We start from the raw sequence: 115,343 nt of genomic DNA, 5'->3' as shown, positions 1-115,343 counted from the left end.
CATTCCGAAAATGACGATATTGAATATTTTCGAAGCGGAACCGCTTGAAGGCCGAATGGTTATGGAAGTACATCCGAATATCGCCTTTGCCATGCTTGACAGGCTGCTCGGCGGTTTTGGAGCGGCGCCCACCAAGATTAATGCTTTGACTGAGATTGAAACGACTATTATGGAGAGAATTTTTAGCAAATGTTTTGATAGCCTTCAGGAAGCTTGGAAGACAGTGCTTGATATCAATCCCCGGATGGAGGCTTTGGAGACAAATCCTCAATTCATGCAAATTGTATCGCCGAATGAGACGATAGCGCTCATTTCCTTAAGCACCAAGATAGGTGATACGACCGGAATGATCAACCTGTGTATACCTCACGTCGTCCTGGAGCCGATTATGTCCAGACTGTCCGTTCATCAGTGGTTTGTTTCTGAAAAGAAGGTGCGTGATGAGATTGAGCTTGAAGCCATCAGGGCGCGGGTTCATAGAGCGCAACTGCCGATTGTGGCGGAGCTAGGCGAATCGAGGTTATCCATTGCTGAATTTCTCGGACTCAGCGTCGGCGACGTCATTTCACTCAACAGGACTGTGGATTCCGGACTGTCAATCAAAGTGGGCGACAAGCTGAAATTCATCGGAAGTCCTGGAATGATTAAAGAACGTGTGGCTGTGCAAATAGACGAGATTGTCAGCGAAGGAGTTGAAGAGTTTGACGAGTAAAGATTATTTATCCCAAGAAGAAATTGATGCTCTTCTAAGACAGTCAGCGGAAGGGTCAGCTGATCCCACGCCTAAGGAAGTGACTGATTTCTTAACCCCTTTTGAACAGGATGCGCTTGGAGAGATCGGAAACATTACTTTCGGCAGTGCGGCTACTGCGCTCTCCACCCTGCTGGGCAAAAAGGTTGATATTACTACTCCTGAGGTATCCATTATCACCCGCGGAGAATTCGAAGAAGCATTTCCTAAACCACATGTGGCGGTACACGTACAATATGTGGATGGATTCCAGGGCATCAACTCACTCGTTATCAAGATTAGAGATGCCCAGGTTATTGCTGATCTAATGCTCGGCGGCGAAGGAGAGCCTAAGGACGAAGAGCTGAATGAAATACATATCAGCGCCGTTCAGGAAGCGATGAACCAGATGATGGGTTCCTCGGCTACTTCCATGTCGACCATCTTTAACCGTTTTGTCAATATCTCTCCTCCGGGTATTGATATTCTAAATATGTCGAGCGGCGAAGGAGTGGGCAGTCTTCCGGATGATCAGACATTGATTCAAATTTCATTCCGGCTGAAAATCGGAGATCTGATTGATTCCACGCTTATGCAGTTGCTGCCTGTACAGTTTGCAAAGGATATGGTAGCCATGCTGCTAGGAGATGTTAGCCAAGGTGATCAGGAGACCGCTGCAACTGCGACGGAAGCCCCTCCCGCGGCTGCACCTGCCGCACATACACCTGCGCCTGCTCCGGCAGCACCGCCGGTTCAGCAGACGCCTCCACCACAGCCTGGAGGAGTTCCACCGCAGTATCCGCAGCAGGGAACGCCGCCTTATCCGGGAATGCCCGAAGGAGGATATTATTATCCCCCTGCAGGAGTGCCACCTTATGGGATGCCGCCATATGGTATGCCGCCGCAAGGTGCGCCGTACCAGCAGGCTCCGCCTCAGCAGCCAGCTCCAAATCGCAATGTAAATGTACAGCCAGTACAATTTGCTAACCTGAGCGCCGGGGCGTTTGGCAATATTGACGAAAATAATTTGAATTTATTGATGGACATACCACTGAAAGTAACCGTAGAATTAGGAAGGACCCAGAAGCAGATCAAAGATATTCTGGAAATGTCGCAAGGTTCGATTATCGAGCTGGACAAGCTGGCCGGTGAACCTGTCGACATCCTGGTTAACAACAAGCTTATTGCCAAAGGGGAAGTCGTAGTTATCGACGAAAACTTCGGAGTTCGCGTTACGGATATCGTCAGCCAGTGGGACCGAATTCAAAGATTACAATAAAGCATACTTAGGGAGGATTTTGTAAAAATGGCTAATCGAATTCTAATCGTGGACGATGCAGCATTTATGAGAATGATGATCCGTGACATTTTGTCGAAAAACGGATTTGAGGTAGTGGGTGAAGCCCAAGACGGGTCACAGGCTATTGAGAAATTTAAGGAACTGCGTCCTGATTTGATCACGATGGATATCACCATGCCTGAGATGGACGGAATCGCCGCCCTGAAAGAAATCAAAAAAGTGGATGCCAATGCCAAAGTCATCATGTGTTCTGCCATGGGTCAGCAGGCTATGGTAATTGACGCAATCCAAGCGGGTGCCAAGGACTTTATTGTTAAGCCTTTCCAGGCAGACCGTGTTATCGAAGCTATCAACAAAACGCTGGGCGTGTAACAAGAATACATGCCAGCCAGCGTAGAACCGCTAGGAACGGGTAACAACCTGCTGAATTTGTTTTACGTTATTTTTGTCCTTGCGGTAATTATCGTGCTTATAGTGCTGCTCATCCGTTTTCTGGGGCGCCGCAATCAGACCTTGATGAGCGGGCGTTCGATCCGTACGCTTGGTGCTTTGGGCCTTGGGCCGAACAAGTCAATACAGATTATTGAACTCGGAGGCAGCCTCTACCTGATCGGGGTCGGTGAGAATATATCCCAGTTGGATAAAATCACCGATCCGGCTGAGGTAGCGTTGATCATTTCAGCATTTGAGGATCAATCGTCAGGACAAAATAATTTTCTTGCTCAATTTATAGCTAAGATCAGAGCCAAACTTCGCGGAGAGGTACCATCACAGGAAATTGAACTTAATGAAACATCCTCTTTTTACGAGACCTTGCAATCCAAGCTTGCACTTGCCCCAGAGCGCAAGGAGAAGATGGATGAGCTGCTCCGGGAAGATGTGCTTCAGGATGAGTCGAGGGATTTATGAAAAAAAAGCTGATTCTTTCATTTCTGCTGCTTGCTGTATTCGGTGTTGTGCTTTTGCACCCCGTACATGCCGATCCTATACCTAATATAAGCGTTCAGGTCGGCAATAATGATGGATCCAGCAGTGGAACGAGTTCAATTTCCATTCTGCTGCTTACTACCGTACTGAGCGTTGCTCCGGCATTCCTTATCCTGATGACCAGCTTCACCCGGATTGTCATCGTTCTGGGTTTTGTCAGAACCTCGTTAGGTACCCAGCAGATGCCTCCGAACCAGGTGCTTGTCGGATTAGCTTTGTTCCTGACTCTTTTCATAATGTCTCCGACGCTTGCGAAGGTGAATGAGACGGCGCTGCAGCCGTATATGAAGGGGACAATTACTCAAACCGAGGCGCTTAACAAAGCGGCGGACCCCATGAAGGAATTTATGTTCAAACAGACGAACACCAAGGATTTGCTGCTGTTTATGAATTACACCGGCAACAAAGCTTCGGTCAAGCCTGCAACCTACAGTGATATTCCTTTGACGGTGATGGTACCTGCTTTTGCCATTGGTGAGATGAAAAAGGCCTTTATGATGGGCTTTATGATTTTTATTCCTTTTCTGATCATTGATATCGTGGTAGCGAGTACGCTGATGGCCATGGGGATGATGATGCTGCCTCCGGTCATGATTTCATTACCTTTCAAAATAATGCTCTTTGTACTGGTAGACGGGTGGTACTTAGTCGTTAAATCACTGCTGTTAAGCTTTAACACCTGAGATTCAAGAGGAGGCATAAGGGATGAATACGGAGTTTATTATCGGTCTAGCAGGCCAAGCCGTATATTTAGTGCTCGAAACAAGCGCTCCCATGCTGATTCTTGGTCTGGTGGTAGGTTTGATTATCAGTATTTTCCAAGCTACAACCCAGATTCAAGAGCAGACCTTGGCGTTTGTTCCTAAGATTGTCGCTGTTTTGCTTGCTTTGCTGCTGTTTGGGCCGTGGATCATCACAAAAATGGTAGACTTCACCAGCCAAATTTTGGGCAATCTCAATATGTATATCGGTTGAAGCTATGGATATGGAGACCCTGCTGCAAAGTTTTCCCGTCTTTCTGTTGATTTTTTGTCGAATTTCAGCCTTTTTTGTTGTAATCCCGGTGTTCTCTTCGCAAAGTGTGCCGGCAACGTTCAAAATCGGACTTTCCTTTTTTGTTGCTTTGGTCGTCTTCAGCTCCAGAGGAGCAGGGATTACTGTTCCGCAGGATTTGACTTATATTTTGCTGATTGCCAGAGAGGTCTTAATTGGTCTGCTGTTAGGGTTTATTGGGTATCTGATGTTCATGGCGATTCAGACGGCCGGCTCTTTCATTGATATTCAGATCGGCTTCGGGATTGCGAATGTTATTGATCCTATGACCGGCGCATCGGCACCTATCATCGGCAACTTCAAATATATGATCGCCCTGCTGATGTTTCTGAGTATGAACGGACATCATTATTTATTGAATGCTATCGTTTACAGCTACGATTGGATTCCTATTGATAATGCTCTGTTTATGAAAATGATAGATGGGAGCCTTTCAGAGTTTCTGATACGCACTTTTGCACAGTCATTTATTCTGGCCTTTCAAATGTCGGCCCCATTAGTTACAGCTTTATTTCTTACAGATGTTGGTCTTGCTTTTCTGGCGAGAACTGCGCCGCAATATAATGTATTCGTCATCGGGGTACCCCTCAAAATTATCGTAGGCCTTGCGCTGCTTCTTTTACTGATGCCGGGTCTGGCCATGCTGTTCCAGAACCTCTTCGACATTATGTTTGAGTCCATGCACAATTTGCTGGGCCTTGTAGGGAAGAGTCCTTAGGTGACTGTAAAGGGAGAGAGCGATGCCGAAGATGAAACATTATAAACTCAATCTTCAGCATTTCGGGGGAGACAAGACAGAAAAGGCAACCCCGAAGAAACGGCAGGATGCCCGTAAAAAGGGTCAGGTGGCCAAAAGCGCGGAGCTGTCCGGGGCGGTTGTTCTGTTATCAGCCTTAATAACGCTGACCTTGTTCGGCGGTTTTATGAAGGAACGGTTCGTTACACTGTACATGGATGTCTTTCAGAACCGCATGATGATGGAAGTGACTCCCGAGAATGTGACCGTGATGTTCAAGCATTATGGCTTGCAAATACTGATTCTCCTGGCGCCGCTGCTCGGCATCACCTTTGTGCTTGCTCTTGTAGTGAATTTAGCCCAGGTGGGCTTTATGGCAACAGGCGAAGGGATCACTCCCAAGTTCAGCAAGATCAACCCAATCAAAGGCTTCAAAAATATTTTCTCCATGCGTTCATTTGTTGAGTTCCTGAAATCCATCTTTAAGCTGGTTGTGATTGCTTATCTGGTATACAGCACGCTCTGGGGAGAGAAGGACAGCTTCGCTTCTCTGTCTCACGTAAGTGCCGAAGGAGTATACCGGTTTGCTGCAAAAATGACCTTGAATCTAGGCATCAAAATTGGAGCGGCTTTGCTGATTATGGCTGTTCTTGACTACATATATCAAAAGTATGAGCATGAGAAAAGCTTGAAGATGTCGAAGCAGGAAATCAAGGATGAATACAAAAAGATGGAGGGTGACCCGCTCATTAAAGGCAAGATCAGGGAGCGCCAACGCAGAATGGCCATGCAGCGGATGATGCAGGAGGTTCCAAAAGCCGATGTAATCATTACCAACCCGACGCATTTTGCAGTTGCCCTGAAATATGATGGTTCCAAAATGGAGGCTCCGCAGATTATAGCCAAGGGCCAGGACTATGTGGCGCTTCGCATCCGGGAGCTGGCTAAGGAGCATGGTGTTGTGACTATGGAGAACAAGCCGCTGGCACGGGCATTATTCCAAAGGGCGGAAATCGGTGATACTGTTCCTGCTGATCTGTTCCAGGCGGTTGCTGAAGTGCTAGCGTATGTATACAAGCTTAAAGGCAAGAGGAGATAAGCCGGGGGAGGTTAAGGACATTGAAGACTAGAGATCTTACAGTTTTACTGGGTGTTATCGGCATTGTGCTTATGATGATTCTGCCCATCCCGGCTTGGCTTCTGGATGTACTGCTAATTATCAATATTTCAATCGCCCTAACCATCATTTTGGTCGCAATGAATACGAAGGACCCGCTTCAGTTCTCGATTTTCCCCTCACTGCTTCTGATCACAACCTTGTTCCGGCTTGCGCTGAACATCTCTACTACTAAGCTGATTCTTTCTGATGGTCATGCAGGTGAAGTAGTGGCAACGTTCGGAAGTTGGATAGCGCGAGGACAGATTGCCATTGGGTTTATCGTGTTCCTGATACTAGTGGTTGTGCAGTTCATCGTTATTACCAAAGGTTCAGAGCGCGTTGCCGAGGTAGGCGCCCGGTTTACACTCGATGCAATGCCCGGCAAGCAGATGAGTATTGATGCTGACCTGAACGCCGGAATGATCAATGAACAGCAGGCCCGGGAACGCCGGCGCAATGTTGAACGTGAAGCGGACTTTTTCGGGGCCATGGACGGTGCAAGTAAGTTTGTTAAGGGAGACGCTATCGCCAGCATCATCATCCTGCTGATTAACCTGATCGGCGGATTTATTATCGGGGTTGCTGTACACGGCAAGCCTTTTCAAGAGGCCTTGTCAACATACTCGGTACTGACAATTGGGGATGGTCTCGTCAGCCAAATTCCTGCACTGCTGATTTCAACGGCTTCAGGGCTGATTGTTACCCGCGCCGCTTCCGAAGGGAATCTGGCAGAGGATTTGACAGGACAATTATTGTCTTACCCTAAGCTTCTTTACATTGTTGCAGTAACCATCGCCTTTCTGGGCTTCTTCACTCCGATCACCGTATTGTCTACTCTGCCGCTTGCGGGGCTAATGGCATATGCGGCTTATAGCATGAGTCAAAAGGCAAACCGAAAACAGATTGCCGAAGAACAGCTAGTCGAAGAGAAGCAGATCGAGGAAGTGCGGAGTCCAGAGAGTGTAATCAATTTGCTGACTGTCGATCCTATCGAATTCGAGTTCGGATATGGGCTTATTCCTCTGGCCGATACAGGGCAAGGCGGGGATTTGCTTGACCGGATCATTATGATCAGGCGGCAATGTGCACTGGAAATGGGACTTGTTGTTCCGGTTATCCGAATTCGCGACAATATTCAACTAAAACCGAATGAATATGTCATCAAAATTAAAGGAAATAACGTAGGCGGCGGTGAATTATTACTTAATCACTATCTTGCCATGAGTCCCGGGTATGATGATGAGTCTATTAACGGTATTGAGACTGTGGAACCATCCTTTGGTTTGCCGGCGTTATGGATTGACGAATCGGTAAAAGAGCGGGCGGAGCTATCCGGCTACACTGTAGTTGATCCTCCATCTGTTGTGGCTACCCATTTGACAGAGCTCATCAAACGTTATGGACATGAGCTGCTTGGACGCCAGGAAACGAAACAACTGGTTGATAATCTCCGTGAGAATTATCCCGTGCTGGTGGACGAGCTTATTCCTTCAGTGCTGGCGATTGGAGATGTCCAAAAGGTGCTTGGCAAGCTTCTGCGTGAGAAGATTTCGATTCGCGATCTGGTAACAATTTTCGAGACATTGGCGGATTACGGCACCTATACCAAAGACCCTGATATACTGACCGAATATGTCCGCCAGGCACTCTCCAGACAGATTACCCAGCAATTCTCCCAGTCCGGAGAAACGCTCCGGGTAATTACAGTTGGACCTAATCTGGAAAAGAAAATCTCCGAAAGCGTGCAGCAGACGGAGCAGGGCAGCTATCTGGCGCTTGATCCTGTATCAACACAGACGGTCTATCAGCGGCTTACCGAGCAGATCAATCGTCTTCTTCAATCAGGACAGCAGCCGATTGTGCTGACATCGCCGACCATCCGGATGTATTTGCGCCAGGTGATAGAGCGGACAATGCAGGATATTCCGGTGTTGTCCTATAGCGAACTGGAGCCTAATATTGAAATCCAAAGCGTTGGGGTGGTGAACTTATGAGAGTGAAGCGTTATGTGGTCGATACGATGCCTGACGCCATGCAGTCCATCCGCAGCGAGCTGGGAAGCGATGCCGTGATCTTGAGCACAAAGGAGATTAAGGTCGGCGGGTTTATGGGAATGTTTCAAAAGAAAAAAATTGAGGTTGTCGCCGCAGTCGAAAATACCAAAAAGCCTGGAGCGTTAGACAAGCCGCTGGCAGCCCCTCAGAACATTCCCCGCAGTGCGGTCCCGCAAGCCTATCAAAAAGCCGCCGGAACTTCGGCACCGGCGGCTTCAGGTGCAAATGAGCTAGTAGGGGCCGCTCCTGCAAATGAGGCAGCGGCTAAACGGGCTTTTGCCGAGATTGCTGCCGCCTTGTCTGAAGCCTCCGAACCAAGCGGGGCTGTTGCTGTTCTGCCAATGCCTCACGAGGAGGATGTCTCAGCGGAATATGCGGAAGACAAGAGTGATGTGCAGCCCCTATCGTCTTCCAAGGCAGGCCCGCTAAGCGAGCCGGTCCTTGATGAAGCTGCGGGAAGAGAATTAGCCTCAGCTAGCGTTTCAAAGGCGGATAGTGATGTACTCCGGGAAATTCGTGATATGAAGCACTGGATGGAACGGATTGCCCGCTACTCTGCAGGGGCTGTGGAGCTTCCGGAGCGGCTGGAGCTACTGAAAGACCGCCTCATTGAGCAGGAGACGGATACCGTGCTGATGGATGAGTGGATCAGCAATGTTTTTGAACGCTGGAACGATGAGGGCCGCACTTGGACTGAGGAGAAATTCAGCGAAATGCTGGAAGCGCAGGTGGATGGCTTTTTATCCGGGCGTATTGCAAATGGCATTGCACCGGATACGCGGATTGTGTATATTGCCGGCCCGACAGGAGTAGGCAAGACGACAACAATTGCCAAGCTGGCTGCAGAGCAACTGTTCAAGCAAGGCCGCAAGGTGGGGCTCATTACGTCGGATACGTACCGCATCTCCGCTGTAGAGCAGCTGCGCACGTATGCCGCCATTCTGAATATGCCTTTGGAGGTTGTTCAGTCACCCGGCGATTTACAGAGAGCTTTGTTCCGGCTCGAGAGCTGTGATCTTGTGTTAATGGATACAGCAGGCCGCAATTACAGGAATGAAATGCTGGTTGCTGAACTTCAGAGCCTGCTGGCCAAGGAGCTTAAGAGTGAAACTATTCTGGTGCTTAGCCTGACCTCCAAAAGCCGTGATATGAAAATGATTGCTGAGCATTTTGGCCGTTATCAGCTCGATAAGGTGATTTTTACGAAGCTGGATGAGACGGGAAGCTATGGACCGCTTTTCAATGTCCTGAATGATTTCCCGCTTAAGCTTTCATATATAACCAACGGCCAGAATGTTCCCGACGATTTGCTCACAGCTACTAAGGAGCAGTTGCGCGGGATGCTTTTGGGAACAGGGGGCATGTGATGGATCAGGCGCAATCCTTAAGGCAGCTTGTATCCAGCCAGGATCCCAGACGCGTACTCGGGGGCGGGAATTCCGCCCGGATTATTACCGTTTGCAGCGGAAAGGGTGGTGTCGGCAAGTCGAATTTCACACTGAATTTTGCACTCGCACTCAAAGCGATGGGCAAAAAGGTGCTTTTGTTCGATGCCGATATTGGAATGGCCAATATAGACGTGCTTATGGGTGTGTCGGCAAAATACAATCTTTATCATTTGTTAAAAAGAGAAGCGGAAATCGGGCAGATCATTCAAAACGGTCCGAACGGGCTTCCTTTTATCGCAGGCGGTTCAGGAATGGATGAGTTATTTTCGCTTTCAGAGGCGGATTTAAGCTACTTTACAGACCAGATTGCAAGGATTGCTGACACGATGGATTTTATCCTGTTTGACACAGGGGCGGGACTTTCCAAAGAAACGATGAAGTTCATTACTTCTGCGGATGACTGCCTGGTGGTGACAACTCCTGAGCCTACCGCAATAACGGATGCTTATGCATTGATGAAGGTAGTGAATAATTCCCATCCCGAGATTCCATTCAAGCTGATTGTCAATCAGGCGGGGGATGAGAGAGAGGCAAGAGGCACCAGTGAAAAAATCCGAATGGCTGCAAGCCGCTTTCTGAATCTGGATATTCCCTTTCTCGGATTTATTAGCAGCGACACTCATGTAGTGCAAGCAGTAAAAAAGCAAATTCCATTCTCGGTGGCTTTTCCGAACAGTGCGGCAGCCAAAGATGTGCAACGCCTAGCGTTTAGCTATCTGGCCGCTGATTCGGCGGACATCACTAAAGTACAAGGCATCAAGGGATTCATCAATAAGTGGTTGAAGCGAAAACAATAATTGTTCTGAATTTGAGGAACAGAGGTGGAAATGATATGAAGCCATATCAGGTGTTGGTCGTTGATGATTCTGCATTTATGCGCAAAATCATTTCCGATTTGATTGAAAGTGACGCTAATTTTCAGGTGACGGCAACGGCATCAAACGGCCGGGAAGCTATTGAGAAGGTAAATGCGCTTTCCCCGGATCTGGTAACCATGGATGTGGAGATGCCGGAAATGAACGGCCTGGAGGCGCTCAAGATCATTATGGCCCAGCGTCCATTGCCGGTAATTATGTTATCTGGTATCAATGAAAAAGGCATGAAGGAAACGATTCTGGCATTGGAGTGGGGGGCTTTTGATTTTATCCGCAAGCCGTCCATCTCTAACTCACAGGATATAATGGCCGTAGGGGAGTCGCTCAGAGAGCAAATGAAAGAAGCTATGCTGGCCCGCCAGCAGCGTGAAGCCAGAGCTTCCTCCCTTAAAGCGCCTGAGAGTCCTGCTGCAGAGACGAGAGTGCCGGCTGAGCCTGTTCGCGAGCCTGCAAGACGGACCCTGGAGCCTCCGAAGAAAGCACCGGAGCTTCCACGTAAGTCATCAGTTGAGCAAACGAAGCTAAAACCGGAGACGAGGCTCACTCCTGAGAAGGATACAAAGGGGAAAACTCCAGGCAGAATTGCTGCTGAAAAGACTCCTTCTCAAGACTTAACCAAGGCGTCGCCTGCTGCCCCGCCGCCGGCTTCTGAGAAGCTTAGAAATCGCACCAGAACCGAAGCTAAGCCGGCATTTCCTGAAGCTCGTCCTGTGCCTGAAACGGCATCCGGTGCATTTAATGACCCTCCTGCAGTTGCGGCCGACCGCAAGCCTGCGAGTAAAGGGCTGCGCAAACTGGTCGCCGTTGGCTGCTCCACAGGCGGCCCGCGTGCCCTAAAGGCATTCCTGGAGAACATTCCGGCGGATTTCCCGGCTCCGATTGTCATTGTGCAGCACATGCCGCCCAATTTCACCAAATCGCTGGCTCAGCGTCTGAATACCTTCAGTCCGCTTGATGTAGCGGAAGCGGAGCAGGGGATGATCTTAAGGCAAGGAGCAGCTTACATTGCTCCGGGGGGCTATCATCTCAAGGTTGTTCCGTCAGCCGGCGGCCAGTATGCCATCGACCTTACGAAGGAGGAAGCCCGCAATGGACATCGTCCATCTGTGGACACGCTGTTCGAGTCGATTTTGCCGCTTACTTCACTGGAGCGCCATGCAGTGATTATGACAGGGATGGGCAGTGACGGTGCCAAAATGATGAAAGCACTCTACGATTCGGGTGTTACATCTACCTTTGCCGAAAGTGAAGAAACCTGTGTGGTTTACGGGATGCCGCGGTCTGCGGTGGAATTGCAGTGCGTTAGACATGTCCTGCCGTTGCAAGAAATTGCTCCAAGGCTGGTGCAAGCCGTAAAATAATGGAAAAGCGAACTTGAAGGGGAGGTGCCCGCTCATGGACATGAATCAATATTTATCCATGTTTATTGATGAGTCAAATGATCATCTGCAGTCATTGAATGAAAATATGATGGGGCTGGAAGCAAATCCTGAAGATCTAAGTATTGTACAGGTCATTTTCCGCTCCGCACATACCTTAAAGGGCATGGCGGCTACAATGGGTTTTGAGGATTTGGCTTCACTTACGCACCAAATGGAGAATGTTCTGGACTTGGTGCGCAACAACAAGCTGCGGATGCAGGATTTCATTTTTGACACGCTTTTCAAAAGTCTGGACGCCCTGGAATCCATGGTACAGGACATTACAAGCGGAGGAGCAGGCAAGGCCGATGTCTCGGCAATTGTAGCTGCTCTGCAGGCCATTGTCCGGGGCGAGGTTCCTGCCGCTGCTGGAGCTGCTGCCGAGGTTACTGCTGCTGCGCCCCAAAATGCGGCAAACGCTCCGGTATTTCTCGATGAGTTCCAATACTCGGTTCTGGAGCAGTCGTTGCAGGAAGGCCACAAGGTCCTGTACGTGGATGTAGCCATCCGTACGGATTGTCAGCTTAAGGCCGTGCGTGCTTATATGGTCTTTGATCTCCTGGAGCGTTCTGGAGAGGTCGTCAAATCCTTCCCTTCGGTTCAGGACATTGAGCAGGAGAAGTTCGATTACAGCTTCTCCCTCTATTACATAACTCAAAAGGAAGCAAGCGAGATTCAGGCGATGATACTGAATCTGTCAGAGATCGACAAGGTTACTGCAGTGGCTCTCGATCAGGAATCCTTGCGTCAAATGGGACAAGATTCGGTAGCGGCAACCGCCGAGGCGCCCGCTCCAGTTAAAGAAGCAGCCTCTGCATCCGCCCCGAGCACTCCGGCTTCTGCGGCACCTGCCAAAGAAGAAACAGCCAAAGCTGCACCAGCCAGAACCGGCGCAGCGCCTTCCCGGACAATTCGTGTGGATATTGAGCGGCTGGACGTGCTGATGAACCTGTTCAGCGAACTGCTGATCGACCGTGTCCGTCTGGAACAGCTTGCTTCCGAAGTGCAAAATACCGATCTTACAGAAACGGTTGAGCATATGGGCCGGGTCAGCGGCGATCTGCAGAATATCGTCATGAAGCTGCGCATGGTTCCGGTAGATACCGTGTTTAACCGTTTCCCGCGGATGATTCGCGACCTCGCGAAATCGCTGGATAAAAAGGTTGACCTGATCATTACCGGTGCTGAAACAGAGCTGGACCGCACGGTCATTGATGAAATCGGAGACCCGCTGGTGCATTTGCTGCGCAATGCAGTCGATCACGGTATTGAATCCATTCCTGACCGTATTGCCGCCGGCAAGCCGGAGACAGGTACGGTTAATCTGCGCGCCTTCCATAGCGGCAACCATGTCTTTATCGAAATTGAAGAAGACGGGACAGGCATTTATCCGCAGAAGGTCTTGAAGTCCGCTGTGAAAAAGGGTGTAATTACCCAGGAGCAGGCTGCGGCCATGTCGGATGACGAAGCTTATCAGATGCTGTTCGCCCCTGGCTTCAGTACGGCGGAAGTCATCTCCGACGTGTCCGGCCGCGGAGTCGGACTGGACGTAGTAAAGTCGAAGATCGCTTCGCTGGGCGGGAACGTAACCATCTATTCCACTCCGGGCAAGGGTACCAACTTCTCGGTTCAGCTTCCGTTGACCCTGTCAATAATCGCGGCAATGCTGGTTCGGATTGGCGCCGAGAAGTACGCTATTCCGCTCTCGTCCATTGTTGAGACGGGAATTGTGAAGCAATCCCAGATTCGTACCATTCACGGGAACAAAATGATGGAATTCCGTAACAGCCATATTCCGATCGTTTCACTCAGCAAGATTTTTTCAATACCGGATTATGATGAAAGCACCGAAGAGGAAACCGAAATTGTGGTTATTCGCAAGGGAGACCGTCTGGTAGCCCTGGCGGTGCAGGATTTCATCGGACAGAACGAAATTGTAATTAAGAATCTCGGCAAATATTTGCCGGAGGTTCAAGGCATTTCCGGCGCTACTATTCTTGGTGACGGACAAGTCGCACTCATTATTGATCCGAATGCTTTTATTAAATAATTAGGATAGAACAGGGAGGTTCATTCCATGGCTGAAGATATCAAGGTGATTGTGTTCAAACTAGGATCTGAAGAATATGGCATTGAGGTCGAAAAAGTTCAAACCATTGAGCGTATGATGCCGATTACCCGTGTACCGAAAACCTATGCATTTATCAAAGGGGTTATCAACTTGCGCGGTGTGGTCATTCCTGTTATTGATCTCCGCGGCCGGTTCGGCATTGCAGAGGCGGAACATACGGATCAGACACGCATTATCATCGTAGCTGTGAATGAAATGGAAGTAGGCTTCATCGTAGATTCAGCAAATGACGTTATTGACTTGAACCGGGATTCCATTGATACACCTCCGGATGTTGTAGGTGGCATCAAAGCGAAATACTTGGACGGGGTGGCGAAAATCGGAGAAGACCGTCTGCTGATTATGCTCAACTTGACCGAAGTGTTGAACAAGAGCGAAATCGTGCAGTTGGAAAGTCTTGAGGGCTAACCTGTGGAGCTATTCAAAAACTTCAAGGATTTCAAAATGGATGTACTTAAGGAAGTGGGGAATATCGGAGCCGGCAACGCTGCCACCGCGTTATCGCAGCTCCTGAACAAGCCGATTGATATGGCAGTTCCTAAGGTGCAACTGCTAAGCTTTGAAGAAATTACCGACAAGGTAGGCGGAGCAGAGGAACTGGTGTATGCTGTGTTCCTGCGTGTTGAAGGCGAAGCTCCGGGCAACCTGTTTTTCATTCTTACACCGGAAGCGGCGATGAACCTTCTTAGCAGGGTAGCAGGCATCGAGCTTTCGAACGAGGGAGAACTGGGGGAGATGGAGCTTTCTGCACTGAGCGAAATCGGCAATATTTTGGCAGGCTCCTATCTGTCTTCTCTAGCGGACTTCACTTCCCTTTCAATGTATCCGACTGTTCCTGCACTGGCTATGGATATGGCTGGAGCGATTCTGAGCTATGGTCTGCTGCAGTTCGGGCAAATGGGGGATGATGCTTTGCTCATTGACACAACTTTTCTTGAAGGGCAGAATGAAATCGAAGGGCAATTTTTCCTTATTCCCGATCCGGAATCTTTCCCGAAAATCTTCAAATCTTTAGGAGTACCTTTTGAAAATGATTGAAGAACAAAGCATAATAAAAGTAGGCATGGCGGATCTCAACGTAGGCAGTCAAGACAGTCTTGTCCGTACAACCGGTCTTGGCTCCTGCGTAGGCCTTACTATGTTCGATCCTGGAATGAAGCTGGCGGGGATGGCGCACGTAATGCTGCCCTCGTCAGACATCGCCCGGGATGGACAGATGAATATCGCCAAATTTGCGGATACCGCCGTGCCGGAGCTCTTATCCCGCCTGCTTGCGCTTGGAGCAGTCCGGAGCCGTATCGTGGCCAAGATGGCCGGAGGCTCACAGATGTTTGCTTTTGCCGGGGGGAGTGACACCATGAGGATCGGGCCTCGAAATGTGGAATCCTGCAAGCTTGCTCTGGAGGCTTTGAAAATTCCGTTGATTGCGGAAGACACAGGCGGCAATTTTGGCCGTACGATAGAAATCGCCTGCAACACCGGAGTACTCTATATCCGCAGTGTGCAAAAAGGCACTAAGGAAATATAGCGATGAATCGAAAAATTTTGCTGAGTCTGTTGGTCGGATTGATTGGCTTTGTATTTACTTTTCTTACGAATTACGGGCATAATTTACTTGGGACCAGCCTGATTCGGGGGATGTTTGGGTTTATTGTCTGGTTTCTGCTTGCTTTCCTCTTGATATTGGTAGTGAGCTTTATTATGAAGCAATCCGGTACTTCGGAAAGCCTCGGGGAAAATCCCAGCGCTGAGGCAATTGGGGCCAAGCTTGATATTACTACTCCGGATGAGGACGAGGAATTAATAAACCTGCTGAAGCAGACGCCGGGAGAAGGGGGCGAGGGCAGTGGTGGATTTATGCCGCTGCAGCCTCCAAAGCTGGTTTCTATGAAAGATCCTGAAGAATTGGCCAAGGCCGTTCGTCACCTGAAAGAAGAATAAGCGGGTCCTGTGGCGAAGCGGTTATTTTGTACCGCAATATGCCCGCTGACTAAACTTTGGGAAGGGTGAAAGCCGTTGAACGAGCAAAAAGCTACTCAATCGGAAACTGACGAGCTCTGGGAACAGTGGAAAGTGCACGGAAACCCTGAGGCCAAAAAAAAGCTGATTGAGAGTTACCTCCATATAGTTGATTACGTATCCAGCCGTTTGGCAGTGGGACTGCCCAAAAATGTATCAAAGGAAGATTTGGCCAGCAATGGTGTAATGGGATTGATTGATGCCATGGAGAAGTTCGATTACAAACGCGGGTTTCAATTCCAGACCTATGCTTCTTGGCGTGTCCGTGGGGCGATTCTTGATTCTTTGCGGCAAAGCGACTGGGTTCCCAGATCCGTGCGGGAAAAAGCCAAAAAGATCGAAGATGCGTATCAGCAGTTGGAACAGAAATATTTAAGATCTGTCAGTGACGAGGAAATGAGCGAATATCTGAATATTACGGAGTCGGAATTTCAAAATATGCTCCAGGATGTAGCGGTTATGTCACTCTGCTCGTTGGAGGATCCTATTCGTGAAGAAGAATCAGAGACCCGCATGTCCATATTGGTGGACGATAAAGCCAAGAATCCGGATCGTAAAGTAAATGAGTTTTATTTGCGCGATACCCTGACCAAAGGCATCGAGAAACTAACAGTGAAAGAACGGACAGTAGTGTCCCTTTTATATTATGAAGATTTGTCTTTGAGCGAGATCGCCGAGGTGATGTCACTGTCGCCTTCACGGATTTCGCAGCTTCATTCGAAAGCCATTTTGCGGCTGAGAGGGACGCTTGAGAAAAATCGCGATCTTCTCATGCAAAATGATTAACCGGGCGACGGTGACAAGGGGGAGCAGAAGTTGATTGGTCATTATGCTTTGAGCCAATATGTGAGCATCAGCTTTTCGGAGGATAAGGGGATTGCTTACCTCCAGTTTATTAAGAAGGATGAAAATTTCTCCTGTACAATTGAAGATTTGGAAAGCTTCCTGCACAGTCACGAGATTCGTTACGGTATTCAACAGGACATCGTTCAACGTATCAGCAGCAATCCGGAGGAGTATTTTTTCAGCAGAGTACCTATAGCCATAGGAGAACCCTCTGTGAACGGCATAGACGGCAGAGTAATGCTCACTGTTGATCTGGAAGAGGATCGTAAGCCCTTGGAAAAGGCGGATGGGAAAGTCGATTATAAGGATCTGGTTCGGCTTCATAACGTTCTAAAAGGGCAACTGATCGCCAAAATCATCCCGGCCGAGCCAGGGAAAAACGGCAAAATGGTTACTGGCGAGGAGCTTCCCTTCAAACCGGGGAGGGAGGCGCATTTCAAAGTCGGCAAAAATGTGCTTGTCGATCAAGAAGAAACATCCATGTATGCTGCGATTGACGGTCTCGTTACTTTAACCGACAAAGGCAAGATTAATGTATTCCCGGTATACGAAATCAATGGGGATGTCGATTACAGCACGGGCAATATTGATTTTGTTGGCACAGTGGTTATTCGCGGAAACGTACTGACCGGGTTTACCGTCAAGTCTGCCGGAGATATCCGTGTAGTTGGCGGCGTTGAAGGAGCGGAGCTGATATCCGGAGGTTCCATCGAGATTACCGGCGGAATCATCGGCTACAACAAAGGACTTGTAAGCGCAGGCAAAAATGTAAAGGTCTCCTTTATCCAGGATGGAAATGTAGTTGCCGGTGAGGATGTTATTGTGTCGCAAAGCGTAATGCACTCCAACATTCGTGCTGGCCGGGACGTTTTGTGCAATGGGGCCAAGGGTTTGATCGTGGGTGGAATTGTGCAGGCGGGTGAACGTGTGGTGGCGCGGACCATCGGCAATACGATGTCAACCGCAACGGCAATAGAGGTGGGCGTTGTTCCCGAGCTGAGAAATGAGATTAACGAGCTTCGTCAGGAGCTTCGCCATCTGCTGGAAAATGAGGACAAGACCAACAAAGCGTTATATCTGCTCAATCAGCTCGCGAACAATGGTCAGCTCTCACCCGACAAGGTGGCTCTTCGCGTCAAGCTGAATGCTACCAAGCAATCTCATATGCGTGAAGAAAAGAAGCTTAAAGAACGCGTGCTGGAAATTGAGAGAATGCTAGAGGATACCGGCAGAGCCAGAGTTGAGGTAATCAAGACAATTTACGGAGGCTCCAAAATCGTAATTGGCAGATACACCCGATTCGTTAAGGATCCGACCGAACGTGTTATATTTATTTATAGCGAAGGCGATATAACGATTACGCCTTACGTATAAAATGGCGGGCAGCGGCAGCGGCCGGCCATTCCTTGGCGTTAGGATAGCAAATCTCGGTTGTAAGTCCATTCCAGTTAGGAGAGGGTTATCATGAGTCTGAAGCCGGTTGAACTCCAGATTGCTCTGCCCCGGACAACGGAAGCAGGGAAAATTCAGAATGGTCTGCAGCATCGTCCTGCGCTGGATCAGCAGCAGTTGGCAGGACAAAATGTGAAACAAGCCGAGGCGCTGGCTCAACGGAGCAGCGAAGTGGATGAGTCCGCTGAATCCACGCTGCGGGACGATGGCGGCCGGGGGAAACATGCGGGAGGCCATGCTTCCTCACAGCAAGAACAGAAGCCGGAGACCAGCCATGATGCCGAGCATCCGTACAAGGGACACCGAATTGATCTTAGTCTTTAGAGCTTGTAAATGAATTGAACAGCAAAAGGAGATAAGACACTTGCAACCATGGGTATATATCGTGCTGGTAGGTGCTGTCGCTATCGTTTATGCCCTAAGACTGCCTTCGCGCACTAACGAAACAGCGGAGAAACAGAGCCTGAAGGAAACAGAGGCCGCACTTGAGCTGTATATGGCAGACATCGAGCGTGAAAATGATAAAATGCTGCAGCTTGTCAGCGGCATCAAACAACAATCCCAGAATAACAGGGAAGCACTGCAGGAAGAGATTGCCGCTTTGCGGGAGCAGGTGGCTGAGCTGCAAAAAAGCTCGGTGATGCTTGACGCCAGACTGACTGCAGAAGAAAAGAGTTTGCTTCAGCTATCGGCTGCTTACAGCAAAGATTCGGCCGCCGCAAAGACAGCGACTGCGGAAACGGCTGTGGAATTGCCTGAACCGAAGCCGAAACCAGTCAGTTCAATTAAGCTGCGCTATCCGCGTCTGTTCGAGCTTCATGAGCAAGGCAAGTCAATTGACTCTATTGCCAAGACGGCTGGGCTTCAGCGTGGTGAAGTGCAACTGATTCTGCAGCTTGCCAAGCAGGAGGAATCCGTATGATCAAGAATCGTTCCTTCATGTTTGGTCTTGGCGCCGGGCTGATTATCGGCGCTTTGCTGCTTCAACTGATGATCTCTGCGGGGGCCGCTCCAATGTCCAAAGAACAGCTGGTCAAGGAAGCGGCCAAGCTTAATTTGACAGTAGCCGATAAAGCGGCGGGGGACCAGGCTGAAGGGGGACAGAATGCTGAGCAGGGCAAGCAGGATGCCGCAAAGGATAATTCTGCGTCCGCTCTTCCTTCTGGCTCCGCTCAGCCTTCGGCATCGCCGAAAGCGTCTCCGGCAGCATCCCCTAAGGCAGCTTCGGAGCCAACTGCAGCTTCAACTCCTGCGGAGCCGGCAGCGCCGAGCTCTCCAGTCTCCTCTGCTACGGCCAAACCTCAAGTTAAGGCTTCACCAGTGAGCCCACCTTCTACACCTGAGCCTGTGGCTGCCGGAGCGGTATCTGTAAAGATTCCAAACGGAATTACACTCACCGAAACCGCAGACCTTTTGATCGAAGCTGGAGTTGTTAAGGACAAGGATAAGTTCCTGAAGACTGCCAAAGACCGTAAAGCCAACACCAGAATTCAGTACGGCAGCTACTCTTTTGCAAAAGGCGAGAGCATTAACTCTATCATTGATAAGCTGATCACCGTGAGATAAATATTGGTTCTGTGCAGGGAAATGAAAAAATTTACACGAAGCGTTGCATACGTTATTTTATTATGGTATATTAGTTGACGGTGTTAAAACACACGCCGGTTGATTTCTGCAAGTGGTGCTTTCTTCTGAAGAAAGTCTTGCAGAGAAATGACACTCGGCGGAGGAGACACACAATAAACCAAACCTAGGAGGTGTGTGAAGATGGCAGTAATCTCCATGAAACAGCTTCTCGAAGCTGGGGTACACTTCGGTCATCAGACTCGTCGTTGGAATCCAAAGATGGATCGTTATATCTTCACTGAAAGAAACGGAATTTACATTATTGACCTGCAAAAAACGGTTAAAAAGGTAGAGGAAGCTTACAACTTTGTAAAGAGTGTAGCTGCCGACAACGGAACAATCCTGTTCGTAGGAACTAAGAAACAAGCACAGGATTCCGTAAAAGAAGAAGCTGAACGTTCGGGTATGTTCTTCATTAACCAACGTTGGCTCGGAGGTACACTGACCAACTTCCAAACTATTCAGAAGCGTATTGACCGCCTGAAGAAATTGGAACTGTGGGAAGAAGACGGTACCTTTGCAGTACTGCCTAAGAAAGAAGTTATCCTTCTCCGCAAAGAGAAAGATCGTCTTGAAAAATTCCTGGGCGGTATCAAGAACATGAAAGGTCTGCCTAGCGCGCTGTTCATCATTGACCCGCGTAAAGAGCGTATCGCTGTTGCGGAAGCTCGCAAATTGGGTATTCCTATCGTAGCTATCGTTGATACCAACTGTGATCCAGATGAAATCGACTACGTAATCCCAGGCAATGACGACGCTATCCGCGCTGTGAAATTGCTGACTGGTAAAATGGCTGATGCTGTTGTGGAAGCTCACCAGGGCGAAGATACAACTACAGCCTAAGCAGTAGCCGGAACTTAACAAGAACTTAAATGAAAAGGGTGGTTGGCAGGTGGATAACCTCTCACTGCCCTTTTTTTAGGATAATGAACTTGAAGCCGTGCAACATAACGACAATTATCTGGAGGGAATAAACAATGGCAGTAGATGCAAAAGCAGTAAAAGAACTTCGTGAAAGAACAGGCGCAGGTATGCTGGATTGCAAAAAGGCGCTGGAAGAAGCTAATGGTGATATCACCAAAGCGGCTGAATTACTGCGTGAGAAAGGTCTTTCCGCTGCAGCCAACAAAGCAGGACGTATTGCCACTGAAGGCGTTGTTGAGTCTTACATCCACGCTGGCGGACGTATCGGCGTACTCGTTGAAATCAACTGCGAAACTGACTTCGTAGGCAAAACAGATGCCTTCAAAGAATTCGCACGTGATATTGCTATGCAGATCGCAGCAGCAAACCCGCTGTATGTTCGTCGTGAAGAAGTACCTGCAGAAGCAGTAGAAAAAGAAAAAGAAATCCTGAAAGCTCAAGCGCTGAACGAGGGCAAGCCTGAGAAAATCGTTGAAAAAATGGTAGAAGGCCGCATCAGCAAGTTCTATGAAGAACACTGCCTGCTTGAACAATCTTTCGTTAAAGACCAAGACAAGACGATCTCCCAATTGCTGAACGAAAAAATCAGCACAATCGGTGAAAACATCTCCATCCGTCGTTTTGTCCGTTACGAGCTGGGCGAAGGTCTGGAAAAGAAAGTCGACAACTTCGTAGAAGAAGTAATGGCACAAGTAAATCAATAATAGATAGCTGCTTATAGCATATAGAATTGAATAAAGGCAAGCATCAAAAGAACGGAACACATACACGTAGTGTTCCGTCTTTTGTAAGAAAGTGAGGGTATACAATTGGAACAGCCGGTATTTAAGAGAGTAGTCCTTAAGGTTAGCGGTGAATCACTTGCAGGACAAAACGGATATGGTATTGATGCCGATACGATTATTTCCATCGCGGAGCAGGTCAAGGAAGTTGTCGAGCTTGGAGTTCAGGTTGCTATTGTGTGTGGCGGAGGCAACATCTGGCGCGGAATTGCGGGCAGTGCTAGCGGTATCGACCGGGCAACAGCCGATTACATGGGGATGCTGGCAACAGTAATGAACTCCCTCGCTCTGCAGGATGCGCTTGAGCAAATTGATGTGCCGACACGGGTGCAAACTTCGATTTCCATGCAGCAGATTGCCGAGCCTTATATTCGCCGCCGTGCGATTCGGCACTTGGAGAAGGGCCGTGTAGTTATTTTTGCCGCAGGTACGGGTAATCCGTTCTTTTCGACCGATACGACAGCAGCGCTTAGAGCGGCCGAGATTGAGGCAGAGGTCATCCTGATGGCGAAAAATAAAGTGGATGGAGTATATTCCGCCGATCCTTTCAAAGACAGTACAGCCGAGAAATACGAGCAGCTTACCTACATGGAAGTGCTGAACAAAAACCTTGGCGTCATGGATTCCACCGCTTCCTCACTGTGCATGGATAACAATATACCGCTCATTGTGTTTGCCATTACAGAGCAAGGCAATATCAAACGTGTCGTTCTGGGTGAAAAAATCGGGACGATTGTTAAAGGGAGTGTAGATTAATGCCACAATCGGTCAAGAAAAATGCCGAAGAGCGTATGGAAAAAGCGATTCTATCGCTAAAACGCGACCTGGCAACATTGCGTGCAGGACGCGCTTCTGCGTCGCTGCTCGACCGCATCCAAGTTGAATACTACGGTGCGCCTACCCCTATTAATCAGTTGGCTAACATCAGCACACCGGATTCCCGGACATTGCTGATCCAGCCTTGGGATAAAACCTCGATGTCCGACATCGAACGGGCGATTATGAAATCCGATATTGGGATTACACCTGCCAATGACGGTTCCGTCATCCGCCTTTCTATCCCGCCGCTTACCGAAGAGCGCCGCAGCGAGCTCGTAAAATTCACCAAGAAATTTGGTGAAGAAGCTAAGGTGGCGATTCGCAACATCCGCCGTGATGCGAATGATGACATCAAAAAGATGGAGAAAAACGGCATCTCGGAAGATGAATCCCATGGGCACCAGGAGGACATTCAGAAGTCAACGGATAAGTTCATAGCTGAAGTTGATAAAGTGCTCTTGGCTAAAGAAAAAGAGATCATGGAAGTATAAAGAAATTCAAGAGACTTCAGGCCCCTCCGTTTATGGTGGGGTTTGTCTCTTTCTGATAAGAGCTTGGAGGAAACGGAAATGATCAAACGGATTCAAGCGTGGTTGAGCCGTAAAGACAGGCAGCAGCCAGTTGAGATTTCACCGGATAACATTCCCCGGCATGTGGCTGTAATTATGGATGGCAATGGCCGCTGGGCCAAACGCCGTGGCTTGCCGCGCATTGTTGGACACCAGAACGGGATGAAGGCGGTCAAACGCACTACAATTGCAGCAAATGATTTGGGAGTGGAGTTTTTGACCATGTACGCTTTCTCTACCGAGAACTGGAAACGGCCAAAGGACGAAGTGGATTTCTTGATGCGTCTGCCTGTGGAGTTCCTGGCTCTTGAGCTGGATGAGCTTATCGAAAAAAATGTACAAGTCCGCGTAATGGGGGATACCGATGCATTGCCTGCACATACCCGCAACGCGATGGAAGAAGCAGTTGCCCGGACGAAGCACAACACTGGACTTGTCTTAAATTTTGCACTCAATTATGGTTCGCGTAAAGAGATTGAGGATTGTATGCGTGACATGGGCCGGGATATTCAGGCTGGGTTGCTGTCTCCGGATGAGATTACTTCTGAGCTGATTAATAACAGGCTGTTGTCTGCCGGGCTGCCCGATCCGGATCTGCTGATCCGTACTAGCGGGGAGATGCGGCTCAGTAATTTTATGCTCTGGCAGATTGCGTACAGTGAGTTCTGGTTTACAGATGCTTACTGGCCGGAGTTTGACAAGTCGCATTTGCTGCAGGCTGTGGCGGAATATCAGCGCCGCACACGGCGTTATGGCGGACTGAAGTAGCCTGATGGGAGATGGGAGCCTTTGAAGCAGCGATTGATCACCGGGATAGTTGCCGGAGCGGTATTTTTGGGTTTATGTCTTTGGGGTGGCTGGCCGTATCAGATGCTGCTTACCGCCATGGCCCTTATCGGCTATTATGAATTTGTGAAAATGATGGGGATACAACCCTTTAGCGGTACTGCCATAATTGGTTATCTATCTGTATTATGTTTTATGATACCTTGGGAATTACTTGGCGTCTCCCAGGTTCTGTCATGGGAACAAGGAATTTGGCTGCTGCTGCTGTTGTTCCTCTTAGTTACAGTATTTAGTAAGAATAAGCTGGATATTAAAATCACTGCTCTTATGTTCACTGGAATTGTATACATAGGAATGGGGTTTTCCTATATGGCGATTGCCCGCGCAGCAGGCGATGGGCATGGCTTGGTCTGGACCTTCCTTCTGCTGTGCTGTATCTGGGGGAGTGATGCCGGCGCTTATTTTGTAGGCAGAAGCATCGGCAAGAATAAGCTGTGGCCGGCGATTAGCCCCAACAAAACAGTGGAGGGAGCCCTTGGCGGGGTGCTCATCTCCATTGTCATTGCGATTGTGTTTGCCTTGTTTGTTCCAGATCTGCTGACCCTTTGGCGTGCGCTGCTAATTGGACTTTCCTGTGCGGTTCTCGGTCAGCTTGGAGATCTTGTGCAGTCAGCCTATAAACGGGTGTACGGTATTAAGGATTCAGGCTCGCTGCTGCCCGGTCATGGAGGTATTCTTGACCGCTGCGATAGCTGGATTATCGTATTTCCTTTCGTACATATCGTAATGCTTATGCCTTACTATTAACGACAGGAAGAAGGTTCAACTGTGAAGAAAATTAGTATTCTCGGCTCTACCGGTTCAATTGGCACGCAGACGCTGGACGTGATTGCCATGCACCCGGAAGCCTTTGAAGTGGAGGGCTTGGCGGCGGGAAGCAATACCGCTCTGCTGCTGGAGCAGGTTCAGCGCTTCAAGCCGCGCCGCGTTTCTGTATCCACGAAGGCGCTTGCCGAGGAGATTAAATCGAGTCTGCCGGCAGGGGTTGAGCTCTTTAGCGGCAGTGAAGGATTGGTTGAAATCGCTGCTGGCGGAGACGCTCATACGGTTGTAACGGCGGTTGTGGGCAGCGTTGGCCTGCAGTCTACACTGGCGGCTATTGAAGCGGGCCGGCATATCGGCTTGGCCAACAAAGAAACGCTGGTTACAGCCGGTCATTTGGTGACTGAGCTTGCGGGACGCAAAGGAGTCGGGTTGCTGCCTGTCGACAGCGAGCACTCCGCTATTTTTCAGTGCCTGAACGGTGAGAACCGTGGGGATATTGCCAGCATCACACTTACCGCCTCTGGCGGCTCTTTCCGGGATTACACCCGTGATCAGCTGCAGAATGTTACAGTAGAGGATGCGCTTCGCCACCCGAACTGGAGCATGGGGGCCAAAATCACAATTGATTCGGCAACCATGGTCAATAAAGGGCTAGAGGTCATTGAAGCCCATTGGCTGTTTGGCTTGCCTTATGAACAGATTCATGTGCTGCTCCATCCGGAGAGCATAATTCACTCGTATGTGGAGTTCCGGGACAGCAGTATTATAGCCCAGCTGGGCACCCCTGATATGCGCGTTCCTATCCAATATGCGCTTACCTACCCGGAACGGTGGGCATCACCGGCCAAACGCTTGTCTTTGGCTGAAGCCGGGCGGCTAACCTTCCGTGAGATGGACTATGTGCGCTTTCCGGCCCTGAGGCTGGCGATCGAATGCGGCAAGGCTGGGGGAACGAGTACCACCGCTTTTAATGCTGCCAACGAAGTTGCAGTGGCGCGTTTCCTGCGTCATGAAATTCCGTTCCTGCGGATTGAAGAGATTATTGAGGATGTGCTCCAGCGCCATGAGCTGGTTGCTTATCCGAATCTGGAGCAAATAGAGCAGTGTGACCGTTTGACTCGTGAGCTTGCGGCCAAGCTTTGATCCATGGATATAGTGATTTGACTGGAATATTTGCTCTACCCTGGAAAATAGGCTGGGACTGTTGATTCTCTTGTGCCTGATCGGAGAATAATGATAAATTAAGAGGACATACTTCGGTCTTACACCTAAAGGGGGAATGTTACGCATGGAAATGGTAAGAGTCGTCTTTTTGACGGTGTTCATGTTCTTTGTTCTGGTGACAGTGCATGAATGGGGACATTATTATTTTGCCAAGCGCGCCGGTATTCTTGTACGGGAATTTGCTATCGGTTTCGGTCCGAAACTGTTTTCTTATAAACGCGGGGAAACCCAGTTCACGCTTCGTCTGCTGCCCTTTGGCGGATATGCGCGTATGGCTGGTGAAGATCCCGAGATTATTGAGATAGGTTCCGGACAGACCATCGCCGTGAGGCTGGGACAGGATAACAAGGTTAAGAATATTTATCTGGATTCGCTCGATACCCGCAGAAATGTGATTCGTGGCGAAGCGCAATATACTGACCTTGAGGATGAACTGAAGATCCGGCTTGATGTGGACGGAGAAGTAACGGTGTACGATGTCCACCCGCAAGCCATGATGATCAAAGGCACCCAGCAGACGCAGATTGCGCCTAAGGACCGCCAATTTGGCAGTAAAACTGTTGGACAACGCGCAATAGCGATTTTTGCGGGACCGGTGATGAATTTCCTGCTGGCCTTTGTGCTGTTCGCCCTTCATTTGCAAATGGCCGGAATCCCTATTAAGAATCCTACTTATGTGAAGATCGGTGATGTCAGTGCAAACATGCCGGCACAGGAAGCTGGGCTCAAGAAGGGTGACATCGTTGTTTCGGTGAACGGGGAGGCCATTGGCGGCGATTATCAGAAGATGATCTCGCTAACTTCGGCTTCCAAAGGCAAGGAGATGAAATGGACGCTGCAGCGCGGCGAAGAGACATATAGTGTCACCATGATTCCCCGCACCATGGAAGGCGAAGAAGGTGGTAAAGTGGGTATCACTCCAGAGCTGCCTACGCGTAAAGCAGGTTTTGGCGAGACGATCACGAAATCAGGAGTAGCTATGGTGGATACAACCAAGGCGATATTCCAGGGCTTTAAGAAATTGATCAATAATTTTAACATGAATGATATTTCCGGACCTGTGGGCACGGCGAAAATGACCGGCCAGATTGCGCAGCAGGGCATTCAGTATTTGACCTATTGGGCGGCAATTCTCAGCCTGTACCTGGGCATCTTTAATCTGCTGCCGATACCCGCTCTTGATGGAAGCCGGCTGGTGTTCCTCGGTATTGAAGCGCTGCGCGGCAAGCCGGTTGATCCGAGCCACGAAGGGATGGTTCATTTTGTCGGCTTCGCGATGCTGTTCCTGGTCATGATTGCTGTTACCTATAACGATATTTTGCGTCTGATCAGCGGTTGATTGTATTGGTTTAACATTTTGTGGGGTTATTTATTAGGAGGAGTTTCATTACATGGCCAAAGATAAGCAGTTCGTTACAGAGATCACGCCGCAGGGCGAGGATTTCTCACGCTGGTATATTGATGTAATCAAGAAAGCGGATTTGATGGACTACTCTCCGGTCCGGGGCTGTATCGTTTTCAAGCCGGACGGCTTTGAAATCTGGGAGCATATTCAGGAGGAAATGAACCGCCGTTTCAAGGAAACCGGACACCGGAACGCATATTTTCCAATGTTCATTCCAGAGAGCTTTTTCCAGAAGGAAAAGGATCATATTGAAGGCTTCAATCCCGAGCTGCCTTGGGTAACGGAAGCGGGCGGCGATAAACTGGAAGAACGTCTGGCGATTCGTCCGACCTCGGAAACGATGATTGGGCATATGTACTCCAAATGGATTCAATCCTACCGTGACCTGCCGGTCCTGATCAATCAGTGGGCCAACGTGGTCCGCTGGGAGAAACGCACGCTGCCGTTCATCCGTACCAGTGAGTTCCTCTGGCAGGAGGGCCACACCGCCCATGAGAACGAGGCGGAAGCACGTGAAGAAACGATGCAGATGCTGGAAATCTACCGTGATTTTGTTGAAGGTTATCTGGCAATTCCGGTAATCACCGGACAGAAGACTCCTTCGGAGCGTTTTGCCGGTGCGGTAGACACGTATTCGATTGAGGCGATGATGAAGGATGGACGCGCAGTACAAGCGGGAACCTCGCATTACCTGGGCACCAAATTTGCGGTTGCTTTTGAAATCCAGTATTTGAGCCGCGACAACGTGCTTGAGTATGTGCACACCACTTCGTGGGGGACAAGCACACGCCTGATCGGTTCGATGATTATGGTTCATGGCGATGACCGCGGACTTGCATTGCCGCCAAAGGTTGCACCAACTCAAGTCATTATGATCCCGATAGGCCCTCCAAAAACACGCGATGCAGTCATCGCACGGACGGATGAGCTGTTCAAAGAACTCAAAAGTGCAGGCGTTCGAGTGCGTGTGGACGACCGTGCGGACGTAACACCGGGCTGGAAGTTCAACGAATATGAAATGCGCGGTGTTCCTGTCCGCCTGGAGCTTGGACCGCGCGATATGGAGAACGGCGTCTGTGTGCTCGTGTCCCGTATCAGCGGAGAGAAAAAAGTCATTCAACAGGCGAACCTGGTGGAAGAAGTACAGGCCATGCTGGAGCAAGTGCACAATGAAATGTTCGAGCGCGCGCTGAAATTCCGTGAGGATCACTTCTATTCGGTTGACACTTTGGATGAGATGAAGGCCTCGATGGAGGAGAAACGCGGCTTTGCGCTGGCAGGCTGGTGCGGCTCCGAGGAATGTGAGTCGAAGGTGAAGGAAGAAACCGGCGCAACCAGCCGCAACATTCCGTTTAACCCGGCGGAGACCAAGCAGGTCTGCATCTGCTGCGGCAAGCCGGCCGAGCATACGGTTGTTTTTGCCAAAGCCTACTAATTTGCTTCAGATTTGTAACGGATGCTGTCCCTTTATGGACGCTGTAGCCGTTTCTGCTTGTTATTAAGATTCTGGTACTTAAATCTAGCTTCTGGTGAGAGGAGTCGGCGGGCCGAAAGAACCCAATGCTTTTTAAGCCGGAAGCTTTTTACAATCTTGTTTATTAGTTAGGTGGGGGAAGCATGGAACAGAACGTCGAGAGAAGAAAGCGGTTCGAGCTCTTGATGAAGCAGGGAGAGATACCTCCCGCGATCATTGATCCCTACTTTTTGGATGGACATATTGAACGGGTGGAGATCAGCCGCGGGAATCATGACTGGCATATTGTTATTGCCAAAGAAAGTTTGGTGCCGGCCCAGACGTACCGGACCTTTGTGCTAAGAATGCGTGAGAAGCTGCAGCATATTGCCAAAGTCAGCTTCTTGTTCCTATATGACGAGAAAATCAGCCGGGCGGAGCTTGTTCAGGAATATTGGGGACTTTTTCTGGAGTGGGTGCAGCGGGAGATTCCTTCCGTTAACGGCTGGCTGACACGCTCCAGCCAAGAGCTGCAGGACAGTACGCTGGTGCTGAGCCTGAGTGATTCCATGTCGCTTGAATTGGCCCGCAAAAAAGGGATCGAAGGCGCTATCGTTAAATTTTACGATAAGTTCTTTGGTCTTTCCTTGAAGGTCAAGCTGCAAATTGCTGAAGATGAGAGCAAAGCAGATGTCATGGAGGAATTCCAGCAGAAGCTGCAGCAGGAGCAGCGTGAGCTGGTAGAAATGATGATGATGGCAAGTGAGCCGGAAGAGCCTGAAGATATAGGGGACCCGAACGAGGTTATTAAGCTCCAGGTAGGCTATGAAATCAAGGAGCAGGCTGTGCCGATCATTGAGATTCAGGATGAAGAGAAGAAGATTACGATTCAGGGAACTATTTTTGCCCTTGAGAGCAAGGAGCTGCGCAACGGCAATACGCTGTTCACCTTCTGTCTCACCGACTTTACCGATTCCTTGCAGATGAAGATGTTCGCGAAGACCAAAGAGGATCTGAAGATCATGGGGCAGCTTGCCAACGGCAAGTGGGTTAGAGCACGGGGCAAGGTGGAATATGACCGCTTTATGCAAATTCCTGAGCTGGTGATGATTCCATCGGATTTATCCGAGGTTCAGGCGCCGCCTGCCCGCAAGGATACCGCTCCGGTTAAAAGAGTGGAGTTCCATCTGCACACGACGATGAGTACGATGGATGCGGTGACACCGATTGATGCTTATGTCAAAACAGCCGCAAAATGGGGGCATCCGGCGATAGCCGTCAGCGATCACGGTGTAGTGCAGAGCTTTCCTGATGCGAACCACGCCGCCCATAAGCACAAAATCAAAATGCTCTATGGTGTTGAAGCCAACGTGGTCAATGACTCGGTAAATATAGTGGAGAATCCGCAGCCTTTGGAGCTGAAAAAAGCTACCTATGTGGTATTCGATATCGAAACCACCGGTCTATCGATTACGCGCAACAACATTACCGAGCTTGCGGCGATCAAGATGTGCGAAGGCAAGGAGCTGGACCGTTATACGACGTTTGTGAATCCGCATGAGAAGATTCCTTACCACATCCAGCAGCTAACCAATATTACCGATGAGATGGTTAAGGATGCGCCTGACCTCGCGCCTGTGCTGGAGGAATTCGTAGAGTTCGTCGGGGAGAGCATCCTGGTTGCGCACAATGCCAGATTCGATATGGGCTTTATTCAGGCTTCGCTGGCGAAGCTGGGCAAGCCTATTCTGCCTAACCCTTCGCTGGATACCCTGGAGCTGGCGCGTCTGCTGTTCCCGACCATGAAGAATCACCGGCTGAATACACTTGCGGATAAATATAAAGTGCTGCTGGAGAGCCATCACCGTGCGGTGGATGATACCATTGCGCTGGGCGGCATCCTGAATGGCCTGCTGGCCGATGCGGAGAAGCTAAAGGGGATTACCATGCTGGACCGGCTGAATGATTATGTCGGCAATGATCTCTCCAACACCCGTCCGTTTCACTGCGGTATTTACGCACTTAATCCAGCGGGCAAAAAGAATCTGTACAAGCTGATCTCCATGTCGCACACCGAATATTACAAGCGGGTACCTTGCATTCCGAAGTCCAAGCTCGAAGAGCACAGGGACGGTCTGCTGATCATTTCCGGTTGTGAGCGCGGCGAGTTTTTTGAGACGGTACTGAACAAGACTGTGGAAGAAGCGATGGAAGTCGCACAATTTTATGATGTTCTTGAGATTCAGCCGTTGACGATGTATATGCATTTGGTGGAAAAAGGGTTTGTGGCCACTCCTGAGGACTTGAGAGGAGTTGTGCGCAAAATATGCGAAATCGGCGAACAGTTGAACAAGCCGGTTATCGCCACAGGCAATGTGCATTATCTTGAACCGAGGGACAAGCTGTTCCGCGATATTACGATTCATGGAATTACCGGCTTCAGCCCGCTGAAGGACCAGCAGAAGCCGGATGCCCATTTCCGCACTACGGACGAAATGCTGGCTGAATTTGAATTTCTTGGCGCGGAAAAAGCGATGGAGGTTGTTGTCACCAACACGGTGGCGCTGGCTGAACGGTTCGAGGATTATCCGCTGTTCCCAAGCGATCTGTTCACACCGATCATTGATGGGGCCGACGAAGAAATCCGCAGTACTTGTTATAATACGGCAAAATCTATTTATGGCGAAGAGCTGCCTGAGGTAGTCGTCGCCCGTTTGGAAAAAGAGCTGGCTCCGATCATCAAATACGGCTTCTCTGCCAACTATCTGATTTCCGAACGGCTGGTTAAAAAATCGAATAAGGACGGCTACCTGGTAGGCTCACGTGGTTCCGTAGGCTCCTCAGTCGTTGCAACCTTCCTTGGCATCTCCGAGGTTAACCCGCTCCCGGCCCATTACATTTGTGTCAATCCGGAATGCAAGCACAGCGAATGGTTCCTCGACGGCAGTGTGCCGAGCGGCTTCGACCTTCCGGACAAGGTATGTCCGAACTGCGGCGGCAAGCTTAAAGGAGAAGGCCAGGATATTCCGTTTGAAACATTCCTTGGCTTCAAAGGCGATAAGGTTCCCGATATCGACCTTAACTTTTCCGGTGAATACCAGCCAAATGCCCATAACTTTACGAAGACGATGTTCGGTCCAGACAACGTATTCCGCGCCGGAACTATCGGTACGGTTGCGGAAAAGACGGCCTTTGGCTTCGCGAAGAAATATGAGGAGCATCATCAGAAGCGCTGGCGCGGAGCCGAGGTCGGGCGTCTGGCCGCAGGCTGCACAGGGGTCAAGCGGAGCACGGGCCAGCATCCCGGCGGTATCGTTGTTTTACCGGATTATATGGAGATTGAGGATATCACACCTGTGCAATACCCTGCCGATGATGTAACTGCAGAATGGAAAACAACCCACTTTGATTATCACGCCTTCGATGCCAATCTGCTGAAGCTCGATATTCTGGGGCACGATGATCCGACAATGATGCGTATGCTTCAGGATTTGACCGGAGTTGACCCGACGACCATTCCAATGAATGATCCCAAGGTCATGAGCATGTTCAACTCTACGGAGGCGCTGGGGGTCACTCCTGAGCAGATCCGCACGCCGGTGGCAACCTATGGGGTACCGGAAATGGGGACCAAATTTGTCCGCCAGATGCTTGTGGAGTCGAAGCCGTCCAGCTTTGCCGACTTGCTGCAGATTTCGGGACTGTCTCACGGCACCGGGGTTTGGCTCGGCAATGCCCAGGAGCTGATTAAGAATAACACCTGTAACATCAAGACGGTTATCGGCTGCCGTGATGATATCATGCTCTTCCTGATTTACAAGGCGGGAATGGATGCGGGCCTGGCCTTCAAAATTACCGAGAGCGTGCGTAAGGGCAAGGGCTTGTCTGACGAATGGATCGAGGAAATGAAGAAATGCAAGGTTCCGCAATGGTATATTGATTCCTGTCTGAAGATCCAGTACATGTTCCCGAAGGCGCATGCGGCCGCTTATGTTATTTCTGCAGTGCGCACCGCCTACTTCAAGCTGTATCATCCGATTGAATATTATGCGACATATTTCTCGGTCAGAGCGGCGGATTTTGACATTGAGTTATGCTGCAAAGGCTACGAGGCTATAGGCCGGCAAATTGTAGACATTGAGCAGAAGGGCTTCCAGGCACTGCCGAAGGAGAAAGCGATGCTCCCGGTGCTTGAGATGGCTTTGGAGATGACTGCGCGCGGTTTTACCTTCAAAAATATTGACTTGTACCGTTCGGATGCTACCAAATTTACAGTGGATGGCACCAGCCTGATTCCTCCGTTCTCCTCACTTGCGGGAATCGGCGAGAATGCCGCCATTAATATTGCCGCAGCCAAGGATGCCGGAGAGTTCCTGTCCATTGAGGATTTCCAGCAGAAATCGAAGGCGAGCAAGACAGTCATTGAACTGCTGACCGGCATGGGCTGCTTCCGCGGACTTCCGGAGAGCAACCAGCTTTCCCTCTTTTAACAGCCTTTCATCGCCTGCCGGATAGGGTAGTCAAGGGCTAGCACTTGTCAGTGCACACGCACTATGTTATAATTTTTTTGGTAATAATGAGATAAGTCCGTTGTGTAAAGAGTGGGGAAACCCACTCTTTATCTTTGGTATATAGCAAAAGACAAGTTCGTGGAGGTTATTTTCTTTTGAGCACACCCAAATCCAAAATCAAACAAACGGTAGAGCAGATGCTCGGTCCCTATCTTGAGGACAATGGTTTCGAACTGGTGGACGTTGAATACGTGAAGGAAGGCTCCAACTGGTTTTTGCGGATATTCGTAGACAAAGAAGGCGGCATTGATATTGATGACTGCGGTGCCATCAGCGAATATTTCAGCCAAAAGCTGGATGAGAATGATCCTATACCTGAAGCTTATTTTCTTGAGGTTTCTTCGCCGGGCGCTGAACGTCCGCTCAAAAAAGCTGCGGATGTTGCCAAAGCGGTAGGCAAGGACGTATATGTGACGGTCTATGAGCCGATTCAAGGACTCAAAGAATTCGAAGGCCGTTTGCTCTCGTTCGAGAACGAGGAACTGCTCATCTCCGCGGGCAAAAAAGAACATGTTGTGCCTTATGCCAAAGTCGCCAGCGCGAGATTGGCCATTATTTTTTAACGTCTTGAAAGGGGGACCGGAATTTCATGAGTATGGATTTTATCGAAGCTATGAATGAACTGGAAAGGGAGAAAGGCATCAGCAAGGATGTGCTGTTTGAAGCCATCGAAGCTGCGCTGATCTCCAGCTATAAACGCAACTTCAATGCGGCGCAGAACGTGCGTGTGGACATGAACCGCAACACAGGCGTAATCAAGGTGTTTGCCCGCAAGCTGATTGTCGAGGAGGTTCTGGATACCCGGACTGAAATCTCGCTGCCGGCTGCACGGGAGATTAACCCTCATTTCCAGCTTGAGGATATCGCTGAGCTTGAAGTGACGCCGCGTGATTTCGGCCGCATTGCCGCCCAGACGGCCAAGCAGGTCGTAACCCAGCGCATCCGGGAAGCGGAACGCGGACTTATCTATAACGCCTTTATCGACAAGGAAGAAGACATTGTTACCGGCCTGGTACAGCGTCAGGATATGCGCAACATTTATGTTGATCTTGGCAAAATCGAGGCGGTTCTGCCCCTGAGCGAGCTTATGCCTGGCGAGAAGTTCAAGCAAAGCGAGCGCATCAAGGCTTATATCACGAAGGTTGAGAATACGACTAAAGGACCGCAGATCATGTTGTCCCGCAGCCATCCCGGCCTCTTGAAACGGCTGTTCGAGCTGGAGGTTCCGGAAATTTTTGACGGCGTGGTTGAGATTCGTTCTGTAGCCCGTGAAGCCGGCTTCCGGTCCAAGATTGCCGTGTACTCGCGTAATGAAGAAGTAGATCCGGTCGGCTCCTGCGTAGGCCCAAGAGGCACCCGTGTTCAGACGATCGTTACCGAACTGCGCGGGGAGAAGATTGATATCGTCCGTTATTCCGAGTCAGTACAGGAATATGTGGCGAATGCGCTCAGCCCGTCCAAGGTGCTTGAGGTTCAAGTCTTTGAAGCGGAGAAAATGGCGCGGGTTATCGTTCCTGATTATCAATTGTCGCTCGCGATCGGCATCAAGGGGCAGAACGCCCGTCTTGCCGCCAAGCTGACCGGCTGGAAAATTGATATCAAGAGCGAAAGCCAGGCGGAGCAGGAATACGGCAGACCAAGAACCTCCAGTGATGAAATGCATCAGGATTCCGTCTCCATTGACTAATTTACCTGCTCTATTCGAGAGGGGAGGCGATTAACATGAAACAGCGCAAGGTGCCGCTGCGCAAATGCGTTGCCAGCCAGGAGATGATGCCCAAAAAAGAGCTGATTCGCGTGGTGAGAACGCCTGAGGGCGAAGTGCTGATTGACCTGACAGGCAAAAAGTCGGGCCGGGGCGCTTATATTTGCGGCAAGCTGGAATGTTTTAAGCTGGCACAAAAGAATAAAGCACTTGACCGTGCATTGAAATGTCAGGTGAGTCCTGAAATCTATGCCCAGCTTGCCAGGGATTTCGCATCCGTGGAGGAGCAGTTTTTGGCAGCAAAGGATAGTGAGGACAATGAGTAAGGCACTTTCTTATTTAGGGCTTGCCATGAGAGCGGGCAAGATTGTCACCGGCGACGAGGCTGTACTGAAAGTGGTGCGGTCTTCGGAGGCGAAGCTGGTCGTCCTGGCGGGTGACGCTTCAGCTAATACTCAAAAAAAGTTCCGCGACAAGTGCGGAACCTACGATATTCCACTAGTAATCGCATTTCACCGGGATGAACTCGGTGCAAGTATTGGTAAAGACCAGCGCGTGGTGCTGGCCGTTACGGATAAAGGATTCGCGGAAATGATCTCCAGAGGGCTTGGAGATACTGTCGGAGGTGGAGTTATTGACTAAAGAAGACAATAAGGATAAACTGCGCGTCTATGAATACGCGAAATCGCTCAATATGAGCAGTAAAGAAATCATCACCATTCTGAAGCGTTTGAACGTCCCTGTGAATAATCATATGAGTGTGATGGAGAATGACTCCGTGACCAAAGTAGAGCAGTTTTTCAAGGATATCAAATCAAACGCTGCAGCCAAGCGGGACAGCGGCACCAGCAGCCGTCCGGCACCAGCCGGAACGGCAACCGCCGAGCCCCACAGTGCGCAGAATGCCAACAAAAATCAACCGGAAAAGCAGGTAGGTATGAACAGTAACCAAAACAACAACCAATCGTTGACGTCCCCAAGGCCCCAGAGCGGACAAGATTCCCGCAGAACAACTTCAGGCTCCACACAAAATTCACGTCCGCAGAGCAGCACCGGCGGCAATCGTTCACAAAGCAGCTCCACTGGCAGCCGTCCTCAGGGCAGCTCCAGCGGCGGCAACCGCCCGCAAGGCAGTAACGGCGGCGGCAACCGCTCGCAAGGACAAGGCAGCGGCGCTGGCGGCAACCGCCCTCAGGGCGGCTCTGGCAGCAATCGTCCGCAAGGACAGGGCGGCGGCGCTTCGCGCTCCAGCGACCGTCCACAAGGACAAGGCGCAGCACGTACTGCTGATAGCCGTCCGCAAAGTCAAGGCGGCGGAGACTATTCACGCGGCGGCGACAGAGGTCCTAAGAAGAATGCAACCGGCGGCAGACCGAACAACAACGGCAATCAAAAGCGTTTTGAAGACGGCGGAAAAGGCGGCAACAGCAACTTCCGCGGCCGTGGCGGCAACAAGAACAACCGTGGCAGAAACAATCAGCCGGTGGAACGCCGTGAAAAGATTGACAACACTCCAAAAAAGATTATTGTCCGCGGCAACATGACTGTCGGAGAAACTGCCAAACTGCTTCATAAGGACGCTTCGGAGGTTATTAAGAAGCTGATCCTAATGGGCGTAATGGCGACAATCAACCAGGAGCTTGACATTGATACGATTTTGCTTCTATCCGGTGAATTCGGAGTGGAAGTAGAAGTGAAGATTCCTGTGGACGAGGACAGCTTCGAAACCGTGGAAGAGAACGACTCCGAAGAGGATTTGCAGACGCGTCCTCCGGTCGTAACCATCATGGGTCACGTTGACCATGGTAAGACGACGCTGCTTGATGCTATCCGTTCAACGAATGTAACCGGCGGCGAAGCCGGCGGGATCACGCAGCATATCGGTGCTTATCAGGTTGAAATCAACCACAAAAAAATCACGTTCCTGGATACACCGGGCCACGAAGCGTTTACCGCAATGCGTGCCCGTGGCGCACAGGTTACAGATATGACGATTATCGTTGTAGCTGCCGATGACGGTGTAATGCCGCAGACAGTGGAAGCAATCAGCCATGCTAAGGCGGCAGGTCTTCCAATCATCGTTGCTGTCAACAAAATCGACAAGCCGGGCGCAGACCCTGACAGAGTGAAGCAGGAGCTTACCAACTATGAGCTGGTGCCGGAAGAGTGGGGCGGCGACACTATCTTCGTTAACCTGTCCGCCAAACAGCGCATCAACCTTGAAGAATTGCTTGAAATGATCCTGCTCGTTGCCGAAGTGAACGAGTACAAAGCGAACCCGGACAAACGGGCACGCGGTACCGTCATCGAAGCAGAGCTTGACAAGAACCGTGGACCGGTAGCCCGCGTTCTCGTACAGAACGGTACGCTTAAGGTCGGAGACGCTTTTGTCGCAGGTAACTGCTTCGGACGTGTACGCGCCATGGTCAATGACAAAGGACGCAAGATCAAGGAAGCAGGCCCTTCCACTCCAGTGGAAATTACCGGTCTGACGGAAGTGCCGCAGGCTGGCGATCCGTTTATGGCGTTCGAAGATGAACGTAAAGCCCGTGCGATTGCGGACAGACGTTCAACATCACAGCGCCAATCCGAGCTGAACACGAATACCCGTGTAACTCTGGATGACCTGTTCAAGCATATCAAGGAAGGCGAAATCAAAGACCTGAACGTAATCATCAAAGGTGACGTGCAGGGTTCGGTAGAGGCGCTCAAGGGCTCCTTGGCCAAAATCGAAGTCGAAGGCGTGCGCGTGAAGATCATTCACAGCGGTGCCGGCGCGATTACGGAATCCGATATTACTTTGGCCGCTGCTTCGAATGCTATCGTTATCGGCTTCAACGTACGTCCGGATGCCCAGACTAAAGCGGCTGCCGAGCAGGAGAAAGTGGATGTTCGTCTGCACAACATTATCTACAACGTAATTGAAGAAATTGAAAGTGCCATGAAAGGGATGCTTGATCCCATCTACAAAGAGAACGTTATCGGCCATGCCGAAGTGCGCAATATCTTCAAAATCAGCAAAGTGGGCAACATTGCAGGCTGTATGGTTACAGACGGCAAAATTACCCGCAATGCCGAGATGCGCCTGATCCGCAGCGGTATCGTTGTCTTCGAAGGCAAGATTGACACCTTGAAACGTTTCAAAGATGATGCCAAAGAAGTGTCGCAGGGTTATGAATGTGGCATAACTTTGGAACGCTATAATGACGTCCAAGAGGGCGACATTATCGAAGCGTTCATTATGGAAACGGTAGAGCGCTAAGCGAAGAGGTGAATATAGATGTCTAAAATCAGAGCCGGACGGGTTGGCGAGCAGATCAAAAAAGAACTGAGCCAGCTCATCCAAAGTGGACTCAAGGACCCGCGTGTCGGGTTTGTAACAGTAACCGGCGTAGATGTGACAAACGATTTGTCGCAGGCCAAAGTATACCTGAGCGTATTCGGGGATGAGGAGCAGGTTACAGGTTCTCTCAAAGCGATTGAGAAAGCGAACGGCTTTCTCCGCACAGAGCTTGGCAAAGCGATCCGCTTGCGCCATACCCCTGAGCTGATCTTTAAGATTGACGAATCCGTTGCATACGGAAGTCATATCGAGAAGCTGCTTGGTGAAATTGGCAAACACGAAGAAAGCTAGGAAACATAAAGGAGACGGCGAATGCATAGCTATGAACAAAGTCTCCAGCAGACCCGTAAGTTTCTGCTGGAACACGACGATTATCTTGTAGTGTCGCATGTTCAGCCGGACGGAGATGCAGTCAGCTCCACCCTCGCGGTGGGCTGGCTTCTCTCATGTCTGGGCAAAAAATATACTATGCTGAACGAAGGACCGATCCCGCAGCGTATGAGGTATCTATGGCATGCCGATGAGATTGTTAATCTGGCTGAGGGTGATCTGCCCCGACAGTACCGTCATGTCATTTGCGTGGACTGTGCCGACTTTCAGCGTGTTGGACTGACCCAGCGCTTTTTTGCCAGCGATGCCCTCATTCTGAATATAGACCATCATCCCACTAACAACGGGTATGGCTATGCTACGCTGATCAAACCGGACGCTGCTGCGACTGCTGAAATATTGTTCGACCTGCTGAAGACGTTTGAGGTGGAATGGGATATTGATATTGCCACGGCAATCTATACGGGCCTCCTCACGGATACCGGCGGCTTCCGCTACACCAATACCTCGCCTAAAGTGATGGCAGCTGTATCGGAGTTGCTTGCACTCGGTGTTAATGGCCCTGAGCTGGCGGAAACGCTGCTTGAGGAGCTGACACTGGGGCAAGTCAAGGTGCTGAACCGTGCCCTAAGCACACTGCAGCTATCCCCGGAAGGTGATGTTGCCTGGGTGAGTGTGACGCCGCAGGATATGCTGGACTGTGATGCTGCGAATGAAGACCTCGAAGGAATTGTTAATTATCCGCGCAACATCCGCGGTGTAGAGGTTGGCATGCTGTTCAAGGTCATTAATGAGCGTGCGGTGAAGGTCAGCTTGCGTTCTGCAGGCAGAGTGGATGTTGCAGCGCTGGCGCAAGTTTTTGGCGGGGGCGGTCATACCCGGGCTGCTGGTGCGCGTATTGATGCAACACTTGAAGAAGCGATTCCGCTGGTGCTTCAGGAGGTCAGACGCCATCTATGAGTGAGCTTACAGGTGTTCTGGCTGTCTATAAGCCTGCAGGCTTCACTTCCCATGATGTTGTAGCTAAGGCCCGGCGCATACTTGGCATGAAGCGGATCGGCCACACTGGAACGCTTGATCCTCAAGTAACGGGTGTATTGCCGCTTTGTCTCGGACGAGCCACACGGGTCGTGGAGTATATTCAGGAGCTGCCCAAAGAATATGTCGCCACCTTAAGACTTGGATTATCCAGTGATACGGAGGACTTAACCGGAACGATTACGGAATCTGTAGATGAGGTGCGCGTTTCGGAAGCCGAGGTACTCGCTGTGCTTCATTCTTTTAAAGGCGTGATTTCTCAGGTTCCTCCTATGTATTCGGCGGTGAAGGTAGACGGTAAGCGTCTCTATGAACTCGCCAGAGAAGGAAAGACCGTAGAGCGCAAAAGCCGCGAGGTCGAGATTTATGAGATTGAAATGACAGACATGGTCTGGAGCGGCAATTATCCCGATATTACATTTCGTGTGCTGTGCTCCAAAGGAACCTATATCCGCACCCTATGTGTCGATATTGCCAAGGCGCTTGGACTTCCGGGTGTGATGGTGAAGCTCGAGCGGACAATGTCCGCCGGAATAACCGCCAGCCACTGCCTGACCCTGGAGCAAATTGCTGCTCATAAGGAAGCTGGAACGCTTGAAGAGCATTTGATTGCTGCCGATGAAGCTATTTCCCATCTGCCCAGATACACGGTGATGGAGGAGAAGAAGAAGGCTGCTCTGCAGGGGCAGCGACTTTCTGTCCGCCATGTTGCGCCGGAAGTGAAGCAGGCCGGACATTTCCGCCTCTATGATCTTCTTGGCGAGTTCCTGGGGATCTATGAATTGGATGAGATGGGTGCGATTGCACCTGTTAAAGTATTTGCACAAGCGTAATTCTTAATTTCATTTGTGAATTGTAGGTGAGAATCAGCGTGAGAACCGTAACCTTAAGCTATCCCATGCCGCCGGAGACGGCAGCACAGTGGGCTCAGCCGCAAGTGGTCGCTCTGGGGCAGTTTGACGGACTGCACCTCGGGCATGCCAGCGTCATTGCTTCTGCTGTAGCTCTGGCCCGCCAAGAGGGTGTACCGGCAGCAGTTTTGACCTTTCATCCGCATCCAAAGGATGTAATGGGCAAAGGCGATTATGATGGATACTTAACCCCGCCGAAGGACAAGCAAGAGATTCTTGCCGGCATGGGTGTCGATATTTTGTATATCATGGAATTTAATGAGCAGCTTTCCCGGGTAAGTCCTGAGGATTTTGTCTCCGTTATGCTGCTTCCGCTGCATATTGTTACGGCTGTAGTAGGCTTCGACTTCCGTTTCGGGTACAAAGGTGAAGGCGATGCTGACCGGCTTCGTGAGCTGGGCCAGGGTGTGATGACTGTGGAGACTACAGCTCCTTTCCTGATTGAGGGTCAAAAGGTAAGCAGCTCCGGCATACGGAAAAGCCTCCAGACCGGGGAGCTTGCCCTCGCGAATGCATGGTTTGGACGCTGTTATCATCTGCGGGGCACAGTAGTGCATGGAGAGAAGCGCGGACGCACCATAGGGTTCCCTACTGCGAATATTCAACTTGAAGACCGCTATGTTATTCCGGCAAAGGGCGTGTATGCGGTCAGAGTTTATCATAAAGCTGAAGTGCTCTACGGTGTAATGAACGTCGGGGTGAAGCCAACCTTCCATGAGGGAGTTGTTGCTCCAAGCTTTGAGGTTCATCTTTTTGATTTTGCAGGGGATCTTTATGAGCAGGAGCTTAAGGTGGAATTAGTCTCATTCATCCGTCCTGAGCGCAAGTTTGACTCGATTGGCGCCTTGATTGCGCAAATCGGCGACGATGCGGAGACAGCAAAACGCTTGCTGAATTATCAATCCTAATCTATGCCCGGACATGCCGTTTACATTTGCGTTCGAAGATGCTATACTGATTAACGTTGCTGGAATGACAGCACCATAACCTTAGCTTGGTTGCATGTTCTCACCGACGGTGACGAGGCTACTGGCGATTATATTGAAGGAGGTGAACAGGATGGCATTGACTCAAGAGCGTAAACACCAATTGATCGACGAGCACAAAACTCATGAATCCGATACTGGATCCCCTGAGGTGCAAGTTGCTATCCTTACGGAGAATATCGTTAATTTGACTGACCACTTGCGTACGCACAAGAAGGATCACCATTCCCGCCGCGGACTGCTGAAGATGGTTGGACAACGTCGTAAACTGCTGGCGTATTTGAAGAACAAAGACATCAGACGTTACAGCGCCCTGATCGAAAAACTGGGATTGCGTCGCTAATTTTCCATAAGCTTGACCCTAAAGCAGCCTGGTTGTATACCGTATGTCCTTCTTACGAGCGACAGCGGGACAGCCGGGTTGCTTTTTGAAAATTTAGGGAAAACTATGGCAGACGGCAAGTAGATATTATTTGTAAAAACGGCTATTTAACCTCACAGAGGACAAGCCGTTTTTGCTTGTAAACCATACAGAACCGGTCATTTTCCTTTGGGAATATGGATTCCGTTTCATTTTAGATTCAAGGAGGGATTTTATGGAAAAACGTGTAGAAATGCAGCTTGGCGGAAGACGCCTCGTGCTGGAAACAGGACGTCTCGCTAAGCAGGCCAACGCCGCTGTTATGGTCCGTTACGGAGATACTGCAGTATTGTGTACGGTTACGGCCTCCAGTGAGCCTAAAGATCTGGATTTTTTCCCGCTTACGGTGAACTATGAGGAAAGATTATACGCAGTAGGTAAAATTCCTGGCGGATTTATCAAACGGGAAGGCAGACCGAGCGAGAAAGCCATTCTGTCCAGCCGGCTGACGGACCGTCCGATTCGCCCGCTGTTTCCGGAAGGCTTCCGCAACGATGTGCAAGTGCTTAATCTGGTAATGAGCGTCGATCAGGATTGCGCTCCTGACATTGCTTCCATGATCGGTACCTCCGCAGCGCTCAGCATTTCCGATGTGCCGTTTGACGGTCCGATCGGTGGAGTCTCCGTAGGCCGTGTGAACGGGCAATTCGTAATTAACCCGGATGTTGCCCAGCAGGAAGCCAGCGACTTGTATCTGGTGGTTGCCGGAACGAAAGACGCCATTATGATGGTTGAAGCGGAAGCGAATGAAGTACCGGAAGAAGACATGCTCGAAGCGATTATGTTCGGACATGCGGAAATCCAGAACATCGTTGCCACCATCGAGGAACTTGTCAAGATCGCCGGCAAAGAAAAGATGGCTGTGCAGCTGCATGCCGTAAATGCGGAAGTTAACGCCGAAGTCCGCGCTTATTCCGAGGCCCGGCTGGTAGAAGCGGTTAAGATTGCTGAGAAGCATGCCCGCCAGGAAGCCATTGACGTAGTAAATAATGAGACTGTTGCGTATTTTGCAGAGAAATACATAGAAGCTCCTGAGCTTCTTAAGGATGTCAAGGAAGTGCTGCATGATATCGTGAAGGAAGAAGTCAGACGGCTGATCACGCATGACAAGGTTCGTCCCGATGGACGCAAGCTGAATGAGATCCGTCCGATTGACTGCGACACCAACCTTCTGCCGCGTACGCATGGCTCCGGCCTGTTCACCCGCGGTCAGACGCAGGCACTTAGTGTATGTACACTTGGCGCCCTGGGCGATGTGCAGATTCTCGACGGCATTGATCCGGCTGAGACGAAACGCTTCATGCACCATTACAATTTCCCGCCTTTCAGCGTTGGGGAAGCCCGGCCGCTTAGAGCGCCAGGACGCCGCGAAATTGGCCACGGAGCACTCGGTGAGCGCGCATTGTCCAAAGTTATCCCAAGTGAAACGGAATTCCCGTACACCATTCGTCTTGTATCCGAGGTTATTGAGTCCAACGGATCGACTTCCCAGGCAAGCATCTGTGCCAGCTCTCTGGCTATGATGGATGCAGGTGTGCCTATTAAAGCGCCTGTAGCCGGTGTAGCGATGGGTCTGATCAAGGACGGCGAGCATGTGTCGATTCTGACAGACATCCAAGGTATGGAAGACCATCTTGGCGATATGGACTTTAAGGTAGCAGGTACGGCTGAAGGGGTTACCGCGATTCAGATGGATATCAAGATCGCCGGCATCGACCGCAAGATTCTTCAGGATGCCTTGCAGCAGGCCAAAGAAGGACGCATGCACATTTTGGGCAAAATGATGGAAACCATCTCCGAACCAAGAGCAAGCCTGTCCAAATACGCGCCTAAGATTATCATCATCAACATCAATCCGGACAAAATCCGTGATGTTATCGGTGCAGGCGGCAAGATCATCAACAAAATCATCGAAGAAACCGGCGTAAAGATCGACATCGAACAGGATGGACGCGTATTTATCGGCTCTTCCGACGAAGCGATGATTCAGAAGGCCCGCGGCATTATCGAAGGCATTGTGAAGGAAGTCCAGGTCGGTGAAATCTATGTGGGCACAGTCCGCCGTATCGAGAAGTTTGGCGCCTTTGTCGAACTGATTCCCGGCAAAGACGGATTGGTGCATATTTCTCAGCTTTCTACTGAGCGCGTAGCCAAAGTGGAAGACGTTGTAGCCATTGGCGACACGATTACTGTTAAGGTAACCGAAATCGACCAGCAGGGCCGCGTCAACCTGTCGCGTAAAGCTGTGCTGACCTCTGAAGGTGCAGCCAAAGCGTAACTTCGCTATAAGCATAGAATCGAAGTCAATTGAATGAATGAGAAGAGACAGAAGCAATTGCGTTCTGGCTCTTTTTTTACTTCACAGGGGGCCGTTGAACGGCTTCTTTTTTTATGGCTTAGTCCATTGAGCTTCCCCCCTTTGACAGCTAATAAGGAGTGTGCTAACATATTACCGACAGACAGTCGGTCTATAAATAGGAGACGTACGAAAAATGAGAACAGTAAAAGAAGCTGGAGAACGCAGAAATGAGATCCTCGACGCAGCGGATGAGCTATTTGGGCAGAAGGGCTTTGACGGCACAAGTACAAATGATCTTCTCGAAAAAGTAGGAATTGCGCGTGGTACGCTATATTATCACTTCAAGTCGAAGGAGGATATTATGGATGCGCTGATTGAACGATATAATACCCGTCTTATAGGTGGAGCGCAGGAAATTGCCTTAGACAAGAGCATCCCTGTATATGAGCGCATTATGCGCGTTGTAATGGCACTGAACATAAGCGGCAATAGCTCTCAGGAAATTATGGAGCATATTCACAAGCCGCAGAACGCGCTTATGCATCAGAAAATACAAAGGGTTATCATCAGCGTCGTTCCGCCGATTCTGGGGGGGATCATCCAGGAAGGGATTGAGCAGGGCCTCTTCAATACACCGTTTCCACATGAATGCATGGAGATGATTGTGATCTATTTAAATACCATTTTTGATAACGATATGGTGGAAATGACGGATGAGGGACACCTTTCACGAATGCAGGCGTTTGCATTCAACGCAGAAAGGCTGCTCGGTGCCGAAAACGGAAGTCTAATGCACGTAATGCAGATGTTTGGCGGAGAAAGTGGAGACAGCCATGAATAACTCCGGTAAATCGTTCGGGAAATTCCTTCTTCTGTGGTCGGGACAGTTTATTTCAGCAGTAGGCAGCGGGCTTACATCGTTTGGGCTTGGAGTTTATGTCTTTGAGCAGACGGGCAAGGCATCGGCAATGGCGCTTGTAACCTTGCTTGCGTTTATGCCATCACTTCTTTTAAGTGCTTTGGCGGGAGTGCTGGCGGACCGCTATGACCGCAGGCTTTTAATGATGCTGGGTGACAGTCTTTCCGGCCTGGGGCTTGTATTCATTCTGATGTGTATGTTCCGTGGAGAAGCTGAGCTATGGCAGATTTGTGTGGGAGTTACCATAAGCTCGGTGTTTTCATCGCTGCTTGATCCCGCATATAAAGCTACAGTTACGGATCTGCTTACGGAGGAGCAATATACCAAGGCAAGCGGTTTTGTTCAGGTGGCCGGATCGGCCAAATATCTGATTTCGCCAGTAATTGCGGGATTTCTGCTTACCGTTTCAAATATAAAGCTGCTGCTGGTTATCGACATCTGCACCTTTTTTGTAACGGTTACTTCAACGTTTGTTGTACGCAGTGGTCTTGTTTCAAAGAAATTTGAACAGGCAAAATCACTGACCCGTGAATTCAAAGAAGGCTGGAGCGCCGTTTCCGGGAACAGGGGAGTGCTTGTTCTTGTGATAATGACTTCGGTCTTGACCTTTTTCCTCGGCTTTATAGAGACACTTTCCACCCCCATGATCCTCGCTTTTTCAGACAGCTACGCATTAGGAACGGTTGAAACCATAATCGCCTTGGGAATGCTCTTGAGCAGCGTGTTGATAGGAATTTTTACGATAAAAAAAGGCTATGTGAAAATACTTTCGGTATCCATGTTTTTCACCGGGATATTTATGGCGATGTTCGGACTGCGTGAAAATATTGTGCTCATCTGTGTTTCCGGATTTTTGTTTTTCGCCATGCTCCCCATTATAAATACATGCCTGGATTTTCTGATTCGCACCAACATTGATAATTCAGTTCAGGGTAGAGCGTGGGGACTTATTGGTGTCATTTCTCAGCTTGGCTTTGTTGCCGCTTATGCGCTATCCGGTGTGCTTACCGATTATGTATTCACTCCTTTGCTGGTTGACGGCGGAAGGTTTGCTGACAGTGTGGGAAGGATCATCGGCACGGGCAGCGGCAGGGGCGCCGGATTACTTATTTTCATCGCCGGGGTACTGGCATGTGTGACTTCAGTAATTCTATATAACATAAAATCGGTTGCAAAGCTTGAACATGGAGGGAATTATGTATTGTAGAATCCTTCGTAATGATTTTTCAAAAAGCAAGTTGATAACGCTGATAACTATGGGATTTGTAGCAGCCGCTGCCATGCTTGTTTCTCTTGTGGCCATGCTTGTTGTAAATTTATCCGGTGCGATAGATTCATTGATGACTCAGGCGAAAACCCCGCATTTTATGCAGATGCATTCGGGTGTAATTGATACTGCGCGGCTTGCGGCTTTTGCAGAGCAGAATAGTAATGTCGCCGAATTTCAGGTGCTTGAATTTCTTAACGTTGACAGTGCGCGAATTGTGATTGGCGGAAGATCGCTTGCGGACAGCGTTCAGGACAACGGATTCAGCACGCAAAGCAAAAAATTCGATTATCTTCTTGACCTTAACGGAAAACCTATACAGGTATCCGATGGGGAGCTTTACGTCCCGATCAGCTACATGAAGAACGGCAGCGCACAGATTGGCGACAAGGCCGTTATATCCGGTAAGGAATTTACCGTTGCTGGAGTTCTACGCGATTCGCAGATGAATTCGTTGCTCGCCTCCTCAAAGCGGTTTCTTGTGAGCGAGAATGACTATGCTGAAATCAAGGATTTCGGAAATAAAGAATATTTGATTGAATTCAGATTAAAAGACTTGTCCCTGCTTGGCGCATTCCAGACCGCTTACACCTCTGCCGGACTTGAAGCGGGCGGGCCGACGATTACATATTCGCTCTTCAAAATGCTTAACGCAATTTCCGACGGACTAATGATCGCCGTAATCCTTCTTGTAAGCATGCTTGTCGTTGCAGTTGCCCTGATGTGCATACGCTTCACGTTACTAGCAAAAATCGAAGACGACTACCGCGAAATAGGTGTTATGAAGGCAATTGGGCTGCGTGTCTCCGACATAAAGAAAATATATCTTGCAAAATACGCTGCGCTTTCAGCTGCTGGCTGTTTTCTTGGATTTGCACTTTCGTTTGTGTTCAGAGGCAATCTTCAAGAAAATATAAGGCTTTATATGGGGGAAAGCAGAAATTCTTCCGTTGGCTTGTTTATCGGAATCATGGGTGTCCTGCTGGTTTTTTTTGCAATTATTGCCTATGTAAGCAGAGTGCTGAAGCGTTTTCAGAAAATATCCGCAGTGGAAGCTATACGCTTCGGTACTTCACAGGAGAAATCTGCGGGCGCGAAGCATTTTCGCTTGAGCAGAAACAGACTGGTTAACACGAATATTTTTCTCGGCATCAAAGATGTTCTTTCCAGGAAAAGACTTTACGCCACAATGCTTGCGGTGCTTGTGATCTCGGCTTTTATTATGCTTGTTCCACATAACCTGTATAACACGATTTCCTCAAAAGGCTTCATCACATATATGGGAATGGGAAAAAGCGATATGCGTTTTGACCTTCAGCAGACCGGTAATATTTCTGGAAAAGCAGCCGAAATTGCAAAGGCCTTGGAGAACGACAGGTCTATATCCAAATTTACCGTGCTTACGACTAAGACATTTACAGCCAAGACAGAGGAAGGCTCGGAGGAACGTATAAAAATTGAGCTAGGCGATCATTCGATCTTCCCCTTGCAATATTCCGCAGGCAGAGCGCCTGCCGCAGCTGATGAAATTGCCCTTTCAGCAATGAACGCCGATGAGCTTGGCAAAAAAGTCGGTGATGTCATGACACTGGTGGCCCAGGGGAAGGAGAAGAAGCTCACGGTAAGCGGAATTTATTCTGACATCACCAATGGCGGCAAAACTGCAAAAGCAATTTTCGCCGACAATTCGGCGGATACGATGTGGAGCGTGATTTGTGCGGAGCTTGCGGATAAATCTGTTGTTGCCAGCAAGGTTTCGGAATATGCGGAAAAATATGATTTTGCAAAGGTATCGGGCATTGATGAATATATTGCTCAGACCTTCGGTTCAACCATAGACTCCGTCGGGAAAGCCGCCCGTGTCGCAATTGCCGTCGCGCTAATAATAACGGTACTGGTTACGCTGCTGTTTATGAAGCTGCTTGTCGTAAAGAACAGACATTCCATTGCCATAATGAAAGCATTAGGTTTTAGAAACTCGGATATAATGGCGCAGTATGCTTCCCGTTCGGTATTCGTGCTGATTGCCGGAATTGTTACCGGTACGCTACTCGCAAATACTCTGGGAGAAATACTTGCAGGTGCGGTGATCTCCTCGTTTGGAGCTTCGTCGTTTAAATTTGTGGTCAATCCGCTTTCGGCGTATTTGCTGTATCCGCTGATGATGGTGTGTTCTGTACTTATCGCAACCATAATCGGCACATCGGGTGCGCAGCAAATTAGAATATCCGAAAATATAAAGGAGTAGCTTATGAAGAAGATTATCATCGGTGAAAATATAGTAAAATCTTTTGGCGAGGGCAAGGAAAAATACACTGCTCTGGATAGAGTATCTGCCCAAATTGACGAAGGCGAGTTCGTTGCGGTTATGGGGCCTTCAGGCTCAGGAAAATCGACGCTGATGTTTGCGCTGAGCGGAATGGATGGCATTGACGGCGGAAAGATTGCATTTGACGGCAGGGATTTATCTGCACTGAGTGAAAATGAGCTTTCAGATATACGGAGAACAAAAATGGGATTTGTATTTCAGCAGCCGACTTTACTGAAAAATCTGAATATCCTCGACAACATCATACTTCCTTCAATGCGGGACAACAGAAGAAGCGCCCTGAAGATTACCGGGAAAGCAAAAGCACTTATGAAAAAGACAGGTATTGCGGAACTGGAAAAACGTGATATTACACAAGTTTCGGGAGGGCAGCTTCAGCGTGTGGGCATTTGCCGTGCGCTTATGAACAATCCAAAAATTATTTTCGGTGATGAGCCGACTGGCGCGCTTAATTCAAAATCCGCACAGGAGATTATGGACATTTTCTCCGAAATCAACGCGGAAGGCACTACGGTTATGCTTGTAACTCACGATGCAAAGGTGGCGGCTCGGGCGGATCGAATTATGTTTATGCGTGACGGAAATATTGTGAGCGAGATACGGATTCCGAAATTGAGCGGCACAAGTATTGACGACAGGATCAAAAAAGTCACTGAGAAAATGCGGGAAATAGGAATTTGAAAATGCAATGATCCACGCAGAGTGCTGCTGCTGGGCGTTAATATGCATATTTTCTTCCGGGGATACATAGGCTGGGACAAAGCGTCCTGTGCACTCAACCTGTGCGGGACGGACCAACGAACCGTTTCTGCCAGGGAGGAAGAACGTCATGAAGACGGATAAAGCGGCGATTATACTGGCCTGCATTACTGTAGTTATCGGCATCGGCAGCACTTACGGACCGGTGAAGGATATGCTGGCCCAGCTTAAACCGCAGACTGGACTGGCTGTATGGAGCAATGCTGCCACAGAGCCGAGGGATGCTTTGCGCACACTGATTGAGAACAAGGCAGCCAAGCTGAACAGTCCTGCGGTGGATGCCACGGTTGACCGGGTATGGAAAGCCATTCCGGGCTATAACGGGCTTGAGGTGGATATTGAGGCTACGTACCAGACGGCACTGCTTCGGGGGGCAAAAGATCCTGTGAAGCTCCTGTACCGGCAAATACCGCCTAAGGTTTCGCTGAACGACCTGGGAGCGCAGCCGATTTACCGGGGCAACCCGGCCAAGCCGATGGTTTCACTGATGATTAATGTGGCATGGGGCAATCAATATATTATGCCGATGCTCGATATTCTTGATCAGGAGAAGGTGAAGGTTACTTTTTTTCTGGACGGAAGCTGGCTGAGCCATAATAAAGAGCTTGCCGCTGAAATGCTGAAGCGCGGGCATGAAATGGAGAATCACGCTTACACCCATCCCAATATGAGCACCTTAAGCCGGGAACGCGCCACCGCCGAGATTGAGAAGACACAGAAGCTCTTGAAGGAGAGCCTTGGGGTCACCAATACCTGGTTTGCCCCGCCATCGGGCGATTTTGATCAGGAGACGGTGGACATTGCCGCTTCCTTGGGGCTGAAAACAGTGCTGTGGACGCTCGATACGGTCGATTGGCGCAATCCTTCACCGGAATCGGTTATAGCCAAAATCAGCAGCAAGGTGGAGCCGGGAACTCTGATCCTGATGCATCCGACAGACTCTTCCTCTAAGGCGCTCCGGGGCATGATACGGGGGATTAGAGCCAAAGGCCTGCAGCTTGGGACAGTCAGTCAAACGCTCTCAGCGGAGCGCCTGATCCCCGCAGATGTTGAGTGAGCCGCTTATTTCTGGTAGGATAAGAGGCGCGAATACCAAATACAGATAGAAACAGGTCTATGCCAGGAGGACTTAGAAGTGGAAAAAATAGTATTATCAAACGGTCTGCGGGTGGTTACCGAAACCATTCCTACCGGCCGGTCCGTTTCCTTCGGAATCTGGGTCAAAACAGGCTCCCGGAACGAGAACCCGCTTAATAACGGGATTTCACATTTTATCGAACATATGCTTTTTAAAGGAACCGACCGCTATAGCGCCAAGGATATTGCTGAACAGTTCGATGCCATTGGCGGCAACGTCAATGCATTTACCTCCAAGGAATATACATGCTATTATGCAAAAGTGCTCGATGAGCATCTGCCGATTGCCGTGGACGTGCTGGCGGACATGTTTTTCCGTTCACGGATGGATGCAGAAGAGCTGGCGAAGGAGAAAAACGTCATCCTTGAGGAAATTGCCATGTGCGAGGACACGCCGGATGATCTGGTGCATGATCTGATGTGTGCCGCCGCCTACGGCGAACACCCGCTTGCTTATACTATCCTGGGCTTGAAGGAACGGCTGCTGGAGATGACACCCGACGATCTGCGCGCTTATATGAAGCAGCAGTATACGATAGAGAATACGGTCATCAGCGTAGCCGGCAATATCAATGACGGATTAATCGAGCTGCTGGAGCAGCATTTCGGATCTTTCGACAATCACGGAGAAGCCTCCACGCTGACAGCACCTGATTTTCATGGTGGGCTGCTCTTTCACCGCAAGAAAACCGAGCAAAACCACATTTGCCTTTCCTTGCCGGGCGTCCAAAGCGGTGGTCCGCTGCAATATCCAATGGTGCTGCTGAACAATGCCATCGGCGGCGGGATGAGCTCACGGATGTTCCAGGAGATCCGCGAGAAACGCGGGTTGGCCTATTCGGTATACTCCTACCACAGCTCACAGGCAGACAGCGGGATGTTCACTGTATATGCCGGGACTGCGCCGAAACAGACCAAAGCGGTGACCGTGCTGATCAAAGAGATGATGTATGAGCTTGCGGTCAAGGGACTGAGCGAGGACGAGCTGAGAAAGGGTAAGGAGCAGCTCAAAGGAAGTCTGATCCTCAGCCTGGAGAGCACCAGCAGCCGGATGAACCGCCTCGGCAAAAATGAGCTGATGCTTGGAAGACATGATACACTGGATGAGATGATCGCCAAAATCCAGCAGGTGACAATGGATGACGTCAATCAATTGCTGGACCATATGTTTGCCGAGCCGCTCGCGCTGGCGATGGTAGGTTCTACAGACAAAGCTATAGCCAATGTTAGGAGAGATGATCTTGTCTTATTACGTTCAAATTAACAAGCTACCGGGAAATGAGGATGTGCTGCTGCCCCGCAAAATGTCGGAGCAAGCCTCAGGCTATGACCTGTACGCTGCTGTGGGCGAGCCTGTCGTGCTTGCTCCGGGAGAGCGCACACTTATCCCTACCGGTATATCGCTGGCCATGCCGGACGGCCTGGAGGCGCAGATCCGTCCGCGCAGCGGCCTGGCGCTGAAGCATGGCATCACCTGCCTGAACACACCGGGTACCATCGACGCCGATTACCGGGGCGAAATCAAGGTGCTGCTGATCAACCTGGGGCAGGAGCCATTTGCCATTGCCCGTAATGAGCGGATTGCCCAAATGGTTTTCCAGGCCGTACCGTCCGTAACGATGGTTGAAGTGGAGGAACTGTCCGCAACAGAGCGTGGAGCAGGCGGCTTCGGGCATACGGGCAAATAAGAAGCTGCATTACACTACACAAAAAGCTTGTGGAAGAACGCCGGTAACGGCGTTGTCCGCAAGCTTTTTTTCTATTTTGACACTTTCGCCTGTAGATTCTCTTCAACTACCTCGCGCAACTTCTCCATCTGGGCATCACGCCGCTTGATGATATCTTTGACCGTGGTATAAGCCTCAATATCCGGAAAGACCGCATCCGCAGGGTCGAGCTTCGGATTGGAACGGGTGAAGTTTTTAAAGGAAACCTGAAATTCAAGGCCTGATGATGGCAGCTTGAAAGGAAGGACGTCGCCATAGGAGGAAGGCTTATTTCCGGTGGCTTCGCCGAGAATCAGGCCCAATTGATTATCTTGAACCGTCACAGCAAACATATTGGCGGAGCTGAAGCTTCGCGGTGAGGTTAGAATGTACAGCTTTCCTTTGAAGGGCAACGCCGTTTTCAGCGGGTTATCAGTCACACTGGGAGCATATTTTGCAGTACCGCTATCCTGCCCGCCGTATGCCGCATGAACCTGTGGTGAAAAGCGCATAATCGACCCGTAAGTACGGTATGACTTCACCTTCAGATAGGACATGAACTCATCCACTACCCTGGAGTCGCCGCCCCCGTTGTTTCGCAAATCGACCGCTATGTATCGTATTCCCCGTTTGTTAACCTCAGCGAAAAAATCCTTAACCATCTGAACATAGTGATCATCGTAATTGCACGTCCTTAATTCAAAAACACCCAAAGGCAGCTTTTTATCAAAATAATAATTCACATCAGCCTCGGTGCCCGGATATGGATTATAGAACTTCTCAGAGTTGTCGCTTGTAAATGTAAAGGTGTCTTCTACGTTTTGAACTCCCCGTTTTACTTGAACTGTGGCCTGATTGTCACAGGTAAGCCCTAAATGATTCAGAAAAATATCGGATATTACAAAGGTAGTGCCTTGCTCCCGCACCCATTGTTTATTTTCCGCCGGTATGGCTTTGTCCAGTTCCTGCTCCAGCTCATTAATACTGCGGTTTCCTATGGCTGTCACAATATCGCCGGTTTTGAGGTCGCCTCTATCCTCAGTTACCACCAGTCCCTCCCGGCTCCAGTACAAGGGCAAATCCAGCAGGCGCCGTGCTGAGAAGCTGTAAATGTAAGTATGTCCGTCGTGCAGCAGAGACACAATCTCATCGGCAATGAAATAGAACTCCCCCGTTGTCTGTGGCTGCCGGATTTTGGAGTAGGCTTCCGCGATCACTTTTTTCTCTCCGGCACTCCAGCCGTTAATCAGCCGCGGATGCATTTCCGCCAGCGTCTTCACCAGAAAGTTCAGATCTGCTTTCATTTGGTCAGGGGTCAGCTTCTTTTCGTCAGGTACGGGAGTAGATACAGCGCTTGACTGAGGACTGGATACGGCTTGGGCAGTTGGAGCTGAAGAGGGCAAAGGGGGAAGGGCTTGTTCTTTTTTGGTGATGAAAAGCACAGCGGCTGCAATCATGATCACCGCCAGCAGCGGAAGAGCATAGGTTGTCCATTTGTTTTTCATGTTGTGCACCGGAATCCTTCCTTTTACATTTTTAGTTAACTATAGAGTGATTTCTGTAAGTTTTCTATGATCTATGTGGAGCGCCCAGTATTTCTTCTCCGCTCATCACCCATCCGCCGCCTGCGGCATAAGATGCTCTATAGTCAATAGTGTGTATGTTGAAAGGAGCGTCATCCCTATGCTTACTGGCATCAGGATCGTGTTCCTGGGCGGGGACGCGAGACAGATTGAAGTGATTCGGAAATGTGTGGAAATGGATGCGACGGTAAGCGCTGCCGGGTTCGAAAAGTGGGATGCCCCAAGCCCAGGGGTAAGCCTGGAACAGATGTCGGCAGAGCTGCTAAGCAGTGCGGATGTGCTGGTGCTGCCTACGGTAGGCTGTGATGACGAAGGAAATATCAATGCGCTGTTCTCCAATCACCGTTTACAGCTGCGGGAGGAGCATATCGCGGCGCTGCCGGCGCACTGTACGGTTTATACCGGCATGGCCAAAGGTTATTTGCGCAGTTTGTGCGTTAAGAATTCAATTAAGCTGGTGGAGCTGCTGAACCGGGACGATGTGGCTATATACAACTCCATCCCTACAGCGGAAGGTGCGCTGGTCATGGCCATTCAGAATACGGATTTTACTATTCACGGCTCTACCTCTATGGTGCTGGGTATGGGCAGAACCGGATTTACAATGGCAAGGGCACTGCAGGGCTTGGGTTCAAGCGTGAAGGTAGGGGTAAGAAAACAGGAGCATTACGCACGCGCCGAAGAGATGGGCTGGAAGCCATTTATGACCGGAGAGCTGCTGGCTCATGTGGCGGAGGTCGACCTCATTTTCAACACGATTCCAAGCCTGATCATCACCGCGCAGGTGCTTTCGCGTCTTCCCAAGCACTGTGTAATTATTGATCTGGCTTCCGCTCCGGGCGGGTGCGATTTCCGCTATGCGGAAAAACGCGGAATCAAAGCTATGCTGGCACCGGGCTTGCCCGGGATCGTTGCTCCCAAAAGCGCAGGCATCATTATGGCAGGTGCACTGGTACAGTCGATATCGGACGAGAGTTTGAACAGGGGGGACGAATAAATGGATTGGCATGGAAAAACAGTAGGTTACGCGATTACCGGCTCGCACTGCACGTTTGCGGAGGTCATGCCGCAGATTCAGCGTTTTATGGATGGCGGAGCCAAAGTGGTCCCGATTGTGTCCGCATCCGTGCTAAATACGGATACCCGCTTCGGCACATCGGAAAATTGGCTAAAACAGTTGAAAGAAATAACAGGGAATGATATCATTTCTACAATTGTTGAAGCGGAACCGCTGGGTCCTTCCAAGCTGCTGGATGTCTTGACCATCGCTCCCTGCACAGGGAATACGACGAGCAAGCTGGCTAACGCCATGACAGACAGCCCTGTGCTTATGGCTGCCAAGTCACAAATGCGCAATGGGCGTCCGCTGGTGCTGGCGATCTCGACCAACGACGGGCTGGGTTTGAATGCGGCGAACATTGCGAAGCTGCTGGTAACCAAGAATATTTATTTTGTGCCGTTCGGCCAGGATAACCCGCAGGGCAAGCCTAATTCGCTTGTGGCGCAGATGGATCTCATTCCCGAGGCCTGTTATGCGGCGCTGCAGGGCAATCAGCTGCAGCCCATGATCATCGAACGGTTTCATTCAGCATAGACAACAGATTCGTTTCATGCAGGCACTCCGATTATAAGGCTCATATAAGCCGTCCTCAACCTGAGGGCGGTTCAACACTTTAAAAGACCAGGCGCAAGCTGATTTATTCCATTCATGGAATAATGGGTTGCGTACATATTAGTGTGCTTGCTTAGAGAAGTAATGGAGGAATTATTCATGGGTATTTTGGTGCAAAAATTCGGCGGAACCTCACTCTCCACACCTGCGGCCAGAGAACACGTTATCCGTCATGTCAAACGGGAGCTGGCCAGCGGCTTCAGCCTGGTTGTTGTAGTGTCAGCCATGGGCCGCAAAGGTGAGCCTTATGCGACCGATACACTGCTGGACTTGGCGGTGCAGAACGGAAATTCGCTGCCGGACCGGGAGAAGGACCTGCTGATGTGCTGCGGAGAGATCATCTCGGCAACAACCTTGTGCGGGCTGCTGGAGCAGGAGGGCATCCGCTCGACAGTGCTGACAGGTGCGCAGGCGGGATTTCTCACGGATAACAGCTTCGGCAATGCAAGAATTCTCGATGTGCGGACCGAGCGCATTCTGCGTGAATTGCGCGAACAAAAGGTAGTTATTGTAACCGGGTTCCAGGGTCAGACCGAAGCCGGTGATTTCACGACCCTTGGACGCGGCGGAAGCGATACGTCAGCAACTGCGCTCGGCGCTGCACTGCGTGCGGACATGGTTGACATTTATACGGATGTCGATGGAATTCTTACCGCCGATCCGCGGATTGTCGAGGATGCCAAGCAACTGACCTATGTCAGCTACACGGAGATCTGCAACATGGCTTATCAAGGGGCCAAGGTGATTCACCCCCGCGCCGTTGAGATTGCGATGCAGGCTCAGATCCCGGTGCGTGTACGGTCTACATTTTCCGAAGCCGAAGGTACACTTGTAACCCATCCTGAAGGATTTAGCGATGTTTCGAATGGGGTTGTGGACCGCTATGTCACAGGAATCGCCTATGTCAGCAATGTTACCCAGATTTCGGTGGAGTGCCCGGAAGGCAACGGAACCGGCGTGCAGCTGCAAATTTTCAAAAGCATGGCCGACAACGGCATCAGCGTGGACTTCATCAATGTGACGCCAAGCGAGGCCCTATATACCGTAAATGACGACAAGTCGGAGCAAGCGATCGCCGCGTTGCAGGAGCTGGGACTGCGTCCTTCAAGCTTGTCCGGCTGCGCTAAGGTCTCTGTCATCGGCGGCGGCATCAATGGCGTTCCCGGCATCATGGCCCGCATCGTTGAAGCGCTAAGCTCGCAGAATATTCAAATCCTGCAGTCAGCGGACTCCAATACAACCATTTGGGTTCTGGTCAAAAAGGAAGACATGGTGCAGTCGCTGCGCGCATTGCATGCCAAGTTTGAATTACACCGCTGACAAGGAGGAATTCAATGTGGACTTCGGAAGATTAATAACCGCCATGGTGACCCCCTTTGACGGGGCTGGAGAGATCAACTGGGAAGCCGCCTCACGGCTTGTCGATTACCTCATAGAGGAGCAGAAATCCGAAGCGCTCGTAGTTTGCGGAACGACCGGAGAATCCCCCACCTTAAGCGATGAAGAGAAGCTTGAGCTGTTTGCTTTTGTACTGGAGAAGGCTGCTGGACGCTGCAAAATCATTGCCGGAACCGGCAGCAACAATACCAGACATTCTATACATTTGACGAAGGAAGCGGAGAAAATCGGTGTGGACGGCGTGCTTCTAGTCGTTCCATATTACAACAAACCGAACCAGGAAGGACTATACCAGCATTTTGCAGCCATAGCCGGTGAGACTTCATTGCCGGTTATTTTGTACAATGTGCCCAGCCGTACCGGTGTAAGCATGAGTGCGAAGACCACTTTGCGGCTGGCTGAAATTCCGAACATTGTGGCTACCAAAGAATGTGCTTCCGTTGACCAGGTTACATTGATTGCTGCTGCTTGTCCGCCTGATTTCCGCGTCTATTCCGGGGATGATTCTGCAGGTCTTGCTGCGCTTGCTGTCGGAGGTTACGGAATCATCAGTGTAGCCAGCCACATAGTCGGGGCGGAGATGGCAGAGATGATTAACGCCTTTATCTCAGGAAATGTACAGCGGGCTGGTGAGCTTCACCGAAAGCTGTTTCCTGTGTTCAAGGGCTTATTTGAATGTCCGGAGCCGCTGCCGAATCCGTCGGCGGTCAAATATGCGCTGGGGCTGCGCGGGCAGAATGTCGGCTCTGTACGGCTTCCGCTCATTCCACCCACTGAAGAAGAGGCGGTATTTATCGCAGGGCTGCTGAAATAAGACGGGGTTTGAACTCAAAGGCTGGCATTCCTATTCTAGGAGCGCCGGCCTTTTTTATGTTTGTTCAATGTCAAAATCGTAAACGCTGTATTAACGCTGGCCCCCTGGTTTCTGTAGTTTTTTTCGCCTGGAAAGCCCTGAACGCAAGGAAAGAATAGGCATTCGTACGGATGACTTGTCTTTTGCCAAAAAAATCATGTATAATGTCCTTAAGTGACTGGGTGCGGTTAAAATTAAATATGCGGTAATCTTCCGTCAATGGATTTTACATTGTGAGACAGGATAGGTCCTTGATTAAGTCTGCGCTAATGATGCCAGATTTCCGCGCAAGGGGCGCGGACGGTGAATTTTGACGGCGTTTGTCCGCTTCATTCAATGTATTCACTGCCCGATTCGGGAGCTATTCGCAGTGCGGAATTGTATAGACTTATGGAATTTCTGTTTTTTATGGAAGTTATTAGCAATTTGAAAATGTGTTCAGCGCCGCTGAAATAATGAAGCTTATTGTTTTGCAAATAAAAAGTATGACGTCCAACATCATAGGAGGGTTAGATTCATTTGTCCAAAAAAAACAACAACGATAAATTGACGATTTTCGCTTTGGGCGGAGTCGGCGAGATCGGGAAAAACATGTATGTGGTTCAATACGGAAACGACATTGTAGTCGTGGATGCGGGGCTTAAGTTCCCGGAAGAGGATATGCTCGGTATTGATATTGTTATCCCTGACATCTCATATTTGACAGAGAACCGTGACAAGGTAAGAGGAATTGTGCTTACCCACGGCCATGAGGATCACATCGGCGGCTTGTCATATGTGCTCAAGAACCTGAATGTTCCGGTTTACGGCACAAGACTTACCCTGGGGCTTGTAGAGAATAAGCTCAAGGAAGCGAACCTGCTCGGGGAAACGAAACGTATTCTTATCAATGAAGATTCGGAAATTGAGCTGGGCACTTCGCTCAAAGTGACTTTCTTCAGAACAAATCACAGCATTCCTGACTCAGTCGGCATTTGCATCGATACACCGGAAGGCAGTGTCGTTCATACAGGCGACTTCAAATTTGACCACACTCCAGTCAACGGTCAATATGCCAACCTGCACCGGATGGCTGAAATCGGGCAGAAGGGCGTGCTTGCGCTCCTCTCGGACAGTACCAATGCTGAGAAGCCCGGATTCACTCCTTCGGAGAAGAATGTCGGCATCGTTCTGGAGGATATTTTCCGCAAGGCAGATCAGCGGGTGGTTGTGGCAACCTTCGCCTCCAACGTGCACCGTATCCAGCAGGTGGTTAATGCTGCGGAATCAACGGGACGCAAGATTACTGTAATCGGCCGCAGTATGGTTAACGTAGTATCCATCGCTTCCGAGCTGGGATACCTGAACGTGCCGGACGGCATGCTGATCGAACCTGAGGAAATGAACAGAATGGCCGCCAACCGTGTAGTAGTACTGTGCACAGGCAGCCAAGGAGAGCCGATGTCGGCGCTTACCCGTATGGCGCGCTCCAGCCACCGCAAGGTGGATATTCTGCCGGGCGATACGGTAATTATTGCCGCAACACCGGTACCGGGCAATGAGAAATATGTCGGCCGTACGATTGATGAGCTGTTCCGCCTTGGCGCCAACGTAATTTACAGCGGCTCCAATTCCGGCGTTCACGTCTCCGGCCACGGTAGCCAGGAAGAGCTGAAGCTGATGCTCAACCTGATGAAACCGAAGTATTTCATTCCTATTCACGGTGAATACCGGATGCAGCGCAAGCATGCACTGCTTGCAGAATCCGTTGGTGTAGATCCAAGCAATATTTTCATCACAGAACTGGGTGAAGTGATTGAGATTTCCGGCGGTGCGGCACGCAGAGCCGGTAAGGTGACTGCAGGCAACGTGCTGATTGACGGATTAGGTGTAGGCGATGTAGGCAACATTGTATTGCGTGACCGCAAGCTGCTGTCCCAGGACGGTATTCTGGTAGTGGTTGTTACGCTTAGCAAGCAGAATGGCGCTATCGTCTCCGGACCGGATATCATCTCCCGCGGGTTCGTCTATGTACGGGAATCCGAAGGACTCCTTGACGAAGCCAACCGTATCGTATCCGGCACGCTCCAGCGCCTGATGAGCGAGAAGGTTAATGAATGGGCATCGCTCAAGACAAGCGTCAAGGATTCGCTTGGACGTTTCCTCTATGAGCAGACCCGCCGCAGACCGATGATCCTTCCGATTATCATGGAAGTGTAATTTAAGAAGCTAACGATTAACAAATAAATAAGCAGGGCCAAGGCCCCTTCTCCCCGGAAATATTGGACGGTTTCCAGGGGAGAAGGGGTTTTTGTATGTTAAGGAGTGCATAACGGAGTCACTTGGAATGTCATACTAATGAAGATTAGCATGCCTCCAGCTAAAAAGTGCTGCAGGCGGAAAGGGAGTGCTGCGAACGATGGATGTAACAAAAGGAATTAATAACGACGCCATAAACGAGGAGACTCTTCCTGACGAAGGGAAACCGGGAAGCATTGAGCCTGTTCTCCCGGAAGCGGCGGGCACTGTGAAGGAGCTTGGCGTGGCGGCGGTTCCAGCCGGAGAACCGGATATCTTTTGCATGACAATTATCGGGCAGATTGAAGGGCATTTCGTCCTGCCTCCGCATAACAAAACGACCAAATACGAACACATTATTCCTCAGTTGGTGGCCGCTGAACAGAACAAAAATATTAAAGGCCTGCTGATTATCCTCAATACAGTTGGTGGTGATGTAGAAGCCGGGTTGGCAATTGCGGAGATGATCGCTTCTTTGTCGAAGCCGACAGTAACGGTAGTGATCGGCGGCGGCCACAGCATTGGCGTTCCGATTGCGGTATCCTCCAGCTACTCCATTATTGCCGAGAGCGCAACGATGACCATACATCCCATCCGAATGAACGGTCTCGTGATCGGAGTGCCGCAGACGTTCGAATATATGGAGCGGATGCAGGAGCGGATGGTGCGGTTTGTAACCTCACATTCACGGATTTCCGAGAAGCAGTTCAAGGATCTGATGTTCCAGACCGGCGAGCTGAACCGCGATATTGGTACGGCTGTGGGCGGAGCGGATGCTGTCAAATACGGCCTGATGGATGAGGTTGGCGGCATCGGCGCCGCGCTGAACCGGCTGAATGGTATGATCGCCGGAAATATTTCTTCGGCTTCGGAGCCTTTGATACAGGGAGGATTGACTCAATGACCTTGTATTCTGTGGTACCGGTGGAGCAGGTGTTTGAGGGTGCGATCAGCTTTGTCCAGCCGCTGCAGGAGGTGAGCATCCAGGGCATGCTGATGCAGGTGGAGCCGCTGGAACGGGGCCAGGCGCGGATCGTCAGACTGCTGGATTGCCCGCTGCAGAAATATCTCGACCCGGCGTTCTCCCCGGGAGCGATTATCAGCTACGATAAATAATTCAGTTCATCCCGGAGCCTATAAGAAAAGGCGAACAGAGTGCCAGGAAGATGCATTTTTTTACAAAAGAGAACATAGGTACGCCACGCCATTATATGGTATAATAGTGTTCCGGGGGTGGCTGGTGTGGCTAAACGAAGAAGAAAGAAGAAGAAAAAAGCGCTGCTCGGCAGCGTTTTAAAATATGAAATCTACGGGATTATGCTTATTACATTATCCGTCATTGCTTTATCCGGTGAGGCGGCGGTAGGGCGCTCCCTTTCCAGCATGGCTGGGTATTTACTCGGGAGATTTTATTTTGTGCTGCCGCTGACCGGCATATTTTACGGCTTGATGGTGATGATTCACAGAAGGTGGCCTTCCTCCTGGAACAGCCGCCATTCCGGCGTGCTGCTGCTAGTGCTGTCCATGTGCCTGATGAGCACGATATCGGCAATGGAGCAGAAGCTGGGGCCATTGTCGATGCTGCATCCAGGCAATGTGCTTGCGCAAATACATAACGACCTGTCGGGTGCGCTCTCGCCAGGCTCCAGCGACAGCAATGTGTACATGCTGGGCAAGGATATCAGCGGAGGATATCTCGGAGCATTGGAGTATGCGGTATTGCTGTGGCTGTTCGGCAGTCTTGGAGCCAAGCTCCTGATGATTGTCATGCTGGCGATCAGCTTCATGCTGATTACGAACCTCTCTTATGTTGAGCTGTTCGCCCTGCTGCGGAGCCGGGCGGTGAAGCTGGTGGAGGGCATCCGGCGGAGAGCTGCCAACCGGCCTGCCGCGGTGCCGGTGACCTCCAGAGCTGCTAGAGCAAGCCGGGCGCCTGCTCCGCAGCCTGTGCAGGATGACGATGAGGATGAAGAGGATGATGAGCAGCTGCCGCGCCGGAGCCAGCCGCAGTTCTTGCAGAGAATCGGGGGCTGGTTCAGCGGAGCTCCACGGACCGGCCAGCCTGCAGCCGAGACCGAACCGGAGGATCAGACGGATTCTGATGTTGTGGCGGCAGGTGCACCTTCGATTCCAATTATCTCGGGGATTCGTAATGATGACCTGTCCCAGCTTGACGATGATGATGATTATTTCGGTGATGATGCAGAGCCTGTATCCCCCATTATCCGCGATTTCTTCGAGCATATCCGCTCGGAAGGACTGAATGCGGAGGACCGTGAAGAGTGGGGTGAGTTCTCGCCTGCTGCGCGGAGCGGAGGCATCAGAGCCGCTGATCCCGTTAGCAGCCCTCCAAATGCTCAGCCTGTGGATGACGAATTGCCGGAGGAGCAGGTTACGGTTCAATTGGATGGACTGCTGGATTCGGCTGCAGAAGGGGAAGAAGTTCCCGCTCCGCCGCTTCCTCCGCCGCCTAAGCCCTACAAGCTGCCTCCTTTCCGCCTTCTGGCGAAGCCTAACAACGGAGGCAAAGCCGGTGACCAGAATGATTACATGCAGACAGCACGTAAGCTGGAAGCAACGCTGGAAAGCTTTGGAGTAAGGGCCAAGGTGCTTGAGGTCGTAAGAGGACCGGCGGTTACCCGGTATGAAATTCAGCCTGATATTGGGGTGAAGGTCAGCCGGATCGTTAATTTGACCGATGATATTGCGCTTGCGCTTGCAGCCAAGGATATCCGTATGGAAGCGCCGATCCCGGGCAAGTCGGCCATCGGGATTGAGGTGCCGAATCCCGAGGTCTCTATTGTAACGATGCGCGAGGTTATGGAGACGCAGGTTTTCCAGGATGCCGAATCCAGGCTGTCGATCGCCTTCGGGCGTGATATTTCCGGCCAGACCATTGTGGGTAATTTGGCCAAGATGCCCCATCTCCTGGTTGCAGGAGCAACAGGCTCCGGGAAGTCGGTATGCATCAACGGCATTATTACCAGTATTTTATACAAGGCCAAGCCGAATGAGGTTAAATTTCTGATGGTCGATCCCAAGATGGTCGAGCTTAATGTGTACAACGGGATTCCCCATCTGCTTGCACCGGTGGTCACCGACCCCAAACGTGCGAGTCTCGCCTTGAAGAAGATTGTGGTGGAAATGGAGAAAAGATATGAGCTGTTCTCCAATTCAGGCACTCGCAATGTGGAAGGCTACAACAATCTCATGAAGGATAATCCGGCGGCGGTGCTGCCATATATTGTTGTTATCGTGGACGAGCTTGCCGACCTGATGATGGTTGCGGCGAACGATGTTGAGGATGCAATCTGCCGGCTTGCACAGATGGCGCGTGCAGCGGGAATTCACTTGATTATTGCCACCCAGCGTCCTTCTGTCGATGTTATTACCGGGCTAATCAAAGCCAATATTCCTTCACGCATCGCCTTCGGCGTATCTTCGAATGTGGATTCACGGACCATTCTGGACATGCCTGGCGCAGAGAAGCTGCTTGGACGTGGGGACATGCTGTTCCTGCCGATGGGCGCCTCCAAGCCTACACGTGTGCAGGGCGCTTTTATGAGCGATCAGGAAGTCGAAACCATTGTGCAGTATGTCAGCAGCCAGGGCGAAGCTAATTACGATGAATCCATCGTGCCTGAAGTGGATGAGACAGTGACGGGGGATGAGGAGCCCCAGGATGAGTTGTATGATCAGGCGGTACAGATTGTGCTGGAAGCGAAGCAGGCCTCCGTATCGCTGCTTCAGCGGCGCATGCGTGTCGGATACACGCGCGCGGCCAGACTCATTGACTCGATGGAGGCCCGGGGGGTCATCGGGCCGTACGAGGGCAGCAAGCCGCGTGAGGTGCTGATGTCCCTGGAGCAATTCCAGCATAACCGGATCAGTTCATAATAGTTATGGATTGTCTTTACCGAGCACCTCTTTCCCAAGCGGAAAGGGTGCTTTTTTGTTGCGGTGCAAGGGTAGAGCGCCTTAGATCTCGTCATTCCAGACAAGTAATGCATAGGATGTCCTGCCAGTCGTCATAATAACTTTATCCATCCATGCAGAACTTACAAGAGAAAGGTAGAGCGATCCCTTATGAAAAAGCATAAGCAGTGGGTAATTGCCGCGCTAACCCTTACGCTGGCGGCAGCGCCGTTTGCAGGCACGTTCGTTAAGGAACATGGCGTAGTCTACGCAAATCAGCTAAATAACGCGTCTGGTATGAAGGAAAATACTGTACCGGAGGGGCAGGTTTTGCCCGCTTTCGGAACAACTCCGCTTCAGTTGGGTTCTTCCGGAAAGGATGTTTATGAGCTGCAGGGAAGGCTGAAGTATCTCGGATTTTATGCAGGAGCCATAGACAGTGAATTTGGAAGCAAGACCAAAAATGCGGTAACCTGGTTCCAGTGGAAATTTGGCATGCCGGCAGATGGCGTTGTAGGCGCTAAAACAAAGCTCAAGCTGTATAATGCCACAAAAGCCTGGCGGCCGACAGAGCCGCCCACCGAAACGGCAAATAATACAGGCGGTAACAATGCTAATGCAGGTACCTCGAACACAGCGGAGCTGAGCTCCGGCAACACTATGGGGCTGTCTGAAAATGATCTGAAGATTATGGCGAACGCGGTGTACGGAGAATCGCGGGGGGAACCCTTCGAAGGTCAGGTCGCCGTTGCTGCCGTAATTCTGAACCGCGTCAAATCGCCCAACTTTCCAAATACGCCTTCCGGTGTGATTTTTCAGCCAGGCGCCTTCACGGCGGTAGCTGACGGCCAGATTTATCTGGAGCCTAACGAACAGGCCCGCAAGGCTGTGCAGCTTGCACTAAATGGCTGGGACCCTTCCGGCGGCTGCATCTATTACTTTAATCCGAAGACGGCCACCTCGAAATGGATCTGGACCCGTCCGCAAGTGAAGACGATTGGACAGCATATTTTCTGCATGTAACCATGAATACGTAGGCCATAGAGCAACCGGTATGTTCCTTCCGGTTGCTTCCTTACTTTGGAATGGTTTAGAATGGATAATACTTCATAAACTTGTTGTATAGAGAGCGAACTTAAGAATTCGGCTTGTCCTCTTTCTTAAGATCAGCTTATATTGCAGTTATCCACGCCGTAAAGGAGTTTTGGACTTGACAAATAATGGATTTCAACATGGCAGCGCTGCAGGCATGCGTATTCATGTCTTGCCGACAAAGGCGTTCAAGACATTCGCCATCTCACTTTATGCCGGCGTTCCTCTCGATGAGAGCACGGTTACTCCCACGGCTCTGGTTCCCTTCGTGCTGCGAAGAGGCACATCGGCTTACCCGGAGACAACCCAGTTCCGTGAACGGCTGGAGGAGCTGTACGGTGCCGGATTCGGCTTTGACATTTACAAAAGAGGCGATTACCAGATTGTTCAATTCCGCATGGATACGATCAATGATTCCTTCGTGCAGAGCAAGGAGAGCCTTCTTGGTGAATCCTTTGCTTTTCTCGGAGAGGTATTAACCCGGCCGCTGCTGGAGGATGGAAGCTTTCGCGCTTCCTATGTAGCTACAGAACGCGAGACGGTGCGCAAGAAGCTGGATTCAATCGTTAATGATAAAATCCGCTATGCAGCGGAGCGCTGCATCGAGGAAATGTGCCGCAAGGAGCCTTACCGTCTGCATCCGCTCGGCCAAAGAGCTGATCTTGACGGCATTACGCCGGAATCGCTGTATAAGTCCTATAATTCATGGCTGAACGGAGCTATATTGGATTTGTATGTGGTCGGTGACACAACGCCGGAGGAAGTGGAGAAGCTGGTGGTCCGCCATTTTGGCCGTGCTCATACCGAAACTGCCACCTATTCCGCAGACTTTACACCGGTAACAGTTACTGAAGTCCGGACGGTCGAAGAGAAGCTTGATGTGAACCAGGGCAAGCTTAATATGGGGTTGCGCACTTCAATCACTTACAAGGACGACCGGTATGCCTCTGCGCTGATGTATAACGGCATTCTGGGCGGCTATCCGCACTCCAAGCTGTTTGTCAATGTGCGCGAGAAGGAGAGTCTGGCTTATTACGCTTCTTCGCGTTATGACGGACATAAAGGCATTGGCACGATCCAATCGGGGATTGAAACGCAGAATTACGGCAAAGCGGTGGATATTATCCGCAAACAGCTTGACGAGCTGAAGGCCGGCAATATCAGTGATCTGGAGCTTAGCCAGACCAAAGCCATGATCCGCAATCTGCTTTCCGAAATCCAGGATTCCGCTTTTGAAATGATTTCCTTTGATTTCAACCGCCAATTGTCCGGAAAAGACCGCTCTGCACAGGAGCTGCTGACTCAGGTGGATGGCATGGGAGCGGAGGATGTGAAGGCTGCGGCAGGCACATTCGAGCTGGATACGATTTATTTCCTGACAGGGAAGGAGGAATAGCGGTGGAAAAGATCCATTACGAGAAGCTTCAAGAGACACTTTATCACGAGGTTATGGATAACGGTCTGCAGGTGTATGTGCTGCCGAAACCGGCTTTTCTCAAAACCTATGCGACCTTTGCCACCAAATACGGCTCTGTGGACAATCACTTCAAGGTTGCGGGCGGCGAAGAAACGACAGTGCCTGATGGCATAGCCCACTTTCTGGAGCATAAAATGTTCGAGGAGCCGGAAGGCGATATTTTTGCCACTTTTGCCTCTAATGGGGCTTCAGCGAATGCTTTTACCAGCTTTGATCAGACCGTTTACCTCTTCTCTGCTACGGAGAACATCGAGACCAATCTGAGTACGCTTGTGGATTTTGTGCAGCGGCCTTATTTCACCGATGAGAATGTGGAAAAGGAAAAGGGGATTATCGGCCAGGAAATCAATATGTATGCGGATAATCCGGATTGGCGCGTGTACTTCGGCTTGATCGAAGCGATGTACGCCAAACATCCGGTTCATATCGATATTGCCGGAACCATCAAGTCCATTGCAACAATCACCAAAGAAACATTGTACACCTGCTACAATTCCTTTTACCATCCCAGCAATATGCTGTTGTTTGTGGTTGGCGGCGTAGAGCCGGAAAAGGTATTCGAGCTGGTACGCAGCAATCAGAACGCCAAATCCTACGGCAAGCAGGGTGAGATCGAACGCATCTTTGAGGAAGAGCCGGTTCAAGTGGCTACCAAAGTGAAGGAAACCAAGCTGGCTGTGTCGATGCCGAAGCTCCTCTTCGGATTTAAGGAGAAGGCGGAGGGCCTCACCGGAGAAGCAGCAGTACGCCGCGATCTGACGACCAAGCTGATGCTTGATTTGCTGCTGGGAAGCAGTACGTCGCTGTACCAGAAGCTCTATGACGAGGAACTCATCTCCGACAGCTTTGGGCATGAGTTCAACAGCTCACCGCAATATGCATTTTCGGCCATCGGCGGGGATACCAAGGACCCGGACCTGCTGCTCAAGCGGATCAAGGAAGAGATTAATCTTGTGCTTGAATCGGGTTTTGCTGAGAAGGATTTTGAGCGTGCCCGCAAAAAGAAAATCGGCGGCTACCTGCGCATGCTGAACTCCCCGGAGAGTATTGCCCATGAATTTACACGGTACCAGTTCCGTGGCGGAGATCTGTTCGAAGTGCTCCCGCTGTACGAAGCGATCACTCTTGAAGAAGTCAATGCCCGCCTGCGCGCGCATGTGGACTGGGAACAACTGGCCGTGTCGCTTGTGGTGAGTCCTTAATGGCGCTTTCGGGAGAGAACAGTAAGCCAATCGGGGAAATGACAGTGCTTATTACCGGAGGCAGCGGGGGGATCGGCGGTGCGATTGCCGAGCGTTTTGCTTCCGTAGGAATGAACATTGTGATTCATTATATGAACTCGCACGAAGCGGCGAATGATGTAGCCCGGCGCTGTATGGCGCTTGGGGCTAAGGTAATGACGGTGGCGGCGGATATGAAAGACCGCAGCCAGCTTGAGCGTATGGCGGAAAGACTTGAGAGCAGCGGCATGCAGCCGGATATTCTGGTGAATAATGCCGGAAAGGCGCATTACGGCATGCTTGCCGATGTTACGGAGGAGGAATGGGATGACATCATGGCAGTCAATCTGAAGGGTACCTTTATGTGCAGCCAGATTTTCATGCCCTATATGATCTCCCAGCGCTACGGGCGGATCATCAATGTCTCTTCCGTCTGGGGCATCTCCGGCGCTTCCTGCGAAGTGGCCTATTCTGCCAGCAAAGGCGGTGTGAATGCTTTTACCAAAGCGCTCGCCAAGGAATTGGCCCCTTCAGGGGTTACGGTCAATGCCGTAGCACCGGGAGCGGTTCATACGGCGATGCTGGCCAATTTGCAGGAGGATGAAATGCGCATGCTGGAGGAGGAGATTCCGGCGGGACGTCTGGCTACGCCTGGAGAGATTTCCTCGCTGGTATATTTTCTCGCACTCCCCGAATCCGGCTATATCACCGGGCAGATCATCAGTCCGAACGGCGGATGGATTACCTGAAGCTTACCATGTGCTGCTTGGAGAAATGCTCCAGCATAAGAACGTCCGGGTCGAGACATATTATAACTGTTGCTTTTAAATCTCACGTAATCCATAACATTTTGAGGAGGATTTAAGATGTCAACAGACTCCGTAGTGAAAAACTTTGATACCTGGAAAAGCTTCTTGGGCGAACGGGTCATTCAGGCTGAGAAAATGGGGATGAGTGAAGAAACCATCTCCAAGCTGGCTTTTGAAATCGGGGAATTCCTTGATAAAAAAGTTGATCCGGGGAACTATTCCAACCGGGCGATCAAAGAGCTGTGGGATGTCGGCACGGATGACGAGAAGCACACCATTGCTTCACTCATGGTCAAGCTGGCGAAGAAAAACGCATAGTATGCGGCAGTGAGCTCCCCCTGCGGGAGCTTTTCTGCAATTATTACAGAGGTGAACTTGCCTTTCAATTTCATTTTATATATCATTAACATGACCCGTGTTTCAGAACACTTTGCGGATGCCGTCCTTTTGGACGGCATAACCGTTTCTTCTTGACGTATAGCAAAGGTATGGGAAAAGGAATCTATGAGGTGCAATCGTGGAATATAAACAATGGTATATGGAGTATAAGATACATAAGAACAGACCCGGTCTGCTTGGTGATATCGCTTCAATGCTTGGAATGCTGGAGGTCAATATCCTGACCATTAACGGGGTAGAAGGCAAAACCCGTGGGATGCTGCTGGAAACCAGCGACGATGAGAAGATCATGCTGATGGGCGAGATGCTCAAAAAAGTAGATAATATAACGGTTACGGCCTTGCGTTCGCCACGGCTTGTGGATAAGCTGGCCGTCCGGCATGGCCGTTATATTGACCGTGATTCGGATGACCGCAAAACCTTCCGTTTTACGCGGGATGAGCTTGGGCTGCTGGTGGATTTCCTTGGTGAGCTTTTTAAGAGAGACGGAAATCAGGTCATTGGCCTGCGCGGCATGCCCCGTGTCGGCAAGACGGAGTCCATTATTGCCGGCAGCGTCTGCGCCATGAAACGCTGGACCTTTGTCTCCTCGACTCTGCTGCGGCAAACGGTTCGCAGCCAGCTTGCCGAGGATGAGATGAATCCGCATAATGTGTTCATCATTGACGGTATTGTCAGCACGATCCGCTCCAATGAGAAGCATTACAACCTGCTGCAGCAGGTGATGAACATGCCCAGCACGAAGGTGATCGAGCACCCGGATATTTTTGTGCGGGAATCCGGCTACACCTATGATGATTTTGATATCATTATCGAGCTGCGTAACTCACCCAGCGAAGAGATATTGTACGACTCGTTTACGACGAGCTACAGTGATGATCTATAGAAACACAAGCAATGCTCACAAAACTTAGCTTATGCTTACGAAGCGAGTTTTGTACGAAGTGAATCAAGCAGCTATGCTCACAAAACTTTTAGGAGGTGATGGTATGTCGGAACTGGGCCGGCATTTGAAGGAGGCGCGTCTGCAGAAAGGGATGAGCCTTGATGATGTCCAGGAAGTAACGAAAATTCGCAAAAAATATTTGGAAGCCATCGAAGCGGGGGATTATAAGGTGCTCCCGGGAAGTTTTTATGTCCGGGCATTCATCAAAACCTATGCAGAGGCGGTCGGTGTCAATCCCGATGAGCTGATAGAGGAACATGGCAGCGTACCTGCTGCTGCTCCTCCGGAAGATACCACAATGGAGACAGTTATTCAGAAGCGCAGCCGCAAGCCTGAACCCGAACGGAATGCGAAGTGGCTGCCTACGCTTCTGATGTGGACCTTTCCTGTATTGATTATTGTGGTTATTTATTGGTATGCCTCTTCGAATATGAACAAGTCAGATCCCAATAAAACCGATACAGCCAACTTGACCGCTGCGACACAGGACCCTTCGGCAGTGAAGCCATCGCCGACGGCGGCAGGAGGCGGAGCGGCAATTCCTTCAGCTTCGGCATCGACGGATACCACTGCTGCTACAGCTACTCCTGAGACAACCGTTGCGCCTTCATCAACGCCGCTTCCGTCGCCTTCCGCACAAGGAGGAGTTACGGTTGCGCAGGACCGGAAATCGGGTAAAACGACGGTGTTTAAGGTTACTGCTCCTGCCGGTAGCGCGGTGCAGGTTCAGATTGCCGCAACCGGGGTGAGCTGGCTTGAGGTCTACAAGGGCGTAAACTCCAAAGGCGAGAAGCTGAGCTTCGGCAATACCGCAGCCGGTGACAATCTGACCTTTACCCTTGACAGTGCAGGGATGTATATCAAATCCGGATATTCTCCTGCTACGGAAATAACAGTTAATGGACAAGTTATCACTGATGGCAAAAGCTCCTCCCGCCTCCTCCTTGAACTGGATGAAGGTACAGGAACACAAGACAGCGGCAACGGAGGAACACAGGACAATGCTGCACCGACCCAGGAGAACGTCACTACCCAATAATGCATTTGAAGTATAGGCTTTGGCATTTTGGAGAACCTATGAATGATTTAAGTTCTTACGCCAAAGCGGGGTGCATTCGCTCATGACCGTTAGCTGGATCGTAACAGCGCTGGGTATCATCGTCAGTCTCCTCGGGTATTATATGACACCGGGCGCCTGGGGTTATGGAATTTTGGGGTTCGGACTGGCGCATGTTCTGCTTGGGATTCTGGATATGTTCCGGGCTCCTGCGCGCAGCAGACAATAGCCCGCCTGCTTAACAAGAATGGCTCCACATTGTGGGGCTGTTTTGTTTGAAATGATAAGACTTTATATGTTTTACGATATAACCGGTTGCAGTTCATAATTAGACTTGAGAGCTGCTTTCTCATATAATAGGAACAGAATAATTGTTAGCAAAGGACGTGGAGTAATGAGTTCGGAAAGTTCATTTGATATCGTATCCAAGATGGATATGCAGGAGTTGACGAATGCGGTTCACCAAACAGAGAAAGAGATTGATAACCGCTTTGATTTCAAGAACAGCAAGAGCAGCTTGAAGCTGGAGAAGGATGCGCTTATTATTGCTTCAGAGGACGAATACAAGCTTAATGCGGTCATTGATATTTTGCAGTCGAAGATGGTCAAACGCGGCATTACGCTGAAGAATCTGGATTTTGGCAAAATCGAGCCAGCTTCGCTTGGGACTGTACGCCAGCGCCTCGGCCTCAAACAAGGAATTGATCATGAAAATGCCAAAAAGATCAACATTCTGATCCGCGATTCCAAGCTTAAGGTGAAGAGCCAAATACAAGGTGATCAAATCCGCGTAACCGGCAAGAGCCGGGATGATTTGCAGCAAATTATCCAGCTTTTGCGGAAAGCCGATTTGCCGCTGGACCTGCAGTTTAACAATTTAAAGTAAGCTTTTGTACCCCGCAGTGCTTATGCACTTCTCTTCCGCGGGGTGTTTTCGTGAATATCGGATTCGTATGGATCAAGGGAGGAACCTCTGTTGAATTTGCCCAACCGCATTACGCTTGCTCGTATTTGTCTTATCCCGATTATGATGTTCTTTTTGCTGGTGAATTTCAGCTTTTATCCGGAACCGATACATTGGGGATCTTTTCAGCTTTCATTTAACCATCTGATCGCAGCAGTAATCTTTTTGCTTGCGGCCAGTACGGATGGTATAGACGGTTACATAGCCCGGAAATATAACATGGTCACCAATCTTGGCAAGCTGCTCGATCCGCTTGCGGACAAGCTGCTCGTCTCCGCAGTGCTGATCTCCCTGGTGGAACTGGGCAGATGCGATTCCTGGATCGCCATCGTCATTATCAGCCGTGAATTTGCGGTAACCGGACTGCGGCAGGTTGCGTTGCTTGAAGGAAAAGTGGTTGCTGCCAGCAAATGGGGCAAGTTAAAAACAGTGGTGCAGATTGTTGCGATTTCACTTCTGTTGCTCAATAATTTCCCGTTTCAGTTCGTCAGCATTCCTGTGGACGATATTGCAATCTGGGCAGCGGCGGTCATCACTATTATCTCCGGAATTGATTATTTCGTGAAGAATAAGGAATTGCTTGAGCTTCATAACGCCTAAGCATAAAGAGCGGAATTCCTTGTTTACTCTACACCCAGGAGGAGAAAGTAAGTTTATGAAAGCAGAGATTATTGCCGTTGGCACAGAGCTTTTGCTCGGACAGATTGTTAATAGCAATGCCCAGTTCCTATCTGTAGAGCTGGCGGCGCTGGGAATTGATGTTTACTTTCAGACCGTTGTCGGAGATAACAGCAGCCGCCTTCAGCAGGCGATTGAAATTGCCCGCAGCCGTGCGGATGTTATTCTGTTCACCGGCGGAATTGGCCCGACTGAGGATGACCTGACCAAAGATGCCCTGGCTGTGTCCCTAGGCTGTTCACTGCATATTGACCAGCTTGCGATGGATCATGTTCAACGCTTTTTTGACGAGCGGAAGATTGTGATGACCGAGAATAACCGCAAGCAGGCACTTATAATCGAAGGAACAACGCCGCTTTCGAACTCAACAGGCCTTGCTGTTGGTCTTGCTCTTGAGGAGGAGGGTAAGTATTACATCGTTCTTCCGGGGCCGCCCCGGGAAATGAAACCCATGTTCACGGAGCAGGCCAAGCCTTGGCTGCTGCAGCATGCGCTGACGAATGAAATGCCGATCTACTCCAAGATGCTTAAATTCGCCGGCATCGGGGAATCGCTGCTTGAGGATAAGCTGATTGATTTGATCCGGGGCCAGAGTGATCCAACCATAGCGCCTTATGCGAAGGAGGGCGAGGTGACGGTTCGTATCTCCACCAAAGCCCCTTCTGAACGCGAGGCTATGCAGAAGCTGGACGTGCTGGAGAAGACCATTCAGGAGATCCTGCCGGAGCATATGTATGCCAACATAGATGTGCCGCTGGAGCAGTTAATTGTTGATTGGATGGCGGATGCAGGCCTGACCTTAAGTGCGGCGGAGAGCTGTACGGGCGGCCTGCTGATGGAGAGCATAACGAATATACCAGGCAGTGCCGCTATGTTTGCCGGGGGAATCGTTTGCTACTCCAATGATATGAAGAAAAAGCTGCTGAATGTGCCTGCCGCACTGCTGGAGGGCCCGAATGCTCCCGGCGCGGTCAGCCGCGAGGTGGCGGAAGTGCTGGCGGACCAGGTGAGGATGACAGCCGACAGTGACTTTGGATTATCTGTTACCGGCGTCGCCGGTCCGGGGTATTCGGAGCGCAAGCCTGTAGGTCTTGTATTTGTCGGTCTGGCCGAACGCGGCCGCCCTACGGAGGTATATGAGCTTAATCTCAAAGGAACACGTGAAAACATCCGCCTTCGGACCGTCAAGGCGCTGCTGTACCGTCTCTGGCGCAGGCTGGAGGAGCGTAAGGTAGCAACCCCGCTTGAGGGATCAGCCTTGCAATAACCTTCCGGTCCGGTATATAATTCATCTATACGGAAGAACCGTGGCACTGAGAGATCTTTGCTGCGGTTTTTTGTTTGTCTGCTATATAGTTTCGCCCGCAGCGGGCCCTTCAGAAAGGCGTTCCAAGTTTTCCGGTGGCCGGGTATTCTGCTATAGTTCCATATCTTGAAGGAGGCTTACAATAAAAGGGAGTATTAACCGGGGAAACAAAAAAAACGAATGTATGTTCGAAAAAAAGCTTGGCAAGACCTCCAAAACACGCTATTATATTACTATAAACAGTGAAGGAAGTGGTCTGATTGTCAGATCGTCGTGCTGCGCTTGATATGGCGCTTCGTCAAATAGAAAAACAATTTGGTAAAGGCTCCATCATGAAATTGGGAGAATCCAATCACATGAAAGTGGAGGTCGTACCTAGCGGATCTTTGGCACTTGATATCGCACTGGGTATTGGCGGACTTCCCAAAGGACGTATTATTGAAGTATATGGACCGGAGTCTTCCGGTAAGACGACCGTTGCCCTGCATGCTATTGCTGAGGTACAGAAGGTAGGCGGACAAGCTGCCTTCATTGATGCCGAACATGCGCTCGATCCTAAATACGCAAATGCGCTCGGCGTAAACATTGATGAACTGCTGCTGTCCCAGCCAGACACCGGTGAACAGGCACTGGAAATTGCCGAAGCGCTTGTCCGCAGTGGAGCGGTAGACATCATTGTTGTTGACTCAGTGGCAGCATTGGTACCGAAAGCGGAAATTGAAGGCGACATGGGGGATTCCCATGTAGGTTTGCAGGCCCGACTGATGTCCCAGGCTTTGCGGAAGCTGTCCGGGGCGATCAATAAGTCCAACACAATTGCCATCTTCATCAACCAGCTCCGCGAGAAAATCGGCGTTATGTTCGGTAACCCGGAAACCACGCCTGGCGGCCGGGCATTGAAGTTCTACTCTTCCGTTCGTTTGGATGTACGGCGGGTAGAGAGCATCAAGATGGGCAACGATGTTGTGGGTAACCGTACGAAGATCAAAATTGTGAAGAACAAGGTAGCTCCTCCGTTCAAGCAAGCGGATGTTGATATTATGTATGGTGAAGGGATTTCCAAGGAAGGAAGTCTTGTTGACATCGGTACGGAAATGGATATCGTCAATAAGAGCGGCGCTTGGTATTCCTTCGATGGTGAGCGTCTTGGTCAAGGGCGGGAGAACTCCAAGCAGTTCCTGAAGGAACATCCGGAGATTGCCCTGCAGATTGAGAACAAGATCCGTGAAGCAAGCAATTTGTCAACGCTTGTGGCTGCACCGACTGAAGCCGAGATAGCGGCAGAGGAAGAGGAAGAAGAAAATCTGCTGCTTGAAATCGAATAATTTGATATTTGATTTTTAATTTTAGAAGGCGCCCTGTGAATGAACATAGCAGGGCGTTTTTTCATAAAAAAAATAACTTTACGGAAATTTATGTATCAATGAGGTGACAGACAGCAATGGTAATACAACTGAACCCCGAGCCTGAAAAGCAGGAAGATCAGGCGCTGGCCGACTTCCCGGCAGACCAGTTGCTTGAGATCACAAGAGTGGAACGTCAGAAGAAGTCTGACCACCGCTATATCATTCATTTTGGTGCTTACAACATGACTGTTCATGAGGATGTCATGATTAAATACCGGATGATTACCGGCAGTTCTTTTATGAAGGCCGATTTGGAGGAAATTGTTGTAGCCGACGAACGCCAGCGGGCTTATGTGGAAGGACTGCGTTATCTGGAGCGCAAGCCGCGGACAGCCCAGGAGATGGCCCGCCGTTTACGGGAGAAGGAAATAGGAGAGACTATTATTGCCGAGGTGCTGCAGCGGCTGCAGCAGGAACGTTTTCTCGATGATCCCTTATATGCCAAGCAGTGGGCGGAACAGCGGATAACGAATCAGCGCAAGGGAAAGCTGTGGATACGCCAGGAGCTGCGTGAAAAAGGAATCGACAAGACGCTGATTTCCGAGGCGCTGGAGAATATTACTCCCGAGCAGGAGCTGGAGAGCGCTCTGCAGACGGGGCGGAAGAAATGGAGCCTGATTCGCGGGGATGTCAATGACAAGCGGAGAAAGACAGGAGCCTTCCTCATGCGGCGGGGATTTTCCGGGGATATGGTACGGCAGGTACTGAATATTTTGCGTGAGGAAGAGGATTTTGAATGGGAAGAGGAAGAGATTTACTTCCCTGACTGATTCTCTTGACTTTAATGCGCATATCGACTCTCTTGACAACGTCTTTTTATAAATAATAAAATATAACATGAATCTGCATTAGAATAAGAATCCTTTTTCCTTCCCAAAAAGCAGAATCTTACCTATGCGGTTCGCGTACAACTCATATGAAATGTAATCGCCGTATAAGGCGGGCAATGTGCATGTGCAGCATGTGCAGTATGGCAATCGGTGTATTACCGGTTTTTGTATGGTGATGAACGGATTAGTTTAACAACTGCACAAATTCCCAAGGATAGTCCTTGGAGGAACCAACGAGGAGGTGAACAGATGCATACTGCGATCTGGGTCATAATCGTTCTCGTTGTAGCTGCATTATTCTTTGGATTCGGTTATTTTATTCGTAAATCCCTTGCAGAAGCTAAAATTTCCAGTGCTGAGAAGGAAGCCGTAGTCATCGTGGAGAACGCGAAGAAAGAGGCGGAAGCGCTGAAGAAGGAAACGGTACTTGAGGCTAAGGATGAAGTCCACAGAATCCGTACCGAAGCTGAGAAAGAAACTCGTGAACGTCGGAATGAAATCCAACGGCAAGAGAGACGTTTGCTGCAAAAGGAAGAGTCTCTGGATAAAAAAATGGAATCGCTTGAACGAAAAGAAGAACAAGTGGCTAACAAAGAGAAACGAATTGACGAAACACAACAGCAAATTGATGTTATTTACAAGAACCAAGTTACTGAACTGGAGCGTATCTCCAATTTGAGTATTGATGATGCCAGAAGTATCATCCTCAGCAATGTAGAGCAGGAAGTTCGCCACGAAACCGCTCAGATGATCAAGGAAATTGAACAGCAGGCCAAAGAGGAAGCGGACAAGAAGGCCCGTGAAATCATTACGCTGGCCATTCAGCGCTGCGCGGCTGATCATGTTGCAGAAACAACTGTTTCCGTGGTAACGCTGCCTAATGAAGAGATGAAGGGCCGGATTATCGGCCGCGAAGGCCGCAATATTCGGGCACTGGAAACTCTTACTGGTATTGATCTCATTATTGATGATACGCCGGAAGCTGTTATTCTGTCAGGCTTTGATCCGATTCGCCGGGAAGTGGCCCGTACGGCACTTGAGAAGCTTGTTGCCGATGGACGTATCCATCCGGCCCGAATCGAAGAAATGGTGGAGAAATCCCGCAAGGAAGTGGATGAGCGGATTCGCGAGTACGGGGAGCAGGCTACCTTTGAGGTGGGCGTTCACGGCTTGCATCCGGATCTGATCAAAATCCTGGGCCGTCTGAAATTCCGCACGAGCTACGGTCAAAACGTACTCAAGCACTCCATGGAGGTTGCTTATTTGACTGGACTTATGGCCGGTGAGCTTGGGGAAGACATCGTGCTTGCAAAACGTGCCGGACTGCTGCATGATATCGGCAAGGCGCTGGATCATGAAGTGGAAGGTTCGCACGTAGAGATCGGCGTCGAACTGGCGAAGAAGTACAAGGAACATCCAGTGGTTATCAACAGTATCGCGTCCCATCATGGAGACTGCGAAGCTACCTCGGTTATCGCAATGCTGGTTGGAGCAGCCGATGCTTTGTCGGCCGCACGCCCGGGCGCTCGCCGCGAAACCCTGGAAACGTACATCAAGCGTTTGGAGAAGCTCGAAGAGATTTCCGAATCCTTCGAAGGCGTAGAGAAATCTTATGCGATTCAAGCGGGCCGCGAGGTTCGCGTGATGGTGCAGCCTGAGAAGATTGATGATGCTGAGGCATTCCGTCTGGCCCGCGACATTACGAAGATGATCGAGAGTGAGCTGGATTATCCGGGTCATATCAAGGTCACTGTAATCCGCGAGACACGGGCAGTTGAATATGCTAAATAACTAAGGAAATCGGCCCCTCTGTGGGGCCTTTTTTCTTTCAGGAGGAGAATATCATTAAAGTACTATTTATTGGTGACATTTGTGGGAATACGGGCAGAAAAGCGCTGCGGGAAATGCTGCCTTCCCTGAAAAATAAATATCAGCCGCATATCATTGTCGCTAATGGGGAGAACGCTGCTGCCGGCAGAGGGATTACCTCGGCTATTGCCAATGAGTTTTTCAATTGGGGTGTTCATGGCATTACGATGGGCAACCATACCTGGGACAACAAGGACATTTTTGAGTTTATCGACGACGAGCCGCGGCTCATTCGCCCGGCCAATTTTCCTCCGGGAACGCCAGGTCGCGGGTATACGGTGATCAAGGCGAATGGCAAGCAGCTGGCGATTGTCAACTTGCAGGGCCGCACTTTTTTGCCGGCGATTGATGATCCTTTCCGTATGGGTGAAGAGATTGTCCAAGAGCTGCGGCAGAAGACTAAGTGTATTCTTGTGGATTTTCATGCAGAAGCAACATCCGAGAAGATTGCCATGGGTTATTTCATGGATGGGTTAGCTTCGATTGTAGTAGGAACGCACACCCATGTGCAGAGCAATGATGAGGTTATTCTGCCGGGAGGAACCGCATATTTGACAGATGCCGGGATGGTTGGTTCAAGAGAAGGAATTTTGGGTATGGAAAAGGATGCAGTGATCTACAAATTTACAACTCAGCTTCCGGCAAGATTTGTGGTGGACGAAGGCAAGTGGCAGTTGAACGGTTTGTTCGTCGAGCTTGATGAAGCTACGGGCAAGGCAACACGTATGGAGAAGATTCGGCTGCGCGAAGATGAGTGGGTGATGGATTAGGTTTAGCGGCAATATACAGGGTATTTGAGGAAATCGTTAGTTTTGGGTAAAGTGTGATTTTTTTTATATCGAAAAAGAGTATCTTTTGTACAAATTTCTCTGGAGTGGTCCGCAAAAAGAAGGAATTATTTCTTCGCTCGCGAATAACATCTACAGTAGTGGAAGAACACCATCATTTTCCCAGGGGAGGTACTTACTATGGATGTATTAAAAGTATCAGCTAAATCCAATCCTAATTCCGTTGCCGGCGCACTAGCGGGTGTTCTTCGAGAACGTGGATCGGCCGAGCTGCAAGCCATTGGAGCCGGAGCACTGAACCAAGCAGTCAAAGCCGTTGCCATCGCCCGGGGATTTGTTGCACCTAGCGGTGTCGATTTGATCTGCATCCCAGCTTTTACAGACATAGTGATTGATGGGGAGGATCGGACCGCGATTAAGCTTATTGTAGAGCCTAGATAGCAGATAACCTTTCAGGATGAGCCTGTTTACTTCGGTAAACAGGTTTTTTGAAATTTAAGAAAGAATAAGTTTTACGCTATACTTTATCTCTTAAATTTCTCGCTGAAACGGATACCGTCCTTTTATGGACGGCGTAGCCGTTTCTACTTGCTTGGTTTCAAGTCAAAAGAAAGCGGGGCTGACCGGGGAATGGGAACTGGGAAAATGCGGGTGGCGGATTTTCATTGTGATGTGCTGAGCAAGCTGCAGTCTGCTCCGGATATTGATTTCCGAAAGGACGACCGTCTGGACGTAACTTCTGATCGTCTGCTGGCGGGAGGTGTCGAACTGCAGGTTTTTGCGATCTACCTGTCGGCTACTCAGGGAAAACTTAGCTTTGAGCGGATTCTGGGACAAATTGAAGCTTACAGGGCCAAAGTGGCGGGCACAGGAGGCTTGCAGTGGCTGCGCTGGAAGGAAGAAGCGGCGGAGATGGCCGTTACATCCTCGCGCTGGGGAATGCTCTCTCTGGAAGGGGTGGACGGTCTGGAGGGGAATCTGTTCTACGCTGAGTTATGCTTCGAGCTGGGAGTGCGGTTCTTTGGATTAACCTGGAATTATGCCAATTGGGCAGCGGATGGAGTGCTGGAGCAGCGGAATGGCGGTTTTACGGAGCAGGGCCGGAAGCTGATCGAATGGTGCAACGGGAGCGGTATGCTGCTGGATGTGTCCCATCTGGCACCCGCGGGGTTCTGGGAGCTTGCCGAGCGGAGCAACCGTCCTTTCATTGCCTCCCATTCCAATGCTGCCGGTGTCTGCGGACACCCGCGTAATCTGAGCGACGACCAGATCGGGGCGCTGGTGGCTATGGACGGAAGAATGGGGCTGACCTTTGTGCCCTGGTTCGTCACTACGGGAGGGGAGGCGCGGGCAGCGGATGTCCTGCGTCATATTGAGCATGTTTGTACTCTTGGTGGTTCCAGGCATATCATGTTCGGCTCGGATTTTGACGGTATCGAATCGTGGGTAGAGGGGCTGGAGCATCCAGGAAAATACGCCGAATTCGCCGAGCTGCTGCTCCGCCACTACTCGGAGGAAGACGTGAGGGGCTGGCTCTACGGCAATGCCCAGAGCTTTCTGGCAAACTATTTGCCTGCGAAGACAGCGAATATCTATTTAAGTTGAACTTAAAAAAAAGAATAAAAAGGGCAGAAGTGACGGAGGGGAAGTTTGGAACTGTAGGAGCGGTAGCGTCCGCCTTTGTTCACGGATTTCAACCGCGATCAGCGGTCTCAAATCAAGAAATCTGTGAACAACAGCGGCCGGAAGTCCAAACATTCCCCGCAGTTACGACCAGACCCAATTTTGAAAATCTAAAGTTTAACTTATATAGTTACCGGGAACAAGCAAGTGGCAATTTCATGACAATCCTGTTCCGAAATCACAAAATGTCGAAAAATAGGACCCTCGATGTGAGGAGGACCTTTTTATTTTTGAAGAAATAGATGTATAATGATCTGTGGCTTGTACAGATACTAGAGAAAATTCAAGGAGTGACATTACAATGAGCAAGACTGTACCCGTAGGTGTGTCGGCCCGACATATACACCTTACGCAAGAGCATGTGGAAGCGTTGTTTGGCGCAGGATATCAATTGACTGAGTTCAAACCGCTCTCCCAACCTGGACAATTTGCAGCAAATGAGCAAGTAGCTGTAATCGGCACCAAAGGAAAATTTGACAAAGTAAGAATTCTTGGACCTGTCCGTCCGGCATCGCAGCTTGAAGTTTCCCGCACAGACGCATTCAGCCTCGGCGTGAAAGCCCCTGTCCGCGAATCCGGCCACATCGAAGGAACTCCAGGAATTACGCTTAAAGGACCTGCCGGTGAAGTTGAGCTGGAGACAGGTGTTATCGTGGCAGCCCGCCACATCCACTTCCATACCTCCGAAGCTGAAGCTTGGGGCATTGCTGACAAGCAAATGCTGAAGGTACGCCTTGGCGGCGAACGCGGCCTTGTGCTGGAGAATGTAATCGCACGTGTATCAGACAATTTTGCACTTGATATGCACATCGACACCGACGAAGCCAACGCTGCAGGTGCCAATAACGGCGATACTGCTGAAATTGTGGATTAGTTTTTATACTTAATAGCAAAGAAGGGGCGGGGGAGCAATCCTCCGCTTTTTTTGTTGTTCTGGAAACCAGGATCCTCCTCTTAGCTGCAAAGTGATCGGTTTTGTGTATGAAAAGATCGGATTTTTGCATGTTCAGTTTAGAGGGCAAATGATAGTATTGATCCGAAGTTGTATATTTATGGAAAACTATTCACAGGGTTACAATCCAGGTGTTGGAGGTGAAGGCATATTGCCGATTGATTTTTTGGTAAGCGGTTACAAAACGAACAAGCTTTTTAAAACAAGAAAGCGGGTGAATCCATAGAATATGAGAAAAAATAAAGCAGGAAAGCAAATGGTAATGGTTCTGCTATCGTGGCTGATGATTTGTTCATCCTTGATTCCGGCGGTTGCATATGGGGAACAGCGGGCGGAGGGGGATAGTGCCATGCAAGCTCCTCTCCACTCCAGCACAGTGACAGATGCAGTCTATACGCCGCAAGCCCCTTTGCCGGATGGGGAAAAAGTTGCTTTTGATTTCGGGCCCGGAGCTGTTGCGGAAGGCTATATAAAGGTCGAGGCTTGGGCAGCATACACTCCCGAGAGCAAATACGGATTCATTGATCCGTCAAAAGTAAGCGGGGAGGACAGGGGCACGGCGGATGCCTTGAGGTCAGATTTTGTAGCCGTTAAGGATGCAGCCTTTGCTATCGACTTGCCGAATGGGGATTATACCGTATCACTGATTGCCGGTGACAGCAGCGGCGATACGGACATAGCGATCAAAGCTGAATCTATGCAGAAGGTGCAGCAGACGAGCAAGACGGCGGGACAATATTTGGAGATGGACTTCGATATTGCGCTGGTGGATGGTCAGATGAATTTCGTATTCAGCGGAACGAGACCTGTCCTGAATGCGCTTGTGATCAAAAAACAGCCGGAACGTACCGCAGGAGAGAAGCCGACCGTATATCTAGCCGGGGATTCAACGGTGCAGACATATGACCCGTATTGGAAGCCGCAGGCAGGCTGGGGACAGATGATCGGTAAATTTTTCAGCTCGGCGGTAAATTTCAATAATCAAGCGATTGGAGGCCGCAGCTCCAAGTCCTTTATCGTAGAAGGCAGGCTGGATACCATTCTCCGGGAGATTAGGCCGGGAGACTACTTCCTGGTGCAGTTCGGTCATAACGATGCGACGATCAGTGTGCCTGAACGGTATGCCTCGCCGGCAGATTACAAGAATTATCTGAAAACCTATGTAGAAGGTGCAAGGCAGCGCGGAGCAACGCCGATTCTGATAACACCGATGGGACGCAGAGATTTCAATACGGAGAGCGGCAAATTTAATGTAAGCTTCCCTGAGTATGTACAGGCCATGAAAGAGGTCGCCAACGAGCTGAATGTGGAACTGGTTGATTTGAGCGCACGGAGTGTCGCTTATTATAATTCTATCGGTTTTGAAGCGACACGCTCCGTCTTTCTGTACCTTGATCCTGGTGTGTATGCGGCTTTTCCAAAAGGATCTAGCGACAATACCCATTTCCAGGAATATGGGGCTATTCAAATGGCCCGTCTGATCGCAGGAGGCATTGCAGACCTGAACATTCCACTTGCTGACGCAGTGAAGGAAATCGTACCGCCTGATGCGCTTCCGGCGAAGCCGGCGGGCCTGCTGGCCGGGAGCATCAGCAATGCGGGGGCAACGCTGAAATGGGATGAAGTGGCGGGGGCAGATATCTACAAAATCTACCGTAAGCTGGCAGCAGACGCTGAATCTGCCTACGTCCTTGTTGGCACATCTACAATTCCAGCTATTACGCTTGGCGGGATGGCCGAAGGCCAGAGCTACACGGTGCGGGTGACCGCTGTCAACGGGCGGGGGGAATCAGAGCCTTCTGATCCGGCAACGATTGCGACCAAGCTGTCGCAGTACCGCTATGATTTTGGTCCTGTAGGCGCACCCGTTGCCGAGGGCTACACCGAAGTGAACCGGAATGCGATCTATACCCCTGAGCTGGGTTATGGTCTTGTTTCAAGTGCAGGGATGAGCGACCGTGACCGGGGTGCCGTGACGGATACTCTGCGCAGGGATTTTGTGATTTATTTTGGCGGCTCTTATGAATTTAAGGTGGATCTGCCAAACGGCTATTATTCTGTTAAGACTTATACCGGAGACTGGACAGGTTCGACTAAAACGAATGTGGCCATTGAAGGCAAGGATTATGGAACCGTCTCCTCCGGCAAAGGCAGCATTGCGGAGAAGGAATACAGCCAGATTTCCGTCAAGGACGGACAGATGAATCTGGTGTTCAGCGGCACTACCGCCCATCTCAACGGGCTGGAGATTACACCGCTGATGCTGGCTCCGGCGGGACTCAAGCTGGATCGTCTGGATTTGGATAGTGACCCGGTTGCGGTTTCCCTGTCCTGGAGCGGCATTGATGGAGCGGCTAAATACCGTGTGTACCGGCAGGCAGCTGACGCTCAGAGCTCTGAACTGCTGGGTGAAACCACTGGACTAAGCTATGTAGATGTGACAGCAGATATTGGACTTGAATACCGCTACTCGGTCACAGCAGTGGATAACACCGGCCTGGAATCAGTAGCATCGAATGTACTGCCGGTATCTCTAATTGACCCCTCGGTAGCCAAGGCCGCCGTGCCAGAAGGTCTAAAGCTGCTATCGACGAATAAAAATGCTGTCAGCTTCACCTGGAACGGAGTCGCTGCGGCAAAAATGTACAATGTGTACCGTTCAAAATCGGCAGCCGGAGTGTATGCTCTGGTAGGCAAATCGAAAACTGCATCCTATACGGATACAACTATTCTTAGCACTATTCCATATTATTACAAGGTAGCTTCGGTCAATGCAGGTGGCATTTCTGAAATGTCAGCAGTGCTGGAAACTCCAGTCGTAACGGCGTTATACCGCGACATGGAGAAGCTGGACCGCGCGCCTGTGGCAGTCAAGACGGATGCCGGGAACTATATCGGCTGGCGGCTGCTGGGTCTTGATCCTGACGGGATAGGCTTCAATCTGTATCGGGACGGAAAGAAGCTAAACGCTTCAGTTCTGACAGGCAGCACGAATTACCTGGATGCCGCAGGCACAAAGGCTTCGAAGTATACTCTGAAGACAGTGCTTGGCGGTGTGGAGCAATCCGCATCCGGGGAGTTCGGCGTATGGCAGCAGCAATACTTGTCTGTGCCGATGCAGAAGCCTGCAGATGATTATACGAAAGATGGTCAGCCCTACACCTACAGTGCCGGAGATGCCAGTGTAGGGGATCTGGATGGCGACGGGAAATATGAGGTTGTTATGCTGTGGTCGCCTTCTATCAGCAAGGACAACTCGCAAGCGGGCTATACCGGAATCGTCTATATGGATGCTTATAAAATGGACGGAACACGCCTCTGGCGGATTAATATGGGCCCCAACATCCGTGCGGGCGCGCATTATTCACCGTTCATGGTCTATGATCTCGACAGTGACGGACGTGCGGAGATTGTGATCAAAACCGCGGACGGTACAGTTGACGGCCAGGGCACGGTGATTGGCGATGCCAAGGCGGATTACCGGAACAGCTCCGGTTATGTGCTGCTGGGCAAAGAATATCTGACCGTGTTTGACGGTCTGAGCGGCCGCGCTGTGGACACTGTCGATTACGATCCGCCGCGCGGCGATGTAAGCGCATGGGGAGACGGTTATGGCAACCGTGTGGACCGCTTCCTGGCGGCGGTGGCTTATCTGGACGGCGAGCACCCCAGTGTTATTTTCAGCCGGGGCTATTACACAAGAACTGTACTGGCGGCATACAACTTCCGGGATGGCAAGCTGAGCAAGGTGTGGCGGTTCGACTCCAACGATGAAGGTTATGCGGAGTATGCCGGACAGGGCAATCACAATCTGTCGGTAGGCGACGTGGACCGTGATGGCAAGGATGAAATTACATTCGGGGCGATGGCGATTGATGATGACGGTCTGCCGCTCTACAATACGAAGCTGGGCCACGGCGATGCGATTCACTTCGGGGATCTGGACCCGGCAAGACCGGGCCTTGAGGTCTTTGATGTGCATGAGCATGTGGATGCCAAATACGGCATTGAAATGCGGGATGCGGCGACAGGAGAAGCGCTCTGGGGTGTATTTACGGGCATTGATACCGGCCGGGGCATGTCGGCGGATATTGATCCGAATTACTTGGGCGAAGAGGTCTGGGCGGCGACGATTACCAATGGGCAGCAAATTCCGGTTACCGGCATCTACAGCGCGAAGGGGGAACTGATTACCAAGAAACTTCCAACCTCGACGAACTTCGGCGTGTGGTGGGATGGCGATCTGCTGCGGGAGCTGATGGATGCGAACCGGGTGGACAAATGGGATTATGTGAACCAGACGACCGTTAATCTGCTGACGGCGGAGGGGGCGGCTTCGAACAACGGGACAAAAGCCAATCCGAGCCTGCAGGCGGATCTGTTCGGAGACTGGCGCGAGGAAATTATGTGGCGTTCCACCGACAGCACTGAGCTGCGGATCTACACAACAACCGATCTGACCGATACCCGCATCCGCACGCTGATGCATGATCCGGTCTACCGTCTGGCCGTGGCCTGGCAGAACGTCGGCTACAATCAGCCGCCGCATCCAAGCTTCTATCTCGGCGCAGGCATGGAAGCGCCTCCAGCACCAGCCATTCAGATCGTGGGCAGCCAGCAGAAGGCAACAGGGGCTCCAGGGAAGCCGGTTCTGTCCAGCAACAACGGCCATGACACCGGACTGCTGGATGGCAGTTACCAGATTACAATGAATCTGTGGTGGGGCAATAACGGAACCAGCTATAAGCTGTTCGAGAACGGCAAGCTGATTGACAGCCGCGCACTGAGCGATGAGTCTCCTGCGGCGCAGACCCTCCTGACCAATCTGTCGGGAAAGGCGGACGGAACATACACCTACACAGCGGAGCTGAGCAATTCTTATGGAACTACAGTCTCCAGTCCGCTTGTCGTTACCGTTACGAATGCAGCCCCGGCTGTTCCGGTATTGTCAAATGACAATTGGGACGGCGATGGGACATATAAGGTAACCATGAATCTATGGTGGGGGACCAATGGCACAACCTACCGGCTCTATGAAAATGGAGTGCTGGTCGATACGCAGACCTTAACGGCTGACACGCCAAACGCACAGACTGCCGTTACGTCCATCAAGGAGCGGAAGGCCGGAGTTTATGAGTACCGTGCAGAGCTGGTGAACAGCGCCGGTACAAGCGAAAGTACAGTGATGAAGGTTACGGTAAAATAGGATGTCAGACTAAAATTTGCGGCATTTGCTGCAAGTGTGGATGAAAGGGATCTTCAGCATTCAGAATTCGGGATGCGGGGTCTCTTTTTTGTGAGGATAGCAGTAAATATCAAGCCTGGAATGTTGCTCCTGGCTATAATTATGAAAAACGAGGAGGACAATCGAATGAAAACAACCGATGCATTTTATATGAACTTTTCAGGTACAAATTATCAAGTAGGTGAGCAGCTTGCAGCATGGGTTTCCACACGGCCGGAAATAATGAACAAGCTATTGCTCCCACCTGACACCTTTCCACAAGATAAGCTTCTTGAAATCATGAATTTATTTAATCAATATTGCCCGGGGGTCAATGAAGAAATCGAGGGGTTTGCCGACAAACTGGGGATTGCGCCGGGACAGGTGCTGTTTTATGCAATGAGCTATCTTGAACGTGGCTGCAGTCTTATGGCTTCATTGCCTGAGAAAAATGAGGATGGTCATACCCTTATGGCTTGTACGTTTGACTTTAATGATGAACTTGAAGATTTATGTCTTACCTCAACCCGGGTCAATGGCAGGTATGCCCATACAAGTACATTAGGTAATATTTTTGGGCGTACAAATGGCATGAATGAGCATGGTTTGGCAGTCTGTCAGTCTTCAAACGGGATGCCTGTAGGAAATTTTGTGGGAGGATTGAAGGCGGCTGTTTCGGGCCTAACCTTCTGGTCGATTATTCGCAGTCTTTTGGAAAATTGCAAAAATATTGAACAGGCGCTTGTAAGCCTTAAAGAGATGCCTATTGGTTATAATCTGAATCTGCTATTAGCAGATGCAACTGGAAAAATCGCACTTTTTGAATGCTTGAATGGAAGCAAATCTTCTAAGACAGTGACTGCGGCGGACAAGGATGCTTACATATGCGCTACAAACCACACTGTGTTGCAGGAGTTGATATCACAAGAGAAAGTCCGTCTTGAAAATTCGGTACATCGGTACAGCCTCATTCAGAGTGCTTTTTCGGGGAATGAAAAAATGACAAAAGAAAAGATTAGAACGCTACTTACAAAAAACTATCCGGATGGTTTATGCTGTCATTACTATCAAGGTTTTTTCGGTCTGCTTCATGCTGTTATTTTTGATGTTGAGGACAGAACGGCGGAAATTGTCTTTGGCTCTCCGCAAAATAACCCTTGGAGGAAATTCAAAATAAATCAGTTTTGTGAGAACCGTGTTTTTCATTCTGTTTTGCCTTATGAAGAAGTTCCGGAAGGCTTCTATACTATGATTAACCTGTAACGGTTGGAGAGGAGGTGCCGCCGTGGAGTATTTTGAGCAAATAGAGCATGCTCTGGAATTTATTGAGCAGAATCTCAAAAATGAGATTACAGCTCCTGATGTCGCAGGCGCGGCGGCTTATTCCTATTCCCATTTTCATCGGGTGTTTGAAACGGCAGTGGGTGAAACGATGGGTGGGTATATCCGCTCACGCCGCTTATCCAAAGCCGCAGAGGAGCTATTGTATACTGACAAACGCATCATAGAGATTGCTCTTTCTTTTAGATTCGAGTCTCACGAGGCGTTCAGCCGTGCTTTTAAAAAGCTCTACAAGGTAACACCTATGCAGTATCGCATAAACAAAATAGACACCATTATAGGACGAAAAGCAGCATTAAGCTCTGACGCTCTTTTACACCGCCAGGGAGTGTTGTTGCAACCCGAAATTGTAATGGTTCCCGATATGCACCTTGTAGGCACGCGTTTTCCAGTGAGTATTGAAGAGAATAGCAGTATAGAGATGTGGCCTGTTTTCAATAACCGTATACATGAAATTAGAAATCGGGTTCAAAACTCAGCGCGGTATTGCATCTATGAAGCACATGAAAAATGTGATTATGATTCTTTCGATGCCCAGGCTGCAACTACCGCCTTTCTTGGTGTAGCAGTAATCGCCTATGATTCTATACCAGACGGCATGGTGCTGAAAAAATTTCGCGGCGGAAAATATGCACATTTCATCCATACCGGTACAACCGCTTCGCTCCTGTATACTTACCAATACATATGGGGTTCATGGATACCGTATAATAAAATTGAACTCGCGGAGAGAGATGATATAGAATGCTTCACTGAAAGATTTAAGGGTGCTGTGGACGAAACTTCTGAAACGGATATATACATTCCGATTAAATAGCAGCGGTGAAGTTGTTTCCACATATATGCGGATCTGTGGTATCATTATGCGTTATGACTTTTCATAGTTTTAATCACCACATGATATCAAAATATATGTATTGTAGATGAAGGAGACAACATGACTTTTAATGATTTGAAGCTTAACCCAGCGATCCTTAAGGCGCTCAGCCAGGAAAATTATACATCACCGACCCCGATTCAGGAGGAAGCCATACCCGCAGCCCTGGCCGGCAGGGACGTGCTTGGCTGCGCGCAGACCGGAACAGGCAAAACGGCCGCTTTTTCGCTGCCCATTATTCAGCTCCTGAGCCAGCAGCCTCCCGTAACCGGCGGGAAACGCCGCATCCGTTCGCTGATTCTTACACCGACAAGAGAGCTGGCTCTGCAAATTCTGGAAAATATCCAGGCCTACACCAAGTTCACCAGTATCCGTTCGGCGGCTATTGTCGGCGGCGTATCGCAGAAACCCCAAGAGCGGGCATTAAGCCAGGGTGTGGATATTCTGATTGCGACTCCGGGCCGCCTGATCGACCTGATCAGCCAGAAACATGCCGATTTGCAGTATGTGCAGTTCCTTGTGCTGGATGAAGCGGACCGCATGCTGGATATGGGTTTCATTCATGATGTGAAGCGGATCATCGCCAAGATGCCAAGCAAAAAACAAACGTTATTCTTCTCGGCTACGATGCCGGCAGAGATTTCAAATCTGGTCAAAACCCTGCTGGTCAATCCGGTGAAAATCGAGATTACCCCTGTCTCCTCAACGGTGGACAGAATCGAGCAATCCATCTATTTGCTGGAGAACGGTAACAAGCAGAAGCAATTGAATCGTCTGCTGCAGGACAAATCCATTGCCTCCGCACTGGTCTTCACCCGCACCAAACGCGGCGCAGACCGGGTAGCCCGCGATCTGGGCAAAATCAATATTACCGCTCAGGCGATTCACGGCAACAAATCACAGAATGAGCGGCAAAACGCGCTGCGCAACTTCAAAAGCGGAGCTACCCGCGTGCTCGTTGCTACGGATATCGCCGCCAGAGGGATTGATATTGACGAGCTGTCGCATGTCATCAACTTCAACCTGCCGAACATTCCGGAAACCTATGTTCACCGTATCGGCCGTACCGGCCGTGCCGGAATGAGCGGAGTTGCCATTTCCCTATGCGAAGCGGAAGAGCTTCCGTACCTCAAGGATATCCAGAAGCTGATCGGCAAGACGATCCCGGAGGTCAAGGACCATCCGTACCCGATGGCGCAGAGCGCTCTGGCACTGCTGAACGAACGCCCGGCAAAGGCGCCAGCGAAGCCGGTCAAAGCAAAGACCCATCCGGCGCGCAAGCCGAAGCAGGAGTGGTTCACGCAGGGCAACCGTCCGGGTGGCGGCTCCGGCGTAAGCAAGAGCGGCAGCAGACCGGGCGGTGATTCGGCCCGCAAGACAGGCGCCGGCGCAAGAGCCGGAAGTGCCGCCGTCAGCGGAGCTGGTTCTAGCAGCCGGGCAAGCGGTAAGAACGGCGGCGGCCAAAGCAGCAGATCCGCTGAACGGACCGGAGCCGGTCAGACCGGCAGACCTACCACAGGACAAGGCGGCAGACCTTCTGCCCAAGCTGGCAGACCTCAGTAAACTGGCAGGCCATTGAATTGGACAAACGGGGGGAATTCCCTCGTTTTCCCGATTCTGCATAGACTAGAACCTAAAAAGAAACCCAAGGTCTTCAAAAGGACCTGGGTTTCTGACAAGCTGACCTGCGCCAAGCGCGGGTTTTTTATATTCACATTAAATGATACATGCTCTTTAATTTCGATTGTAAGTCAATTAATAATAATGGAGGCTGAAAATTGACGTTTTGGTCAATAACGCAGGATATGGTTCGTATGTATTATATTCTTAATTGTGGTCTATCTGGTTGCACTACTCTACAGCATATGATATTTTTGTATGAAAATAACATCCTTTGTATACGATCTAAAGTTTGCCTGCAATATAAATATATACAAGGAATTGAAAGCGTTTTTTTTGACTATGTTTTACTAGGAATAGGCCAACAAACGACCGCCAGGGAAATGCGGTTGGGCTGTCTTTTTAACATAATCAAGAGAGCGCTTACAAATATTATTAAAGGAGAAAAATGAATGCGGGAAAAAATCATAATCATTGATGATGATACTGAAACTCGCAAGTTATTGGTTCAATCTTTACTAGAGCATGGATATGAAGCTGTTGGATATACTCACAGCGGACAAGCATTAGTCAGCTTCATACATTCTCATGATCCTGATTTAATTATTCTTGACCTGTCAATGCCAGGGGCGGGCGGCTTGAACTTATGCACGGAATTGCGCAAATTCAGCGATAAACCAGTGCTTTTTACAAGTCACCATACCGAAGATTATCTCAGGATTGAAGCCTTGAACCGGGGGGCAGATGAGTTTATTACCAAATCCTCCAGCTTTGAAGTATTGCACGCCCGAATCAGAGCGCACCTCCGTAGGTATAAACGGGCTTTCCCTGTTAATCAGCGTCATTTGATACTCTACCCAGGTCTGCAGATCGATCCTACTACCCACTCAGTAATGGCCTATGGCAAGGAAGTCTCTTTATCTTCTAAAGAATTCCGACTCCTTGTTGTTCTGGCAAAGAACCCGAATCGCGTATTCCACACCGAAACCTTATATGATCTTATTTGGAAAGACATTAAGCAAGGGGACCTACGAACCGTCATGGTTCATATTTATAACTTGCGGCAAAAAATTGAGAAAAACCCGAGTGAACCGATATATATCCATACTGTCAGAGGTGCCGGCTATAAGTTTAACGGATCGGCTTCACTAACACCGCTTATTGAATGATTTATGACTTTTCCTAAAACTTATTTCATTACTTTAACTAGACTTTAACATAAGTTGGTAAAATGGACTTGAGTGCAAACGATTGCAATCCGGATAAATCCAGCTCTTAGTATTATATCGCTTGCTGGTTTACGGATCACGTTACTCGTTTCACACCAAAAGGTACAGGAGGAGAAACAAGCTAATGGTAAAAAAGAGTTGCAAATTATTACTAAGCATAATGCTGCTCTGCTCAATGCTATGGAGCGTTGCAGTATTGCCAGTGGGCCAAGCAACAGCGGCCACAGTGACCCCGACAGCAACGGCCAAAGCAGCGCCTGCAGCAACCAGCCTGCCGGTTACTGACGAACAGAAATCAGCATACAGTGTCCCTGATGTTGTGAAAATCGGCAACGATGTACGGCAGCAAAAAGCAAGCCCATTCAGCTGGGATAATGCAAACGTTTACTTCGTCATGACAGACCGTTTCAGCAACGGTAATACCAGCAATGACGGCGCTTATGGCAGACCTAAGACAGATGCCTGGGGCTCGGATGTGGGTACATTCCACGGCGGAGATATTAAAGGTTTGACCAAGAAGCTGGAAGAAGGCTATTTCACAGATTTGGGTACAAATGCAATTTGGATCACAGCTCCTTGGGAACAAATGCACGGCTGGGTAGGCGGTAAAGATGGTGACTTTGCTCACTATGGCTACCATGGCTATTATGCACTTGATTTCACTGCAATGGACAAGAGCATGGGTACCATCGATGAAATGCGCGAGTTCGTTGACCTTGCTCATGCCAAGGGAATCCGCGTTGTCCTTGACGTGGTTATGAACCATGTTGCTTATCCGACACTTGTGGATATGGCGGAATACGGATACGGTGACCGCGGCGGACTTGCCGGGAACTGGACTCCCAACAAGGGCCTGGGCCAGAACTGGCACTCGCACAATAACATTATGAACACGAATAATTCGAGTGCTTGGGGTTCCTGGTGGGGCAGCAGCTGGATTCGCGCCAACAATATTGCGGGATACGATCAATGCGGCGGCAACGATCAGACGTTGTGCGTAGGTTTTCTGCCTGATATCAAGACGGAATCCATAAGCGGAACAGGCCTGCCACCGGTACTGAAAACGAAGTTCAACAAAGAAACAAGCGGTTACGACAACTGGATCGTTCCGGCTGCCAAGCAATACCGCAAAGACCTGAACGTCGCTCCTAAGGATTACATGATTAAGTGGCTGTCATCATGGGTCGAAGAATTCGGAATTGACGGTTTCCGTGTAGACACTGCGAAGCATGTTCAAGCAGATAGATGGAAAGAACTCAAGATAAGCGCAAGCAGTGCGCTTGCGAAGTGGAGACAGAACAACCCGACGAAACCAGGTGCAGATTGGACAGATAACTTTTGGATGACCGGGGAAGTTTGGGGGCATGGCCTTGGAAGAACCGGCACTTATTTCGATAACGGGTTTGATTCCTTAATCAACTTCTCCTTCCAAAGCTCAAATATGAGCGATCTGGAAGGTCTCTTCTCCCGATATGCAAGTGAATTAAACGGAGATCTGCCTAACTACAATATGCTCAGCTATCTTTCTTCCCACGATAGAGGGTTGTACAATCGTGGAAACCTGATTCAAGCAGGTACCGCGCTTCTGCTTCTTCCGGGAGGAGTGCAAACGTACTATGGAGATGAAACGGCAAGACCGCTCGGGCCTACCGGCTCTGACCCGGACCAAGGCGCACGCTCACAGATGAACTGGAGCGGCATTAACCAAGGTGTCCTGTCACACTGGCAGAAGATTGGACAATTCAGAAACAATCACATTGCAGTAGGTGCAGGAACTCATAAGAAAATTACAGACAGTCCGTATACGTTCTCACGTACCTATGAGGAAGGTGATATTCTGGATAAAGTAGTCGTGGCTACTGGAGCTTCTGGAACTGTGGAAGTGAATGTATCCGGCATCTTCCCGGATGGCACTACTGTACGCGATGCTTACACGCAGAACGAAGTGGTTGTAAGCGGAGGCAAGGCCAAATTTACCGCTGGAACCAACGGCGTTATTCTGATTGAAAATGTTGGCGTAAACAAGAAGTTCCCGGTTCTGACTGCTTCACGAGCTGGCGGTAAATTCAAAACCGAAACCACAACTGTAACGCTTTCGATCAAGAATGCGGACAGCGGCAAGTACACGCTGGATGGCAGTGATCCGAGTAACGGAACTGCATTTACCAATGGAACAACAATCACCATTGGCGCAGACATGGCCATTAATGATACGAAAACGCTGAAGATGTACGCCACGAATGAAAATGGCGAAGGTACGGCTTCGTACGAGTTCACGAAGGGCGATCCTAATGCCAAGCTGGAAGTCTACTTCAAGAAACCATCCGGATGGGGAACACCATCCATATACTTCTACGCCACAGCACCAAAGGATAATGACCCAACCTGGGCCACAGCTCCAGCTATGACAAGCGTTGGCGGAGAATGGTATGTCTACAGTTTCGACAAAGCTGAACAAGCTACAATTATCTTTAAAGACAACACAGGCAAACAAGTACCTGCCCAAAACCAAGCTGGATTCACCAGAACTGCAACAGGCTGGTATGACGGAAGCGCTTGGTCCGATACGGATCCGCGTGTCGTGACTAAACCGACGGCTCCATCAAACCTGGCTAGTTCTGTAAAGACAGACAAGACAGTAACATTAACTTGGAATGCATCCACTGACAGTTACGGAATTGCCGGTTACGACGTATACCGCAACAATGCGAAGGTTGGATCGTCAACAACAACAACTTATGCGGATACAGGCTTGACTGCAGAAACAACGTATACCTATAAAGTTATTGCAAAGAGCCAATCCGGCGGCACATCCGATCCAAGTAACGAGATCAGCGTTAAGACTAAGCCGTCTGGACAAGGCAATGACAACACCGCTACGATTTACTACAAAAAAGGATATACAGCTCCATACATCCATTATCGCGCTGAAGGTGGCAACTGGACAGCCGTTCCTGGCGTGAAAATGGCGGATTCTGAAATTCCGGGATATGCTGTGCACACGATTGACCTTGGAACCTCGGCAATACGCGCAGAGGTAGCATTCAACAATGGCAGCGGTCAATGGGATAACAACAATCAGAAGAACTATTTCTTCAACAAAGGCGACAATACCTATGATTCAGGTAAAGTGACCGCCGGTAAACCGGGAACTCCAAATCAGGGCAATAAAGTTACCGTTTATTACAAAGAGGGCTGGACAAATGTTAACATTCATTATCGCGCAGAGGGTGGCACTTGGACATCCGCTCCAGGCGTGAAGATGGAGAATGATTCATTGAACCCTGGCTACAAAATAATAACAGTTGATATTGGAACCGCTAGCCGTCTAGAAGCTTGCTTCAATAACGGAAGCAACGTTTGGGATAGCAACGGTCAGAAGAACTACTTCTTCAACGCGGGCGACAATATTTACATTCCTGGCAACAATAATGCTGCAGGACAAGTGAAGCTTGGGGAGAAACCGGTGGGAGCAGATACGATTGCTCCTTCAGTCCCAGCTAACCTGACTGGCAATCTCAGCAGTGGAACTCCTAAGACGATCACCTTGACTTGGGGGGCCTCAACTGACAATGTTGGCGTAGCAGATTATCAAATTACTCGTAAGGCTGGCACAAGCACGGAGATATTTACAGTAAATGCAACAACTTTCATCGACAGCACGGTAACGGAAGGTACGACTTACAAATACCAAGTCCGTGCTCGTGATGCTGCAAATAATTTCTCCGCTAACAGCAACGAAATAACCGTTGAAATTTCAGCCGGAACCGATACAGAGGCGCCTAGCGCTCCAGCCAGTTTTATATCGACCGGTAAGACAGCTTCAACGGTGAGTCTGTCTTGGGCAGCTTCAACAGATAATGTGGCTGTAGCAGGCTACGACATCTATCGTGGTGCAGTAAAAGTAGGAACATCAACAACTCCTGCATTCACGGATACCGGTTTGGCTGAAGAAACATCGTATACCTACACTGTAAAAGCTTTCGATGCTGCAAACAACTTCTCAGCAGCAAGCGCTGAGCTTACAGCGGTGACATTGAAAGGAACGATCGTTATTCCTGGTGGTGACAAGCCGTATTCCACTAACCCTTCATTTGGTAAACGCGTATCTACTCCAATCACAATTGATGGAACTAACAGTGGAGAATGGACAGATGACATGCTGATTGCTATCGACATGGCCGGTGATGATCCGCGTACACTTGGCAGCAATTGGTCTCTTCATGAATCGCCAATGGATCTTAGCCATCTGTGGGCAGCATGGGACAACGAGTTCCTGTATCTGGCTTGGCAGTATGTAGATGTTACAGACATCGTTGATCCTGCTAACGCTGGCTCTGCAGGCGGTACACCGATCCGCTCCATGGATATGCCGCAGACGATTGCCATTGATACGATTCGTGGTGCAGGCGCAACAAATGATATGTGGAAGAAGAATGGGAATCAGCCGCTCTGGGGCGGGCTGGATCTTCCTGATTATCAACTCAACATTGCTTCAAATATGTTCCACTCCGGTTACATTTCCAGAGCCGTAAACGGTGTGTTCCCTGTCGACGATGCCGGAGTGAACTATAAGACAGGCGCAGCAGCAGGAATTACCGTTAAATATGCTAAGGGCAAAGGTTATACATCCCTGTGGGGCGTGAAGGATGCTGATGATGTTAATGATCCAAGCAAGCTTGTAAACTTCATGGCACTTGGCCACGATCCAAATCGTGACACATTCTATGAAGCGAAAATTCCTCTCAGCGCACTCGGAAATCCGGATATTGAGAATGCAGGTATCGGCGTAATGCTGCACCAAGGCGAGTACTCGCCAATGGATACCCTTCCAAATGATCCAGCGACTTCGAACACGCCAGGGGTTTCGGATTCCAACTCTCCTAAAGAGTGGGGCGACATCGATTTATTGACTGCTCCATTCGCACGTATCGGCAGATAATAGCGGACGGCTATTATTGAATTACACATTCTCCGCAATAACACAAAGAGGCCGGCCAGTTTATTGGCTGACCTCTTTTCAATGAAATCTCATTAAGAATCGGCAAGAAAAACAGTCGTACCAAGGTAAGATATTCCCCGGGGAGAGATCCGTACCTATACGTTTATCGCCTATATAACAACAACCGCCCTGGACAGTCTTTGGCTGCGCCCTGGCGGTTGTTGTGTTGTGGAAACGGAAATATGCGGTTATGACGGCGGTGGTTACCCGGCGAGATAAGCCCCGAGTTCCTCGCGCAGTCCGGAGCTAATCGAGGTCATCGGCAGGCGGAGCGTATCCGAGGCAATCTCTCCATAGGCGCTCAGCAGCCATTTAATCGGAGCTGGATTGGACTCCTTAAAGAGCAGCTTCATCAGCGGCACAAGCTCGTTGAACGCTGCGGTGGCTTCCTCAAGCAGTCCGGCTTTGAATTGCTCGTAGATGCTGAGGAACCTTGCGGTATGCACGTTAGCCGAGGCCAGCATGCCTCCGGCGGCTCCACAGCCCAGCATATTCAGGAACTGCAGATCATCACCGCACAGCACCGGCTTCGAGCCGAGGCGGGACAGCTCGGAGACGAGCAGCGGCGAGCCGGAGCAGTCTTTGAGTCCTACAACGTTGTTCATGTCAAGAATGGTGCGTGCCGTATCGACGGTCATGCCGACTCCGGCGCGTCCCGGAATGTCATAGGCCATAACCGGGATTCCGACCTCTGCGGCTTTGCGGAAATGCTCGATAATTCCTTGCTGCGAAGGGCGGCTGTAATAAGGAACAACCACTAATACAGCGTCTGCACCCGAGTTAGCAGCAAGCTCTGTGCGGGCCACAGTGGAAGCCGTATCGTTAGTGCCGGTACCGATGACCAGCGGAATGCCGCTGGACTTCAATAATTCCCGTGAAGCGTTCACGAGTGTCTGCAATTCCTGTATGTTGACTGTCGGCGATTCTCCTGTTGTTCCATTAACGACCAGACCATGAATATTGTTCTTGATGATGTTGTTCACATAACGCTGATACGACTCGAGGTCAATTTCGCCAGCTTCTGTAAACGGGGTTACCACGGGAACATAGACTCCATAAATCTGTTCTTCTGTTAACATGAATATCGTCCTCCAACAATGTAAAATCCTTTTATCTTACTGTAGCATGGAATATTTCATCGGTGTTAGCTATAATAAGTGATATGGGTTATCAAAAATATTGATGTCAGGGTGAGGATATGGACTTAACATATATGCGCACCTTTCGTGAGGTGGCGAAGCGGCAGAGCTTTACGCGTGCGGCGGAAGAGCTGGGTTATGCGCAGTCCAGCGTAACGATGCAGATCCAGAAGATTGAGAAGGAATACGGGGTTCCACTGATGGAGCGGCATGGACGCGCACTCCGGCTGACTCCTCCAGGGGAAGAGCTGCTCAAGCTGTTCGTAGAGATTCTAGACTTATATGACCGCTCCAAAGAAACGATTGCCCAGCAGATCGGCGGAACCTTGACGATTGGGACGATTGATTCGCTCGCGGCCTTTTATTTACCGCCCTTCCTGCAGCAATTGCGGACAACGTTTCCCGGGCTGAATATCCATCTGCAGACCGAGCAGGAGGCCAATCTGATCACCAAGATCAGGGACGGCGAGGTGGACATCGGCCTGATGCTCGACCGCAGCACGACAGATTCACAGCTCGAGCGTATGATCATCAGGGATGAGCCGCTGGTGCTGGTGGCACCGAAGAGCCATCCGCTGGCCAAGCTGGACCGTGTGACGCTGCAGGACCTGAACAATTGCGAGTTGATCGTATCCGAGGAGAGCTGCATCTACCGCAGTATGTTCGAGAATCTGCTGCGGGAGCACGGGATTATTTTCCGTATCGGCTTTGAGCTGTCTAACCTGGAGGCGATCAAGCGCTGCGTGCGGAATGGGCTGGGCATTGCCCTGCTTCCGAGAATCGTAGCCGAAGAAGAGATTGAGCGCGGCAATTTGGCGGAGCTGTCCTTTGGACACCCGGAGATTCATTTCGATCTGCAGCTCTTGATCCACCCGAAGAAATGGAAATCACTGCCGCTGCAGTCGCTGATTCAAATGCTGCTGGCGGACGCGAAGGCCAAGGCTGAAGCGCTGTAAAGTGCGGCCTGCATGAGAGTAATGGAGGGGTATAATGAAAATACTGGAGCTTCCTATTGGATTTATGTTTAATGGTCAACAAAATTATATTTATCCAAGCCTGATTGTATCTGATAATGAATTAACCTTGGTTGACACGGGCTATACCAACTTTTTGCCTCTGATTGAAGCTGAGATTGTGAAAAACGGATATAACATGAACAATTTGAAAAATATCATTATCACCCACTACGATGATGACCATATCGGTTCTTTATACGAGTTCAAGGAAAAGTACCCTCTGGTTACTATTATTGCGAGCGATGTGGAAGCGGAATTTATCAGCGGTGAAGCGAAAGCTGAGAGATTAGCTCAAGCTGAAGCAATGCTGGACAATATGCCTGAGGAACAAAAAGAATTCGGAAATTGGTTCATTCAGCAATTGAAAGCTTTAAGACATGTTTCAGTCAATACAACCGTCCGTGATGGGGAATGGATTTTGCACGATTCATGTAAAATCATTGCAACGCCAGGGCATACGTCAGGCCATATTTCATTATATTTTCCTGAATTGGACAGTGTCATTACAGGAGATGCGGCAGTTAGAGAGGCGGATGAATTAGTTATTGCAAATCCGCAATTTTGTTTGGACCGGGAGAGCGCAGAGCAATCTTTGAACATTTTAAAAAATCTTCAGGCAAAACATTATTATTGCTACCACGGCGGAAATTAACAATATAAGGCGGAGAGAGGAAAGAAGAACAAGAGGTTATCGCTGCTGAGAACTCACTTGTTCTTCTTTTTCTATAATTAATTATCTGAAGCTATAACAGGAACACATATTTCGCACAAATGATTGTTAATCATCTCCACAGTGTATCTTTCTACAATAGGTTTGCCTGTGTCCATTTGATAACCGCTGCTCTGTAAAGCCGGGAATATTTCAGTCCATGCTCGTTGAATGGCTTCTGCTGTATGTGTGATTGTGAAGCTAACATATTTCCCTCCGGCAAATTCGCCTTCACCCATTGAAGCATCCACTTGATAATCCTTTGAAATGACAATACATACATCATATCTGCAGTTTTCAGGAAGTGTTGTTGCAGGATTGTCTTGCGGAATTCCGAATAGAATGGCTGATTCAGTTAGCAGATTGTTCTCCCTGGCCCATTTTTTTAGCTTTTCCATGGCTTGGGCATTGGCAGGACCATACGGACCAACTTGCCGCACATAGGCAATGCGATAATTTGGAAGAGTTTCGAGCTTCATATTCATAGTTTCATTTTCCTTTCTTTAACAATATTCACTGCAATTCGAATGCTAACATGATATAAAATTAGATTCATTCTTTTTTTTTAAAATGAGGAAAAAATAGTTTTTTGGAGGTGCCGGATGAGTGACATTATTGATTATTATTCAAGTAAGTAACGTTGACTGATTTAACACCAAGGTTAGTGAATGTGGCAAAGGAGAAAGCAATTGAACTCGGCTGAAGACCCCTATATATTGGGAGCAAACGCTTCACATCTGCTCTATATCGGCAGAAAAAAATAGTGATTCTGCGATGGAGGAGCGAACGGAGAACATGAACTCCACAAAAAAAGCAGTCTAAACCATCATCTTCCTGTTTTAGACTGCAGCTCATGTTTTCAATTAGGACTTAGCCAAGAAAGCGAATGGATTCCTTCGTTTTTTTTGCAAAAGCGACCGGATTGTCAATGGATTCCCAGTGAATGTACATCAAACGCGGTTTTTCGTTCAGCCAGTGATTATGGAGTGCAGTTACTTTGATGCCGTGTTTTTGCAGATTTCGGATCAGACGATTCGCCTGATTTTGAAAGAGAGCCGTTTCACCCAGACAAAGAGCGCGGCCCGACGGGTCCAGGGATTCGAACGAAAAGAGCTGATACCGCACTAAAGGCGACGTCGTTTTTCTCCCTAAAATAGTTGCGTTGAGCTGCCTTGCCCGGCTGACAAAGCATACAGGTCCTGGATCAATCTCATGTTCGCCGCCAAGAATTCTTGAGAACTGGTCACAGAGCCTTTTGAACTGTGGTGTTACTTTAATCTGAGCCATAAGGCACCTCCTTATAGTTACGGTGATATCTTATGGGATCACATTGGAAATGATTGTATAAATGCCTATTGCAATTCACCTAATAAGTCTCAAACTGCAGCAATATATTGACATCAAAAACGTTAATATGGTATATAAAAGGAAGTGTTAGCACTCATTAGAGTGGAGTGCTAATCATCCGGAAATGACCAGAAGTTATTTTTGAAAGGAGATTTATTTATTCATGGCCAAAAAAGAGTTTAAAGCCGAATCCAAACGATTGCTGGAAATGATGATTAACTCGATTTATACGCAGCGTGAGATTTTTCTGCGGGAACTGATTTCGAATGCAAGCGATGCCATTGACAAAATTTATTACAAAGCACTCGCCGATGATGCGCTGGTGTTCAATAAAGAGGATTATTTCATTAAAGTGACCGCCGACAAGGAGAGCCGCACGCTGACCATTTCCGATACGGGGATCGGGATGACTCAGGAGGAGCTGGAGAACAATCTGGGGATTATCGCGAACAGCGGCTCGTTTGCTTTTAAGAAGGATAATGAAGCGAAGGACGGCCACAACATCATCGGGCAGTTCGGGGTCGGCTTCTATTCCGCGTTTATGGTGGCAGACGATGTGACGGTAGTCAGTAAGGCGCTGGGCAGCGACCAGGCCTTCAAATGGGAATCCCAAGGCGCGGACGGCTACACCATTGAGCAGACAGAGAAGGACAGCGTGGGTACCGAAATTACGCTGAAGATCAAGCCTAACACTGAAGAAGACAACTACGATGAATTTCTGGAAGAATACCGCCTGAGATCCATCATCAAGAAATATTCCGATTTCATCCGTTTCCCGATCAAGATGGACATCACCGGCAGCAAGCCGAAGGAAGGCAGCGAAGGCGAGTTCGAGGAAACCAAGGAAGAGCAAACCATCAACAGCATGGTGCCGATCTGGCGCAAGAACAAAAGCGAGCTGACCGAAGAGGACTACAATAACTTTTACACAGAGAAACGTTATGGCTTCGACAAGCCGCTGAAGCACATCCACATCAGTGCCGACGGTGCAGTGGTCTACAACGCGATCCTGTTCATTCCAGAGAACACACCGTTCGACTATTACACCAAGGAATACGAAAAAGGCCTGGAGCTCTACTCCAACGGCGTGCTGATCATGAACAAATGCGGCGACCTGCTGCCGGACTACTTCAGCTTCGTCAAAGGGATGGTCGATTCCGAGGATCTGTCTCTGAACATTTCCCGCGAGCTGCTTCAGCATGACCGTCAATTGACGCTGATTGCCAAGAACATCAAGAGCAAGATCAAGAGCCAGCTTCTGAGCCTGCTGAAGGATGAGAGAGAGAAATATGAGAAGTTCTATACCTCTTTTGGCAGACAGCTTAAGTTCGGGGTCTACAATGACTATGGCATGGAAAAAGAAACCCTTCAGGACCTGCTGATGTTCTACTCCTCCAAGGAGAAGAAACAGGTGACGCTGGCCGAATACGTGGAAAGAATGCCGGAAGATCAGAAGTATATCTACTATGCTTCCGGGGAATCGGTAGAACGGATCGAGAAGCTGCCGCAGACCGAATTGGTATCGGACAAGGGTTATGAAATTCTCTATTTCACCGACGATATTGATGAATTCGCGATCAAGATGATCATGTCCTACAAGGAAAAAGAATTCAAGAACGTATCCAGCGGCGATCTGGGCATTGAAGAGAATGCCGACGACAAGCCATCGGAAGCGGAAGAAAATGAGAACAAGGAATTGTTCGAGGCCATGAAGGGTTTCCTCTCCGGCAAAGTGAAGGACGTCAAGGCATCCAAACGCCTGAAGTCCCATCCGGTGTGCCTCTCCACGGAAGGCGAGCTGACGATTGAGATGGAGAAAATCCTCAAAGCGATGCCTAACGGCCAGGAAGTGCAGGCGGACAAGGTGCTGGAAATCAACATTCACCATGATGTCTTCAAATCCCTGAAGGCTGCAGCCGAAGGTGATAAGGAGAAACTGGGCCTGTACACGAACCTGCTCTACAACCAGGCGCTGTTGATCGAAGGTCTTCAGGTGAGTGATCCAGTGCAGTTCACTAACGATATTTGCAAAATCATGATCTAATCCGCGGCGGCTGCGCCCCGTATTAGGAAGCTTAACCCGTCTCCGGTGCTGACCGGGGCGGGTTTTTTGAAATTAATAACAAAATAATTAAATGAACAGAACAGCGGCCGGAAGTCCAAACATTCCCCGTAGTGATGACCATAACCCAGGATATAAAAATCTAAAGTTCAGTTTATTTAATCGAAAAACTCCATATGAGTCTTTTCCTGTCTATAGTAATTCAATCTGTCCTGCAAAGTCCCTGTATGAAGCTCAAATTTATGACCGTCCGGGTCCGTGAAGTAAATGGACTGCTTGTCTTTTATATCTCTGGGGCGACCGGATAAGATGTTTACATTCATTTTTAGCAGCTTCTCGTACATCTTTTCCAACTCGTCTTCTTCAATTGAAAAAGCAATATGCGTGTAGGATTGGCTGATTTCATTGCGGGGGATATCTTTTTCCTCATTGAGGGCGAGCCACATTCCCTTCAAATCAAAGTAGGCGGTGCTTCTGCCTTTGACCAGCAATTTTGCATCAAATACATTATTGTAGAATGCGATGGAGTTTTCCAGATTTGAAACTGAAAATAAAAAATGATTAAGCCCTTTTATTGACACTATGATCACCTCTAGCATTTAGTTGTTAATGCTGCTATTTCTGAAAGTTCTCGATGAACTTCTCAGCCAGGGAGGACAGGTATTTGTCCTTCATCCAGACTGCGGCTACACGGGTATTCAGTGAATCGCTGACAATTTCTTTGAATATCAGGCTGCTGTTATTGGCGAGGTTGAAGGCGGACCTTGGGATGATGCCGATGCCCAGGCCGGCGTTGGCCCAGAGCAGGGTGGTGCGGGCGTCGTCGTTCATGCAGAATACTTGCGGATCGAAGCCGTGCTCAAGGCACGTCTCGCGGATCAGCTGCTCGAAGCGGCGGTAGATGATAAGCGGTCTGCTCCTCAGTTCGCCGATATCAATTGCCGGCTTCCCGACGGTCCAGTCATAATCAGGTGTCATGACGGCAATCATAGGTTCAGAGGCGGTATAGACACACTCCAGGCCGCTACTACTGAACGGGGTCCGCACGATGCCGACTTCGACAATGCCTTTGTTCAGCAGGTCGAGGATCCGGTAGGTATTGCCTTCATGAATCTCAAATTTAACCCCGGAGTAGACCTGGTGGAACTCAAGCAGCCGTTCCTGGAGCAGCGTTGCCGCAGAAGAGGAGACGGTGCCGATGGAGAGCGTGCCATATATGCCTTTGACAAAATCCTTAAGCTCCCGGGTGGTGGAATCGGTCAGGTCCAGAATTTGCTGTGCCCGTTCTCGCAGGATCATCCCGGCCTCCGTAAGCTGTATGCTGCGCGGCCCGCGCTCCACGAGCTTGACTCCCAGCTCTTCCTCCAGCAGCTTGAGCTGTTGGCTGAGCGGGGGCTGAGCCATTTGCAGCTTTCTTGCTGCTGATGTAATTTGTCCTTCCTCGGCAATAGCCAGGAAGTATTTAAGCTGGCGTATATCCATAAGCTAACCTCCGGTTTGTGATTGGTTGGTATATGAAAAACATATCGCATAGATACGAAACCAATATTATTAATATGTAAGCAGGTATGACATAATCATAACGGGTCTTCTATATTTTTCATAGCTTTTTACATACTACTTAAGTTAGGTGAGGATTACTGTGTTCAAAATTGCCGCATTTCTTAAGCCGTACCGCAAGGAAGTGATTATCGGGCCAATCTTCAAGCTGCTGGAGGCGATTCTGGAGCTGCTGCTGCCGACAATTGTGGCGCTGATCGTCAACAACGGGATCGGCCGCCATGACAGCGGTTATGTGTACCGGATGGGCGGGCTGATGGTGGTGATGTCTTTGCTCGGCTTCGGCTGCTCGCTGGTCTGCCAATATTATGCCGCCCGTGCTTCGCAGGGGTTCGGCACTTCGCTGCGCAATAAGATGTTCAAGCATATTTCGTCGCTGTCCTATGCCGAGCTGGACATCTTCGGCACGCCTTCGCTGATCAACCGGATCACAAATGATGTGAACCAGTTGCAGCTTGCGGTAGCGATGCTGATCCGCCTTGTCATCCGCGCGCCGTTCATCTGCATCGGGGCAATCATCATGTCGATGATTCTCGACTTCCGTTTGTCGCTGATTCTGCTCGCGGCGACTCCGGTTATTGGTGTGATTCTGTACTTCATTATTACACGCAGCTCGCCGCTGTACCGTAAATACCAGCAGAAGCTGGATCATATGGCGCTGGTGCTCAGCGAGAATCTGTCCGGCATCCGCGTGATCCGCGCCTTTGCCAAGAGCCGCAGGGAGAAGCAGCGCTTCGATGCCTCTTCAGAGGATCTGACGGCGACGGCTATCCGCGTCGGCCGCATTTCCGCCTGGCTGGGGCCAATGACCACGCTGGTGGTCAATGCGGCGATTATCGCCATTCTCTGGGCAGGCGGCATCCATATTGATGCCGGACGGCTGTCCCAAGGTGAAATTATCGCTTTTATCAACTACGTAACCCAGATTCTGCTGGCGCTCATTGTCGTCTCCAATCTGGTCATTCTTTTCACCAAAGCTGCCTCTTCTGCCAACCGTGTAAACGAAGTGCTGGCTGTTCAATCTTCCGTTGTGGATACAGGGAATCAAGTGCTTCCACCGGCAGATCAGCAGGCTCCGGCGATTGTCTTCGAGCATGTCTCGTTCGGCTACAACACCACCGGTGAGCTGGCGCTGCACGACATTTCGGTAACCATTCGGCGCGGAGAGACGGTCGGGCTGATCGGCAGCACAGGCTCCGGGAAGTCAACCTTCGTGAATCTGATCCCGCGTTTCTATGACGCGGTAGAGGGCGAAATCCGGGTAGATGGCATAAACGTCAAGGATTATGGGCTGGAACAACTGCGGAGCAGAATCGGCATCGTGCCGCAGAAGGCGACGCTTTTCAGCGGCACGATTGCAGACAATATCCGCTGGGGCAAGCAGGATGCCACACCTGATGAGCTGATGCAAGCTGCCGCTGTCGCCCAGGCCGAGGAATTCATTCAGAAGCTGCCCGAAGGGCTTGCTACTCCGGTTGCCCGGGGAGGCATGAACCTCTCCGGCGGACAGAAGCAGCGGCTGACCATTGCCCGCGCCATCGCCATGCGCCCGCAGATTCTTATTCTGGACGATTCTTCCAGCGCCCTTGATTTCGCCACCGACGCAGCGCTGCGCCGGGAACTGAAAGAGAACAGCCGGGATGCAACCGTCCTGCTCGTCTCCCAGCGGGTAAGCACCGTGCGCCAGGCGGAGCAGATTATCGTTTTCGACGAAGGACGGATTGCCGGCATCGGCACACATGAAGAATTATTGAAGAGCTGCGGAGTGTATCAGGACATCTGTGAGTCCCAGCTATCTAGTGAGGAGGTGGGCGCGCGATGAATGCCGGAGCAACCTGGAAGAGAATTATTAGCTATACAAAACAACATAGGAACATCGCCATTGTCGCTGTATTCTGCGCCATACTGAGCGTACTCGCCAGTCTGATAGGCCCGCTCCTGATTGGCCGCGCTGTGGATAAGATGCTCGGTCCGGGGCAAGTGGACTTTGAGGGAGTTCTCCGGCTGCTGCTGGTTCTGGCTATAGTCTACATTGTCGGCGGCTTCTTCGGCTGGGTGTTGACCTATTACACGAACCGGATCGCCTACCGGACGGTCTACGATTTGCGGCGTGAGCTGTTTGACAAGCTGAACGTGCTGCCGCTGAAGTTCCATGACAACCATCCCCAAGGGGACAGCATCAGCCGCTTCGTTAACGATATGGATGCTGTCTCGGATGGATTGCTGCAGGGCTTCTCCACACTGCTGACCGGGGTCGTGACTATTGCCGGCGCCATCGGCTTGATGCTCTATATCAGTCCGGTAATGACACTCGTTGTGCTGCTCTCGGCACCGGCAACCTTTTATGTCGCCCGTTTTATTACTACACGTTCCCAGAAGCTGTTCCGGGAGCAGGCCAAAATTCTGGGCGGACTGAATGGTTATGTGGAGGAGATTGTCGGGGGCCAGAAGGTCGTTCAGGCGTACCGGTATGAGGAGCGCAGCTTTGCCCGTTTCTCCGAACGAAATAACGAGCTGTATCAAACCGGTGTCAAATCGCAGTTCTACGGCTCGCTGTCCAATCCAACCACACGGCTGGTGAACAATATTACCTTCTCGGTGATTGCGATGATCGGCAGCGCGCTGGTGATCGGGGGACATTTCTCGGTGGGGGATCTCTCCAGCTTCCTGATCTATTCGAACCTGTTCGCGAAGCCGTTCAACGAAATCACCAGTGTGATCACCCAGCTTCAGTCGGCCACGGCTTCGGCACAGCGGATTTTTGCGATTCTGGACATGAAGCCGGAAACGCCGGATGCCGAAGGGGCGCATGTGCTGGGCGTAAGCCAAGGTACCATCACCTTTGATAAGGTAAGCTTCGCTTATACCCCTGAGCGTCCGCTGATCAAAAACTTCAGCTTGGAAGTGAAGCCGGGTACGCGTGTTGCAATTGTCGGACAGACAGGGGCCGGGAAAACAACGCTGGTCAACCTGCTGATGCGTTTCTATGATGTGGACAGCGGCACGATCAAGATTGATGGGGTAGATATCACCTCCATTACCCGCGACAGCCTGCGCCGCAATTTCGGGATGGTGCTGCAGGAGACCTGGCTGTACGGCGGGTCGATCCGCGATAATATTGCTTACGGCAAGCCGGAGGCGACAGAGGAAGAAGTGATTGCCGCCGCCAAGGCTGCGAACGCCCATAGCTTCATCAAGCGGCTGCCCGAAGGTTATGCCACGAAGATTTCCGGCTCAGGAGACAATCTGTCCCAAGGGCAGAAGCAGCTGCTTACTATCGCCCGCGTCATGCTTGTCGATCCGCCGATGCTGATCCTGGACGAAGCCACCAGCAGTATCGACACCCTGACCGAGGCACGTATCCAGAAGGCCTTTCTTACGATGATCTCCGGGCGCACCAGCTTCGTGATTGCCCACCGGCTGTCCACGATCCGTGAGGCGGATGTGATTCTCTATATGAAGGACGGCGATATCGTCGAGAGCGGCACACATGAGCAGCTTCTGGAGAGCGGCGGCCATTATGCCCGGCTGTATAACAGCCAGTTTGCGGCGGTGTAGCTTTGATGGATAGGATTTGAAAATGAAAACAGCTTCAGCCTGGATATCTGATGATGTCCTTGGCAGAAGCTGTTTTTTGTGCAGAAACAACGGCATGAATACCGTTGTTAGAGCGTCCGTGCCGGGTTTTGCAGAAACAACGGCATGAATACCGTTATTGGAGGCCTCGTGCCAGATTTGTGTAGAAACAACGGCAAAATACCGTTGCTAGAGGTTTCGTGCCAGATTTGTGCTCCAACAACGGCAGAAATGCCGTTGTTGGAGCCTTCAGCCCGGGTATTCAGACTTTCCACAAGTTCGTGACTAGTCCGTCGGCTAGACTATCCCTTAGGAATACTCCGATACCGGGAAGGGGAGTAGCCGGTGATTTTCTTGAACAGCCTGGAGAAATAATATGGGTCGGCAATGCCGACGGCGCTGCTGATCTCCTTGATGCTGAGGTCGGTCAGATCGAGCAATTGTCCGGCCCGCTGCATCTTCATCCGCAGGAAGTATTCAATCGGCGGCAACCCGCTCTCCTGCTTGAACAAATGGATTAAATGCTGCTGGGATAGTCCGGTATGCCTGGCGATCTCCGGCAGCTTGACCGAACTGTTCAGACGCTCCTGCATGTATTCGATGGCCTGCTCCAGATAACGCCCTCGCTTCTTGTCCCCGGCAGCAAGCCCGGTATGCAGCCCGATGCCGGACAGCAGATGGCGCATAGTCTGGGAGACATGGACATGGGCCGGAAGCTGGTAAGTCCGGTCCATCAGCAACTCGAAGACGCTGCCGAACTCTTCGATGAGACGGCTTGCGCTGCTGACGGGCAGCGCAAGCGGCCCTTGGTCCAGTCCGTACATTTGAATGAGAGACAGGACGTGGGCGCCTTTGAGGTGGAACCAGTATATACTCCAGGGTTCGGCTGCGGAGGCCCCATAGCGGTGCGGCGCTCCGGCCGGGATCACCATTAGCTGATGCTCTTTCACCACTATGGTCCGGTCTTGATCCAATTGAACCCAGCCCTCCCCTGCGGCGCAGTAGATAAAAATATGGGAGTCGCAGCCCTCCGGGCGCTCACGCAGGTGATGCTCGGCGCGGGGGAAATAGCCGATATCGCTGACGAAAAGGGAAGCGGTCAGCTCATGCTCGCTCAGCGCCTTAAGCTGGGATTCGGGCAGCACGAACAGCTTCTCCTCGGCAAAGCCATCTTTTTTCGGGAAGGGTTCTTGTTCCATAAAGTATGCCTCCTTGTGCTCCATCTATCTGCTTGTTCCTTTGATGTCAGATAAGAATATAATCCATCAAATCCCGCATTTCGTCAATTGGATCGGCGATTGCTCCCGGATATATTAGAAGTAGATTTTTAGAGAAAAACGTAAGTTTTGATGGTAGGTCAACGTGGAGAGTCCGTTATATCATAGAGAGAAATGGAATGTAACAAAGGAGCGGAGAATGATGACAAAGACGGTAGACAATCACCAACCCGGCATTGATCTGCGGGGTATATCTAAGGATATCCGCCCGGGCACGCTGAAGCTCGGCGGGCATAACCCGCAGGGGGATGAAATCTCATTTACGAACTTTTATATGGAGTGGAACAGACGCCCGTTTTTTGGGATTTGCGGAGAGCTTCACTTCTCGCGGCTTGCCCATGACAAGTGGGAGGAAGGCTTGCTGAAGATGAAGGCGGCGGGAATTAATATTGTGGCTACCTATATTTTCTGGATTCATCATGAGGAGGAGCAGGGGGAATTCCGCTGGGATGGAGACCTGGATGTGCGGAGATTCGTCGAACTGTGCGCCAGACATGACCTGAAGGTGATTCTGCGGGTGGGGCCGTTTTGCCACGGGGAATGCCGCAACGGAGGGCTGCCTGACTGGCTGTATGGCCGTCCGTTCGAGGTCCGCTCGAATGATGAGGACTATCTGAAATTAGTGCAGAAGCTCTACCGGCAGATCGGCGCAGAGACAGCGGGCCTGATGTTCAAGGACGGGGGACCGGTTATCGGCATCCAGTTGGAGAATGAGTATATGCATGCGGGTGCGCCTTGGGAAATGACAAGCGGGCAGTCTAGTGAGTTCATTCCTTCCGGGAGGGATGGGGAGGAGCATATGCGGCGGCTAAAAGAGCTGGCTGTGGAAGCTGGTCTTGTAGCTCCGGTGTATACCTCCACAGGCTGGGGAGGGGCGGCGGTGCTTAAGGATGAGGTGCTGCCGTTATATGGCGGGTATGCCTACACACCGTGGAATGTGACTGCAGAGCAGCCGCAGCAGCCGCCAACGACTGAATTTTTGTTCCAGGACTATCACAGCAACACCACGCCTGTCCCTGCGTTTGAAGCGCCTCCCTATGCGCCGGAGGACTACCCTTATGCCTGCTGCGAGATGGGTGGAGGGATGCAGGCCTGGTATCTGGCCCGGTTCCAGGTAGCGCCGGAGACGGTGGAGGCGATGAGCATTCAAAAGCTCGCCGGAGGCTGCAACTTCATCGGCTATTACGTGTTCCACGGCGGCTCCCAGCCTGTCGGCAAGCATGCCTATATGAATGAAAGAACGAATCCGCGGATTTCGTATGATTATCAGGCGCCAATCGGTGAATTTGGCCAGGTCCGGGAATCGTACCGCCGGCTGAAGCTGATTTTCTCCTTCGCGCGCGCCTTTGGAGAGAACCTGTGCGGTATGGCTACGGTGCTGCCGGATAGTGCGGCAGGGCTGAAGCCGGAGGATGCCGGACAGGTGCGTTACGCCGTGCGGGTGCGGAATGGCTCGGGGTATGTTTTCCTGAACAATGTGCAGGACCATGCAGAAATGAAGGATCATGAAGGCGTTTCCTTGAAGCTCGAATTGGACAAGGGACCGCTGCGCCTGCCTGCATCCGGCGGATTCAGATTGAAAAAAGGCGTGTCGGCGATTCTGCCCTTTAATTTCCGCATGGGCGGCCTTTTGCTGAAATATGCAACAGCTCAGCCGGTCACCTGCGTCACCAAACAAGGCGTTGCCGAGTATTTCTTTTTCACACCTGAAGGAATGTCCTCGGAATTTTGCTTTGATGAAAGCGATCTGGCGGAGATCACTGCTGAGCATGGAACTATCCGTTATGAGGAGGGCTGTGCTTTTGCAGCTTTTGCAGAGGATAAGAGCGGAGTTGTGAAGGCGGTTACCCTGGCCGGTGAGACGGTGATTGTGCATTTGCTCACGCGTGAGCAGGCACTGAATCTATGGGAGATCGAACTGTGCGGGGAGCGTAGACTGGTCTTGTCACAAACCCCGTTCACGGTAAATGAAGGTGAGCTGACCTTTTACAGCCGGGGCAGCGGCAGCACCACATTTGCGATGTATCCTGCGCCCCGGCAAGAGTTGTCTTCCAGCTTCGGCAAGATCCGCCAGTGCCAGGAGGCCGATGTTCACGGATTTATACAATATGAGCTGGAGCTGCCGGATGCTTCCTTCGAGGTAGAACGCCAAATGAGCGGCAGCCGCAAGGCAGCATTGAACCTTCCGGTGGAAGTGTGGGAGCATCCGCACCTGCATGAGCTTTTCCTAGCCATTGACTATGATGGTGATGTCGGTAATGCGTCGATTAACGGGAGGCTGACCGGTGACCATTTCTGGAATGGCGACATTTGGGAGCTGGGACTGCTTCGGCATCAGGAGGAGCTGAGAGAGCATTCGCTGGATCTCTATATCGCCCCTGACCGGAAGGGCCAACTGGTGCGCAGTGATTCCGCGATGGCGGTTCAGCATACTTTTATTGGCCAGGAGATTGCCGAAATTCGGGAGACTAAGCTGATTCCTGAATGGAAGCTCACGGTGAAACCGCTATCCAAATAATACCTGGATGGATCAATTGTATTCAATTATGCTTCAATTGCAGTCCGCTAAGAACCAATTGCAGTCCGCCAAGGCGGTCTGCTTTTGCTATTTTTTCTGGAGAGTCAAGATCAGCCTGCACAAGAGACATAGCAAAGGGGGAGCAAGATGAAGCTGCTTATCGTAGACGATGAAGAGAGAACCCGGGAAATGCTGCGTAAGCATATCAACTGGGGGGGACTGGGAATTGAGGAGGTGGAGACGGCGCGGAACGGCCTGGTTGCGCTGGAGCTGTGCCGGAGCTTCCGGCCCGATATTGTGCTCTGTGATGTCCGGATGCCCAAGATGGACGGAATTGAATTCGCGCAGCGGCTCCGGGAGAGCGACGATTCGTGCAAGCTGGTGTTCCTGAGCGGCTTCTCGGACAAGGAGTATCTGATGTCGGCGATCCGGCTGCATGCACTGGATTATATTGAGAAGCCGATTAACCCGGATAAGGTTCAAAAAGCGGTCCAAGCCGCAGTAGAGGCCAGAAAGCTGGACAATAAGAAACGGCTGGAGAAACGCCAGCTCCAGGATGCGTATGATGAAGGCCTGCCCTATCTGAGACAGGAGATGGTCCGCAAGCTGATTACGGCTCCTGAATCACCGAATGTGCCGAAGGCTCTGGAGAGCCGGGAGACCTTCCTGCTGCCGCCGGAGGGGCCGTACACCGTGATTGCCTCGTCCCTGTATTGGCAGCCGCCGCAATATCCCGAAGATCCCAAGCTGGTGCAGGAGGCGGTGCTCCGGGCGCTGAACATGAACGGGATGCTGGCGTCGCTGCGGGGCATTTGCGGGTTCGATACCCGCCATTTTCTGATCATTATTCTGCCGGGAGCCTATGGCAGCAGCTACCGGGATCAGCGGAGTGTGCTGGAGGAATTGTACGCCGAAGTAGCCGGGATCATAGGCGGCGGCATCCGTTTCCGCATGGGGGCCGGAGAACCGGCGGAGCAGCGGATGGAGATTCCGGAGTCCTACCAGACAGCACTGGATGCTTGCAGCCTGCATTATTACAATGAGGGCAGCAGGCTGATCTTTCCAGGTTCGCTTGGGGGCAACCGGGAGCTGGCGACGGACTGGAATGTGGTGCGGAATCTGCGTGAGCTGCTGAAGCGGGGCGAGCTGGAGGAAGCCCGCAGCCTGATCCGGAACTGGACGGAGCAAGCAAGACATGCCCGTGATCTGGACATCGCGCGGCTGAATGATTCCTATTTCCAGTTCCTGCTGGTCATTCTCGATGTGGCGGTCCAGCTCGGCTTCACAGATACAGATGAAGATACGGAGCGCCGGTATATCTGGAAGGAGATCGACCGGATTCCCGATTTGGCAAGCATGGAGAAGTACATTCTCTCCTTTCTGGACTTGTTCCTGATCACCCCCGGCCCGGAAGGCACCTCCGCCAAAATGCGGGAAATCCTGCAGTATATTCACAAGCATTTTCATGAAAAGGGATTCACGATTATGGAAATCGCCGATCATGTGGCGCTGAGCGAGACTTATCTATGTTCCCTGTTCAAGAAGCAGCGGGGCGGGACGGTCAAAGAATATATCACCTCGCTGCGTACTGAGAAGGCCAAGGAGCTGCTGCTCGACAAGGAAATGAAGCTGTACGAGGTGGCGGTGCGGCTCGGTTTTGCCGATGCCAACTATTTCACGACCTTCTTCAAAAAATATGCGGGCTGCACGCCCACGGAATACCGGGAGAGGATGGCGAAATGAGATGGAGACCCCGGAAGCCCTTCGCCGATTTCAGCATCCGCTATAAGCTGTTCGCCACCTATATGCTGGTGATCATTATTCCGCTTGTGCTGCTGCTCTTTCTCCATCTGCAATTGACCGCAAATGAAAATGAGAAGCAGGCGCTGTATTCGGCCCGCAAAATGCTGGAGGAGACCAAATCCTATCTGCAATACCGCGCGGAAACGGTCAGAGAGGTGCTGAACTTTATTTCCTTCAATGATACCGTCCAGACGCTGGTGGCCGAGGACCCGAGACGGTATGAGGACGTCAATGTGTGGGGAACGGACGCCAACAAGCTCGCCCGCGTGCTCGGCCAATTCCGCTACAATTCGGATATTGAAACTGTGCAGCTCTATATGAAGCAAGGGCTGGCGTCAGCCACGGAAAATCCCGACTATATGAATTTGGGCAATGTGGAGAACAGTGAATGGTTCAAGGAATTCATGGCCTCGCATTCTGCGTTTGCCTGGCTGCCTTCATCCGCCTTCGCTCAGGATGGTGAGAGTGACAAGGTATCCGTGCTGCGTGTGATTCCGAACGCCCACAATATTCAGCAGACCGACGGCATCGTACGCGCCCAGATCTCCCAGAGCACGCTGCGCTCCGTCCTGAATCATGCCATTGCCACTCCGTCTACCTCCGTTGCGCTGTTCAATGACCACGGCGATATACTTAGCACCTCCGGCGGTTTTCCTTATTCGGCAAAGGATTTTACGGACATGGTGTCCCGCGCTTCGGCGGATGGCGACATGGGCACCTACTGGACAGACCGCCTGGAATTTGGCGGAGAGCGCATATTGTTCGGACTGCAGGCGATTCCCGAGACCGATATGAGCGTGGCGATGATTGTACCTTATTCCGATATTCTGAAATCCAGCAACAAGATGCGCAACCGGCTTATTCTTATTTTTTCACTCATTGTTCCGGTCACCTTCGCGCTCTCCTTCATTGTAGCAGGCTCGGCAACCAAACGTCTGCGGCGGCTGATTCTACATGTGCGCAAGGTCAAGAACGGCAATTTCCGCATCGCTCCGCTTCCGGCCAACCATGATGAGATCGGCGAGCTGACCTACAATTTCAATGTGATGGTGGAGAATGTGTCGAGGTTAATGGAGGAGACCTACACTCTGGGCCGGGAAGTGAAGAATAAGGAATTGAAAGCGCTTCAGGCGCAGATCAATCCGCATTTTCTGTATAACACGCTGGATCTGATCAATATTATGGCCATTGAATCCGGGAATCGGGATATTTCAAAAGTCGTGGACCGGCTGGCGTTATTCTACCGGCTTAGCTTGTCGAACGGCAGTGAGACTGTCACTCTGGACAGTGAGCTGCGGCATGTGGAATCCTATGTGTCGATTCAGAATATGCGGTTTGGCAACGCTATTACGCTTACGCTTGAGATTCCGCCGCTGCTGCTGGATTGCGAGGTGCCCAAAATTATGCTCCAGCCCCTGATCGAGAACGCAATTCTGCACGGCATTATGGAAAAGGATTCGGAGACAGGCACGATTTGGGTGTCCGCCGCCGAAGAGAAGGGCGATCTTGTGGTGGATATCAGCG

The 115,343-nt window shown here is 50.3% G+C and carries 96 protein-coding genes and 1 pseudogene (2 of these 97 cut by a window edge); 90 read left to right on the top strand and 7 right to left on the bottom strand.

Annotation, left to right across the window (positions count from 1 at the left end; translation table 11 throughout):
- The 50 genes and pseudogenes from fliM to dut all read left to right on the top strand — a co-directional run.
- Positions 1–712 carry the 3' portion of a flagellar motor switch protein FliM gene (fliM, locus tag AC0LWN_RS04950; protein WP_458962632.1) on the top strand. The gene continues 287 nt to the left of window position 1, outside the view, so the window shows 712 of its 999 coding nt (coding positions 288–999); its start codon lies off the left edge, out of view; it ends in the stop codon at positions 710–712.
- Positions 702–2,009 (top strand): flagellar motor switch phosphatase FliY, encoded by a 1,308-nt coding sequence (gene fliY, locus AC0LWN_RS04945; RefSeq protein ID WP_474663445.1) that lies wholly within the window; start codon positions 702–704, stop codon positions 2,007–2,009. The genes fliM and fliY overlap by 11 nt, the downstream gene beginning before the upstream one ends.
- A gap of 27 nt (positions 2,010–2,036) precedes the next feature.
- Complete coding sequence (locus AC0LWN_RS04940; protein ID WP_019910416.1) at positions 2,037–2,402, top strand: response regulator; 366 nt, start codon at positions 2,037–2,039, stop codon at positions 2,400–2,402.
- A gap of 9 nt (positions 2,403–2,411) precedes the next feature.
- Positions 2,412–2,939 carry a flagellar biosynthetic protein FliO gene (locus AC0LWN_RS04935; RefSeq protein ID WP_458962630.1) on the top strand — a complete coding sequence of 176 codons (528 nt, stop codon included), beginning with the start codon at positions 2,412–2,414 and terminating at the stop codon, positions 2,937–2,939.
- Positions 2,936–3,700, top strand: coding sequence for a flagellar type III secretion system pore protein FliP (fliP, locus tag AC0LWN_RS04930; protein ID WP_458962629.1), 765 nt, complete (start codon positions 2,936–2,938; stop codon positions 3,698–3,700). The genes AC0LWN_RS04935 and fliP overlap by 4 nt, the downstream gene beginning before the upstream one ends.
- Before the next feature lie 22 nt (positions 3,701–3,722).
- Positions 3,723–3,992, top strand: a complete 270-nt coding sequence (gene fliQ, locus AC0LWN_RS04925) for a flagellar biosynthesis protein FliQ (RefSeq protein ID WP_019910420.1) — start codon at positions 3,723–3,725, stop codon at positions 3,990–3,992.
- Between the two features lie 10 nt (positions 3,993–4,002).
- A complete protein-coding gene (gene fliR, locus AC0LWN_RS04920; protein ID WP_474663593.1) occupies positions 4,003–4,788 on the top strand; it encodes a flagellar biosynthetic protein FliR in 786 nt (261 codons plus the stop codon).
- A gap of 22 nt (positions 4,789–4,810) precedes the next feature.
- Positions 4,811–5,905, top strand: coding sequence for a flagellar biosynthesis protein FlhB (gene flhB / locus AC0LWN_RS04915; protein ID WP_458962628.1), 1,095 nt, complete (start codon positions 4,811–4,813; stop codon positions 5,903–5,905).
- 20 nt (positions 5,906–5,925) lie between these two features.
- Complete coding sequence (flhA, locus tag AC0LWN_RS04910) at positions 5,926–7,959, top strand: flagellar biosynthesis protein FlhA (RefSeq protein WP_458962627.1); 2,034 nt, start codon at positions 5,926–5,928, stop codon at positions 7,957–7,959.
- The gene (gene flhF, locus AC0LWN_RS04905) at positions 7,956–9,386 is read left to right on the top strand and encodes a flagellar biosynthesis GTPase FlhF (RefSeq protein WP_474663444.1); all 1,431 of its coding nucleotides are present in this window, start codon (positions 7,956–7,958) and stop codon (positions 9,384–9,386) included. The genes flhA and flhF overlap by 4 nt, the downstream gene beginning before the upstream one ends.
- Complete coding sequence (locus AC0LWN_RS04900) at positions 9,383–10,264, top strand: MinD/ParA family protein (protein WP_458962625.1); 882 nt, start codon at positions 9,383–9,385, stop codon at positions 10,262–10,264. The genes flhF and AC0LWN_RS04900 overlap by 4 nt, the downstream gene beginning before the upstream one ends.
- Positions 10,265–10,299: 35 nt before the next feature.
- A complete protein-coding gene (locus AC0LWN_RS04895) occupies positions 10,300–11,703 on the top strand; it encodes a protein-glutamate methylesterase/protein-glutamine glutaminase (protein WP_474663443.1) in 1,404 nt (467 codons plus the stop codon).
- Between the two features lie 34 nt (positions 11,704–11,737).
- The gene (locus tag AC0LWN_RS04890; protein WP_474663442.1) at positions 11,738–13,813 is read left to right on the top strand and encodes a chemotaxis protein CheW; all 2,076 of its coding nucleotides are present in this window, start codon (positions 11,738–11,740) and stop codon (positions 13,811–13,813) included.
- Between the two features lie 27 nt (positions 13,814–13,840).
- Positions 13,841–14,302 carry a chemotaxis protein CheW gene (locus AC0LWN_RS04885; protein ID WP_019910429.1) on the top strand — a complete coding sequence of 154 codons (462 nt, stop codon included), beginning with the start codon at positions 13,841–13,843 and terminating at the stop codon, positions 14,300–14,302.
- Positions 14,303–14,338: 36 nt separating this feature from the next.
- Positions 14,339–14,932, top strand: coding sequence for a chemotaxis protein CheC (locus AC0LWN_RS04880; RefSeq protein ID WP_474663592.1), 594 nt, complete (start codon positions 14,339–14,341; stop codon positions 14,930–14,932).
- A complete protein-coding gene (locus AC0LWN_RS04875; protein ID WP_458962622.1) occupies positions 14,925–15,422 on the top strand; it encodes a chemotaxis protein CheD in 498 nt (165 codons plus the stop codon). The genes AC0LWN_RS04880 and AC0LWN_RS04875 overlap by 8 nt, the downstream gene beginning before the upstream one ends.
- 2 nt (positions 15,423–15,424) lie before the next feature.
- The gene (locus AC0LWN_RS04870; RefSeq protein ID WP_474663441.1) at positions 15,425–15,835 is read left to right on the top strand and encodes an SHOCT domain-containing protein; all 411 of its coding nucleotides are present in this window, start codon (positions 15,425–15,427) and stop codon (positions 15,833–15,835) included.
- Between the two features lie 75 nt (positions 15,836–15,910).
- Positions 15,911–16,699 carry a FliA/WhiG family RNA polymerase sigma factor gene (locus tag AC0LWN_RS04865; RefSeq protein WP_458962620.1) on the top strand — a complete coding sequence of 263 codons (789 nt, stop codon included), beginning with the start codon at positions 15,911–15,913 and terminating at the stop codon, positions 16,697–16,699.
- Between the two features lie 30 nt (positions 16,700–16,729).
- The gene (locus AC0LWN_RS04860) at positions 16,730–18,133 is read left to right on the top strand and encodes a flagellar assembly protein A (RefSeq protein ID WP_474663440.1); all 1,404 of its coding nucleotides are present in this window, start codon (positions 16,730–16,732) and stop codon (positions 18,131–18,133) included.
- Between the two features lie 90 nt (positions 18,134–18,223).
- The gene (locus AC0LWN_RS04855; RefSeq protein WP_474663439.1) at positions 18,224–18,535 is read left to right on the top strand and encodes a hypothetical protein; all 312 of its coding nucleotides are present in this window, start codon (positions 18,224–18,226) and stop codon (positions 18,533–18,535) included.
- A gap of 40 nt (positions 18,536–18,575) precedes the next feature.
- Positions 18,576–19,133: a hypothetical protein gene (locus tag AC0LWN_RS04850; RefSeq protein ID WP_474663438.1), complete on the top strand. Its 558-nt coding sequence runs from the start codon at positions 18,576–18,578 to the stop codon at positions 19,131–19,133.
- Positions 19,130–19,777, top strand: coding sequence for a hypothetical protein (locus AC0LWN_RS04845; protein ID WP_474663437.1), 648 nt, complete (start codon positions 19,130–19,132; stop codon positions 19,775–19,777). The genes AC0LWN_RS04850 and AC0LWN_RS04845 overlap by 4 nt, the downstream gene beginning before the upstream one ends.
- A 201-nt stretch (positions 19,778–19,978) precedes the next feature.
- Positions 19,979–20,680, top strand: a complete 702-nt coding sequence (gene rpsB, locus AC0LWN_RS04840; RefSeq protein WP_019910439.1) for a 30S ribosomal protein S2 — start codon at positions 19,979–19,981, stop codon at positions 20,678–20,680.
- Positions 20,681–20,814: 134 nt separating this feature from the next.
- Positions 20,815–21,465, top strand: a complete 651-nt coding sequence (tsf, locus tag AC0LWN_RS04835) for a translation elongation factor Ts (protein ID WP_458962615.1) — start codon at positions 20,815–20,817, stop codon at positions 21,463–21,465.
- Positions 21,466–21,570: 105 nt separating this feature from the next.
- Positions 21,571–22,299, top strand: coding sequence for a UMP kinase (pyrH, locus tag AC0LWN_RS04830; protein WP_025705355.1), 729 nt, complete (start codon positions 21,571–21,573; stop codon positions 22,297–22,299).
- On the top strand, positions 22,299–22,853 hold the full coding sequence (gene frr, locus AC0LWN_RS04825; RefSeq protein ID WP_019910443.1) for a ribosome recycling factor: 555 nt from the start codon (positions 22,299–22,301) through the stop codon (positions 22,851–22,853). Before pyrH ends, frr begins: the two co-directional genes overlap by 1 nt.
- Positions 22,854–22,931: 78 nt before the next feature.
- Positions 22,932–23,699 carry an undecaprenyl pyrophosphate synthase gene (gene uppS / locus AC0LWN_RS04820; protein WP_458962613.1) on the top strand — a complete coding sequence of 256 codons (768 nt, stop codon included), beginning with the start codon at positions 22,932–22,934 and terminating at the stop codon, positions 23,697–23,699.
- A gap of 21 nt (positions 23,700–23,720) precedes the next feature.
- Complete coding sequence (locus tag AC0LWN_RS04815; RefSeq protein ID WP_474663436.1) at positions 23,721–24,524, top strand: phosphatidate cytidylyltransferase; 804 nt, start codon at positions 23,721–23,723, stop codon at positions 24,522–24,524.
- A gap of 21 nt (positions 24,525–24,545) precedes the next feature.
- Positions 24,546–25,685: a 1-deoxy-D-xylulose-5-phosphate reductoisomerase gene (locus AC0LWN_RS04810; RefSeq protein WP_474663435.1), complete on the top strand. Its 1,140-nt coding sequence runs from the start codon at positions 24,546–24,548 to the stop codon at positions 25,683–25,685.
- A gap of 145 nt (positions 25,686–25,830) precedes the next feature.
- Positions 25,831–27,105, top strand: a complete 1,275-nt coding sequence (gene rseP / locus AC0LWN_RS04805) for an RIP metalloprotease RseP (protein WP_474663434.1) — start codon at positions 25,831–25,833, stop codon at positions 27,103–27,105.
- Positions 27,106–27,157: 52 nt separating this feature from the next.
- Positions 27,158–28,606, top strand: coding sequence for a proline--tRNA ligase (proS, locus tag AC0LWN_RS04800; RefSeq protein ID WP_474663433.1), 1,449 nt, complete (start codon positions 27,158–27,160; stop codon positions 28,604–28,606).
- A 182-nt stretch (positions 28,607–28,788) separates the two neighbouring features.
- The gene (locus tag AC0LWN_RS04795; protein ID WP_474663432.1) at positions 28,789–33,114 is read left to right on the top strand and encodes a PolC-type DNA polymerase III; all 4,326 of its coding nucleotides are present in this window, start codon (positions 28,789–28,791) and stop codon (positions 33,112–33,114) included.
- Positions 33,115–33,290: 176 nt separating this feature from the next.
- Complete coding sequence (gene rimP, locus AC0LWN_RS04790) at positions 33,291–33,758, top strand: ribosome maturation factor RimP (protein ID WP_019910451.1); 468 nt, start codon at positions 33,291–33,293, stop codon at positions 33,756–33,758.
- Between the two features lie 26 nt (positions 33,759–33,784).
- On the top strand, positions 33,785–34,882 hold the full coding sequence (gene nusA / locus AC0LWN_RS04785; protein WP_458962607.1) for a transcription termination factor NusA: 1,098 nt from the start codon (positions 33,785–33,787) through the stop codon (positions 34,880–34,882).
- A 35-nt stretch (positions 34,883–34,917) separates the two neighbouring features.
- Positions 34,918–35,226 (top strand): RNase P modulator RnpM, encoded by a 309-nt coding sequence (gene rnpM / locus AC0LWN_RS04780; RefSeq protein ID WP_019910454.1) that lies wholly within the window; start codon positions 34,918–34,920, stop codon positions 35,224–35,226.
- Positions 35,219–35,537 (top strand): annotated as a pseudogene (locus AC0LWN_RS04775) (YlxQ family RNA-binding protein); the annotation flags it as partial. The gene rnpM and the pseudogene AC0LWN_RS04775, both read left to right, overlap by 8 nt.
- On the top strand, positions 35,535–38,162 hold the full coding sequence (infB, locus tag AC0LWN_RS04770) for a translation initiation factor IF-2 (RefSeq protein ID WP_474663591.1): 2,628 nt from the start codon (positions 35,535–35,537) through the stop codon (positions 38,160–38,162). The pseudogene AC0LWN_RS04775 and the gene infB, both read left to right, overlap by 3 nt.
- 18 nt (positions 38,163–38,180) lie before the next feature.
- Positions 38,181–38,534, top strand: a complete 354-nt coding sequence (gene rbfA, locus AC0LWN_RS04765) for a 30S ribosome-binding factor RbfA (RefSeq protein WP_458962606.1) — start codon at positions 38,181–38,183, stop codon at positions 38,532–38,534.
- Positions 38,535–38,555: 21 nt separating this feature from the next.
- Entirely contained in the window at positions 38,556–39,533 is a 978-nt protein-coding gene (locus tag AC0LWN_RS04760; RefSeq protein ID WP_474663431.1) for a DHH family phosphoesterase, read from the top strand.
- Complete coding sequence (gene truB / locus AC0LWN_RS04755) at positions 39,530–40,444, top strand: tRNA pseudouridine(55) synthase TruB (RefSeq protein WP_474663430.1); 915 nt, start codon at positions 39,530–39,532, stop codon at positions 40,442–40,444. Before AC0LWN_RS04760 ends, truB begins: the two co-directional genes overlap by 4 nt.
- A 38-nt stretch (positions 40,445–40,482) precedes the next feature.
- Entirely contained in the window at positions 40,483–41,430 is a 948-nt protein-coding gene (locus tag AC0LWN_RS04750; protein WP_474663429.1) for a bifunctional riboflavin kinase/FAD synthetase, read from the top strand.
- 151 nt (positions 41,431–41,581) lie between these two features.
- On the top strand, positions 41,582–41,851 hold the full coding sequence (gene rpsO / locus AC0LWN_RS04745) for a 30S ribosomal protein S15 (RefSeq protein WP_019910460.1): 270 nt from the start codon (positions 41,582–41,584) through the stop codon (positions 41,849–41,851).
- 253 nt (positions 41,852–42,104) lie between these two features.
- The gene (gene pnp / locus AC0LWN_RS04740) at positions 42,105–44,207 is read left to right on the top strand and encodes a polyribonucleotide nucleotidyltransferase (protein WP_474663428.1); all 2,103 of its coding nucleotides are present in this window, start codon (positions 42,105–42,107) and stop codon (positions 44,205–44,207) included.
- Between the two features lie 214 nt (positions 44,208–44,421).
- Positions 44,422–45,069, top strand: coding sequence for a TetR/AcrR family transcriptional regulator (locus AC0LWN_RS04735; RefSeq protein WP_474663427.1), 648 nt, complete (start codon positions 44,422–44,424; stop codon positions 45,067–45,069).
- Positions 45,062–46,354 carry an MFS transporter gene (locus tag AC0LWN_RS04730; RefSeq protein WP_474663426.1) on the top strand — a complete coding sequence of 431 codons (1,293 nt, stop codon included), beginning with the start codon at positions 45,062–45,064 and terminating at the stop codon, positions 46,352–46,354. Before AC0LWN_RS04735 ends, AC0LWN_RS04730 begins: the two co-directional genes overlap by 8 nt.
- Positions 46,344–48,662 (top strand): ABC transporter permease, encoded by a 2,319-nt coding sequence (locus AC0LWN_RS04725; RefSeq protein WP_474663425.1) that lies wholly within the window; start codon positions 46,344–46,346, stop codon positions 48,660–48,662. The genes AC0LWN_RS04730 and AC0LWN_RS04725 overlap by 11 nt, the downstream gene beginning before the upstream one ends.
- A gap of 3 nt (positions 48,663–48,665) precedes the next feature.
- A complete protein-coding gene (locus tag AC0LWN_RS04720) occupies positions 48,666–49,424 on the top strand; it encodes an ABC transporter ATP-binding protein (RefSeq protein WP_474663424.1) in 759 nt (252 codons plus the stop codon).
- Between the two features lie 148 nt (positions 49,425–49,572).
- Positions 49,573–50,559, top strand: coding sequence for a polysaccharide deacetylase family protein (locus AC0LWN_RS04715; RefSeq protein ID WP_474663423.1), 987 nt, complete (start codon positions 49,573–49,575; stop codon positions 50,557–50,559).
- Between the two features lie 78 nt (positions 50,560–50,637).
- The gene (locus AC0LWN_RS04710; protein ID WP_474663422.1) at positions 50,638–51,903 is read left to right on the top strand and encodes a M16 family metallopeptidase; all 1,266 of its coding nucleotides are present in this window, start codon (positions 50,638–50,640) and stop codon (positions 51,901–51,903) included.
- Positions 51,881–52,327 (top strand): dUTP diphosphatase, encoded by a 447-nt coding sequence (gene dut, locus AC0LWN_RS04705; protein ID WP_458962595.1) that lies wholly within the window; start codon positions 51,881–51,883, stop codon positions 52,325–52,327. Before AC0LWN_RS04710 ends, dut begins: the two co-directional genes overlap by 23 nt.
- A gap of 71 nt (positions 52,328–52,398) precedes the next feature.
- Here the strand turns inward: dut and AC0LWN_RS04700 are convergent, their stop codons facing one another.
- Positions 52,399–53,850 (bottom strand): S41 family peptidase, encoded by a 1,452-nt coding sequence (locus AC0LWN_RS04700; protein WP_474663590.1) that lies wholly within the window; start codon positions 53,848–53,850, stop codon positions 52,399–52,401.
- A gap of 178 nt (positions 53,851–54,028) precedes the next feature.
- On the opposite strand from AC0LWN_RS04700, the gene dpsA reads away from it, so the two are divergent.
- The 32 genes from dpsA (at position 54,029) to AC0LWN_RS04540 (ending at position 96,752) form a co-directional block, all read left to right on the top strand.
- Entirely contained in the window at positions 54,029–54,925 is an 897-nt protein-coding gene (dpsA, locus tag AC0LWN_RS04695; RefSeq protein WP_474663421.1) for a dipicolinate synthase subunit DpsA, read from the top strand.
- A complete protein-coding gene (locus AC0LWN_RS04690) occupies positions 54,926–55,522 on the top strand; it encodes a dipicolinate synthase subunit B (protein ID WP_458962593.1) in 597 nt (198 codons plus the stop codon).
- 177 nt (positions 55,523–55,699) lie between these two features.
- Entirely contained in the window at positions 55,700–56,920 is a 1,221-nt protein-coding gene (gene dapG, locus AC0LWN_RS04685; RefSeq protein WP_474663420.1) for an aspartate kinase, read from the top strand.
- 16 nt (positions 56,921–56,936) lie between these two features.
- A complete protein-coding gene (gene dapA / locus AC0LWN_RS04680; RefSeq protein ID WP_474663419.1) occupies positions 56,937–57,812 on the top strand; it encodes a 4-hydroxy-tetrahydrodipicolinate synthase in 876 nt (291 codons plus the stop codon).
- Between the two features lie 558 nt (positions 57,813–58,370).
- On the top strand, positions 58,371–60,050 hold the full coding sequence (locus AC0LWN_RS04675) for a ribonuclease J (protein ID WP_474663418.1): 1,680 nt from the start codon (positions 58,371–58,373) through the stop codon (positions 60,048–60,050).
- A 199-nt stretch (positions 60,051–60,249) separates the two neighbouring features.
- On the top strand, positions 60,250–61,032 hold the full coding sequence (locus AC0LWN_RS04670) for a ClpP family protease (protein ID WP_474663417.1): 783 nt from the start codon (positions 60,250–60,252) through the stop codon (positions 61,030–61,032).
- On the top strand, positions 61,029–61,244 hold the full coding sequence (locus AC0LWN_RS04665; RefSeq protein ID WP_458962588.1) for a YlzJ-like family protein: 216 nt from the start codon (positions 61,029–61,031) through the stop codon (positions 61,242–61,244). The genes AC0LWN_RS04670 and AC0LWN_RS04665 overlap by 4 nt, the downstream gene beginning before the upstream one ends.
- A gap of 126 nt (positions 61,245–61,370) precedes the next feature.
- On the top strand, positions 61,371–64,025 hold the full coding sequence (locus AC0LWN_RS04660) for an FtsK/SpoIIIE family DNA translocase (RefSeq protein ID WP_474663416.1): 2,655 nt from the start codon (positions 61,371–61,373) through the stop codon (positions 64,023–64,025).
- Positions 64,026–64,214: 189 nt separating this feature from the next.
- The gene (gene sleB / locus AC0LWN_RS04655) at positions 64,215–65,066 is read left to right on the top strand and encodes a spore cortex-lytic enzyme (protein ID WP_474663415.1); all 852 of its coding nucleotides are present in this window, start codon (positions 64,215–64,217) and stop codon (positions 65,064–65,066) included.
- 226 nt (positions 65,067–65,292) lie between these two features.
- The gene (gene yfmF, locus AC0LWN_RS04650) at positions 65,293–66,531 is read left to right on the top strand and encodes an EF-P 5-aminopentanol modification-associated protein YfmF (protein ID WP_474663589.1); all 1,239 of its coding nucleotides are present in this window, start codon (positions 65,293–65,295) and stop codon (positions 66,529–66,531) included.
- A 2-nt stretch (positions 66,532–66,533) separates the two neighbouring features.
- Entirely contained in the window at positions 66,534–67,814 is a 1,281-nt protein-coding gene (yfmH, locus tag AC0LWN_RS04645; RefSeq protein ID WP_474663414.1) for an EF-P 5-aminopentanol modification-associated protein YfmH, read from the top strand.
- The gene (gene ymfI, locus AC0LWN_RS04640; RefSeq protein ID WP_458962584.1) at positions 67,814–68,581 is read left to right on the top strand and encodes an elongation factor P 5-aminopentanone reductase; all 768 of its coding nucleotides are present in this window, start codon (positions 67,814–67,816) and stop codon (positions 68,579–68,581) included. Before yfmH ends, ymfI begins: the two co-directional genes overlap by 1 nt.
- Before the next feature lie 117 nt (positions 68,582–68,698).
- Positions 68,699–68,959, top strand: a complete 261-nt coding sequence (locus tag AC0LWN_RS04635; protein WP_019910483.1) for a DUF3243 domain-containing protein — start codon at positions 68,699–68,701, stop codon at positions 68,957–68,959.
- Between the two features lie 199 nt (positions 68,960–69,158).
- Entirely contained in the window at positions 69,159–69,926 is a 768-nt protein-coding gene (locus AC0LWN_RS04630) for a DUF3388 domain-containing protein (RefSeq protein WP_474663413.1), read from the top strand.
- 103 nt (positions 69,927–70,029) lie between these two features.
- On the top strand, positions 70,030–71,025 hold the full coding sequence (locus tag AC0LWN_RS04625; protein WP_474663412.1) for a RodZ domain-containing protein: 996 nt from the start codon (positions 70,030–70,032) through the stop codon (positions 71,023–71,025).
- Between the two features lie 82 nt (positions 71,026–71,107).
- On the top strand, positions 71,108–71,272 hold the full coding sequence (locus AC0LWN_RS04620; RefSeq protein WP_474663411.1) for a hypothetical protein: 165 nt from the start codon (positions 71,108–71,110) through the stop codon (positions 71,270–71,272).
- Between the two features lie 165 nt (positions 71,273–71,437).
- On the top strand, positions 71,438–71,929 hold the full coding sequence (locus AC0LWN_RS04615; RefSeq protein WP_458962581.1) for a YajQ family cyclic di-GMP-binding protein: 492 nt from the start codon (positions 71,438–71,440) through the stop codon (positions 71,927–71,929).
- Between the two features lie 90 nt (positions 71,930–72,019).
- Positions 72,020–72,607 (top strand): CDP-diacylglycerol--glycerol-3-phosphate 3-phosphatidyltransferase, encoded by a 588-nt coding sequence (pgsA, locus tag AC0LWN_RS04610; RefSeq protein ID WP_458962580.1) that lies wholly within the window; start codon positions 72,020–72,022, stop codon positions 72,605–72,607.
- Between the two features lie 55 nt (positions 72,608–72,662).
- A complete protein-coding gene (locus tag AC0LWN_RS04605) occupies positions 72,663–73,952 on the top strand; it encodes a competence/damage-inducible protein A (RefSeq protein WP_474663410.1) in 1,290 nt (429 codons plus the stop codon).
- Between the two features lie 299 nt (positions 73,953–74,251).
- Positions 74,252–75,316: a recombinase RecA gene (gene recA, locus AC0LWN_RS04600; protein WP_458962578.1), complete on the top strand. Its 1,065-nt coding sequence runs from the start codon at positions 74,252–74,254 to the stop codon at positions 75,314–75,316.
- A gap of 116 nt (positions 75,317–75,432) precedes the next feature.
- Positions 75,433–76,167: a regulatory protein RecX gene (locus tag AC0LWN_RS04595; RefSeq protein ID WP_474663409.1), complete on the top strand. Its 735-nt coding sequence runs from the start codon at positions 75,433–75,435 to the stop codon at positions 76,165–76,167.
- 309 nt (positions 76,168–76,476) lie between these two features.
- A complete protein-coding gene (gene rny, locus AC0LWN_RS04590) occupies positions 76,477–78,018 on the top strand; it encodes a ribonuclease Y (protein WP_019910494.1) in 1,542 nt (513 codons plus the stop codon).
- 53 nt (positions 78,019–78,071) lie between these two features.
- Positions 78,072–78,866: a TIGR00282 family metallophosphoesterase gene (locus tag AC0LWN_RS04585; protein WP_474663588.1), complete on the top strand. Its 795-nt coding sequence runs from the start codon at positions 78,072–78,074 to the stop codon at positions 78,864–78,866.
- 198 nt (positions 78,867–79,064) lie between these two features.
- Entirely contained in the window at positions 79,065–79,325 is a 261-nt protein-coding gene (locus tag AC0LWN_RS04580; RefSeq protein WP_019910496.1) for a stage V sporulation protein S, read from the top strand.
- Positions 79,326–79,514: 189 nt separating this feature from the next.
- The gene (locus tag AC0LWN_RS04575) at positions 79,515–80,489 is read left to right on the top strand and encodes a dipeptidase (protein WP_474663408.1); all 975 of its coding nucleotides are present in this window, start codon (positions 79,515–79,517) and stop codon (positions 80,487–80,489) included.
- Between the two features lie 379 nt (positions 80,490–80,868).
- Entirely contained in the window at positions 80,869–81,441 is a 573-nt protein-coding gene (gene pduL, locus AC0LWN_RS04570) for a phosphate propanoyltransferase (protein ID WP_474663407.1), read from the top strand.
- Between the two features lie 340 nt (positions 81,442–81,781).
- Complete coding sequence (locus tag AC0LWN_RS04565; RefSeq protein WP_474663587.1) at positions 81,782–86,725, top strand: rhamnogalacturonan lyase family protein; 4,944 nt, start codon at positions 81,782–81,784, stop codon at positions 86,723–86,725.
- A gap of 165 nt (positions 86,726–86,890) precedes the next feature.
- Complete coding sequence (locus tag AC0LWN_RS04560; protein ID WP_474663406.1) at positions 86,891–88,006, top strand: C45 family autoproteolytic acyltransferase/hydrolase; 1,116 nt, start codon at positions 86,891–86,893, stop codon at positions 88,004–88,006.
- Between the two features lie 22 nt (positions 88,007–88,028).
- Positions 88,029–88,901: a helix-turn-helix domain-containing protein gene (locus tag AC0LWN_RS04555; RefSeq protein ID WP_474663405.1), complete on the top strand. Its 873-nt coding sequence runs from the start codon at positions 88,029–88,031 to the stop codon at positions 88,899–88,901.
- 120 nt (positions 88,902–89,021) lie between these two features.
- Positions 89,022–90,524, top strand: coding sequence for a DEAD/DEAH box helicase (locus AC0LWN_RS04550; protein ID WP_474663404.1), 1,503 nt, complete (start codon positions 89,022–89,024; stop codon positions 90,522–90,524).
- A 509-nt stretch (positions 90,525–91,033) separates the two neighbouring features.
- A complete protein-coding gene (locus AC0LWN_RS04545; RefSeq protein ID WP_474663403.1) occupies positions 91,034–91,750 on the top strand; it encodes a response regulator transcription factor in 717 nt (238 codons plus the stop codon).
- Between the two features lie 262 nt (positions 91,751–92,012).
- On the top strand, positions 92,013–96,752 hold the full coding sequence (locus AC0LWN_RS04540) for a carbohydrate binding domain-containing protein (RefSeq protein WP_474663586.1): 4,740 nt from the start codon (positions 92,013–92,015) through the stop codon (positions 96,750–96,752).
- A gap of 263 nt (positions 96,753–97,015) precedes the next feature.
- Here AC0LWN_RS04540 and dapA (AC0LWN_RS04535) read toward each other — a convergent pair whose 3' ends face one another.
- Positions 97,016–97,891 carry a 4-hydroxy-tetrahydrodipicolinate synthase gene (gene dapA / locus AC0LWN_RS04535; protein WP_474663402.1) on the bottom strand — a complete coding sequence of 292 codons (876 nt, stop codon included), beginning with the start codon at positions 97,889–97,891 and terminating at the stop codon, positions 97,016–97,018.
- A gap of 119 nt (positions 97,892–98,010) precedes the next feature.
- Here dapA (AC0LWN_RS04535) and AC0LWN_RS04530 point away from each other — a divergent pair, with 119 nt between their 5' ends.
- Complete coding sequence (locus AC0LWN_RS04530) at positions 98,011–98,907, top strand: LysR family transcriptional regulator (protein ID WP_474663401.1); 897 nt, start codon at positions 98,011–98,013, stop codon at positions 98,905–98,907.
- A 34-nt stretch (positions 98,908–98,941) separates the two neighbouring features.
- A complete protein-coding gene (locus AC0LWN_RS04525; RefSeq protein WP_474663400.1) occupies positions 98,942–99,619 on the top strand; it encodes an MBL fold metallo-hydrolase in 678 nt (225 codons plus the stop codon).
- Between the two features lie 77 nt (positions 99,620–99,696).
- On the opposite strand, the gene AC0LWN_RS04520 is transcribed toward AC0LWN_RS04525, so the two are convergent.
- Complete coding sequence (locus AC0LWN_RS04520) at positions 99,697–100,161, bottom strand: AraC family transcriptional regulator (protein ID WP_474663399.1); 465 nt, start codon at positions 100,159–100,161, stop codon at positions 99,697–99,699.
- A 385-nt stretch (positions 100,162–100,546) separates the two neighbouring features.
- A complete protein-coding gene (locus AC0LWN_RS04515) occupies positions 100,547–100,963 on the bottom strand; it encodes a DUF1259 domain-containing protein (protein WP_474663398.1) in 417 nt (138 codons plus the stop codon).
- Positions 100,964–101,186: 223 nt separating this feature from the next.
- Here AC0LWN_RS04515 and htpG point away from each other — a divergent pair, with 223 nt between their 5' ends.
- Complete coding sequence (gene htpG / locus AC0LWN_RS04510) at positions 101,187–103,067, top strand: molecular chaperone HtpG (protein ID WP_474663397.1); 1,881 nt, start codon at positions 101,187–101,189, stop codon at positions 103,065–103,067.
- Positions 103,068–103,243: 176 nt separating this feature from the next.
- On the opposite strand, the gene fosM is transcribed toward htpG, so the two are convergent.
- The gene (gene fosM, locus AC0LWN_RS04505) at positions 103,244–103,684 is read right to left on the bottom strand and encodes a FosM family fosfomycin resistance protein (RefSeq protein ID WP_474663396.1); all 441 of its coding nucleotides are present in this window, start codon (positions 103,682–103,684) and stop codon (positions 103,244–103,246) included.
- Positions 103,685–103,700: 16 nt separating this feature from the next.
- Positions 103,701–104,567: a LysR family transcriptional regulator gene (locus AC0LWN_RS04500; RefSeq protein ID WP_474663395.1), complete on the bottom strand. Its 867-nt coding sequence runs from the start codon at positions 104,565–104,567 to the stop codon at positions 103,701–103,703.
- A gap of 160 nt (positions 104,568–104,727) precedes the next feature.
- Between AC0LWN_RS04500 and AC0LWN_RS04495 the strand changes: the two genes are divergently transcribed.
- Positions 104,728–106,467, top strand: coding sequence for an ABC transporter ATP-binding protein (locus AC0LWN_RS04495; protein WP_474663394.1), 1,740 nt, complete (start codon positions 104,728–104,730; stop codon positions 106,465–106,467).
- Entirely contained in the window at positions 106,464–108,203 is a 1,740-nt protein-coding gene (locus tag AC0LWN_RS04490; RefSeq protein WP_474663393.1) for an ABC transporter ATP-binding protein, read from the top strand. The genes AC0LWN_RS04495 and AC0LWN_RS04490 overlap by 4 nt, the downstream gene beginning before the upstream one ends.
- Before the next feature lie 320 nt (positions 108,204–108,523).
- Here AC0LWN_RS04490 and AC0LWN_RS04485 read toward each other — a convergent pair whose 3' ends face one another.
- A complete protein-coding gene (locus AC0LWN_RS04485; protein ID WP_474663392.1) occupies positions 108,524–109,420 on the bottom strand; it encodes a helix-turn-helix domain-containing protein in 897 nt (298 codons plus the stop codon).
- 217 nt (positions 109,421–109,637) lie between these two features.
- Here AC0LWN_RS04485 and AC0LWN_RS04480 point away from each other — a divergent pair, with 217 nt between their 5' ends.
- The 3 genes from AC0LWN_RS04480 to AC0LWN_RS04470 all read left to right on the top strand — a co-directional run.
- Positions 109,638–112,016, top strand: coding sequence for a beta-galactosidase (locus AC0LWN_RS04480; RefSeq protein ID WP_474663391.1), 2,379 nt, complete (start codon positions 109,638–109,640; stop codon positions 112,014–112,016).
- A 147-nt stretch (positions 112,017–112,163) separates the two neighbouring features.
- Positions 112,164–113,759 (top strand): response regulator, encoded by a 1,596-nt coding sequence (locus tag AC0LWN_RS04475; RefSeq protein WP_474663390.1) that lies wholly within the window; start codon positions 112,164–112,166, stop codon positions 113,757–113,759.
- Positions 113,756–115,343, top strand: partial view of a cache domain-containing sensor histidine kinase gene (locus AC0LWN_RS04470; protein ID WP_474663389.1) — the 5' portion only. Its footprint extends 203 nt past the window's final position; 1,588 of the gene's 1,791 nt are visible here — the first part of the coding sequence; the start codon lies at positions 113,756–113,758; its stop codon lies off the right edge, out of view. Before AC0LWN_RS04475 ends, AC0LWN_RS04470 begins: the two co-directional genes overlap by 4 nt.

This window comes from Paenibacillus sp. sgz302115 (assembly GCF_056120445.1).
The sequence above is the reverse complement of the archived record's forward strand: the minus strand, read 5'-3'. Positions and strand labels throughout refer to the sequence as shown.

Bases quoted from the DNA above. Each gene is read 5' to 3' on its own strand.
- dapA (WP_474663402.1), bottom strand. From the start codon at position 97,891: ATGTTAACAGAAGAACAGATTTATGGAGTCTATGTTCCCGTGGTAACC.
- AC0LWN_RS04565 (WP_474663587.1), top strand. From the start codon at position 81,782: ATGGTTCTGCTATCGTGGCTGATGATTTGTTCATCCTTGATTCCGGCG.
- AC0LWN_RS04880 (WP_474663592.1), top strand. From the start codon at position 14,339: ATGGATGTACTTAAGGAAGTGGGGAATATCGGAGCCGGCAACGCTGCC.
- flhB (WP_458962628.1), top strand. From the start codon at position 4,811: ATGCCGAAGATGAAACATTATAAACTCAATCTTCAGCATTTCGGGGGA.
- dapG (WP_474663420.1), top strand. From the start codon at position 55,700: ATGGGTATTTTGGTGCAAAAATTCGGCGGAACCTCACTCTCCACACCT.
- fliQ (WP_019910420.1), top strand. From the start codon at position 3,723: ATGAATACGGAGTTTATTATCGGTCTAGCAGGCCAAGCCGTATATTTA.
- fosM (WP_474663396.1), bottom strand. From the start codon at position 103,684: ATGCTAGAGGTGATCATAGTGTCAATAAAAGGGCTTAATCATTTTTTA.
- tsf (WP_458962615.1), top strand. From the start codon at position 20,815: ATGGCAGTAGATGCAAAAGCAGTAAAAGAACTTCGTGAAAGAACAGGC.
- flhF (WP_474663444.1), top strand. From the start codon at position 7,956: ATGAGAGTGAAGCGTTATGTGGTCGATACGATGCCTGACGCCATGCAG.
- AC0LWN_RS04485 (WP_474663392.1), bottom strand. From the start codon at position 109,420: ATGGAACAAGAACCCTTCCCGAAAAAAGATGGCTTTGCCGAGGAGAAG.
- AC0LWN_RS04875 (WP_458962622.1), top strand. From the start codon at position 14,925: ATGATTGAAGAACAAAGCATAATAAAAGTAGGCATGGCGGATCTCAAC.
- AC0LWN_RS04855 (WP_474663439.1), top strand. From the start codon at position 18,224: ATGAGTCTGAAGCCGGTTGAACTCCAGATTGCTCTGCCCCGGACAACG.
- rpsB (WP_019910439.1), top strand. From the start codon at position 19,979: ATGGCAGTAATCTCCATGAAACAGCTTCTCGAAGCTGGGGTACACTTC.
- AC0LWN_RS04615 (WP_458962581.1), top strand. From the start codon at position 71,438: ATGAGTTCGGAAAGTTCATTTGATATCGTATCCAAGATGGATATGCAG.
- AC0LWN_RS04665 (WP_458962588.1), top strand. From the start codon at position 61,029: ATGACCTTGTATTCTGTGGTACCGGTGGAGCAGGTGTTTGAGGGTGCG.
- AC0LWN_RS04595 (WP_474663409.1), top strand. From the start codon at position 75,433: ATGGTAATACAACTGAACCCCGAGCCTGAAAAGCAGGAAGATCAGGCG.
- AC0LWN_RS04550 (WP_474663404.1), top strand. From the start codon at position 89,022: ATGACTTTTAATGATTTGAAGCTTAACCCAGCGATCCTTAAGGCGCTC.
- AC0LWN_RS04480 (WP_474663391.1), top strand. From the start codon at position 109,638: ATGATGACAAAGACGGTAGACAATCACCAACCCGGCATTGATCTGCGG.
- rseP (WP_474663434.1), top strand. From the start codon at position 25,831: ATGGAAATGGTAAGAGTCGTCTTTTTGACGGTGTTCATGTTCTTTGTT.
- AC0LWN_RS04560 (WP_474663406.1), top strand. From the start codon at position 86,891: ATGAAAACAACCGATGCATTTTATATGAACTTTTCAGGTACAAATTAT.
- AC0LWN_RS04845 (WP_474663437.1), top strand. From the start codon at position 19,130: ATGATCAAGAATCGTTCCTTCATGTTTGGTCTTGGCGCCGGGCTGATT.
- nusA (WP_458962607.1), top strand. From the start codon at position 33,785: ATGAGTATGGATTTTATCGAAGCTATGAATGAACTGGAAAGGGAGAAA.
- AC0LWN_RS04720 (WP_474663424.1), top strand. From the start codon at position 48,666: ATGAAGAAGATTATCATCGGTGAAAATATAGTAAAATCTTTTGGCGAG.
- AC0LWN_RS04760 (WP_474663431.1), top strand. From the start codon at position 38,556: ATGCATAGCTATGAACAAAGTCTCCAGCAGACCCGTAAGTTTCTGCTG.
- AC0LWN_RS04635 (WP_019910483.1), top strand. From the start codon at position 68,699: ATGTCAACAGACTCCGTAGTGAAAAACTTTGATACCTGGAAAAGCTTC.
- AC0LWN_RS04690 (WP_458962593.1), top strand. From the start codon at position 54,926: ATGGATTGGCATGGAAAAACAGTAGGTTACGCGATTACCGGCTCGCAC.
- yfmF (WP_474663589.1), top strand. From the start codon at position 65,293: ATGCGTATTCATGTCTTGCCGACAAAGGCGTTCAAGACATTCGCCATC.
- proS (WP_474663433.1), top strand. From the start codon at position 27,158: ATGGCCAAAGATAAGCAGTTCGTTACAGAGATCACGCCGCAGGGCGAG.
- sleB (WP_474663415.1), top strand. From the start codon at position 64,215: ATGAAAAAGCATAAGCAGTGGGTAATTGCCGCGCTAACCCTTACGCTG.
- AC0LWN_RS04545 (WP_474663403.1), top strand. From the start codon at position 91,034: ATGCGGGAAAAAATCATAATCATTGATGATGATACTGAAACTCGCAAG.
- AC0LWN_RS04515 (WP_474663398.1), bottom strand. From the start codon at position 100,963: ATGGCTCAGATTAAAGTAACACCACAGTTCAAAAGGCTCTGTGACCAG.
- AC0LWN_RS04725 (WP_474663425.1), top strand. From the start codon at position 46,344: ATGTATTGTAGAATCCTTCGTAATGATTTTTCAAAAAGCAAGTTGATA.
- pnp (WP_474663428.1), top strand. From the start codon at position 42,105: ATGGAAAAACGTGTAGAAATGCAGCTTGGCGGAAGACGCCTCGTGCTG.
- AC0LWN_RS04605 (WP_474663410.1), top strand. From the start codon at position 72,663: ATGAAAGCAGAGATTATTGCCGTTGGCACAGAGCTTTTGCTCGGACAG.
- AC0LWN_RS04500 (WP_474663395.1), bottom strand. From the start codon at position 104,567: ATGGATATACGCCAGCTTAAATACTTCCTGGCTATTGCCGAGGAAGGA.
- AC0LWN_RS04715 (WP_474663423.1), top strand. From the start codon at position 49,573: ATGAAGACGGATAAAGCGGCGATTATACTGGCCTGCATTACTGTAGTT.
- rpsO (WP_019910460.1), top strand. From the start codon at position 41,582: ATGGCATTGACTCAAGAGCGTAAACACCAATTGATCGACGAGCACAAA.
- uppS (WP_458962613.1), top strand. From the start codon at position 22,932: ATGATCAAACGGATTCAAGCGTGGTTGAGCCGTAAAGACAGGCAGCAG.
- rnpM (WP_019910454.1), top strand. From the start codon at position 34,918: ATGAAACAGCGCAAGGTGCCGCTGCGCAAATGCGTTGCCAGCCAGGAG.
- dpsA (WP_474663421.1), top strand. From the start codon at position 54,029: ATGCTTACTGGCATCAGGATCGTGTTCCTGGGCGGGGACGCGAGACAG.
- AC0LWN_RS04730 (WP_474663426.1), top strand. From the start codon at position 45,062: ATGAATAACTCCGGTAAATCGTTCGGGAAATTCCTTCTTCTGTGGTCG.
- AC0LWN_RS04670 (WP_474663417.1), top strand. From the start codon at position 60,250: ATGGATGTAACAAAAGGAATTAATAACGACGCCATAAACGAGGAGACT.
- AC0LWN_RS04735 (WP_474663427.1), top strand. From the start codon at position 44,422: ATGAGAACAGTAAAAGAAGCTGGAGAACGCAGAAATGAGATCCTCGAC.
- AC0LWN_RS04890 (WP_474663442.1), top strand. From the start codon at position 11,738: ATGGACATGAATCAATATTTATCCATGTTTATTGATGAGTCAAATGAT.
- AC0LWN_RS04940 (WP_019910416.1), top strand. From the start codon at position 2,037: ATGGCTAATCGAATTCTAATCGTGGACGATGCAGCATTTATGAGAATG.
- AC0LWN_RS04490 (WP_474663393.1), top strand. From the start codon at position 106,464: ATGAATGCCGGAGCAACCTGGAAGAGAATTATTAGCTATACAAAACAA.
- AC0LWN_RS04625 (WP_474663412.1), top strand. From the start codon at position 70,030: ATGTCGGAACTGGGCCGGCATTTGAAGGAGGCGCGTCTGCAGAAAGGG.
- AC0LWN_RS04530 (WP_474663401.1), top strand. From the start codon at position 98,011: ATGGACTTAACATATATGCGCACCTTTCGTGAGGTGGCGAAGCGGCAG.
- rny (WP_019910494.1), top strand. From the start codon at position 76,477: ATGCATACTGCGATCTGGGTCATAATCGTTCTCGTTGTAGCTGCATTA.
- AC0LWN_RS04935 (WP_458962630.1), top strand. From the start codon at position 2,412: ATGCCAGCCAGCGTAGAACCGCTAGGAACGGGTAACAACCTGCTGAAT.
- truB (WP_474663430.1), top strand. From the start codon at position 39,530: ATGAGTGAGCTTACAGGTGTTCTGGCTGTCTATAAGCCTGCAGGCTTC.
- ymfI (WP_458962584.1), top strand. From the start codon at position 67,814: ATGGCGCTTTCGGGAGAGAACAGTAAGCCAATCGGGGAAATGACAGTG.
- AC0LWN_RS04620 (WP_474663411.1), top strand. From the start codon at position 71,108: ATGACCGTTAGCTGGATCGTAACAGCGCTGGGTATCATCGTCAGTCTC.
- htpG (WP_474663397.1), top strand. From the start codon at position 101,187: ATGGCCAAAAAAGAGTTTAAAGCCGAATCCAAACGATTGCTGGAAATG.
- AC0LWN_RS04885 (WP_019910429.1), top strand. From the start codon at position 13,841: ATGGCTGAAGATATCAAGGTGATTGTGTTCAAACTAGGATCTGAAGAA.
- AC0LWN_RS04525 (WP_474663400.1), top strand. From the start codon at position 98,942: ATGAAAATACTGGAGCTTCCTATTGGATTTATGTTTAATGGTCAACAA.
- AC0LWN_RS04895 (WP_474663443.1), top strand. From the start codon at position 10,300: ATGAAGCCATATCAGGTGTTGGTCGTTGATGATTCTGCATTTATGCGC.
- AC0LWN_RS04795 (WP_474663432.1), top strand. From the start codon at position 28,789: ATGGAACAGAACGTCGAGAGAAGAAAGCGGTTCGAGCTCTTGATGAAG.
- AC0LWN_RS04700 (WP_474663590.1), bottom strand. From the start codon at position 53,850: ATGAAAAACAAATGGACAACCTATGCTCTTCCGCTGCTGGCGGTGATC.
- AC0LWN_RS04575 (WP_474663408.1), top strand. From the start codon at position 79,515: ATGGGAACTGGGAAAATGCGGGTGGCGGATTTTCATTGTGATGTGCTG.
- rbfA (WP_458962606.1), top strand. From the start codon at position 38,181: ATGTCTAAAATCAGAGCCGGACGGGTTGGCGAGCAGATCAAAAAAGAA.
- frr (WP_019910443.1), top strand. From the start codon at position 22,299: ATGCCACAATCGGTCAAGAAAAATGCCGAAGAGCGTATGGAAAAAGCG.
- fliP (WP_458962629.1), top strand. From the start codon at position 2,936: ATGAAAAAAAAGCTGATTCTTTCATTTCTGCTGCTTGCTGTATTCGGT.
- AC0LWN_RS04870 (WP_474663441.1), top strand. From the start codon at position 15,425: ATGAATCGAAAAATTTTGCTGAGTCTGTTGGTCGGATTGATTGGCTTT.
- pduL (WP_474663407.1), top strand. From the start codon at position 80,869: ATGAGCAAGACTGTACCCGTAGGTGTGTCGGCCCGACATATACACCTT.
- AC0LWN_RS04580 (WP_019910496.1), top strand. From the start codon at position 79,065: ATGGATGTATTAAAAGTATCAGCTAAATCCAATCCTAATTCCGTTGCC.
- fliR (WP_474663593.1), top strand. From the start codon at position 4,003: ATGGAGACCCTGCTGCAAAGTTTTCCCGTCTTTCTGTTGATTTTTTGT.
- AC0LWN_RS04520 (WP_474663399.1), bottom strand. From the start codon at position 100,161: ATGAATATGAAGCTCGAAACTCTTCCAAATTATCGCATTGCCTATGTG.
- AC0LWN_RS04475 (WP_474663390.1), top strand. From the start codon at position 112,164: ATGAAGCTGCTTATCGTAGACGATGAAGAGAGAACCCGGGAAATGCTG.